Annotated in this window: 97 protein-coding genes, 2 tRNA genes, 2 pseudogenes and 1 riboswitch (2 of these 102 only partly in view); of the genes and pseudogenes, 47 read left to right on the top strand and 54 right to left on the bottom strand. The window is 51.3% G+C overall.

Annotation, left to right across the window (positions count from 1 at the left end; all coding sequences use genetic code 11):
• From cbpA to OGX89_RS20735, 3 genes are all read left to right on the top strand, one after another.
• On the top strand, positions 1-775 hold the 3' portion of the coding sequence (gene cbpA / locus OGX89_RS20745) for a curved DNA-binding protein (RefSeq protein WP_003832035.1). 146 nt of this gene lie to the left of the window's left edge; only the last 775 of its 921 coding nucleotides appear in the window; the start codon falls outside the window, past its left edge; it ends in the stop codon at positions 773-775.
• Positions 775-1,068, top strand: a complete 294-nt coding sequence (cbpM, locus tag OGX89_RS20740) for a chaperone modulator CbpM (protein WP_003832033.1) — start codon at positions 775-777, stop codon at positions 1,066-1,068. The genes cbpA and cbpM overlap by 1 nt, the downstream gene beginning before the upstream one ends.
• A 121-nt stretch (positions 1,069-1,189) precedes the next feature.
• A complete protein-coding gene (locus OGX89_RS20735; protein ID WP_003832031.1) occupies positions 1,190-1,876 on the top strand; it encodes a Crp/Fnr family transcriptional regulator in 687 nt (228 codons plus the stop codon).
• Between the two features lie 47 nt (positions 1,877-1,923).
• Here OGX89_RS20735 and OGX89_RS20730 read toward each other — a convergent pair whose 3' ends face one another.
• From OGX89_RS20730 to OGX89_RS20715, 4 genes and pseudogenes are all read right to left on the bottom strand, one after another.
• Entirely contained in the window at positions 1,924-2,760 is an 837-nt protein-coding gene (locus OGX89_RS20730) for a nucleoside-specific channel-forming Tsx family protein (RefSeq protein WP_003832029.1), read from the bottom strand.
• Positions 2,761-2,855: 95 nt separating this feature from the next.
• Entirely contained in the window at positions 2,856-4,010 is a 1,155-nt protein-coding gene (gene tsgA, locus OGX89_RS20725; RefSeq protein WP_063941861.1) for an MFS transporter TsgA, read from the bottom strand.
• Positions 4,011-4,048: 38 nt separating this feature from the next.
• Positions 4,049-4,756 (bottom strand): purine-nucleoside phosphorylase, encoded by a 708-nt coding sequence (gene deoD / locus OGX89_RS20720; RefSeq protein ID WP_126956830.1) that lies wholly within the window; start codon positions 4,754-4,756, stop codon positions 4,049-4,051.
• Between the two features lie 282 nt (positions 4,757-5,038).
• A pseudogene (locus OGX89_RS20715) lies at positions 5,039-5,100 on the bottom strand (hypothetical protein); the annotation flags it as partial.
• A 148-nt stretch (positions 5,101-5,248) separates the two neighbouring features.
• Here OGX89_RS20715 and OGX89_RS20710 point away from each other — a divergent pair.
• From OGX89_RS20710 to OGX89_RS20675, 8 genes are all read left to right on the top strand, one after another.
• Positions 5,249-5,788, top strand: coding sequence for a GNAT family N-acetyltransferase (locus tag OGX89_RS20710; RefSeq protein ID WP_185879285.1), 540 nt, complete (start codon positions 5,249-5,251; stop codon positions 5,786-5,788).
• A gap of 211 nt (positions 5,789-5,999) precedes the next feature.
• A riboswitch (cobalamin riboswitch) is annotated at positions 6,000-6,222 on the top strand.
• A gap of 221 nt (positions 6,223-6,443) precedes the next feature.
• A complete protein-coding gene (locus tag OGX89_RS20705; protein ID WP_003832024.1) occupies positions 6,444-7,499 on the top strand; it encodes an ABC transporter substrate-binding protein in 1,056 nt (351 codons plus the stop codon).
• A 66-nt stretch (positions 7,500-7,565) separates the two neighbouring features.
• Positions 7,566-8,633 (top strand): FecCD family ABC transporter permease, encoded by a 1,068-nt coding sequence (locus OGX89_RS20700; protein ID WP_126956828.1) that lies wholly within the window; start codon positions 7,566-7,568, stop codon positions 8,631-8,633.
• Complete coding sequence (locus OGX89_RS20695; protein ID WP_003832021.1) at positions 8,630-9,445, top strand: ABC transporter ATP-binding protein; 816 nt, start codon at positions 8,630-8,632, stop codon at positions 9,443-9,445. The genes OGX89_RS20700 and OGX89_RS20695 overlap by 4 nt, the downstream gene beginning before the upstream one ends.
• Before the next feature lie 10 nt (positions 9,446-9,455).
• Positions 9,456-9,896, top strand: a complete 441-nt coding sequence (locus tag OGX89_RS20690) for a pseudoazurin (protein ID WP_126956826.1) — start codon at positions 9,456-9,458, stop codon at positions 9,894-9,896.
• A 27-nt stretch (positions 9,897-9,923) separates the two neighbouring features.
• Entirely contained in the window at positions 9,924-10,475 is a 552-nt protein-coding gene (gene petA, locus OGX89_RS20685; RefSeq protein ID WP_003832018.1) for a ubiquinol-cytochrome c reductase iron-sulfur subunit, read from the top strand.
• A gap of 1 nt (position 10,476) precedes the next feature.
• Entirely contained in the window at positions 10,477-11,637 is a 1,161-nt protein-coding gene (locus OGX89_RS20680; RefSeq protein ID WP_126956824.1) for a cytochrome b, read from the top strand.
• 2 nt (positions 11,638-11,639) lie between these two features.
• The gene (locus OGX89_RS20675; protein ID WP_126956822.1) at positions 11,640-12,443 is read left to right on the top strand and encodes a cytochrome c1; all 804 of its coding nucleotides are present in this window, start codon (positions 11,640-11,642) and stop codon (positions 12,441-12,443) included.
• A 153-nt stretch (positions 12,444-12,596) separates the two neighbouring features.
• Here OGX89_RS20675 and OGX89_RS20670 read toward each other — a convergent pair.
• Positions 12,597-12,684, bottom strand: a tRNA-Ser gene (locus tag OGX89_RS20670).
• 142 nt (positions 12,685-12,826) lie between these two features.
• Positions 12,827-14,455 (bottom strand): ABC transporter substrate-binding protein, encoded by a 1,629-nt coding sequence (locus OGX89_RS20665; protein WP_126956798.1) that lies wholly within the window; start codon positions 14,453-14,455, stop codon positions 12,827-12,829.
• A gap of 270 nt (positions 14,456-14,725) precedes the next feature.
• On the opposite strand from OGX89_RS20665, the gene yccA reads away from it, so the two are divergent.
• Together yccA and tusE are read left to right on the top strand one after the other, a co-directional pair.
• A complete protein-coding gene (gene yccA / locus OGX89_RS20660; protein ID WP_079938022.1) occupies positions 14,726-15,385 on the top strand; it encodes an FtsH protease modulator YccA in 660 nt (219 codons plus the stop codon).
• Between the two features lie 88 nt (positions 15,386-15,473).
• Positions 15,474-15,803: a sulfurtransferase TusE gene (gene tusE, locus OGX89_RS20655; RefSeq protein WP_003832010.1), complete on the top strand. Its 330-nt coding sequence runs from the start codon at positions 15,474-15,476 to the stop codon at positions 15,801-15,803.
• Here the strand turns inward: tusE and yccX are convergent.
• On the bottom strand, positions 15,800-16,081 hold the full coding sequence (gene yccX / locus OGX89_RS20650) for an acylphosphatase (RefSeq protein WP_003832008.1): 282 nt from the start codon (positions 16,079-16,081) through the stop codon (positions 15,800-15,802). The two genes, tusE and yccX, sit on opposite strands and share 4 nt — an antisense overlap.
• Positions 16,082-16,175: 94 nt before the next feature.
• Between yccX and rlmI the strand changes: the two genes are divergently transcribed.
• Both rlmI and hspQ read left to right on the top strand, forming a co-directional pair.
• Positions 16,176-17,366 (top strand): 23S rRNA (cytosine(1962)-C(5))-methyltransferase RlmI, encoded by a 1,191-nt coding sequence (gene rlmI / locus OGX89_RS20645; protein ID WP_008784294.1) that lies wholly within the window; start codon positions 16,176-16,178, stop codon positions 17,364-17,366.
• Positions 17,367-17,423: 57 nt separating this feature from the next.
• Positions 17,424-17,741, top strand: coding sequence for a heat shock protein HspQ (hspQ, locus tag OGX89_RS20640; protein ID WP_003035905.1), 318 nt, complete (start codon positions 17,424-17,426; stop codon positions 17,739-17,741).
• Positions 17,742-17,808: 67 nt separating this feature from the next.
• Here hspQ and OGX89_RS20635 read toward each other — a convergent pair whose 3' ends face one another.
• Entirely contained in the window at positions 17,809-18,222 is a 414-nt protein-coding gene (locus tag OGX89_RS20635) for a CoA-binding protein (protein WP_126956796.1), read from the bottom strand.
• A gap of 172 nt (positions 18,223-18,394) precedes the next feature.
• On the opposite strand from OGX89_RS20635, the gene csgI reads away from it, so the two are divergent.
• Together csgI and mgsA are read left to right on the top strand one after the other, a co-directional pair.
• The gene (csgI, locus tag OGX89_RS20630) at positions 18,395-19,057 is read left to right on the top strand and encodes a curli synthesis inhibitor (RefSeq protein WP_008784291.1); all 663 of its coding nucleotides are present in this window, start codon (positions 18,395-18,397) and stop codon (positions 19,055-19,057) included.
• Positions 19,058-19,150: 93 nt separating this feature from the next.
• The gene (gene mgsA, locus OGX89_RS20625) at positions 19,151-19,609 is read left to right on the top strand and encodes a methylglyoxal synthase (RefSeq protein WP_126956794.1); all 459 of its coding nucleotides are present in this window, start codon (positions 19,151-19,153) and stop codon (positions 19,607-19,609) included.
• A gap of 32 nt (positions 19,610-19,641) precedes the next feature.
• Here mgsA and helD read toward each other — a convergent pair whose 3' ends face one another.
• Positions 19,642-21,696 (bottom strand): DNA helicase IV, encoded by a 2,055-nt coding sequence (helD, locus tag OGX89_RS20620; protein ID WP_126956792.1) that lies wholly within the window; start codon positions 21,694-21,696, stop codon positions 19,642-19,644.
• Positions 21,697-21,821: 125 nt separating this feature from the next.
• Between helD and OGX89_RS20615 the strand changes: the two are divergent.
• Both OGX89_RS20615 and yccS read left to right on the top strand, forming a co-directional pair.
• Positions 21,822-22,268 (top strand): annotated as a pseudogene (locus OGX89_RS20615) (YccF domain-containing protein).
• Positions 22,269-22,286: 18 nt separating this feature from the next.
• Positions 22,287-24,440: a YccS family putative transporter gene (gene yccS / locus OGX89_RS20610; protein WP_126956790.1), complete on the top strand. Its 2,154-nt coding sequence runs from the start codon at positions 22,287-22,289 to the stop codon at positions 24,438-24,440.
• Here yccS and OGX89_RS20605 read toward each other — a convergent pair.
• Positions 24,418-25,032: a TfoX/Sxy family DNA transformation protein gene (locus OGX89_RS20605; RefSeq protein WP_003831996.1), complete on the bottom strand. Its 615-nt coding sequence runs from the start codon at positions 25,030-25,032 to the stop codon at positions 24,418-24,420. The genes yccS and OGX89_RS20605 overlap by 23 nt on opposite strands.
• A gap of 217 nt (positions 25,033-25,249) precedes the next feature.
• Here OGX89_RS20605 and sulA point away from each other — a divergent pair, with 217 nt between their 5' ends.
• Both sulA and ompA read left to right on the top strand, forming a co-directional pair.
• Positions 25,250-25,759: an SOS-induced cell division inhibitor SulA gene (sulA, locus tag OGX89_RS20600; protein WP_008784287.1), complete on the top strand. Its 510-nt coding sequence runs from the start codon at positions 25,250-25,252 to the stop codon at positions 25,757-25,759.
• A gap of 357 nt (positions 25,760-26,116) precedes the next feature.
• Positions 26,117-27,163 (top strand): porin OmpA, encoded by a 1,047-nt coding sequence (gene ompA, locus OGX89_RS20595; RefSeq protein WP_126318575.1) that lies wholly within the window; start codon positions 26,117-26,119, stop codon positions 27,161-27,163.
• Positions 27,164-27,251: 88 nt separating this feature from the next.
• Here ompA and matP read toward each other — a convergent pair whose 3' ends face one another.
• Positions 27,252-27,704 carry a macrodomain Ter protein MatP gene (matP, locus tag OGX89_RS20590; RefSeq protein WP_003831992.1) on the bottom strand — a complete coding sequence of 151 codons (453 nt, stop codon included), beginning with the start codon at positions 27,702-27,704 and terminating at the stop codon, positions 27,252-27,254.
• Between the two features lie 185 nt (positions 27,705-27,889).
• Between matP and OGX89_RS20585 the strand changes: the two genes are divergently transcribed.
• Positions 27,890-29,650 (top strand): AAA family ATPase, encoded by a 1,761-nt coding sequence (locus OGX89_RS20585; RefSeq protein ID WP_126956788.1) that lies wholly within the window; start codon positions 27,890-27,892, stop codon positions 29,648-29,650.
• A gap of 68 nt (positions 29,651-29,718) precedes the next feature.
• Positions 29,719-30,237, top strand: a complete 519-nt coding sequence (gene fabA / locus OGX89_RS20580) for a bifunctional 3-hydroxydecanoyl-ACP dehydratase/trans-2-decenoyl-ACP isomerase (protein WP_003035875.1) — start codon at positions 29,719-29,721, stop codon at positions 30,235-30,237.
• 107 nt (positions 30,238-30,344) lie between these two features.
• Here the strand turns inward: fabA and rmf are convergent, their stop codons facing one another.
• The 6 genes from rmf to rlmKL form a co-directional block, all read right to left on the bottom strand.
• Entirely contained in the window at positions 30,345-30,512 is a 168-nt protein-coding gene (gene rmf, locus OGX89_RS20575) for a ribosome modulation factor (RefSeq protein ID WP_003035871.1), read from the bottom strand.
• 256 nt (positions 30,513-30,768) lie between these two features.
• A complete protein-coding gene (gene pqiC / locus OGX89_RS20570) occupies positions 30,769-31,332 on the bottom strand; it encodes a membrane integrity-associated transporter subunit PqiC (protein WP_003831985.1) in 564 nt (187 codons plus the stop codon).
• A complete protein-coding gene (pqiB, locus tag OGX89_RS20565; RefSeq protein ID WP_003831983.1) occupies positions 31,329-32,969 on the bottom strand; it encodes an intermembrane transport protein PqiB in 1,641 nt (546 codons plus the stop codon). Before pqiB ends, pqiC begins: the two co-directional genes overlap by 4 nt.
• A 4-nt stretch (positions 32,970-32,973) precedes the next feature.
• On the bottom strand, positions 32,974-34,227 hold the full coding sequence (gene pqiA / locus OGX89_RS20560) for a membrane integrity-associated transporter subunit PqiA (RefSeq protein ID WP_003831981.1): 1,254 nt from the start codon (positions 34,225-34,227) through the stop codon (positions 32,974-32,976).
• A 15-nt stretch (positions 34,228-34,242) separates the two neighbouring features.
• Positions 34,243-36,150, bottom strand: coding sequence for an ABC transporter ATP-binding protein (locus OGX89_RS20555; RefSeq protein ID WP_003831978.1), 1,908 nt, complete (start codon positions 36,148-36,150; stop codon positions 34,243-34,245).
• 12 nt (positions 36,151-36,162) lie between these two features.
• Positions 36,163-38,271: a bifunctional 23S rRNA (guanine(2069)-N(7))-methyltransferase RlmK/23S rRNA (guanine(2445)-N(2))-methyltransferase RlmL gene (rlmKL, locus tag OGX89_RS20550; protein ID WP_191235632.1), complete on the bottom strand. Its 2,109-nt coding sequence runs from the start codon at positions 38,269-38,271 to the stop codon at positions 36,163-36,165.
• A 98-nt stretch (positions 38,272-38,369) separates the two neighbouring features.
• Here rlmKL and OGX89_RS20545 point away from each other — a divergent pair, with 98 nt between their 5' ends.
• Positions 38,370-39,476 (top strand): YcbX family protein, encoded by a 1,107-nt coding sequence (locus OGX89_RS20545; protein WP_126318582.1) that lies wholly within the window; start codon positions 38,370-38,372, stop codon positions 39,474-39,476.
• On the opposite strand, the gene zapC is transcribed toward OGX89_RS20545, so the two are convergent.
• Together zapC and pyrD are read right to left on the bottom strand one after the other, a co-directional pair.
• Complete coding sequence (gene zapC, locus OGX89_RS20540; protein WP_003035852.1) at positions 39,473-40,015, bottom strand: cell division protein ZapC; 543 nt, start codon at positions 40,013-40,015, stop codon at positions 39,473-39,475. The genes OGX89_RS20545 and zapC overlap by 4 nt on opposite strands.
• Positions 40,016-40,180: 165 nt before the next feature.
• Positions 40,181-41,191 (bottom strand): quinone-dependent dihydroorotate dehydrogenase, encoded by a 1,011-nt coding sequence (gene pyrD / locus OGX89_RS20535; RefSeq protein WP_003831973.1) that lies wholly within the window; start codon positions 41,189-41,191, stop codon positions 40,181-40,183.
• Positions 41,192-41,434: 243 nt separating this feature from the next.
• Here pyrD and ssuE point away from each other — a divergent pair, with 243 nt between their 5' ends.
• Genes ssuE through ssuB form a run of 5 tightly spaced genes read left to right on the top strand, consistent with a single transcriptional unit; the run spans position 41,435 to position 45,685 of the window.
• Entirely contained in the window at positions 41,435-42,010 is a 576-nt protein-coding gene (gene ssuE / locus OGX89_RS20530) for an NADPH-dependent FMN reductase (RefSeq protein ID WP_126956784.1), read from the top strand.
• Entirely contained in the window at positions 42,003-42,977 is a 975-nt protein-coding gene (locus OGX89_RS20525) for a sulfonate ABC transporter substrate-binding protein (RefSeq protein WP_126956782.1), read from the top strand. Before ssuE ends, OGX89_RS20525 begins: the two co-directional genes overlap by 8 nt.
• Positions 42,974-44,119 carry an FMNH2-dependent alkanesulfonate monooxygenase gene (gene ssuD, locus OGX89_RS20520; protein ID WP_126956780.1) on the top strand — a complete coding sequence of 382 codons (1,146 nt, stop codon included), beginning with the start codon at positions 42,974-42,976 and terminating at the stop codon, positions 44,117-44,119. The genes OGX89_RS20525 and ssuD overlap by 4 nt, the downstream gene beginning before the upstream one ends.
• Positions 44,120-44,129: 10 nt before the next feature.
• Entirely contained in the window at positions 44,130-44,921 is a 792-nt protein-coding gene (gene ssuC, locus OGX89_RS20515; protein ID WP_126956778.1) for an aliphatic sulfonate ABC transporter permease SsuC, read from the top strand.
• On the top strand, positions 44,918-45,685 hold the full coding sequence (gene ssuB / locus OGX89_RS20510) for an aliphatic sulfonates ABC transporter ATP-binding protein (RefSeq protein ID WP_126956776.1): 768 nt from the start codon (positions 44,918-44,920) through the stop codon (positions 45,683-45,685). The genes ssuC and ssuB overlap by 4 nt, the downstream gene beginning before the upstream one ends.
• A 71-nt stretch (positions 45,686-45,756) precedes the next feature.
• Here ssuB and pepN read toward each other — a convergent pair whose 3' ends face one another.
• Positions 45,757-48,369: an aminopeptidase N gene (gene pepN, locus OGX89_RS20505; protein ID WP_126956774.1), complete on the bottom strand. Its 2,613-nt coding sequence runs from the start codon at positions 48,367-48,369 to the stop codon at positions 45,757-45,759.
• A gap of 265 nt (positions 48,370-48,634) precedes the next feature.
• Between pepN and pncB the strand changes: the two genes are divergently transcribed.
• The 4 genes from pncB to aspC all read left to right on the top strand — a co-directional run bounded on the left by pncB (position 48,635) and on the right by aspC (position 54,455).
• On the top strand, positions 48,635-49,837 hold the full coding sequence (pncB, locus tag OGX89_RS20500; RefSeq protein WP_043015774.1) for a nicotinate phosphoribosyltransferase: 1,203 nt from the start codon (positions 48,635-48,637) through the stop codon (positions 49,835-49,837).
• Positions 49,838-50,003: 166 nt separating this feature from the next.
• The gene (gene asnS, locus OGX89_RS20495) at positions 50,004-51,404 is read left to right on the top strand and encodes an asparagine--tRNA ligase (protein WP_020996514.1); all 1,401 of its coding nucleotides are present in this window, start codon (positions 50,004-50,006) and stop codon (positions 51,402-51,404) included.
• A gap of 600 nt (positions 51,405-52,004) precedes the next feature.
• Positions 52,005-53,081, top strand: a complete 1,077-nt coding sequence (gene ompF, locus OGX89_RS20490) for a porin OmpF (RefSeq protein WP_003831952.1) — start codon at positions 52,005-52,007, stop codon at positions 53,079-53,081.
• 183 nt (positions 53,082-53,264) lie between these two features.
• The gene (aspC, locus tag OGX89_RS20485; protein WP_126956772.1) at positions 53,265-54,455 is read left to right on the top strand and encodes an aspartate transaminase; all 1,191 of its coding nucleotides are present in this window, start codon (positions 53,265-53,267) and stop codon (positions 54,453-54,455) included.
• Positions 54,456-54,508: 53 nt separating this feature from the next.
• Here aspC and OGX89_RS20480 read toward each other — a convergent pair whose 3' ends face one another.
• From OGX89_RS20480 to cmoM, 7 genes are all read right to left on the bottom strand, one after another.
• Positions 54,509-55,156 (bottom strand): MBL fold metallo-hydrolase, encoded by a 648-nt coding sequence (locus OGX89_RS20480; RefSeq protein ID WP_063940614.1) that lies wholly within the window; start codon positions 55,154-55,156, stop codon positions 54,509-54,511.
• 28 nt (positions 55,157-55,184) lie between these two features.
• A complete protein-coding gene (gene mepK / locus OGX89_RS20475; RefSeq protein ID WP_003831948.1) occupies positions 55,185-55,733 on the bottom strand; it encodes a peptidoglycan L,D-endopeptidase MepK in 549 nt (182 codons plus the stop codon).
• 177 nt (positions 55,734-55,910) lie between these two features.
• Positions 55,911-57,662, bottom strand: a complete 1,752-nt coding sequence (gene ldtD / locus OGX89_RS20470) for a L,D-transpeptidase (protein ID WP_126956770.1) — start codon at positions 57,660-57,662, stop codon at positions 55,911-55,913.
• Positions 57,663-57,929: 267 nt separating this feature from the next.
• Positions 57,930-62,390: a chromosome partition protein MukB gene (mukB, locus tag OGX89_RS20465; RefSeq protein WP_003831942.1), complete on the bottom strand. Its 4,461-nt coding sequence runs from the start codon at positions 62,388-62,390 to the stop codon at positions 57,930-57,932.
• A complete protein-coding gene (gene mukE / locus OGX89_RS20460; RefSeq protein ID WP_003035809.1) occupies positions 62,390-63,094 on the bottom strand; it encodes a chromosome partition protein MukE in 705 nt (234 codons plus the stop codon). Before mukE ends, mukB begins: the two co-directional genes overlap by 1 nt.
• Positions 63,075-64,397: a chromosome partition protein MukF gene (gene mukF, locus OGX89_RS20455; protein ID WP_003831939.1), complete on the bottom strand. Its 1,323-nt coding sequence runs from the start codon at positions 64,395-64,397 to the stop codon at positions 63,075-63,077. The genes mukE and mukF overlap by 20 nt, the downstream gene beginning before the upstream one ends.
• Entirely contained in the window at positions 64,390-65,193 is an 804-nt protein-coding gene (cmoM, locus tag OGX89_RS20450) for a tRNA uridine 5-oxyacetic acid(34) methyltransferase CmoM (RefSeq protein ID WP_003035803.1), read from the bottom strand. Before cmoM ends, mukF begins: the two co-directional genes overlap by 8 nt.
• A gap of 135 nt (positions 65,194-65,328) precedes the next feature.
• On the opposite strand from cmoM, the gene elyC reads away from it, so the two are divergent.
• A complete protein-coding gene (gene elyC / locus OGX89_RS20445) occupies positions 65,329-66,093 on the top strand; it encodes an envelope biogenesis factor ElyC (RefSeq protein ID WP_126956768.1) in 765 nt (254 codons plus the stop codon).
• Positions 66,094-66,186: 93 nt separating this feature from the next.
• Here the strand turns inward: elyC and OGX89_RS20440 are convergent, their stop codons facing one another.
• The 13 genes from OGX89_RS20440 to OGX89_RS20380 form a co-directional block, all read right to left on the bottom strand.
• On the bottom strand, positions 66,187-67,080 hold the full coding sequence (locus OGX89_RS20440) for a YcbJ family phosphotransferase (protein ID WP_003831934.1): 894 nt from the start codon (positions 67,078-67,080) through the stop codon (positions 66,187-66,189).
• Between the two features lie 165 nt (positions 67,081-67,245).
• Positions 67,246-67,992 carry a 3-deoxy-manno-octulosonate cytidylyltransferase gene (gene kdsB / locus OGX89_RS20435; protein ID WP_003831932.1) on the bottom strand — a complete coding sequence of 249 codons (747 nt, stop codon included), beginning with the start codon at positions 67,990-67,992 and terminating at the stop codon, positions 67,246-67,248.
• Complete coding sequence (gene ycaR / locus OGX89_RS20430) at positions 67,989-68,171, bottom strand: protein YcaR (RefSeq protein ID WP_003035793.1); 183 nt, start codon at positions 68,169-68,171, stop codon at positions 67,989-67,991. Before ycaR ends, kdsB begins: the two co-directional genes overlap by 4 nt.
• Before the next feature lie 51 nt (positions 68,172-68,222).
• Complete coding sequence (locus tag OGX89_RS20425; protein WP_126318669.1) at positions 68,223-69,455, bottom strand: winged helix-turn-helix domain-containing protein; 1,233 nt, start codon at positions 69,453-69,455, stop codon at positions 68,223-68,225.
• A gap of 41 nt (positions 69,456-69,496) precedes the next feature.
• The gene (gene lpxK, locus OGX89_RS20420; RefSeq protein WP_126956766.1) at positions 69,497-70,474 is read right to left on the bottom strand and encodes a tetraacyldisaccharide 4'-kinase; all 978 of its coding nucleotides are present in this window, start codon (positions 70,472-70,474) and stop codon (positions 69,497-69,499) included.
• Positions 70,471-72,219 carry a lipid A ABC transporter ATP-binding protein/permease MsbA gene (msbA, locus tag OGX89_RS20415; protein WP_003831926.1) on the bottom strand — a complete coding sequence of 583 codons (1,749 nt, stop codon included), beginning with the start codon at positions 72,217-72,219 and terminating at the stop codon, positions 70,471-70,473. The genes lpxK and msbA overlap by 4 nt, the downstream gene beginning before the upstream one ends.
• 36 nt (positions 72,220-72,255) lie before the next feature.
• The gene (locus OGX89_RS20410) at positions 72,256-74,520 is read right to left on the bottom strand and encodes a ComEC family protein (protein WP_126956764.1); all 2,265 of its coding nucleotides are present in this window, start codon (positions 74,518-74,520) and stop codon (positions 72,256-72,258) included.
• Positions 74,521-74,726: 206 nt separating this feature from the next.
• Positions 74,727-75,011 carry an integration host factor subunit beta gene (ihfB, locus tag OGX89_RS20405; RefSeq protein WP_003035780.1) on the bottom strand — a complete coding sequence of 95 codons (285 nt, stop codon included), beginning with the start codon at positions 75,009-75,011 and terminating at the stop codon, positions 74,727-74,729.
• A 159-nt stretch (positions 75,012-75,170) separates the two neighbouring features.
• Positions 75,171-76,844, bottom strand: a complete 1,674-nt coding sequence (rpsA, locus tag OGX89_RS20400) for a 30S ribosomal protein S1 (RefSeq protein ID WP_003035776.1) — start codon at positions 76,842-76,844, stop codon at positions 75,171-75,173.
• A 113-nt stretch (positions 76,845-76,957) separates the two neighbouring features.
• On the bottom strand, positions 76,958-77,641 hold the full coding sequence (cmk, locus tag OGX89_RS20395) for a (d)CMP kinase (protein ID WP_003035772.1): 684 nt from the start codon (positions 77,639-77,641) through the stop codon (positions 76,958-76,960).
• A gap of 171 nt (positions 77,642-77,812) precedes the next feature.
• Positions 77,813-79,096: a 3-phosphoshikimate 1-carboxyvinyltransferase gene (aroA, locus tag OGX89_RS20390; protein WP_003831919.1), complete on the bottom strand. Its 1,284-nt coding sequence runs from the start codon at positions 79,094-79,096 to the stop codon at positions 77,813-77,815.
• Positions 79,097-79,165: 69 nt separating this feature from the next.
• Positions 79,166-80,254 carry a 3-phosphoserine/phosphohydroxythreonine transaminase gene (gene serC / locus OGX89_RS20385; protein ID WP_063940621.1) on the bottom strand — a complete coding sequence of 363 codons (1,089 nt, stop codon included), beginning with the start codon at positions 80,252-80,254 and terminating at the stop codon, positions 79,166-79,168.
• A gap of 212 nt (positions 80,255-80,466) precedes the next feature.
• On the bottom strand, positions 80,467-81,159 hold the full coding sequence (locus tag OGX89_RS20380) for a DUF421 domain-containing protein (protein WP_003831913.1): 693 nt from the start codon (positions 81,157-81,159) through the stop codon (positions 80,467-80,469).
• 136 nt (positions 81,160-81,295) lie between these two features.
• On the opposite strand from OGX89_RS20380, the gene ycaO reads away from it, so the two are divergent.
• From ycaO to pflA, 4 genes are all read left to right on the top strand, one after another.
• Positions 81,296-83,056, top strand: a complete 1,761-nt coding sequence (gene ycaO, locus OGX89_RS20375; RefSeq protein WP_126956762.1) for a 30S ribosomal protein S12 methylthiotransferase accessory factor YcaO — start codon at positions 81,296-81,298, stop codon at positions 83,054-83,056.
• A 404-nt stretch (positions 83,057-83,460) separates the two neighbouring features.
• Complete coding sequence (gene focA / locus OGX89_RS20370; RefSeq protein ID WP_003831909.1) at positions 83,461-84,318, top strand: formate transporter FocA; 858 nt, start codon at positions 83,461-83,463, stop codon at positions 84,316-84,318.
• Positions 84,319-84,377: 59 nt separating this feature from the next.
• Positions 84,378-86,660, top strand: coding sequence for a formate C-acetyltransferase (gene pflB, locus OGX89_RS20365; protein ID WP_003035753.1), 2,283 nt, complete (start codon positions 84,378-84,380; stop codon positions 86,658-86,660).
• A 310-nt stretch (positions 86,661-86,970) separates the two neighbouring features.
• Entirely contained in the window at positions 86,971-87,711 is a 741-nt protein-coding gene (gene pflA, locus OGX89_RS20360) for a pyruvate formate lyase 1-activating protein (protein ID WP_003035751.1), read from the top strand.
• Between the two features lie 118 nt (positions 87,712-87,829).
• On the opposite strand, the gene OGX89_RS20355 is transcribed toward pflA, so the two are convergent.
• Both OGX89_RS20355 and OGX89_RS20350 read right to left on the bottom strand, forming a co-directional pair.
• Positions 87,830-89,251: an amino acid permease gene (locus tag OGX89_RS20355; RefSeq protein WP_003035749.1), complete on the bottom strand. Its 1,422-nt coding sequence runs from the start codon at positions 89,249-89,251 to the stop codon at positions 87,830-87,832.
• A gap of 213 nt (positions 89,252-89,464) precedes the next feature.
• Positions 89,465-90,613 (bottom strand): MFS transporter, encoded by a 1,149-nt coding sequence (locus OGX89_RS20350; RefSeq protein ID WP_003831907.1) that lies wholly within the window; start codon positions 90,611-90,613, stop codon positions 89,465-89,467.
• 385 nt (positions 90,614-90,998) lie between these two features.
• Between OGX89_RS20350 and ycaC the strand changes: the two genes are divergently transcribed.
• On the top strand, positions 90,999-91,625 hold the full coding sequence (gene ycaC, locus OGX89_RS20345) for an isochorismate family cysteine hydrolase YcaC (protein WP_003035746.1): 627 nt from the start codon (positions 90,999-91,001) through the stop codon (positions 91,623-91,625).
• 109 nt (positions 91,626-91,734) lie between these two features.
• Here the strand turns inward: ycaC and OGX89_RS20340 are convergent, their stop codons facing one another.
• From OGX89_RS20340 to lrp, 8 genes are all read right to left on the bottom strand, one after another.
• Positions 91,735-92,598, bottom strand: a complete 864-nt coding sequence (locus tag OGX89_RS20340; RefSeq protein ID WP_126956760.1) for a dimethyl sulfoxide reductase anchor subunit family protein — start codon at positions 92,596-92,598, stop codon at positions 91,735-91,737.
• A 1-nt stretch (position 92,599) separates the two neighbouring features.
• Positions 92,600-93,217, bottom strand: a complete 618-nt coding sequence (dmsB, locus tag OGX89_RS20335; protein ID WP_003831905.1) for a dimethylsulfoxide reductase iron-sulfur subunit DmsB — start codon at positions 93,215-93,217, stop codon at positions 92,600-92,602.
• A gap of 10 nt (positions 93,218-93,227) precedes the next feature.
• Positions 93,228-95,672, bottom strand: coding sequence for a dimethylsulfoxide reductase subunit A (gene dmsA, locus OGX89_RS20330; protein WP_003831903.1), 2,445 nt, complete (start codon positions 95,670-95,672; stop codon positions 93,228-93,230).
• Positions 95,673-95,908: 236 nt separating this feature from the next.
• The gene (gene serS, locus OGX89_RS20325; protein WP_003831902.1) at positions 95,909-97,201 is read right to left on the bottom strand and encodes a serine--tRNA ligase; all 1,293 of its coding nucleotides are present in this window, start codon (positions 97,199-97,201) and stop codon (positions 95,909-95,911) included.
• A gap of 92 nt (positions 97,202-97,293) precedes the next feature.
• The gene (gene rarA / locus OGX89_RS20320) at positions 97,294-98,637 is read right to left on the bottom strand and encodes a replication-associated recombination protein RarA (protein ID WP_126956758.1); all 1,344 of its coding nucleotides are present in this window, start codon (positions 98,635-98,637) and stop codon (positions 97,294-97,296) included.
• A 10-nt stretch (positions 98,638-98,647) separates the two neighbouring features.
• Positions 98,648-99,259, bottom strand: coding sequence for an outer membrane lipoprotein periplasmic chaperone LolA (gene lolA / locus OGX89_RS20315; protein ID WP_003831898.1), 612 nt, complete (start codon positions 99,257-99,259; stop codon positions 98,648-98,650).
• 111 nt (positions 99,260-99,370) lie between these two features.
• On the bottom strand, positions 99,371-103,396 hold the full coding sequence (ftsK, locus tag OGX89_RS20310; RefSeq protein ID WP_126956756.1) for a DNA translocase FtsK: 4,026 nt from the start codon (positions 103,394-103,396) through the stop codon (positions 99,371-99,373).
• Positions 103,397-103,530: 134 nt separating this feature from the next.
• Positions 103,531-104,025 (bottom strand): leucine-responsive transcriptional regulator Lrp, encoded by a 495-nt coding sequence (lrp, locus tag OGX89_RS20305; protein ID WP_002439523.1) that lies wholly within the window; start codon positions 104,023-104,025, stop codon positions 103,531-103,533.
• Between the two features lie 547 nt (positions 104,026-104,572).
• Between lrp and trxB the strand changes: the two genes are divergently transcribed.
• From trxB to infA, 5 genes are all read left to right on the top strand, one after another.
• On the top strand, positions 104,573-105,541 hold the full coding sequence (trxB, locus tag OGX89_RS20300; protein WP_003831889.1) for a thioredoxin-disulfide reductase: 969 nt from the start codon (positions 104,573-104,575) through the stop codon (positions 105,539-105,541).
• 114 nt (positions 105,542-105,655) lie between these two features.
• Complete coding sequence (gene cydD, locus OGX89_RS20295; RefSeq protein ID WP_126956754.1) at positions 105,656-107,422, top strand: heme ABC transporter permease/ATP-binding protein CydD; 1,767 nt, start codon at positions 105,656-105,658, stop codon at positions 107,420-107,422.
• Positions 107,423-109,144, top strand: coding sequence for a heme ABC transporter ATP-binding protein/permease CydC (gene cydC / locus OGX89_RS20290; protein WP_057068008.1), 1,722 nt, complete (start codon positions 107,423-107,425; stop codon positions 109,142-109,144).
• A gap of 44 nt (positions 109,145-109,188) precedes the next feature.
• Entirely contained in the window at positions 109,189-109,893 is a 705-nt protein-coding gene (gene aat, locus OGX89_RS20285) for a leucyl/phenylalanyl-tRNA--protein transferase (RefSeq protein WP_003831883.1), read from the top strand.
• Between the two features lie 285 nt (positions 109,894-110,178).
• Positions 110,179-110,397, top strand: coding sequence for a translation initiation factor IF-1 (gene infA, locus OGX89_RS20275; RefSeq protein ID WP_002211347.1), 219 nt, complete (start codon positions 110,179-110,181; stop codon positions 110,395-110,397).
• 80 nt (positions 110,398-110,477) lie between these two features.
• On the opposite strand, the gene OGX89_RS20270 is transcribed toward infA, so the two are convergent.
• Positions 110,478-111,389, bottom strand: a complete 912-nt coding sequence (locus OGX89_RS20270; protein WP_003831675.1) for a LysR family transcriptional regulator — start codon at positions 111,387-111,389, stop codon at positions 110,478-110,480.
• 108 nt (positions 111,390-111,497) lie between these two features.
• Here OGX89_RS20270 and OGX89_RS20265 point away from each other — a divergent pair, with 108 nt between their 5' ends.
• From OGX89_RS20265 to OGX89_RS20255, 3 genes are all read left to right on the top strand, one after another.
• On the top strand, positions 111,498-112,358 hold the full coding sequence (locus tag OGX89_RS20265) for a pirin family protein (RefSeq protein ID WP_003831674.1): 861 nt from the start codon (positions 111,498-111,500) through the stop codon (positions 112,356-112,358).
• 16 nt (positions 112,359-112,374) lie between these two features.
• Complete coding sequence (locus tag OGX89_RS20260; protein ID WP_032939929.1) at positions 112,375-113,052, top strand: isochorismatase family protein; 678 nt, start codon at positions 112,375-112,377, stop codon at positions 113,050-113,052.
• Positions 113,053-113,201: 149 nt separating this feature from the next.
• Positions 113,202-113,289: transfer RNA gene (locus tag OGX89_RS20255), tRNA-Ser, on the top strand.
• Between the two features lie 127 nt (positions 113,290-113,416).
• Here OGX89_RS20255 and OGX89_RS20250 read toward each other — a convergent pair.
• The 3 genes in view from OGX89_RS20250 to OGX89_RS20240 are tightly spaced (at most 55 nt apart) and all read right to left on the bottom strand, a layout consistent with a single transcriptional unit that may run on beyond the window.
• On the bottom strand, positions 113,417-114,523 hold the full coding sequence (locus tag OGX89_RS20250) for a PTS fructose transporter subunit IIC (RefSeq protein WP_063940631.1): 1,107 nt from the start codon (positions 114,521-114,523) through the stop codon (positions 113,417-113,419).
• A gap of 43 nt (positions 114,524-114,566) precedes the next feature.
• Positions 114,567-114,878 carry a PTS fructose transporter subunit IIB gene (locus OGX89_RS20245; RefSeq protein WP_063940632.1) on the bottom strand — a complete coding sequence of 104 codons (312 nt, stop codon included), beginning with the start codon at positions 114,876-114,878 and terminating at the stop codon, positions 114,567-114,569.
• A 55-nt stretch (positions 114,879-114,933) separates the two neighbouring features.
• On the bottom strand, positions 114,934-115,343 hold the 3' portion of the coding sequence (locus tag OGX89_RS20240) for a PTS sugar transporter subunit IIA (RefSeq protein ID WP_063940633.1). It continues 61 nt past the right edge of the window; 410 of the gene's 471 nt are visible here — the last part of the coding sequence; its start codon lies off the right edge, out of view; the stop codon is at positions 114,934-114,936.

Below are 115,343 nucleotides of genomic sequence, written 5' to 3'. Positions count from 1 at the left end.
TGCAGAAGCCTGGGAAGTATTGAGTGATGAGCAGCGACGCGCCGAGTACGACCAGCTGTGGCAGCACCGCAACGACCCACAGTTCAGCCGTCAATTCCAGCAAGGAGAGAATCAAAGCTACAGCGCCGAAGATTTCGACGATATCTTCTCCTCCATTTTTGGTCAGCGTGCGCACCAGTCGCGCCAGCGCCCTGCCAGCCGCGGGCACGACATCGAAATCGAAGTTGCCGTATTCCTCGAAGAAACGCTTACTGAGCATAGCCGCACTATCAGTTACAACCTGCCAGTCTACAATGCGTTTGGCATGGTAGAACGAGAAATTCCTAAAACGCTGAATGTGAAAATTCCGGCTGGCGTCGGTAACGGCCAGCGCATCCGTCTGAAAGGCCAGGGCACCCCCGGCGAAAACGGTGGGCCGAACGGTGATTTGTGGCTGGTGATTCATATTGCGCCGCATCCGCTGTTCGATATCGTTAATCAGGATCTGGAAGTTGTCGTTCCCCTCGCGCCGTGGGAAGCTGCGCTGGGTGCGAAAGTAACCGTTCCGACGCTGAAAGAGAGCATCCTGCTGACCATTCCTGCAGGCAGCCAGGCCGGTCAGCGGCTACGCATTAAAGGCAAGGGTCTGGTAAGTAAAAAACATACCGGCGATTTGTATGCGGTGATCAAAATAGTCATGCCACCGAAACCTGACGACGCCAGTGCCGCCCTGTGGCAACAACTGGCGGATGCACAAAAGACCTTTGATCCGCGCAAAGAGTGGGGGAAAGCATAATGGCTAACGTTACCGTCACTTTTACCATTACCGAATTTTGTCTGTACACCGGTGTGTCAGAAGAAGAGCTGCATGAGATTGTCGGCTTAGGGGTGATAGAACCCCATGAAGACGAGACGTTTGACGATCATGCGCTGACAGTAATGCGTCGCGCGGTGCGCCTTCGTCAGGAGCTGGAACTTGACTGGCCAGGGATTGCCGTTGCGCTGACGTTGCTGGAGGAGAACGCTCAGTTACGCCAGGAAAACCGCCTGCTGCGCCAGCGCCTGTCTCGCTTTATCAGCCATCCTTAGTGTGTCAGGACCAGCATGGTGCTGGTCCTTTTATTATCCGCCCCGCGCTCTTAATGACATTGCCCAGCAGATGGCATACAGTCTCAGATAAGAATTATCTTAAACAATAAGACGTTGAGTCATGCAGCTTAAACCCCTCACGAAAGGTCGTTTTCACAACATCTGGCAGCAGGATGATGCCTTGATTGAGAAGATATTTCAGGAACTGCTCTCTGAAACGCAGATTATCCAGGAAGATGAGTATCTATACCGCCAGGGACAGGTTGTCGATCGACTGATCATGGTGCAATCCGGAAGAATTTCGCTGCGTTACAGCGCGGAGAATGGTCGCCGATTCCAGTTGGGCGCCATGGAATGCGACGAGCAGCTGTTTGGTGAAATGGAGTTTTTTACCGGGTATCGCTGCCAGCTTGATATCGTCGCGGAAGAACCACTGACCGTAGCGGTGTGCAGCTGTGACCGTCTGGAAGAAGCGCTGAATCAGCATCCCAGGCTGGCGATATTTTTTGCCAGTGCAATGGCGATTGATTATCAGGATATGCTGGAAATCTTCCTGCACCGGATGCTCTACCCTATCGTACATAACGTGGCGTATGACCTGTATCGCCAGCATCAGAACAAGCAGCCGATGGATGGTTTCCATAAAAAATACCAGGAAGCTGAGCGATTCGGCACAACCGACCGGGTCTATCGGCGGGCGGTTAAAGCGCTGACGGATGCCGGGCTGGTAACGCGAACGAAGCAAGGACTGGAAATTAAGGATCTGGATGGGCTGCGTAAATTTCTCGGCAATGACATCATTGACTGACACACCAACTCTCGTAAACAGAGCATTGGTGTGTCATTTCGGCGCAATCAGAACTTATAGGTGAGATTGAAATAGTGACCGAGCCCGGTGGTTCGCCCTGCTCCGCCGTGGTTTTCCATCAATGCCATGTTACGGAAATACTTCAGGCCATAACCGACTGCATAATGCTCTGAATGCCAGTAGATACCGTTATACCATTCAATCGCGTTATTGCTGTATAACGGTTGATTAGCAATCTTATTCGCGGCGAACTGGTAGTCAAAGTACCCCTGATAGTTCAGATAACTGCCGTTGGCAAAGGTATAGAATGGCGTCGACCAGTTAGTCGAGAACATGTAACCATCCCACTTTCCTTCGTTATCCGCACCGTAGTTTTCACGAACATAATGCGCATAGATGTTCATTCCCACCAGACCAAACCACGGGACCTTCACATCTGTACCCAGACCAACGTAATGTTCAAATAATTCCCGGTCGCCAATGTTATTTACCGTTGCAATATAGAATTCGTTAAACGGCCCAACGGATAAATCTTTATTAAAAATGGCGTCCAGGGAAAAACGTGGAGATATCTTGGCAAAGAAGTTATCACCACCGTGACGATCGTCCTGCTCGCGATCCAAAATATCAAAGAAATCCACATAACCGTACAGATCGATAATGCCAGAGCGTGCACCAAACTCCAGTTCCAGATAGGTGTCATTGCGAATACCATATGGCACTTTCGCGTCCACACTTTGCATTAAGTTCATCTGCATCCAGTTAAAATCATTTTTACGGATGTTGCCATCAGTATAGTCAGCCGCGAATGCTTGCATACAGCTCATTGCCACTACTGCACCCAGGATTGTTTTTTTAATCATTAATTTATTCTTTTTCAGCATTTTCAATTCCTTTGAGTAAGGTTGAGTATCGCCTCACCATATAAATGGTGTGGCGACTGGCTATTTAATTAAAGAGGTAAGTATTATTAGTGCTTTTAATTACGTTTGAGTTTTAATGTCGCCATTAACATAACAAAGATAATTAAATACAACACCGGTATTGCGTACATAATTTTCTGTAATCCCATTGTTTTTTCCATGAGCGCGCTGATCGCCGGACTAAACATGGCCCCGGCACTGCCGCTAATTAAAATATAAGAAACGTTCTGACTGCTCGCACGCTTCACGAAAGAAACACCATAGGCAATAAATGAGTTATACAGCGCAGCACAGACAAAGCCGTAACTGTAGGCCAGATAATCAAGCCCGGAGATATTATCCTTCGTGACGATAATTGTGGTAATAATGCTAGCCAGCAAAATAATACTTAGCAGGAAATAATGTATCTTCACCCGAGAAACAATGACGGTTGATACTAATGCCCCGACCAGCGCAGCGCCCCAGTATTGCGTAATAATATTTCCTGCTTCTTCAAAGGGAATGCCAAATTTGTTCTTCACAAATAATGGTGCCCAGGTCAGGAAGGTGTACAGCGCCAGCATACCTAAGAACAGGCCAATGCCTCCGCTGATAATCCCTGGATTCCACTCCGATTTTACCTTGTCTGTCCGATCTGCCGTGGGCGACGTCTCGCAGGCAGTAAAGCGGGTGAGCGCCACAACGCCCAGCGTGAGTAAGGCCACCATACCCACGCTCAGATAGCTGTAACTCCACGACATATTGTGCGTCAGGGCGAAGGTGGTGATCAGCGGGAAAACTACACCCGCGACGTTAAAAGTGGCGTCCTGCACCACCAGCATCGTACTTTGAATACGATCCTGCCAGACCGATACCACAATCGTTCCTGCCACGCACAGACCGATCCCACCGCAAAAACCCACCAGGGTCATGGCGACCATCACCGGCCATAAGCCAGGGCTTAAGTGCATTACCAGAGCGCAAAGGAACACTATCGAATAGATAATGAGCGTCATACGCTTCACACCGATTTTCTCAATCAGGAAAAAGGCGGCGATGGTGCCGGCTAATGCTCCACCATTGAGCAACGAAAATATCGAAGCAACGGTATTCACATCGGCACCGTAGCGTACTGCAATCGGTTCGATTAGCATACCGAACTGACTGGCAAACCCTGCCATAATAAAATTTGCCAGAAAACTAATCAGCGTAAGTGCTATTTTATTCTTCATATAATGCCATCTCTGATTGGTTCAATTAAAAGCCGGAACTAAGCGGTAACAGCAGTATTTAGCGCCAGCTCAATCATGTTGTTAAAGGTCAATTGTCGTTCTTCTGCCGTTGTTTCTTCACCTGTCAGGCAATGATCGGAGACAGTTAAAATAGCCAGCGCTTCAATATTAAACTGATGCGCTAAAGCGTATAAGCCTGCTACTTCCATATCTACACCCAGTACACCGAATTTTTCCAGTGCCGGTATTAAATTTTCGTCAGGATCGTAATAAAGATCGCCGCTGAAAACATTGCCGACTTTAATATCGATACCCGCCTTCTGTGCCAGCGTCCACGCCTGCTGTAATAATGGGAAATAGGCAGATGTTGCCATCGCATAGCCCGCGCTACGTTTTAAATTTGTGACTGAATCCGTTCCGGCGGCGACGGCCAGGATAATATCGCGCATTTTGATATGATGTTGTGTTGCGCCTAAACTGCCGACGCGAATAATTCTTTGCACACCAAAATCATGTACCAGTTCATGGGCATAAAGCGTCATTGAAGGAATGCCCATTCCATGTCCCATCACCGAAACAGGTTGCCCAAAATATAAACCGGTATAACCCAGCATATTACGTACATTGGTGACTTCGCGGTAATCCATTAAATAATTTTCGGCAATAAATTTAGCACGGAGCGGATCGCCCGGCATAATAACGGTTGGCGCGAAATCCCCTGGCTTGGCATTAATATGTGCAGTCATAACAATTCCTGAATTATGGGTATTGAAGATATGCAGGGATTGTAACCAGACGTTTGTGAGGTGATTGAGGACAAAAGTCCTGCTCAGAGGATCGGCCTCTCATTTTTGAGAGTTAGTGGTGCAGGTAAGTGGTAAAACGGAACACAGCGTGTTGGTCTTCTGGCTTGCGGTGAATAACGTCAGCACCTCAGCGCAAAGAAGCAGTACGTTGCTCATGGCAAACGTGCACTGCCAGATAAAGGCGAGGACCGCGACGGGAACCAGGCACAAGAAAGCGCCTCACCATCCGATTGTGGTCCCCCCCAGATCCCCCCCACCAGCGGCGTTGCTACTACCGTCGCCAGCAGCAGGGGCTTACGATTCCCATTTATAATTCGTATGCAGAATAGCACCATAGATAATTGCATTTCTGTCTCTTGCCGCTCAATATTGTTTTTAAAGGAGGCTTATTGTTATTATCGTTTTCCATTCTAAGATTGAGTTATGCATGCCATGATCCCATTTAGATTTAGTGAGATGACTCACGCCGATATTCCTGCTGTTCAGTCGTTCCTTATTGAGCATCTTAATTTATTCTTCAATGCCGGCAGATCCATGCCTTCTGCCGAAGAAGATCTCTTTGATCTCGAACAACAGTATCTGTTACAGGAAAGAAATTTATTGCTTTGCGCATGGAATGAAAACCAAGAATTAATCGCCACACTGGCGGTATGTCAATATAATGATCGTATTACTGAACTGCGTGGGCGCTACAACTTGCGTGAAACGGCAGAAATTTGTCGTTGCTACGTGGATGAACGCTATCGTAGACAGGGGATTGGTAGCCAATTGTTTGCTTTAGCAGATGTATTCTGCCAGCAACATCAATATAAAATTTTGTATCTTCATACCCATCATTTTTTACCAGGAGGTTATCACTTCTGGTTGCGTAAAAATTTTAAGGTGATTATGGATATGCAGGATGAATGGCAATTGGTACATATGGAGAGTTCGCCAAAAAAGGACTCAAACGCTAATCCGCAGCATTTTTGATGGTAATCAATATGTTTTATGCGCAGAGATTGAATCATGCTCGTAATTTGATCAACATCAATCAATTCTCATTTAGCTTTCTGTTGTTATTTTCATTTATAGCAACACACAGAGCAATGCATCTACATCCTATTGTTTTTACTGGTTATTTTCAGAGCGACATTATCTTTATACCTCTTACATTCCGTGGTTGACCTTGTTAACAATTGCCGTTAGAGTCACTTTCGACAGCATTTCATTACATTTTGTGTATGAATAGGAATATGGTGAGAATTATTTAATTCAATTCCATAACTGCCCCCGCAACTGTAGGCGGATGCAGAATATCCTTGTGTGGCTAATAAGCCACAGGTCACTGTAAAGTTTATCTTTATGGGAAGGCTGATATTCTGATTACCGTGAGTCAGGAGACCTGCTGTCAATGATGTATACCATTGAGTGGACGGGATGGTCCATGGGATGAATTATTTGACACCAGCAGTAGTGTATTTATGAATAAGATTTTGGCTAAGTCAGTATTACTTGCATTTTTCGCATATCTTTATTCTTAAATTTCACGATTCAATGTCATCTATCTTCATGTCTCCTCCCGATATATGGAATGAAATGAGCCATGACCAGACCTTAAGATTCTGGCATCAACGGGACGATGACAATGCACGCTAATTCTACCTTTTACTCCTCTAAAAAAACGCTTCTGGCAATTTTTGGTACCACTGCTCTGCTGCTCGCTTCCGGTTTTTCTGACGCGGCAAAAACTGAATATCCTCTGACGATTAAAAACTGTGGCCGCGATATTACCTTTAATCAGGCACCAACGCGCGTGGCAACGGTGGGTCAGAACAGTACCGAGATCCTCTATTCATTAGGCCTTGCCGATCGCGTCGTCGGTACTTCATTGTGGTTTGGCCCGGTACTGGACGCCTATAAAACAGAAAATGAAAAAGTTGCCGTTATTGCGCAAAATATTCCGAGCTTTGAAGGGATTTTGGCTAAAAAACCAGATCTGATCGCCAGCCAGTTTGAGTGGCAAATCGGCCCAGCTGGCACAGTTGCCTCTTATGAACAGTTTAGTGAACTGAAAGTTCCTGTTTACACCGCGCCAGCTGACTGTGCGAAAGATAACGAAGATGGTGGTGATGGTGTCCGTAAAGGGATGTTTGATATCACCATGGTGTATCAGGAAGTCGCCGATCTGGCAAAAATCTTCGATGTTCAGGATAAAGGCGAAGCGCTGATTGCCAGCCTTAAAGCACGTGAAGCCGCAGCGAAAAATAAAATTACCGGTATTGATAAGAATGTTTCTGCCGTGTTCTGGTTTTCAAGCGCCGATTTACAGCTCGATCCTTACGTTGCCGGGAAGTTTGGCCCAGCAGCATGGATAGCCCAAACACTGGGTGTGAAGAATGTGATTGATTCTGCCGAAGAATGGCCAACAGTGGGCTGGGAAACTATCGCTAAAGCTAATCCTTCTGTCATTGTGCTCGGCGAGATGAGCCGTCGCCGCTTCCCGGCAGATGACTGGAAGGTCAAGATGGAATACCTCAAGTCCGATCCTGTCACCAGGCTGGTTCCTGCCGTTAAGGAAAACCATCTGCCGGTCATTGACGTACAGACAATGAATGCTGGGATCAGAACTATTGATGGGCTGGAAAAACTGGCTGATGCCCTTGTTGAATATGGCTTAGCGCATCCGCAGGCTGCTCATTAATCTACGTTTTGCGCTATATCCTCGCACGGTATAGCGCATCTCTGTTACTCAGGAACGCAGATAATCATGAGTGATCCACGCAGGATGCGTCGTGCCGTTGGTCTGCTTGCGGTGAGAGTCGGTGGGCATGCCGTCTGGGTCAGTGCGCTGATGTGCTGCGTGCTGCTGGCGGGGATTTCCATCGGCGAAACGCTGATCCCCTGGCGGCATGTGCTCAGTACGCTGGCAAATCATCTTTTTGATACCCACTATCCTGTCGATGCGCTGGATGCTGGGATCGTCTGGAACTATCGCCTGACCCGAGCGCTGGTCTCTGCCAGTTGCGGTGCCTGCCTGGCTGTTTCCGGCGTAGTGTTACAGTCGTTGCTACGCAATGCACTCGCCGAACCTTATCTACTGGGGATTTCTGCCGGAGCATCCACCGGAGCGGTGCTGATTGCTCTCACCGGGCTTGGGGCCGGCATTATCAGCATGTCATTGGGAGCTTTCATTGGCGCGCTAACGGCATTTATGTTCGTTGCACTATTGGCAATGGCTGCTGGCGGTAGACAAGGCGGCGGTGTGACAACCCAAATCATTCTTGCCGGCATCGCCAGCTCGCAGCTTTTCAATGCAATTACGCCGCTAATCATCACCCGCTCAGCAAATGCCGAGCAAGCGCGCGGAATTATGTTCTGGTTGTTAGGTAATTTGAGCGGTGTACGCTGGCCCGATGTTGTCTTAGCCATTCCTACCGCTCTGGTCGGTATTGCGCTGTGCTTTTGTTATGCCCGCCATCTCGACGCCTTCTCCTTTGGCGCTGAGTCTGCAGCATCGTTGGGCATTCCAGTAAAACGTACCCGTGCAGTACTGATTGCCGCCGTCACCGGCATGACGGCAATTATGGTCTCCATCGTTGGTGCGATCGGCTTTGTCGGTCTGGTTATCCCGCATGCCGCTCGTCTGCTGGTCGGCAACCAGCATCATCGACTGCTGCCAGTCAGTGCGCTTACCGGCGCGATTTTCCTCATTATCGCAGATGTTATTTCCCGCACGTTACTCCCCGGTCAGGTTCTACCAATAGGCGTGATCACCGCTCTGGTTGGCGCCCCTGCGTTTTCAATCATTCTGATTAGAGGAAACCAGAACAAATGACGGTGAATCTCGTATCCCCCCTTGTGAACTCTGCACAAGCCGTTATTGAAGCCTGTAATCTGCGATGGAAGGTAAAAGGCAAGACGATTGTTGATGATATTTCACTCAGCGTAACGCCTGGTGAGTTTGTCGGCATCATAGGTCCCAACGGCTCGGGCAAAACGTCACTGATTTCACTGCTGGCCGGTTTATTGAAGCCGACTTCCGGGCATATCACTCTGCAGCAAAAGGCGCTCCAGCATTATTCGCGGCGTCATCTTGCGCAACAGGTGGCGCTGGTCGAACAACAGGCTGAAACCAGCGAGCGTCTTACCGCTTTACAAGCCGTTTCTCTGGGGCGAACCCCTTGGCTTAGCATGCTCTCCCCCTGGTCCGCCAAAGATGACGATATTGTGCAAACTATGCTGGAAAAGGTCGATCTCAGTGAATTACAGCATCGCTGCTGGCATACCTTTTCAGGGGGAGAAAAACAGCGCCTGCATATCGCCCGGGCGCTGGCGCAACAACCACAGTTGTTGCTGATGGATGAACCCACCAACCACCTCGACATTCAACATCAGATTGGCCTGTTGAGTCTGGTTAAACGTGAAAAGCTCACGGTGATTGCCGCTCTGCACGATCTTAATCATGCCGCGATGTTCTGCGATCGCGTCATCGTCATGACGTCCGGACATATGGCGATGCAGGGGAAACCTTGCGCCGTTTTTACCCGCGAAAACCTCCACTCCTGGTTTGGAATCGATGCCATCATTGAAAAGGATGCGGGTGGTGAAAATTGTTTTATTCGTTATCAACGGCCTGATGAATTTTAAGGAAGAATCAATGAAATACCTCAAACAGAGTCTGCAAATTTTGTGTTTACTCGCCTTCACCTCTTCTGCCTTCGCACAAACTCATGAAGTGTTGATGAAAAATCGTGGGGCTGGGGGACCAATGGTCTATGAGCCAGATTATCTGGAGATCCAGCCAGGGGATACGGTGAAGTTTATCCGTAAACATAAGAGCCACAACGCGGCTTCAATCGCTGAATTGTCACCGGCTGGCTATCCTGGATATATGGGAAAAATAGATGAAGAGATCGAAGTTACTTATGACAATGCCGGGTTTTACGGCATCAAATGTACACCGCATTACGCTCAGGGCATGGTGATGCTGATTAAGGTTGGAGATGCCTCGTTACCAGAAAGCTACCGCGCGTTCAAAGCGCCGGGTATTGCTGACAAGCGCTTTCAGGAAATTTACGCGCGTATCGATAAACGTTAATCCGCGATACTCAGGGAGGTATACGAGGTGGCAGATAATAAACTTCCAGATGGCGAAATCCAGGAACAGCGTAGGGAATGCCTGTGTAAACTGACTAAATTTGTCGGTGCCGCAGGCGTCGCGGCTGCCGTCTGGCCGCTGGTTTCGGCCTTGGGCCCGGATGAAAAAACGCTTGGGGAAAATGAACCGATTGATGTCTCTCTTGCAGGTGTTGCTGCTGGACAAACAGTCAGACGTGTATGGCAAGGAAGGTTGATTCTTATACACCATCGCACCCCGGATGAAATTATTACTGCCAGAAGTGCCGACCTGGATACGCTTATCGACCCACAGCCAGACAGCGCCAGGGTCTCTGCAGCCCATCCTCAATGGCTGGTGGTTCAAGGTTATTGCCCACATGCCGGGTGTGTACCCAACGCCCGACCGGGGGGGATGGGTTGGATCTGTCCGTGCCACGGTTCAGAGTTTGATACCTCCGGGCGCGTGACGCGCGGGCCCGCAACTGCCAACCTGGCAATCCCAGACTACGTTATTCATTCCGATGGGCAGGTCGTGCGTATCGGCACGAAGGAAGCCTGAAATGAGGAATGAACTTGTCTGTTCGCTTCGCGGGCGTATCCCCTTCCCTCGCTCTGTTGCTGGACTCTGGGTATTTGCAATCGGCGCTATCCTGCTAATTATGCTCGGGGTGCAGATCTTTACGGGTATCGTGCTGGCGATGTTTTACGTGCCGACGGCTGAGCTGGCATTTGACTCCATTATTCATATTATGCGCGCGGTTCGCCATGGAGAGCTGTTACGCAACATGCATGCTATTGGCGCGTCGCTCTTTTTCTTTGCCTGCTATCTGCATATTTTTCGTGGTATGTACTACAACGTTTACCGCAAGCCCTGGACGACAATGTGGATGGTTAGCGTCACGCTGTATATCCTGCTGATGATGACCGCGTTTCTTGGTTATAGCCTTATCTGGGGGCAAAAAAGCTACTGGGCGGCAACGGTCATTACCCGCTTTGCCCAGGCTATTCCGTGGGTAGGGGATACGCTTTACGCATATTTAGTCGGCAGCCATACGCCGGGTACGCCGATGCTTGGTCGCTTTTTTGTTATCCACTTTATTCTTCCCTTTGTGATTGTTGTCGCCACGGTTATCCATATACGTACCGTACAGTCGGCGTTTGCCCAGGCGATGAAAAAGAAGTTTAGTGAGAAAGAGTCCAGGAGTCTGTTGTTCGATTACAAAATTACCGATCTCGATGCTATCAAAATCATCCTTTTTTTAATGGTTTTCGCCTGGTTTTTATTCTTCGCGCCGCACTATCTGAGCAGCGCCGACAACTTTATTGCTGCGGACCCAACGATTACACCCGCGATTGTTGCGCCAGAATGGTATTTCCTTCCCTTCTTCTCCATCTTGCGCTGCTTCCCGAATGAATTCGTAGGACTAGCCGCGATGTGCGGTTCGATCCTGATTTTCTATTTTCTACCCTGGCTTGATACTTCCCGGGCTCGTTTTCGCCATTACAGCAAACTGGTTAAGTGCGGATTCTGGCTATGGGTCATAAATGCCTGCTTTTTAGGCTGGTTAGGGTCGAAAGCACTGGTTGGTCCGGATCTTCTTGATGGCTTTCGTAATGAAGAGGGCTGGATCCGTGCCGCATCCCAGCTTTCGACACTGATTTGGTTTGCCTGGTTTTTAATCGTCTTACCTTGTCGTCGTTTTTTGGAAAAACAGGATTGAGGATGAAACAACTATTGAAATTCAGCGTCCTGTCCTTTTCTCTGTTGGGGCTGGGTTCCTCATATGCGCAGGAAGCCACGCCTGAACGCCAGGAATGGAGCTTCAGTGGTATTACCGGTCAATATGATAAGGAGCAGCTTAGACGTGGCCTGCAGGTTTATGAAGAGAAGTGTCGCGCTTGTCACGGCATGAAACATCTTACCTTTCGGACGTTGACCAGGTCCGGTGGTCCGGAACTCACGGTTGAAGAAGCGAGAAGTATCGCCAGCGGCTATCAGTTTCCTGCGATTCAGGATGACGGCCAGATAAGTGAGCGCGACGGTACGCTAAATGACAGCTTTATATCACCATATCTAAACGAGCAGGAAGCACGCTACCTTAACAATGGCGCTGAACCCGTTGACCTGAGCTATATCGTCCGTGCCCGTTCATATGATCGCGGATTCCCACAATTTTTGTTAGATGCTTTTTTGCCCTACACGGACCAGGGGGCAGATTACGTTTACGCGCTGCTAACCGGCTATCTGCCTGCCGATCCCGAACTGAAGGCTAATCGCTATTTTCCTGGCGGTGTGATTAACATGCCAAAACCGCTGACGAGTGGGGAGATCCAATGGAGCCCGGCGTCGAAAAAAGCTGAAACTGAGGAGCAATACGCCAGGGATGTTACCGCCTTTCTGGCATGGGCTGCCGACCCGGCGCTCTCTGAACGAAAGCAACAGGGAAATTACGTTATGGGCTATCTGGCTATTATGCTGGGCTTGCTATGGATAGCACGACGAATGAAGAGACGTTCGCTCATGTAGGTCTTGCGAGGCCGGGGATTACTCAGTTCACCAGCATTCAACCGGTCAGGTGCACAGTTGCCCTTGCGCGAGTAAGACGAGTAAAGGAAGGCAAAATATAAACCGAGCAAAATGAAAAAACCCCAAGCTATTTTATAGCTTGGGGTTTATGTTTGGCGGAAGCGTAGAGATTCGAACTCTAGAACCCTTTCGGGTCGCCGGTTTTCAAGACCGGTGCCTTCAACCGCTCGGCCACGCTTCCAATGAGGCGCACTATAAACATCCCGAACGGACCTGTAAAGCACCAATGTGTTCGTTTGCCTGAAAAACAGCCAAAATGTTGTTAATCGACTGAAATAACAACAGATTGACCATTTATTCAGCACGAATGCCGGCTATAGCGCTTAATGTTTTTTGATGTACATATCTTTGGTGTAGTAATTTCCCCGGTTATCCGGCGCAAATCCCCCCACCCACGGCTTCACGAGATGCGTGCGGACGTAGTGGTAAACCGGAATCGCGGGCACATCCTCACCTAAAAGGTCTTCAGCCTGCTGATAGTATTTGCCTCGTTCTTCCAGCGAAGTTGCTTTCGCCGCATTACGCATCGCTTCATCAAAGGCGGGATTGCTGTACTTGGTGGTATTCTCGCTATCACCGGTACGGAAAATATTGAGGAAACTTGAGGCATCATCATAGTCGGCTATCCACGCATAGCGCACGACGTCAAAATTACCGGTGTGCATGGTGTCCAGCATGGTTTTCCATTCCTGGTTTTGCAGCTTCGCCTCGACGCCAAGGTTTTTCTTCCACATCGACGATGCGGCAATCGCAATACGCTGGTGCGTTTCGAAGGTGTTGTAGAGCAGATTCAAGCTAAGCGGATGCTCAGGACCAAAACCGGCTTCAGCCAGCAGTTTTTTGGCTTCAGCAATACGTTTTTCAAGCGGCCATGACGCATACTCCGGCGCATGCAGTTTCACCCCACCTATTTCCGGCTGGCTGATAACCCACGCTGCTCGCTGCCCCTGTCCCATTACCTTTTGCGCAATGATGTCTTTATCCAACGCCATATTCAGCGCCCGCCGCACGCGCGGATCATTAAACGGCGCGCGGGTTGTATTGAACTGATAGTAATACGTTGAAAGCTGGGGCGAGACATGCAGTTCATCCCCCATCGTTTTTTTCAGTTGCGCGAACTGATTGACCGGTACGCTATACACAATGTCGATTTCACCGGCCTTATAGCGATTTACGTCAGCCGACTCTGAGCTGATAGGCAAATAAGTAACTTTATTAATAACCGTATGCCGATCGTCCCAGTAATGTGGATTTCGCTCGGCAACGATGCGCTCATTGACCACCCATTGCGATAGTTTGTACGCCCCGCTGCTGACAAAATGCTCTGGCCGGGTCCACTTATCGCCAAAACGACCTATCAACACTTTATCCAGCGGGACCAGAGATGGATGCGCCAGCATCGCCAGAAACGCCGCCGTCGGTTGCGTCAGGGTAATTTCCAGCGTGGTATCATCCAGGGCTTTGACTCCCAGCGTGGCGGGATCTTTTTTCCCCTGGGCAATATCAACCGCGTTCGCAACGTGCATGTTGCCCAGATACGAAGCATAAGGTGAAGCCGTTTGCGGCGAAACCAGACGCTGCCAGCTCCAGACGACATCCTGTGCGGTAATAGCAGATCCATCTGACCAGGTTATGCCCGGGCGTAAATGGAAGGTCCAGACAGTGTTGCCTTTATTCTCCCAGGACGCGGCTAGACGGGGTTCGATAGACCCATCCTGCTTGACAGCCACCAGACCGTCGAACATATCGCTGATTAAATTAAACTCAACGTTGCTTTCAACTTTATGCGGATCCAGCGATGCCGGCTCACTGCCGTTGTTTCTGACCAGTTCCTGTTTTTCTGCCAGTAGTGTTCCTGCGGGAACATTTGCCGCCCTCGCCGCGCCGTTTATAGACATCAAACAGACAGTCAACAGCGTAAACGTCAATATCTTCGATTTATGTTGAATCATTCCCTTTACCTTATTGCTCTGTTTTATGTAGACACCGCTGTCACTGTCAGAGAGATTCAGGAATAACGCAATATTTTTCAGTTACCTGGTAGATAGCGATCTGACATTTTTGCACATACAGTGCTAACATCTAATTCGGGAACTTTTGTTGAAATAATATGCTTAAGTCTGGCGGGTTAAAATGCGTAAAGATGGGTAAAACCGCTGTGTCATTCCCCTTGATTTCATTATCCTCCATCATTAATTACATCTGTCATAAGAGAGTGACTCATGGATCGTATTATTAGTTCTTCGCGCGAGCGTACATCGCTACTCAGCACGCATAAGGTGCTGCGCAATACCTATTTCCTGCTCAGCCTGACGCTGGCGTTTTCAGCGATCACTGCAACCGCCAGTACCGTACTGATGTTACCTTCTCCGGGACTTATCCTGACGCTGGTGGGTATGTATGGTCTGATGTTCCTGACCTACAAAACGGCAGATAAGCCGGTTGGTATTTTGTCAGCGTTCGCTTTCACTGGCTTCCTGGGCTACATCCTGGGACCAATTCTGAATACCTACCTGTCTGCGGGCATGGGTGATGTTATCGCCATGGCGCTGGGCGGAACGGCGCTGGTCTTCTTCAGCTGCTCGGCCTATGTGCTGACCACGCGTAAAGATATGTCCTTCCTCGGCGGTATGCTGATGGCGGGTGTGGTCGTGGTGTTGATTGGTATGGTTGCAAATATCTTCCTGCAACTGCCAGCATTACATCTGGCAATCAGCGCGGTGTTCATTCTGATTTCTTCAGGCGCAATCCTGTTTGAAACCAGCAATATCATCCGCGGCGGTGAAACCAACTATATTCGTGCCACCGTTAGCCTGTATGTTTCGCTGTACAACATCTTCGTCAGCCTGCTGAGTATTCTGGGCTTCGCCAGCCGCGATTAAGATGTCCACTCGCATTATCCAGCCCCGCTTATGCGGGGCTTTCTTTTTTGGTAAACTGCCGCCAGTTTGACTAACGAAGTGACGAATTATGTTGATCTTTGAAGGTAAAGAAATCAGTACCGATAGCGAAGGCTATCTGAAAGATACCACGCTGTGGAGCGAGGCGCTGGCGGAGAGAATCGCCGAAAACGAAGGCATTACGCTCTCCGCGGAACACTGGGAAGTGGTGCGTTTTGTCCGCGAGTTTTATCTGGAGTTTAATACCTCCCCCGCTATCCGCATGCTGGTAAAAGCGATGGCCAGCAAGTTTGGCGAAGAGAAAGGCAACAGCCGTTATCTCTACCGCCTGTTCCCGAAAGGTCCGGCCAAGCAGGCGACTAAAATTGCCGGCCTGCCGAAACCGGTGAAATGTATTTAATAGCGGATACTAAATCCTTTTAGCTCGTCGCCAGGACGATGTGGTTCACTGAGAACCCGATCAACCCTGGCGCTGCTCGGCCCCCCAGCTTTCAACCACTTCATCAGTTGTTCTACCCGGTTGCTTTCACCGCAGGCGACAACCTCTACGCTGCCGTCATCCATATTCTTCGCGTAGCCGGTCAACCCCAGCCGTTGTGCTTCATGCTGGGTGGTGTAGCGAAATCCTACCCCCTGAACCCGGCCATAGACCCAGGCGATTATGCAGACTTTCGACATTGCTGTTCTCCTTATCATCACAGCGTGCGTTGCAAATATGCAAAAAACTCAGGACAATGGCGCCCATTTCTTTGAATTGACAGAATAGTAAATTATGAGTGTACGTTTAGTGTTAGCCAAAGGGCGCGAAAAATCATTACTTCGCCGCCATCCGTGGGTATTTTCCGGTGCTGTCGCCCGTATGGAAGGTAAAGCCAACCTCGGTGAAACCATCGATATTGTTGACCATCAGGGTAAATGGTTAGCACGCGGCGCGTACTCACCCGCGTCGCAGATCCGTGCACGCGTCTGGACATTCGACAAGTCTGAGTCCATCGATATTGATTTCTTCACCCGTCGTCTGCAGCAGGCGCAGACATGGCGTGACTGGCTGGCGAAAAAAGACGGCCTGGACAGTTACCGTCTGATCGCCGGAGAATCCGATGGCCTGCCGGGCATCACCATTGACCGCTTCGGCAACTTCCTGGTGTTGCAGTTGCTCAGTGCGGGGGCTGAATACCAACGCGCCGCGCTGATTAGCGCTCTGCAAATTGTTTTCCCGGACTGCGCCATTTATGACCGTAGCGATGTGGCCGTACGTAAAAAAGAAGGTATGGAGCTGACTCAAGGGCCAGTAACGGGTGAGCTTCCGCCAGCCCTGCTGCCAATTGAAGAGCACGGAATGAAGCTGCTGGTTGATATTCAGCATGGTCACAAAACCGGCTATTACCTCGATCAACGCGACAGCCGCCTGGCCACGCGTCGTTATGTGGAAAATCAGCGTGTGCTGAACTGTTTCTCTTATACCGGCGGCTTTGCGGTCTCAGCATTAATGGGCGGATGCCGTCAGGTCGTCAGCGTTGACACCTCTCAGGAAGCGCTCGATATTGCCCGCCAGAACGTGGAACTGAACAAGCTGGATCTGAGCAAAGCTGAGTTCGTGCGTGATGATGTGTTCAAACTTCTGCGTGCTTATCGCGATCGTGGTGAGAAATTCGACGTAATCGTTATGGATCCGCCGAAATTTGTCGAAAACAAAAGCCAGTTGATGGGCGCCTGCCGCGGCTATAAGGACATCAATATGCTGGCTATTCAGTTGCTCAATCCGGGCGGTGTGCTGCTGACTTTCTCCTGCTCTGGGCTAATGACTACCGATTTATTTCAGAAAATCATCGCTGATGCCGCAATAGATGCTGGTCGTGATGTACAATTTATAGAGCAGTTCCGTCAGGCCGCCGATCACCCGGTGATCGCTACCTACCCGGAAGGGCTGTATCTGAAAGGGTTTGCCTGTCGCATCATGTAACTTGAAAAGTGGAATATTACCCTTACATAAAGGGTATCTATTTCCCGGGAGGTGACTATGATTGCCAGCAAATTCGGTATCGGCCAGCAGGTCCGCCATTCCCTGTTAGGTTACCTCGGAGTGGTCGTGGATATCGACCCGGAATATTCGCTTGATCAACCGTCAGCCGATGAGTTGGCGGTTAACGACGAACTTCGCGCCGCTCCCTGGTATCACGTGGTGATGGAAGACGATAATGGTCTGCCAGTGCATACATATCTGGCCGAAGCACAACTGAGTAGTGAGCTACAGGAAGAACATCCGGAGCAACCGTCGATGGATGAACTGGCGCGAACAATTCGAAAACAGCTCCAGGCCCCGCGCCTGCGCAATTGATGCTAAAACAGACCCGATGGCGATTCGCTAATCGGGCCTGTGCGTTTTGTTCGGCTACAGATCAGTCTTACTTCGCCAGTCCCAACCGCGGGATCTCAATCGCCGGGCAGCGATCCATCACCACCGTCATCCCTGCATCGCGAGCCAGCACGGCTGCCTGCTCGTTAATCACGCCGAGCTGCATCCATAGGGTCTTCGCGCCGATGGCAATTGCCTCCTGAGCAACACCCCACGCCGCTTCAGAATTACGGAAGACATCTACCATATCCACTTTCTCTGGTACATCTGCCAGCGTCGCATAGCCCTGCTGCCCCAGCAGCGTTTTTCCAGCAACCTTCGGTGAAACAGGAATAACTTGATAGCCCTGATCGAGTAAATATTTCATCACCCGATAGCTTGGACGATCGGGTTTATCGCTTGCCCCCACCAGTGCAATCGTGCGGGTTGTTGTCAAAATGCCAGCAATATCGGTCTCTTTCATCGTTTTCCTCCAGGCTGTTTAGCAAAGTGTACGACAAACCTGACTTTGCAACCATTCATCCCATACTGGCGCATGAGAGCTAAACTCAAAAATATGTCTATATGTTAGTAAACATGATTATCGAAAAATTTAGATACATCTTATACAGATATTTTCTGGACAGGAGAAACCTATGAAAGCCGGCATTGTGACAGCCTTGATTGCCCTATGTTTGCCGGCAACCGTTTTTGCTACTTCTTTACGTCTGTCCAATGATATTGACCTTCTGGTACTGGACGGAAAAAAAGTCTCCAGCTCATTACTGCGTGGTGCCGACAGTATTGAGCTGGAAAATGGTCGGCACCAGCTCGTGTTTCGCGTAGAAAAAACCATTCGCCTGTCCAGCCACGAAGAACGTCTGTATATTTCGCCTCCGTTGGTCATCAGCTTTGATACCCAACTCGTCAGTCAGGTTAATTTCCACCTCCCACGTCTGAGCAACGAGCGGGATGCAACGCATTTTGATGATGCCCCGCGCGTAGAACTGCTGGATGGGGATTCCATGCCTATACCGGTTAAGCTGGATATTCTGTCAATCACGTCCACCGCAAAAATCGTAGATTATGAAATGGAAACAGAGCGCTATAACAAAGCGGCTAAGCATGCATCTTTACCGCAATTTGCCACAATGATGGCCGATGACAGTTCGCTGCTTTCCGGGGTGTCTGAACTGGATCGCGTGCCGCCTCAGTCGCAAACACTGACCGAGCAGCGCTTAAAATATTGGTTTCAACAGGCTGACGCACAAACGCGAAGTAACTTCTTACAATGGGCGGAGAAACAACCCCCATCGTGACATTTATGTTCGTATACGCATTTTTTTTGTCTTTCTCTTGCAGCGTCAAGTGCTTCCAGTACTCTGTAACAAGGTTAACTTGGGAGCTGTACTATGGAATTAACGACTCGCACATTGCCAGCGCAGAAACATATTGCGTTGGTCGCACACGATCACTGCAAAAAGATGTTGATGAGCTGGGTTGGACGCCACCAGCCATTACTGGAAAAACACGTTCTGTATGCTACAGGAACAACAGGAAACTTAATTCAACGCGCGACAGGAATGGACGTCAACGCCATGCTGAGCGGCCCAATGGGGGGTGACCAGCAGGTAGGTGCGCTGATTTCAGAAGGGAAAATTGATGTGCTGATTTTCTTCTGGGATCCGCTCAACGCCGTTCCCCACGATCCTGATGTCAAAGCCCTGCTACGCCTGGCCACGGTCTGGAACATTCCAGTCGCCACTAACGTGTCAACCGCTGATTTTATTATCCAGTCGCCAAACTTCAACGACGCAACGGATATCTTGATCCCGGATTACGCCCGTTATCTGGCAGAACGTCTCAAATAAGCGCTAAGCAGGCGGTAATTACCGCCTGCTTTTCAGGGTTTCCGGGTCACCGGAACGTCTAATTGCTTAAGCTCATCAACAAAGCATGATGGCGCGTCTTTGCTAAACAGTAGCCATACCCGATGCCGCGCACGCGTTAGCGCCACATACAGCAACCGTCTCTCTTCTGCATCAGGAAAATCTTCAACAGCCGGGAGTAACGCCTCTTCCATAATCGACTCGCGAGCCGGAGCCGGGAAACCGTCATTCCCTTCATGAAGCCCCATCACAATGACATAATCCGCCTGCTGCCCTTTGCTGGCATGAATAGTCATAAAATCCAACTGCAGCTTGGGCCAGCGGGTGGCCGCTTTGTCCAGGCTAGCAGGTTTGAGATGATGGTATCGCGCCAGCACCAGAATTCTCTCTTCGGCCTTCACAAAACCCGACAGCTTATCCAGCAACAGATCTAACTGGCTTTCGTCGAGCAACGTGACGGCTTTTTTATCACCGGTCATCAGACTGTTCAGCGGTTTCGTGAGCTGATGTGGGTTTTGCTGGATAAACTGGTTTGCGACTTCGCCAATACGGCTATTAAAACGGTAAGTCGTATCCAGATTACAGCTATCGCCCTCACCAAAATTTTGCTGAAATGCGGTTGTCAGAGAAAGCTGTGCTCCACTGAACCGGTAAATGGCCTGCCAGTCATCTCCCACGGCAAACAGCGTAGTCTGCGAGTTTTGCTTACGCAAGGCGGCTAACAGGGCGGCGCGCTGAGGGGAAATATCCTGAAATTCATCGACCAGAATATGTTTCCACGGACTGATAAACCGCCCCTTCTCCAGAATGACAATAGCCTGATGGATCAACCCGGAGAAATCGACGGCATTCTCATCCTTCAGGGCACTCTTCCAGGCCTTGAGCAGCGGCGCCATTAGCTTTATGCGTTTACTGAACAGATCACGGATCTCCTCCGGAGCATTAGCAATCATCTCCGCCTGCGCTCCGCCATGCATTCGCATCAAACTAACCCAGCGATCCAACCGGGAAGCCAGACGACGCTGTAATTTTTCGTCATCCCAGAAGTTACCTTCGGGTACAGACCACTGCATTTCTTCTTCTAACCATTGTCGCCAGCCTTTAGCCTGAGCCTTTTTCTCACTGCACTGCTGACGCCAGGTTGTTATAAAGAGTTTGTTGCGCGCGATAGCATCATTTTCCAGCTTGCTCACCGTTGGAACTTTTTTGCTACCTTGCGAAATAATGTGCAACGCCAGTGCATGGAACGTCCGCGCGGTGACCTCATCCGTATGCAGACGCTCACGGATGCGGTCATCCATCTCCTGGGCTGCTTTGCGTCCAAACGCCAGCAACAGGATCTGTTCTGGTGCGGCTTCTCCTCGTGCAAGCAACCAACCCGCCCGGGCAACCAACACAGATGTTTTACCGCTTCCAGCACCTGCAAGTACCAACAATGATTGCTCACCGTTCACCACCGCGCGCGCCTGAGCAGGGTTCAACGGCGAAGATTCAACATGCAGGAAAAACTCGTCATACTCTTCCAGCATTGCATCGGTGTACGCCTGATTGTGCTGTAAGCGGCAGGCTTCAATGTCTTTCAGCCATGCCTGGCATTGACGTAACGCCTCCCGGCAATTTTCAAATTCCTCCAGCCGATTAACCGGGAGCGGTAACGCGGCAAAGGCACGGCGAATCTGCTGCTGCAGCCCTGACGTTTGTTCGCGCGTCAGCCACTTACTTTCACTAGTACGCGCCGCTATCGCATCCAACTGCTGCTGTAAAACCCCCGCAGCAACGTCACTCATTTCCTGGCTCCACTGTTGCCAGAGCGCATTCAAATGATGATGGAAGCGCTGGGTTTCCGCCCACTCTGTACCGTGAAGACGAACCACCTTCTCATCCGGGAGTACAAACTCCAGCTCGCCCCATACCAGGCCGCGTTTGCAATGAATAGCCAGTAACTGATTGAAGGGAATAAGATACTCGTGACGATCGCCGGAAACTTTAATCCCGGCATTGAGAATAACGGCCCGATCGTAAGGGTGTTGTGCCAGACGTTTTCCAAGAGAAGTTGCTTTCAGTTCCATAAGACTCAAGCGGATCCACACGAAGAGGTTTGCTTATCAGTGTAACCGCCAGAGAAAACGTGCTCCAGCCCAAAAAAACGTTACAATTGCCGAATTCACAGAAAACCAGAGTTAACCGAGGGTTTATGCGTACTGTTCTGAATATTTTAAATTTTGTGCTGGGTGGGTTCGCCACCACCCTGGCCTGGTTATTGGCTACGCTGGTCAGTATTGTGCTTATTTTTACATTACCCTTGACCCGTTCGTGCTGGGAAATAACCCGACTTTCGCTGTTTCCCTATGGTAACGAAGCGATTCATGTCGATGAACTGAATCCGGCCGGTAAAAGCGTCCTGTTAAATACCGGCGGCACCGTGCTCAATATTTTCTGGCTGATTTTCTTCGGCTGGTGGTTGTGACTGATGCACATTATCTCTGGTATTGCCCAGTGCATAACGATTATTGGTATTCCGGTTGGCATTGCAAACTTTAAAATCGCTGCCATTGCGCTCTGGCCGGTGGGTCGCCGTGTGGTTTCAGTAGAAGTTGCCCGTGCAGCGCGTGAAGCCAATGCGCGTCGTCGTTTTGAATAATCAGGACCGATGGCCTTTATGTTAAGTCCTCTGCTCAAACGCTATACCTGGAACAGCACATGGCTGTACTACGTGCGGATTTTTATCGCGCTATGCGGCACAACAGCGCTGCCCTGGTGGCTGGGCGATGTCAAGCTGACCATCCCGCTCACGCTGGGCATGGTCGCTGCCGCACTTACCGATCTGGACGATCGTCTCGCAGGCCGACTACGCAATTTAATCATCACACTGGTGTGCTTTTTTATTGCCTCAGCCTCCGTTGAACTGCTCTTCCCATGGCCATGGCTGTTTGCTATTGGGTTAACGCTTTCCACCAGCGGCTTTATTCTGCTGGGGGGATTAGGCCAGCGCTATGCAACTATTGCTTTTGGTGCATTGCTGATCGCCATTTATACGATGCTGGGCACCTCGCTTTACGATCAGTGGTATCAACAACCAATCCTGCTGCTCGCTGGCGCTATCTGGTATAACCTGCTGACGCTCACCGGACATCTTCTGTTCCCCATCCGCCCTTTACAGGACAATCTGGCACGCAGCTACGAACAGTTAGCGCACTACCTGGAACTGAAATCGCGTCTTTTTGACCCCGACATAGAAGATGAAAGCCAGGCACCGTTGTATGATTTAGCTCTCGCGAATGGCCAACTGATGGCAACGCTGAATCAGACTAAAGTGTCGCTGCTGACCCGCCTGCGCGGTGACCGTGGACAACGGGGAACACGTCGCACGCTACATTACTATTTTGTGGCACAGGATATTCATGAACGCGCAAGCTCCTCACATATTCAGTATCAAACGCTACGCGATCATTTCCGTCACAGCGATGTGATGTTCCGTTTCCAGCGGTTGATGTCGATGCAAGGGCAAGCCTGTTCACAATTATCTCGCTGTATTTTATTGCGCACGCCTTACCAGCACGATCCGCACTTTGAGCGAGCCTTCACCCATATAGATGCTGCACTTGAGCGCATGCGCGCCAGTGGTGAACCTGCCGACCTGCTCAATACGCTGGGTTTTTTACTGTCAAACCTACGGGCAATCGACGCGCAGCTTGCTACCATCGAATCCGAACAGGCTCAGGTACTCTCGCGCAATGAGTCTGAGAACCAGCTTGCCGATGATAGTCCCCATGGATTCAGTGATATCTGGTTGCGCCTGAGCCGTAATTTTACGCCCGAGTCCGCTCTGTTTCGCCATGCTATCCGTATGTCGCTGGTGCTCTGCGTCGGCTATGCCATTATCCAGATAACCGGTATGAATCACGGGTACTGGATCCTGTTGACCAGTCTGTTTGTCTGTCAGCCAAACTACAATGCCACCCGACATCGCCTGGCGCTCAGGATTATCGGCACGTTGGTTGGGATTGCCATCGGTTTACCGATCCTGTGGTTTGTGCCCTCTCTCGAGGGGCAACTGATACTCCTGGTGATCACTGGCGTACTGTTTTTTGCCTTTCGCAACGTCCAGTATGCGCATGCCACCATGTTTATCACGCTGCTGGTGTTACTGTGCTTTAACCTGCTCGGCGAAGGTTTTGAGGTTGCGCTGCCGCGTGTCATCGATACGCTAATTGGCTGTGCTATCGCCTGGGCTGCTGTCAGTTTCATCTGGCCAGACTGGCGTTTTCGTAACCTACCACGGGTAATTGAACGGGCGACTGACGCTAACTGCCGCTACCTTGATGCAATTCTCGAACAATATCATCAGGGTCGTGATAATCGTCTGGCCTACCGTATCGCTCGCCGTGATGCGCATAATCGTGATGCTGAACTCGCCTCCGTGGTATCAAACATGTCGAGCGAGCCGGATGTCACGGCCCAAACCCGCGAAACGGCGTTCCGTTTACTGTGTCTCAACCATACGTTTACCAGCTATATTTCTGCGCTAGGCGCACATCGCGAACAGTTGACCAATCCAGACGTTTTGGCATTGCTGGATGACGCTGTTTGCTATGTTGATGATGCCCTTCACCATCAACCCGCTGACGAGCAGCGTGTATACCTGGCGTTAGAAGGGCTGAAGCAGCGAATTCAGCATCTGGAACCACGCCCGGACAGTAAAGAGCCGCTGGTCGTTCAGCAAGTTGGGCTATTGATCGCTCTACTCCCGGAGATCCGGCGATTACAGCAGCAAATTGACGTGCTGCCGTCTAATACCCCGGTTCCGGCGTAAGAGAACTTACCCACTCAACCAGCTCCTGGCGACGCGTCGCCGGGAGCGCGGCTTCATGTATCCCCCCTACCGCGCCTTCAAGGGCATAGAGTACTTTTACCGTCAGAGCCGGGTTATTTTGCCGAAGTTTCAGCCAGCACATTTGTGCTCCCAACGATCGCATGGTCCCCTCATCTTTAATTCCAGCTTCATTCAGCAGGGTCTCCAGATGAAACGTCATATTCGGCAATTCCCGCAGACGATGCTGGGCAAAGCGACTTTGTTTCTCCTTAACCGCAGCATCCAACGAATATCGCGATAACGACACCAGCTGCTGCTGGTTTTGCCACAGGGCATCGTTCACCTGGTAATAATTAAGTACAAGAGGACGTCCGCGCTTAATAAATGTCAGCCAGACAGGAGAATTTTGTACACAATACTGGGCGCTCTGCTCACAGGCGCGAAGATACAGCTCACCATTAGCGACCATGGCAAAGACCGTATCGCCAACTGTCAGACTGTAGCCACCAAACAGTGAGCGATAGTGAATTGTCCCCAGAGAAGCCAGATATTCCTGCGATTTATAGATCCTTGCATAAGAAAGCTCTTTCATAAAAATCCTTTTTAAATCATAACGTAAGCAAATGATTTTCAGTAGCGGATCCGTTAATGACGAAAATAGGCAACTTATGCGTATGGGGCAAGATGAATTTTATTTTTCCCGTGACGACGACTAAAAATTGCGAACCTGTTTCCGAAAATAAGGTTGATCTTTGTTGATGGCAGGGTTACTGTATATCCATACAGTAACTCACAGGGCTGGATTGATTATGTACACTTCAGGCTATGCAAATCGTTCATCGTCGTTCTCTTCCACATCAAGCAACATTGCGCGCGTTTCATCAGAGAACGCAACCGCTGGGCTTATCAGTGAAGTTGTCTATCGCGAGGACCAGCCCATGATGACACAACTGCTGCTGCTTCCCCTGCTGCAACAGTTAGGGCAACAATCACGCTGGCAGCTGTGGCTGACGCCTCAGCAAAAATTAAGTCGGGAGTGGGTGCAGTCAGCTGGACTTCCATTGACGAAAGTCATGCAAATTAGTCAGCTCTCCCCCTGCAATACGCTGGAATCAATGATTCGTGCGCTACGCACGGGTAATTACAGTGTTGTCATTGGCTGGCTGGCGGAAGAATTAACGGAAGATGAACATGCCGAATTGGTCAAAGCGGCTGATGAAGGTAATGCGATGGGTTTTATCATGCGTCCGGTTCGCGCCCAGACACTTGCGGGGAGACAGCATTCCGGGCTAAAAATTCACTCGAATTTGTATCATTGAGTAAAATTAGGATTTATCCTGGAATTTTTTTTCATCTCTCAATTTGTCTTTGAGCTGTAATGTGTTTTTCGTCTGAACGCTTGTCAGAAGCGGTTTTCAGGATATCCTCAGTACATTTATTCAGCTATAAATGTTAAATATTGTGTATACAAGCCTTTTTTTTTCATATGCCTGACGGACTTCACACTTGTAAGTTTTCAACTACGTTGTAGACTTTACATCGCCAGGGGTGCTCGGCGTAAGCCGCAGATATCGGTAGAGTAACTATTGAACTGGTCCCCGGGTGAAGGATTTAACCGTGTTATCTCTCTTCGGAGATATTCATGGCGAATTTTGGATGATAACGAGGCGCAAAAAATGAAAAAGACAGCTATCGCAATTGCAGTGGCACTGGCTGGTTTCGCTACCGTGGCGCAGGCCGCTCCGAAAGATAACACCTGGTATACTGGTGCTAAACTGGGCTGGTCTCAGTTCCATGATATTGGCAACAACCGTATCGACAACAACGGTCCGACCCACGAAAGCCAACTGGGTGCCGGTGCGTTCGGTGGTTACCAGGTTAACCCGTACGTTGGTTTTGAAATGGGTTACGACTGGTTAGGCCGTATGCCATACAAAGGCAGCGAGCAGAATGGCGCTTTCAAAGCTCAGGGCGTTCAGCTGACCGCTAAACTGGGTTACCCAATCACTGACGATCTGGACGTTTATACCCGTCTGGGTGGTATGGTTTGGCGTGCAGACGCTAAAAACAACACTGGCTTCAAAGACCACGACACTGGTGTATCCCCAGTATTCGCTGGTGGCGTAGAGTATGCAATTACTCCTGAAATCGCTACCCGTCTGGAATACCAGTGGACCAACAACATCGGTGACGCGAACACCGTTGGCGGTCGTCCAGATAACGGTCTGTTGAGCGTTGGTGTTTCTTACCGTTTCGGCCAGCAGGAAGAAGCAGCTCCAGTAGTTGTTGCTCCGGCTCCGGCTCCAGAAGTACAGACCAAGCACTTCACTCTGAAGTCTGACGTTCTGTTCAACTTCAACAAAGCAACTCTGAAACCAGAAGGCCAGCAGGCTCTGGACCAGATGTACAGCCAGCTGAGCAACCTGGATCCGAAAGACGGTTCCGTAGTGGTTCTGGGCTTCACTGACCGCATCGGTTCTGACGCTTACAACCAGGCGCTGTCCGAGAAACGTGCTCAGTCCGTTGTTGATTACCTGATCTCTAAAGGTATTCCTTCTGACAAAATCTCTGCACGTGGCATGGGTGAATCCAACCCAGTTACTGGCAACACCTGTGACAACGTGAAAGCTCGCGCTGCACTGATCGACTGCCTGGCTCCGGATCGTCGTGTTGAGATCGAAGTTAAAGGCATCAAAGACGTTGTAACTCAGCCTCAGGCTTAAGTTATCGTCTTATAAAAAACCCCGCCATGCGGGGTTTTTTTTCATCTTTTTTCATCCAAAGTAAGCCACGTGTTAAACCAGCCGACCGCTACTCTTTTCCCAGCAACGCCTGTAAATCCTGTTTCAATGTCGACATTTTGTTCGCGTACTTCTCTTTATGCTCTGCGTCTTCAATTAGCTGCACAATAGTTTCAGAAAGCGTTTTTCCGCGCCGCTGCGCAAGACCAGCCAGACGCTGCCAGACCATGAACTCCAGATCGATGGATTTCTTCCGGGTATGCTGATGCTCAGCATTAAAGTGCCGCTTGCGCCTGGCACGTATGGTTTGTTTCATACGATTAAGCAGCGCAGAATTCATGTGTTCTTCAATCCAGGCATTAACCCGAACCGGTTCATTTTCGAGGGTTAGCAATAAATCAACGGCTTCTTTGGCAGCGCTGGCCTCGACGTAACGGGTGATTAATTCCCCCTCACGATGCTTCTTCACCAGATACTTCCATTTCCAGCCGCTTTCAAGGTTTTCAAGTTGTTGATATTTCATTGCGATCTCAATGTTACCGTGTAACTCTTATCAGAATATCAGCTTTTTCGGCATCTGAAGAAAAGAATATCCAGCCTGTGAACTGCCGCGCGTCATCACAACCGTTTCACGGCGCTTTCCAGGTGTTTAGTGGTGAGGGTTACGGTATAATCTCGTTTTTTACAACAGACTAAAAAACATCAACTTTGACCATTACGAAACTTGCATGGCGTGATCTGGTTCCTGATACCGACAGTTATCAGGAAGTATTTGCACAGCCGCACGTCACTGACGACACCGACACCTTACTTAGTGATACTCAGCCACGTTTACAATTCGCGCTAGAGCAGCTTCTTCAGCACTGGACAACATCCTCGTTCATGTTGGTAAAAGCACCGGAAGAGCTTGAGTATCTCAACCTTATTGCAAAGGCTGCACGTCCCTTGCACACGGATGCAGGAAGCCTGACTGGCGGTCATTACGACATCTCCGGTCACACTATTCGTTATCGTACAGCTGAGAAAGCGGAAGACAATTTTGCGACGTTGACGCAGGTGGTCAGCGCTGACTGGGCCGAAGCCGAACAACTGTTTGGCTGTCTGCGTCAGTTCAATGGAGAAATTACGCTGCAGCCAGGTCTGGTACATCAGGCCAATGGAGGTGTGCTGGTTATCTCATTGCGCACGCTGTTGGCCCAACCTCTGTTGTGGATGCGCCTGAAAGCCATTGTCAGCCACGAACGTTTTGATTGGGTAGCTTTTGATGAGTCTCGCCCGCTGCCTGTCTCCGTTCCCCCTATGCCGCTTAAACTGAAAGTTATTTTGGTGGGTGAGCGTGAATCGCTGGCGGATTTCCAGGACATGGAACCAGAGCTGGCTGAGCAGGCCATTTACAGCGAGTTTGAAGATAATCTGCAGATAGTGGATGCCGAAACCATGACGCAATGGTGTCAGTGGGTCACGCATACCGCCATACGCAATAATTTGCCCTACCCCGCTCCAGATGCCTGGCAGGTTCTGATCCGTGAAGCCGTTCGCTATACCGGTGAACAGGAAACATTGCCGCTTAACCCGCTGTGGATCACCCGACAGTTCAAAGAGGTGGCTCCGTTATGCGAGGGCGAAACCTGCAACGCTGAGCAGTTCAGCCTGATGCTGGCTCAGCGCGAATGGCGTGAGGGATTCCTGGCTGAACGCATGCAGGATGAAATTCTGCAAGAGCAGATCCTTATCGAGACAGAAGGCGAGCGTATTGGCCAGATCAACGCCTTGTCGGTAATTGAGTTTCCAGGCCACCCACGCGCATTTGGCGAGCCTTCTCGTATCAGTTGCGTCGTGCATATTGGCGACGGCGAGTTTACGGATATTGAGCGCAAAGCCGAGCTCGGCGGAAATATTCATGCCAAGGGTATGATGATTATGCAGGCGTTCCTGATGTCGGAACTCCAGCTTGAGCAACAAATCCCCTTCTCTGCCTCACTGACCTTTGAGCAATCTTACAGCGAAGTGGACGGTGACAGCGCGTCTATGGCAGAACTGTGCGCATTGATTAGCGCCCTCGCCGACGTTCCTGTTAATCAAAGTATCGCCATTACAGGTTCTGTCGATCAGTTTGGTCGGGCACAACCTGTCGGTGGTCTGAATGAGAAAATTGAAGGTTTCTTCGCCATCTGCCAGCAGCGCGAACTGACAGGCACACAGGGCGTTATCATTCCTTCGGCTAACGTCAGACACCTCAGCCTGCAGCCTGCGCTGCTACAGGCCATAGAAGAAGAAAAATTCACTATCTGGGCGGTGGACGACGTGACTGATGCGCTGCCACTGTTGTTAAATCTGGTGTGGGATGGCGAAGGCCAGACAACGCTGATGCAAACCATTCAGGAGCGTATTGCCACGGCAACGCAACAGGAAGGTCGTCACCGTTTCCCATGGCCGCTACGTTGGCTGAACTGGATTATTCCGAACTGATCGGACTTGTTCAGCGTACACGTGTTAGCTATCCTGCGTGTTTCAATAAAATAAGGCTTACAGAGAACATGGTAGATAAACGCGAATCCTATACGAAAGAAGACCTTCTTGCCTCTGGTCGCGGTGAGCTGTTTGGCGCTAAAGGGCCACAACTGCCAGCACCAAGCATGCTGATGATGGACCGTGTCATCAAGATGACCGAAACCGGTGGCAACTTTGACAAAGGTTATGTTGAAGCTGAACTGGATATCAACCCGGACCTGTGGTTCTTCGGTTGTCACTTTATCGGCGATCCGGTGATGCCGGGCTGTCTGGGTCTCGACGCCATGTGGCAACTGGTTGGATTCTATCTCGGCTGGCTGGGCGGCGAAGGTAAAGGCCGTGCGCTGGGCGTAGGCGAAGTTAAATTCACCGGCCAGGTTCTGCCGACCGCGAAGAAAGTCACTTACCGCATTCACTTCAAACGCATCGTTAACCGTCGCCTGATCATGGGCCTGGCAGATGGTGAAGTGCTGGTTGATGGTCGTCTGATCTATACCGCAAACGATCTGAAAGTGGGTCTGTTCCAGGACACTTCCGCGTTCTAATCCAGAACTGCGAAGCAGCCAGACATTAACGTTTCCCCGTTTTTTCAGGTGTGCAAAAAGGCGAAACCTCCGCTCTGCGGAGGTTTCTTTTATCTAAAGAGACAGAATCAGGCCATTAAAACCCTATCCCCCATGGCTTCTCGCCAGCCTCCCAGCCAGTATGACCTCTGATTCAGCGTCTGATAGGGACACATTTCTTTTGAGCGTCCGGCAATGCCGGCCTGATATCCACGTTGATGTGCCCGTTCCAGGCGATCTCGTTTTTGTCTCTTCATGCCTCGTTTCCCTCATTTTTGGGTCTGGTGGAAAAGAAAACAGTGATTACTAAGTGTGCAATCACACTAAACGAATACCCCTAAACATCAGGCTCGTCAATGCGCAAAATTCACGCCAGTGTCATATTTGTGAGCTACTCGCTAAATCATTTGTACAAAAATAGTCAGTCAGAACAGCTATCTCCACGGCTAAAAAAATAAAAAAAACCGCCCCGGGCAATGAACCAGGGGCGGTATAATTTACAATTATTTAAGCTTAAGGGATGCGTTTCAGCTCTTGAGCAATGGCCATTGCTTCCTGACTCCAGGCATTGGCAAGAACCTTCACCATCTCATCGTAGCCGTCTTTAGTCTGTACAGCTTCGATGTGGAATGGACGTTTGATCAGTTGTCCCTGATGATTCAGCAACCATTCACCGCTCACGATAACCTTACCATCGTACCGACCGTGGAAGCCGGTTACGGTAACGTTCAGCGTGTCCTGAGTGCTTCCCAGCGGCTGTGAAGCGACAACCCAGCCAGGCAACTGCATACTGAGGTTCGCAACCAGCGTATTGCGCAATTGCTGATCTAATGGGCTGGCCCAGAGATTATTATTGGCTATCACATATTGCACATCGCTGGTCTGGTAAACCACCCCATTACCGGCCAGATAATCAGGTACCGCAATCTGTTCAACCCACAGCAGACGGTTTCCCTGATTGGCAGAGCTCTGCACACCGCCTTGTGCGATAGGGAGCTGGTAATAGCTTTTATTTTCTCCGCTGGAGCTGCATGACGTCAGCCAGACCGCCATCATCACCACTAGCCACTTTTTCATTGTTTCGCCCTCTTCGGCTCTGGATCTTTTTTGTCCTTCGCTTCAAATACCAGCGCATTACTCTTATCGTTCAACGTTTTCAGTACCGGTTGCAGTTCACGCAGTACCTGATCAAGACGCTGCATATCCGCCACCATCTTGTTGTAGGCCGCGGAACCAGGCTGGAAACCCTGCATACTACGATTTAGTTCACGCAGCGTGTTCTGCATATCCGCCGGCAGATCCTGCATCGACTGACTGGACGTGATCTTGTTCATGTTATCCAGCGTAGTTTGCAGATGTTTCATTGTGCGCTGGCTTTCCGACAGCGTATTAGTTGCCTGCTCAATCATCGGGTTCAGCGGCAGATTGTTAATCTTATCCAACGCTTCCATCAGACGCTGTTGGATCTGCGCCAGACCACCGCTCACGGTCGGAATAATTTGATAACCATTAAATTCGCGCACACCAGTAATCGGCGGCTCTTTCGGGTAGAAGTCGAGATCGACATACAGCGCGCCGGTTACCAGGTTCCCGGTTTTGAGCGATCCTCGTAATCCGCGTTTAAGCAGTTGCTCCAAATGAGCGCCAACATCGGTATCCTCTCCCAGTTGCGCCTTCAGACGTTCTGGTTCAATACGCACCAGCACCGGAATGCGGTAATCATTGTTAAATACCTGACGCATATTCGGTGAGAAGAAAGGTACTTTACTCACCGTACCCAAGCGGATGCCACGGAATTCCAGCGGTGCACCAGGCTGTAGGCCACGAATCGAATCTTTAAAGAACATCAGGTAATCAATATGATCGGTATACAGTGAATCCTGAATACTTTTTTGATCGTCATAAAGATTAAACGCTGATTGTTGTGCGACCGGCTCGCCCTGCTCTAAACCTTCTGGCACATCAAAACTTACACCACCGCCAAACAGCGTGGAGAGCGAACCCATTTCTACGCGCATACCTGCTGAGGTAAGATCTACGGCGATCCCGCTGTCTTTCCAGAAACGTACATTGCTGGTCACCAGACGATCGTTAGGCGCATTGATGAAAAGCTGATAGCTGATCGTACGCTTTTGCGCATCAAATGTGCTGGTTTCAACCGAGCCCACACGATAGCCGCGGAAAAGCACCGGATCGCCTGGACTCAACTGACCGGCTTTTTTGCTGTCCAGAATCACACGGATCCCTTTTGCATCTGGCGGGGCCAGCGGCGGTGAATCCAGCAGTTGGTAATTTTCCAGCTTACTGCCTTTATTGCCAGGCTGCAGTTCAATATAAGCCCCGGACAATAGCGTGCCGAGTCCACTGATACCTTCACGTCCAACCTGCGGCTTCACCACCCAAAAGACAGAATCTTTATGCAGCAGCTTTTCCATTCCGGAGTTAAGACGCGCTTTAATCTCCACATGGGTCAAATCATCAGTCAGGGTTGCGCTCTCGACGATACCGACATCCACGCTGCGGCTTTTAATCGTCGTTTTGCCCCCTTCAATACCTTCGGCATTGGTGGTAATAAGCGTGACCTGTGGCCCCTGATGACTGTAGTGATAAAACAGTACCCACGCGCCAATGAGTGCAGTGACGATAGGGAATATCCACACGGGCGACCAGTTTTTTACCTTTTGCACTTTGGCTTCCCCACTTTTAGATTCCATGCTGTCAGGACTCCTCATGGCCTGGTTCTGGTTCACGGTCCCACGACAGACGCGGATCAAATGTCATCGCAGAAAACATTGTCATAATGACGACTAAAGCAAACATCAAAGCACCCATTGCAGGATAAATGTTCATTAACCCTCCCATGCGCACCAGCGCAGAGAGTACCGCAATCACAAAGACGTCGATCATTGACCAGCGACCGACAAATTCCACAACTTCATAAATCAGGTGCATACGTTCGCTGTCGCGTTTGCCGTGCCCTTTGGCATCCCAGCATAGCCAGGCAATGGCGATCATTTTCAACGTCGGCACCATAATACTGGCGATAAAAATAACCGCAGCCACCGGATAAGAGCCTTCGCTCCAGATTAAAACCACCCCCTCAAGTATCGTTGATGGCAGCTTTGACCCGAGCAGATCGGTAATCATAATCGGCAAAATATTGGCAGGAAGATAAAGCATGATTGACGTAAACAGTAATGCCAACGTCCATTGCAGACTGTTTTTACGCCGCACATAGCCTTTCGTCTGGCAGCGCGGGCACACCCGTTCATTAGCGGGAAGTATCGCAGTGCAGCAAGAGCAGGAACGCAGTCCCTGTCGAATGCCGGGCACACCAGGTTTTAACTCCTGCTTAATCACTGGCATTGGCGCAATATCATCCCACAGCCAGCGACGGTCAACGCACTGGAATGCGCGCAGTTGCAAAACGCAAAAGAAGCACCACGGAATAAAGCTGCTGCCCACGCCGATATCGCCGTAAGCCATGAGCTTAACGAAGCTGACCAGCACGCCGGCGAGGAAGATTTCCGCCATCCCCCAGCTTTTTAACTGGAACAGGACGCGTGCAAGACCCGCCTTAAGTCTTGCAGGCATCTGTACCCGATTCACCAGCAGCAGGATAGTCAGCAGGCAAAACGCGGGGACCAACTGCACGAATAATAAAAAGAAGGTGCCGAGACTGGCGTAGTCTTCAGAAAAGAGAACGCTGGGGATCTCCAGCAACGTGACTTCGCTGCTCACCCCTGCAACGTTCATATTCACAAAGGGGAAGAGGTTTGACAGAAGCAGCATGAATAATGCTGCTAAAACATAGGCGGTAGGACGCTGCCGCGGCGCGTCCCACTCCACCGTTAACGTAGTGCCACATCGTGGACATGCCGCTTTCTGACCATGCTCAAGGCGAGGTAACGCCACCAGCATGTCACACTGCGAGCACAAAATATGCTTCGCGGCATGGTGATGTTCGCACATATGTGCTCCTTTAAATTATGCGCCGTTCTTCAAAGACTCAAGATACTCCCAGCGCTCAAAGGCTTGCTCAAGTTCTTGTTCCGCTTCGTTCAGACTAGCTAATACCTGTTGTGTTTGCTCATGTGGCTGACTGAAAAAAGCGGCGTCAGCAACCTGCGCTTGTAGCCTTTCCAGTTTAGCTTCCAGTTCTTCAAGCTGCGCGGGGAGTTGCTCGAGTTCGCGCTGCAGTTTATAGCTTAGTTTGCTCGTGCCACGTTTGACAATTTCTGCTTTAGGAGCAACGGCTTCCTCTGTTTTTTTCGTGACCGGTTGTTTAAACGCCACATACTGAGATTGCTGGCTGCGCGCATCATGATAACCACCGACATAACGACCAATTTTACCGCCGCCTTCGAAGATCCAGCATTCAGTTACAGTATTATCCACAAACTGACGGTCGTGGCTTACCAGCAGTACAGTCCCCTGATAGCTATCAATTAGTTCTTCAAGCAGTTCCAGCGTTTCGACGTCAAGATCGTTCGTTGGTTCATCGAGAATCAAAAGATTGCTGGGTTTCAGAAAAAGACGCGCCAACAGCAGGCGATTTCGTTCCCCACCAGAAAGCGCACGCACTGGCGTCATCGCGCGTTTCGGATGGAACAGGAAATCCTGCAGATAACCCAGCACATGGCGAGGTTTACCGTTAACCATCACCTCTTGCTTACCTTCAGCCAGGTTGTCCATCACGGTTTTATCTGGATCCAGTTCGGCGCGGTGCTGATCGAAATAGGCCACTTCCAGCTTGGTGCCGACGTGAATGCGCCCACTGTCAGCCTGAAGCTGGCCTAACATCAACTTCAGCAGCGTTGTTTTGCCGCAGCCGTTCGGTCCGATTAGCGCAATTTTGTCGCTACGTTGTACCTGTGCGGAGAAATCTTTTACCAGCTGCTTTCCATCAACCTGGTAATCCACGTTCTCCATTTCGAAAACAATCTTGCCTGAACGGCTCGCCTCTTCGACCTGCATCTTCGCCGTGCCCATCACTTCGCGGCGTTCGCCACGCTCGCGACGCATGGCTTTCAGTGCGCGCACGCGGCCTTCGTTGCGGGTACGGCGCGCTTTGATCCCCTGACGGATCCAGACCTCTTCCTGCGCCAGCTTGCGGTCAAACTCTGCATTTTGTAACTCTTCTACGCGCAGCGCTTCTTCTTTCTCCAGCAGATACTGATCGTAATTCCCCGGATAAGTCACCAGCTTGCCACGATCGAGGTCGACGATACGTGTCGCCATATTGCGTATAAATGAACGGTCATGGGAAATGAAGATGATTGTCCCATTGAAGGATTTCAGGAACCCTTCCAGCCAGTCGATGGTTTCAATATCCAGGTGGTTCGTTGGTTCATCCAGCAGCAGTACACGCGGATTACTCACTAACGCGCGGCCCAGCGCCGCTTTACGCAGCCAACCGCCTGAAAGCGAAGAAAGTGCGGCGTTTGGATCCAGCCCCAACTGCTCCAGCACTTCATTAATACGGCTTTCGAGCTGCCACAGATTGTGATGATCGAGCATTTCCTGAACCCGCGCCATCTCATTCAGATTTCTGTCGCTCGGATCAGTCATCACCAGACGCGAAATATCGTGATAACGCTTGAGATACTCGGCCTGCTCTTCGATACCCTCGGCAACGAAATCATACACGCTGCCCTCAACATTACGCGGCGGATCCTGTTGCAGACGCGCCACAACCAGATCCTGCTCATAAATGATACGCCCGTCGTCAAGCCCCTGCTCACGGTTCAGGATCTTCATCAGCGTCGATTTACCTGCGCCGTTACGACCAACCAGACAGACGCGTTCGTTATCTTCGATATGCAATTCTGCATTATCAAGAAGCGGCGCATCGCTGAACGACAGCCATGCACCATGCATACTGATCAATGACATTTATTTATCCTTTCAGGCTGCGGTAATCAGCCAGCAATTGTGGATCTGACGGTTACGGGCAAAATCCTGGGAAAGCGTTTTTTGGGTAATTTCTTGTGCTTTCAATCCCAGTTCAGCCAAACCGTCGAGATCCATACGGAACCCACGTTTGTTGTTGGAGAACATGATCGTGCCGTCTTTACGCAGCAGACGTTTCAGATCCTTCATCAGCGCCAGATGATCGCGCTGCACATCAAACGAATCTTCCATACGTTTTGAGTTAGAGAACGTCGGCGGATCGATGAAAATCAGATCAAACTGTTCATTCGCATCACGCAGCCAGCCCAGGCAATCGGCCTGAATTAAACGGTGAGCGCGACCGCTCAGGCCGTTCAGACGCAAGTTGCGTTCCGCCCATTCCAGATAGGTACGCGACATATCGACCGTCGTAGTACTACGCGCACCGCCCAATCCTGCATGTACGCTGGCGCTGCCGGTGTAGGAAAACAGGTTGAGGAAGTCCTTACCTTTACTCATCTGCCCCAGCATGCGGCGCGCAATACGGTGGTCGAGGAATAAACCCGTATCAAGGTAGTCAGTCAGGTTCACCCACAGGCGCGCGTTGTACTCGCTTACCTCAATGAATTCACCCTTCTCATTCATCTTCTGATACTGATTCTTGCCTTTCTGTCGCTCACGGGTTTTCAGCACCAGTTTGTTTGGCGCGATTTCCAGTACTGACAGCGTGGCGGCAATGATGTCGAACAGGCGTTGACGTGCTTTTTGCGCATCAACCGTCTTCGGCGGGGCGTATTCCTGAACCACGACCCAATCACCGTAACGATCTACTGCAACGTTGTATTCCGGCAGGTCAGCGTCATACAGGCGATAGCATTCAATGCCTTCCTGACGCGCCCATTTTTCCAGCTTCTTAATATTCTTGCGCAGGCGGTTGGCATAATCTTCCGCTACCGTAGCAGGCTTGCTGTCCGCAGTGGTCTCTGCGACGTGATAATTCTTCTGCACACAATCCAGCGGCCCGTTTTTCGCTTTGAACTGCTTGTCGGCACGTAATTGCAAACTGCTGAGCAGATCCGGAGAAGCGCTGAACAGCGACAAATTCCAGCCGCCAAACTGGTTTTTCATCGTACGGCCCAGCAGGCTGTGCAGGGCAATCAGCGCCGGTTCGCTATCCAGACGTTCGCCGTAAGGCGGGTTACTGATAACTGTCCCATAGGGTCCTTTCGGCAGCGGATTGCTCAATTTGGCGACATCTTTCACGTCAAACGTCATCAGATCGGCGATACCGGCGCGGCGAGCATTACTACGCGCTTTTTCAATCACGCGCGCATCGCTATCGGATCCATAAAAATGCGAGGTATAGTCAGCCAGTCCCTTACGCGCACGCACCTGCGCTTCGGCTTTAACTTCTTGCCAGACGGCTTCGTCGTGTTGCGCCCAACCGCTGAAGCCCCAGTATCCACGGTGCAGACCCGGCGCGCGATCGGTCGCCCACATTGCCGCTTCAATCAGCAGCGTGCCGGAACCACACATCGGATCGAGTAACGGGGTTCCCGGCTGCCAGCCAGAACGTATAACAATTGCCGCGGCCAGCGTCTCTTTAATCGGTGCCTGACCCGCGCGATCGCGATAGCCACGCTGATGCAAACCGTCACCGCTCAGATCGAGCGCAATGCTGGCAGTATCTTTGTTCAACCAGACGTTGATGCGCAGATCCGGAGATTCACGATCCACATTCGGACGCGGCATATTTTTGCGGGTAAAGGCATCGACAATCGCATCCTTGACCTTCAGCGCGCCGTACTGGCTGTTACGAATGGTCTCGTTCAGTCCGCTAAAATGGACGGCAAACGTAGCACCAGGGTTAAATATCTCTGTCCAGTCGATTGCCTGAACGCCGAGGTACAGATCAAGATCGCTGTAGACCTTGCACTCTCCCATCGGCAGGATAATGCGCGAGGCCAGGCGGCTCCACATCAGGCTCTGGTAAACAAGCCGCGTGTCGCCCTTAAAATGGACCCCACCCTGAACGACCTGACACTCCAGCGCGCCGAGGTTTTCCAGTTCAGTTTTTAACAGCTCTTCCAGCCCGCGGGCCGTACTGGCAAACAGAGAATTCATAATGTCACTTTTACTCCGAGAAAATTGCTGCGCATTATAGCTAATATGGGCTGTATGTCATAAAGTTGAAGGCTTATTTTCATTCGAGGGGCTGTACAGTGGTCACGTTAACCCGACTTTTTATTCATCCGGTTAAATCAATGCGCGGCATTGGGCTTACGCATGCCCTGGCAGATATTAGCGGTCTCGCCTTTGATCGCATATTTATGATCACTGAACCTGACGGAACATTCATAACCGCCCGCCAGTTCCCACAAATGGTCCGTTTTACGCCTTCCCCATTCCACGATGGGCTGCATCTTACGGCGCCAGACGGCAGCAGTGCGCTCGTACGATTTGCCGATTTCGCTCCTCAGGATGCACCAACAGAAGTATGGGGAAACCATTTTACCGCGCGTGTTGCGCCAGCGGCTATCAACCAGTGGCTTAGCGGCTTTTTCTCCCGTGAAGTGCAGTTACGCTGGGTCGGCCCGCAGCTGACGCGCCGTGTAAAACGCCATGTTGATGTTCCTTTATCCTTCGCTGATGGTTATCCCTATCTGCTGGCCAACGAAGCATCCCTGCGCGATCTGCAACAGCGCTGTCCGGCAAGCGTCAAAATGGAACAGTTTCGCCCCAATATAGTGGTTTCGGGAGCTGGTGCCTGGGAAGAAGATACCTGGAAAGTGATTCGTATTGGCGACGTCATTTTTGATGTAGCAAAACCCTGTAGCCGCTGTATTTTCACGACAGTTAGCCCGGAAAAAGGCCAGAAACATCCATCCGGTGAACCGCTTGCCACATTGCAAACCTTCCGTACTGCGGTAGATAACGGCGATGTCGATTTCGGTCAGAATCTTATCGCGCGTAACAGTGGCGTTATTCGCGTCGGCGATGAGGTAGAAATTTTGGCAACCGGCCCCGCCAGAGCGTACGGCGCGGCTGAATCAGACGAAACTACACCCGAACAACAACCTGATGCCACGGTGCTTATTGACTGGCAGGGACAGACCTTTCGCGGAAATAATCAGCAGGTATTGCTTGAGCAGTTGGAGAACCAGGGTATCCGGGTTCCCTATTCATGCCGGGCAGGCATTTGCGGATGCTGTCGAATTCGACTGGTAGAAGGCGAAGTTAGCCCGTTGAAGAAATCAGCGATGGGGGACGACGGAACGATTCTGTGCTGTAGCTGTGTTCCCAAAACGGCAATCAGGCTGGAGAGCTAAACCGCCTGCTCAAGGCTGAAACTGTCAACAACGGCCTGCGGTTTCAGTCTGTCATTCATTATTTTAATCGCATCGCCAAGCTGCATCGTACGCCCGGCGATAACCACGCCAGGTTGCGCAAGCAGGCAAAGCGCGGCGTTTTCACCCGGCTCAACCACTAACAGGTTTACCTGTTCATCGGTATCGCTTAAATCAACACAGGCTGCGTCACCCACGACCGGCGACCAGTTAATACCGTGTGCGACAAAGTGCCAGCTTTTTGGCATTTGCGGTTTGAGATAACGAATCGCCACCAGCGCATTAAGCACCAGTTCCGCTTTTTGTTCTTTGGCTAAATCCAGGTAGCGACATTTTTCTTCAAAGGAAAAATAAAGCGCGGCGTCATCAACACAAAAACCAGACGGAGAAAATGCATCAGGAGTGAGCATTTTACGAGCAAAACGCGAACGGAATAACATGCCATTGGCTAAATCGAGCATCATACGATCGTGCTCTTCATCATAATACCAGCGCCAGTTATCGTCGGGTTTAATTCGCATCAGTTTCTCTCCTTTCCTTAATCATCACCGTTACGACAGTATCCTTTTGCCGCTTCGTTTATTGCCCTAATAATAAAAGCTCAGAATGTTTAAATAAGCAACAGTAAAGGAATATAAAACAACCAGGGCTAGAAATAAAGCCCTGGTTTGTGATTAAGGTAGCATTCAGATATTGCTGACGATTTCTTTTATCAACGGCGGACCTTTAAAAATAAAGCCCGAATAAATCTGTACGAGGGTTGCACCAGCAGCTATTTTCTCACGTGCAGCAATCACCGAGTCGATACCACCAACGCCAATAATCGGCAGCTGACCTTTTAATTCCTGAGACAACTGGCGAATAATTTCTGTACTTTTTAATTGTAACGGTCGACCGCTCAGACCACCCATTTGATCGCAATTTTTCATTCCCTGAACAAGAGAACGATCGAGGGTGGTGTTAGTCGCAATTACGCCATCAATATTATGACGAACTAAACTATCGGCGACCTGGATCAGTTCTTCCACAGAAAGATCCGGCGCGATCTTTACCGCCACCGGAACATATTTATGGTGGATCGCTTGCAGATCGTTTTGCTTATTTTTAATTGCCGTCAGGAGATCGTCCAGCGCTTCGCCGTATTGCAGCGTACGTAATCCCGGCGTATTCGGTGAAGAGATATTAATCGCGATATAACCAGCATAAGCATAGACTTTTTCCATACAAATCAGATAGTCATCTTTGCCGTTCTCTACTGGGGTATCTTTGTTCTTACCAATATTAATACCCAGAATACCGTCAAAATGCGATTTTTTAACGTTCTCAACCAGGTTATCAACCCCGTGGTTATTAAACCCCATGCGGTTGATCAGACCTTCTGCATCGACCAGACGGAACAGACGCGGTTTATCGTTACCCGGCTGAGGGCGTGGCGTCACGGTACCAATCTCAATGGAACCAAATCCCATCGCGCCGAGCGCATCAATGCACTCCCCATCTTTATCCAGTCCGGCAGCAAGTCCGAGCGGATTTTTAAACGTCAACCCCATACAGGTAACCGGTTTTGCCGGTACTTTCTGGCGCACAAGCGCTTCAAGCGGTGTGCCGGTAATGCGACGTAATTGCTGGAATGTCAATTCATGAGCGCGCTCTGGATCGAGCTGAAAAAGGGCTTTACGAACGAAGGGGTAGTACATGAACTCTCCTGGATTCCCGGTGTGCAAACCGGGGGCGTATTATGTGCTATCGCGAGCAAAAAGGGAATTGACCTGCGGCAATAAATAGCAATCGTTTTCCTTGCCTCTGCCTTTTTATTCAATTTCCAACTTTTCTATGCCGTATAAATCATTTCGATAAACAAAATCTCTCTGCCAGACTGCTCAAATTGTTATCGATGTTAACCAAAAGCAAACAATTAGTTATAAGGGGAGAATGAAATTATGCGCGTCATCACTCTGGCGGGGAGCCCTCGCTTTCCCTCTCGATCCAGTGCGTTACTGGAATATGCCCGAGAAAAACTTCACGGTCAGGATGTCGAAGTCTTTCACTGGAACCTACACAATTTTTCCCCGGAAGACCTGATCTATGCTCGTTTCGACAGTCCAGCGCTGAACACATTTATCGAACAATTGCAGGATGCAGACGGGCTGATTGTCGCAACACCAGTCTATAAAGCCGCTTACTCTGGCGCCCTGAAAACCCTGCTCGATCTACTCCCCGAGCGGGCGCTGGAAGGGAAAGTGGTTTTGCCGCTGGCGACCGGCGGCAGCGTGGCGCATTTACTTGCCGTCGATTACGCGCTGAAACCGGTACTGAGCGCATTAAAGGCCCAGGAGATCCTGCACGGTGTGTTTGCTGATGATTCACAGGTAATTGATTATCAACATAAACCTCAGTTTACGCCCAACCTTCAGCAGCGTCTGGACGGTGCGCTCGATACCTTCTGGCTGGCGTTGCATCGTCGCGATGTCCAACTTCCTCAACTGAACACCCTGCGAGGTGCCGCTCATGCTTGATTTTCTCAGGCGTCACACGTCATGGCTGGCACTGACCGGGTTGTTGTCGCTGTCAACTCTGGGGCATGCCGCAGAATCGGCCCCCGATGCTCTGCGTATTGGTTACCAGAAAGGAAGCGTCAGTATGGTGCTGGCCAAAAGCCATCAGCTACTCGAGAAACGCTATCCGCAGACTAAAATCTCGTGGGTCGAATTCCCGGCTGGACCGCAAATGCTGGAAGCACTCAATATCGGCAGTATCGATCTCGGCAGTACCGGTGACATTCCGCCAATTTTCGCCCAGGCAGCCGGGGCCGATCTGGTTTACGTGGGCGTCGAGCCGCCCAAACCGAAAGCCGAAGTGATTCTGGTGCCAAAAAATAGCCCGATCCAGAGCGTCGCGCAGCTTAAAGGACATAAAGTCGCCTTCCAGAAAGGCTCCAGCGCCCACAATTTACTGCTCCGGGCGCTGCAACAGGCCGGACTGAAATTTACCGATATTCAACCGACGTATCTGACTCCCGCCGATGCGCGAGCGGCCTTTCAGCAAGGGAATGTTGATGCGTGGGCTATCTGGGATCCCTATTATTCCGCCGCGTTACTGCAAGGTGATGTACGCGTACTGAAGGACGGCTCAGACCTCAAGCAAACCGGTTCGTTTTATCTCGCCGCCCGTCCTTATGCCGAGAAAAATAGCGCTTTTGTACTTGGCGTACTGGATACCTTTAGCCAGGCCGATGCGTTAACGCTCAACCAGCGCCAGCAAAGCATTACCCTGCTGGCCAAAACCATGGGGCTGCCCGAACCGGTGATTGCGTCTTATCTGGATCACCGTCCGCCAACCACCATTGTGCCAGTCAACGCCTCCGTTGCTGCCCTGCAACAACAAACCGCCGATCTGTTTTATGACAACCGTTTGGTGCCGAAAAAAATCGATATTCGCCAGCGTATCTGGCAACCCACTCAGCAGGCAGGAGAAAAATTATGAGTCTGAATATGTTCTGGTTTTTACCCACCCACGGTGACGGTCATTATCTTGGAACGGAAGAAGGTTCGCGCCCGGTCGATCACAGTTATCTGCAACTAATCGCGCAAACGGCCGATCGTCTTGGATTTACCGGCGTCCTGATCCCAACCGGTCGCTCTTGCGAAGATGCCTGGCTGGTCGCCGCTTCGATGATCCCGGTCACCCAGAGATTAAAGTTTCTGGTCGCGCTGCGCCCAAGCGTCACCTTGCCAACGGTTGCCGCACGTCAGGCTGCGACGCTCGACAGACTCTCAAATGGCCGGGCGTTATTTAACCTGGTGACCGGCAGCGATCCACAGGAGCTGGCAGGTGACGGCGTGTTCCTCGATCACACAGAACGATATGAAGCCTCTGCTGAATTTACTCAGGTCTGGCGGCGCTTGCTGCAAGGTGAAACGGTGGATTTCAACGGCAAACATATTCATGTCCGCGGCGCGAAGCTGCTTTTCCCTCCCGTACAACAACCCCGGCCACCGCTTTATTTCGGCGGCTCGTCTGATGTCGCACAAGACCTTGCTGCCGAGCAGGTTGATCTCTATCTGACCTGGGGCGAGCCGCCGGAACAGGTGAAAGCGAAGATTGAACAGGTGCGGGCCAAAGCAGCGGCGCTCGGGCGCAAGATCCGCTTTGGTATTCGTCTGCATGTGATCGTACGGGAGACAACCCACGAGGCGTGGCAGGCAGCGGATCGTCTGATAGCCCACCTGGATGACGACACCATTGCCAAAGCCCAGGACGCCTTCTCAAGAACGGATTCGGTTGGTCAGCAGCGAATGGCTGCACTGCACAATGGTAAACGCGACAAATTGGAAATTAGTCCGAACCTGTGGGCAGGCGTTGGACTGGTACGCGGTGGCGCGGGTACCGCGCTGGTCGGAGATGGTCCGACTGTCGCGGCGCGTATCAACGAGTATGCCGCGCTGGGAATCGACAGCTTTGTGTTGTCCGGATACCCACATTTGGAAGAGGCATACAAGGTTGGCGAGCTGCTGTTTCCGCATCTGGATGTTGCTATACCGGAAATTCCGCAGCCGCAACACCTGCAACAACAAGGCGAAGCGGTGGCAAACGAATTTATCCCGCGCAAAGTCGCGCAAAGCTAAGGAGCTGCAAATGGCAACGCCGAAAAACAGGTGGTTATTACCCCTCGCGCCCTGGTTTTTACCGGTAGGTCTGGTGGCGCTCTGGCAGCTCGCATCATCAATGGGCTGGCTGTCCACCCGCATCCTGCCCTCACCGGAGGGCGTTGTCGAAGCCTTCTGGACGCTTTCCGCCAGTGGCGAGCTTTGGCAGCATCTGGCCATCAGTTCCTGGCGCGCGTTGATCGGATTCTCCATCGGTGGATCGATTGGCCTGACACTGGGACTTATCAGCGGTCTTTCGCGTTGGGGAGAACGCCTGCTTGATACCTCGGTGCAGATGCTGCGTAACGTACCGCATCTGGCGCTGATCCCGCTGGTGATTTTGTGGTTCGGCATTGATGAATCCGCCAAGATCTTTCTCGTGGCGTTGGGCACGCTGTTCCCAATTTACATCAACACCTGGCATGGGATTCGTAGTATCGATCGTGCACTGGTAGAAATGGCGCGCAGCTATGGATTATCCGGCTTTTCACTGTTTGTTCATGTGATCCTCCCCGGCGCCCTGCCCTCGATTATGGTCGGCGTGCGTTTTGCTCTCGGGCTGATGTGGCTGACGCTGATTGTGGCGGAAACCATTTCTGCCAATGCCGGTATTGGTTACCTGGCGATGAACGCCCGCGAATTTCTGCAAACCGATGTGGTCGTGGTGGCCATTATTCTCTACGCCCTGCTCGGCAAACTTGCCGACGTCAGCGCCCAACTGCTGGAGCGAGTCTGGCTACGCTGGCATCCGGCTTATCATGTAAAGGAGGCTACCGTATGAATACCGCTCGCCTGAACCAGGGTACACCGCTGTTGCTGAGCGCCGTGACAAAACAATACGCCGTCAATACAGTGCTCAATCAATTAGATTTGCATATTCCGGCCGGACAGTTTGTTGCCGTGGTTGGCCGCAGCGGCGGTGGTAAAAGTACGTTGCTGCGTCTGCTGGCAGGGCTGGAATCGCCGACCTCAGGCGCATTACTTGCCGGAACCACCCCACTGGCGGAAATTCAGGATGATACGCGTATGATGTTCCAGGATGCGCGTCTGCTGCCATGGAAGACGGTTATCGATAATGTGGGCCTGGGTCTGAAAGGTCAGTGGCGCGATGCGGCCCGAGATGCGCTGGCCGCCGTTGGGCTGGAGAGTCGTGCTCACGAATGGCCGGCTGCGCTATCCGGTGGACAAAAACAGCGTGTAGCCCTGGCACGGGCATTAATTCATCGCCCCGGTTTGCTGCTGCTGGATGAACCCCTCGGCGCTCTGGATGCCCTAACCCGCCTTGAAATGCAGGATCTGATCGTCTCTTTATGGCAAGAGCACGGCTTTACCGTACTGCTGGTCACTCATGACGTCAGTGAAGCGGTGGCAATGGCCGATCGCGTGTTGCTGATTGAGGACGGAAAAATCGGACTGGATCTTACGGTGGATATTCAGCGCCCCCGCCATTTGGGATCGGTACGGTTAGCCGATCTGGAAGCGGAAGTGTTGAACCGGGTTATGCAGCGTGGCGACAATGAAGTTCAGTTACGCAAGCAGGGTTAAAAATGCCGGATGGCGCTACCGCTTATCCGGCCTACGCGTGAATGGTAGGCCGGACCCATCCGGCAATATTATCAGGCTAACGCTTTAGAGATCTTCTCGAACAGATCGCCTGAGAGATTCTCCAGACCTTTCAGCTGTTCCAGCGCCGCACGCATTTTCGCCTGACGTTTTGCATCATAACGTTTTAAGCGAATCAGCGGCTCAATCAGACGTGACGCCACCTGCGGGTTACGACTATTAAGCTCAGTCAACATGTCGACCAGGAACTGATATCCACTACCATCTTCCGCATGGAATGCCGCCGGGTTGCTACCTGCAAAGGCACCGATCAGCGAACGGATTCGGTTCGGGTTACTCATACTGAAAGAGCGATGCTTCAGCAGGCCGCGTACGGTTTCCAGCACGTTTTTCGCCGGGCTGGTGGATTGCAGGATAAACCATTTGTCCATCACCAGACCGTCATGATGCCACTTATCATCATACTCTTGCATTAGCGCGTCGCGACATGGCAGCTGCGCCGCTACTGCCGCGGATAGCGCCGCCAGCGCATCGGTCATATTGTTCGCTTCACGATACTGCTTGCTTACCAGCGTGTCAGCCAGATGGGTTTCGCCAAAGGCCAGGAAACGCAGGCAGGCGTTACGCAGCGTACGCTTGCCAATATCGGCATGCTCAACGCGGTACTCATCAAGATGATTAGCGTTATAGATGGCGAGGAATTCATCTGCCAGTTCGGCCGCCAGCGTGCGGGTTAATGCTTCGCGTACTTCGGTTATCGCCACCGGATCGATGATGTCGAACAGTTCAGCTATTTCATTTACTGAAGGCAGCGTCAGGATCTCTGCCGCCAGCGCCGGATCGATTTTCTCATCCAGTAAAATTGCGCGGAATGCATCAGCCACGTGTACCGGCAGCGACAGCGGTTGTCCCTGCTGATGACGGGCAACGTTAAGCTTAATATAGGTCGCCAGCAGGCTTTGCGCCGCGTCCCAACGAGAGAAATCGTTACGCGCATGACGCATCAGGAAGGTCAGCTGCTGATCGCTCCATTTGTATTCCAGTTTTACCGGCGCGGAGAATTCGCACAGCAGCGCCGGAACCGGCTGGAAGTAGACGTTATCAAAGACAAACGTCTGCTCTGCCTGGGTGACGTTGAGTACAGAATTCACCGGGTGCCCGCCTTTTTGTAGCGGGATCACTTTCCCTTCGTTGTCATACAACTCGAGGGCGAAAGGAATATGCAGCGGCTGTTTTTCGGCCTGATCCGGCGTGGCCGGCGTGCGCTGGCTGATCGTCAGCGTGTACTGCTCAGTTGACGGATTGTAGTCATCACGCACGGTCAGAATCGGCGTACCGGACTGACTGTACCAGCGGCGGAAATGGGAGAGATCAACGTTAGAAGCATCTTCCATCGCCTGCACGAAATCATCACAGGTGGCAGCACTGCCGTCGTGACGCTCAAAGTACAGTTGCATCCCTTTCTGGAAGTTAGCCTCACCCAGCAAGGTGTGGATCATACGAATCACTTCAGCGCCCTTTTCGTACACGGTCAGGGTATAGAAGTTGTTCATTTCGATGACCATATCCGGACGGATAGGATGCGCCATTGGGCTGGCATCCTCGGCAAACTGCAGGCCACGCATGGTACGCACATTGCTGATCCGGTTTACCGCACGTGAGCCGAGATCGGAACTGAACTCCTGATCGCGGAACACGGTTAACCCTTCTTTCAGGCTCAACTGGAACCAGTCGCGACAGGTCACGCGGTTGCCGGTCCAGTTGTGGAAATACTCATGACCGATGACGCGCTCAATATCGAGGTAGTCTTTGTCGGTGGCGGTATCGGTACGTGCCAGCACATATTTGGAGTTAAAGATGTTCAGACCTTTATTCTCCATCGCGCCCATGTTGAAGAAATCCACGGCGACAATCATATAGATATCGAGGTCATACTCGAGGCCAAAGCGCTCTTCATCCCATTTCATGGAGTTTTTCAGCGAGGTCATCGCCCACGGCGCGCGGTCAAGGTTGCCGCGATCGACGTACAGTTCCAGCGCTACTTCACGCCCGGAACGGGTAGTAAAGGTGTCGCGAAGAACGTCGAAATCACCGGCTACCAGCGCAAACAGATAGCACGGTTTCGGGAACGGATCCTGCCACTGTACCCAGTGACGACCATTTTCCAGTTCCCCCTGCGCCACGCGGTTACCGTTGGAGAGCAGGAACGGATATTGGGTTTTATCGGCGATAATTTTGGTGGTAAAACGCGCCAGGACATCAGGCCTGTCGAGATACCAGGTAATATGACGGAAACCTTCCGCTTCACACTGGGTGCACAGCGCGTCGCCGGACTTGTACAGTCCTTCCAGCGCGGTATTGGCCGCCGGGCTAATTTCATTCACGATACGCAGCGTAAAACGTTCCGGCAGTTGACTGATGACCAGAGCGCCCTCTTCTTCTTTATACTCTGTCCACGGTTCGTCGTTCACGTGGATCGACACCAGAGTCAGATCTTCGCCATTCAGGCGCAGAGGCGCATCAGGCGCGCCATGACAGACAGCCTGGCTCACTGCGGTGACCACGGTTTTTTCAGCATCCAGGTCAAAGGTCAAGTCAATATCAGTAATCTGGTAATCCGGCGCACGATAGTCGTGACGGTATTTGGCTTGTGGCTGTTGTGTCATAAAAAACCTTTAGCATCTTTGATAGAGTCTCGGCTTCAGTCTATTCCTGTTGCGTAAATCGCGCTACGCAGAATGTTCATCTTTTCAGGCACAAACACCCTTTTTGCTACATTTTTATAACACGCGGCACGAAATGCCCTCGACCAGAAAGACAGCTTATGGTGTGATCGGGGTTCAATAAATCGCTAAACAGGGTATACTCCAGCGGTTTTCTTAGTTGTTTATTGTACTAAACGCTCCCGTGAGAGGATGCTACTGCGCACCTATGACACAATTCGCTTCTCCTGTTCTGCACTCGCTGCTGGATACAGACGCTTATAAGTTGCATATGCAGCAAGCCGTTTTTCACCACTACTATGATGTACAAGTAGCGGCTGAATTTCGTTGCCGTGGCGATGACCTGCTCGGTATTTATGCCGATTCTATTCGTGAGCAGGTGAATGCTATGCAACACCTGCGACTGCAGGAGGACGAGTACCAGTGGCTCTCCGGCCTGCCTTTCTTTAAAGCTGATTACCTCACCTGGTTACGTGATTTCCGCTATAACCCGGAACAGGTTTGCGTCACTAATGATAACGGTAAGCTAAACATCCGCTTAACCGGTCCGTGGCGTGAAGTGATCATGTGGGAAGTCCCGCTGTTGGCGGTGATTAGTGAGCTGGTACACCGTTACCGTTCACCTGAATCAGGCGTCCCGCAGGCACTCGATGAGCTGGAAAGCAAACTAGTAGAATTCTCTGCTTTAACGAAAGATGTCGATATGTCTCGCTTCCATCTGATGGATTTCGGTACGCGCCGTCGTTTTTCGCGTGAAGTGCAGCAAGCTATCGTTAAACGCCTGCAGCAAGAGTCCTGGTTTGTCGGCACCAGTAACTACGATCTGGCCCGCCGCCTGTCATTAACCCCAATGGGTACGCAGGCGCATGAGTGGTTCCAGGCTCATCAGCAAATCAGCCCTGAGCTTGCCACCAGCCAGCGCGTTGCGCTGGCCGCATGGTTAAATGAATATCCTGACCAACTCGGCATTGCATTGACCGACTGCATCACCATGGACGCGTTTTTACGCGACTTTGGCGTTGAGTTCGCTACCCGCTATCAGGGTTTACGCCATGACTCTGGCGACCCGGTGGAATGGGGTGAAAAAGCCATCGCCCATTATGAAAAACTGGGTATTGATCCGCTGAGCAAAACGCTGGTGTTTTCAGATAATCTCGATCTGAAAAAAGCGATTGAGCTATACCGCCACTTCTCTTCTCGCGTGCAGTTGAGTTTTGGCATTGGGACACGACTAACCTGCGATATTCCCCAGGTTAAGCCGCTCAATATCGTTATCAAACTGGTGGAGTGTAACGGCAAACCAGTAGCGAAGTTATCTGACAGCCCGGGTAAAACCATCTGCCACGATAAAGCATTTGTTCGTGCACTGCGCAAAGCCTTCGATCTCCCGCATATCAAAAAAGCCAGTTAAGCCTTCCAGGGAGCCATTTTGGCTCCCTTTTTCGCGTTTATTTCCGAAATCTTTCACTCCAGCTACGAATTCTGCTTGTCTGATTGCAGATGCCAGGTAACATAGGTATCCCCCCATTACGGGTGGACATGTGTTTATATATCCGACTATTAACAGAGAGAATATTATGAGCGTTGTGCCTGTAGCCGACGTACTCCAGGGCCGCGTAGCCGTTGACAGCGAAGTCACCGTGCGCGGATGGGTGCGTACCCGCCGAGATTCAAAAGCTGGCATCTCCTTCCTCGCCGTTTATGACGGTTCCTGCTTTGATCCTGTACAGGCCGTCATCAATAATTCTCTGCCCAATTACAATCAGGACGTACTGCGCCTGACGACGGGTTGTTCAGTTATCGTAACGGGTAAAGTCGTTGCGTCTCCTGGACAAGGACAGAGCTTTGAAATTCAGGCCACTGAGGTTGAAGTAACGGGCTGGGTTGAAGATCCTGACACTTACCCAATGGCAGCTAAGCGTCACAGCATTGAGTATCTGCGTGAAGTGGCGCACATGCGTCCGCGTACCAATATGATTGGTGCGGTAGCGCGTGTACGTCATACGCTGGCGCAGGCTCTGCATCGTTTCTTCCACGAGCAGGGTTTCTTTTGGGTATCGACTCCGTTGATCACCGCTTCCGATACGGAAGGTGCCGGTGAAATGTTCCGTGTTTCTACGCTGGATCTGGAAAACCTGCCGCGTAACGATCAGGGTAAAGTCGATTTCGACAAAGACTTCTTTGGTAAAGAGGCCTTCCTGACCGTTTCCGGTCAGCTGAACGGTGAAACCTACGCCTGCGCCCTGTCTAAAATTTATACTTTTGGCCCGACGTTCCGTGCAGAAAACTCTAACACCAGTCGTCACCTGGCAGAGTTCTGGATGCTGGAACCAGAAGTGGCTTTTGCTGACCTGAACGATGTTGCAGGCCTGGCTGAAGCGATGCTGAAGTACGCGTTTAAAGCCGTACTCGCAGAGCGTGCGGATGATATGAAATTCTTCGCTGAACGTGTCGACAAGGACGCGATTTCACGCCTGGAACGTTTCATTGACGCTGACTTCGCGCAGGTGGATTACACCGACGCGGTAAGCATTCTGGAAAAATGCGGTAAACAGTTCGAAAACCCAGTTTACTGGGGTGTGGATCTGTCTTCTGAGCATGAACGTTACCTTGCTGAAGAGCACTTTAAAGCGCCGGTGGTAGTGAAAAACTACCCGAAAGATATCAAAGCGTTTTATATGCGCCTTAACGAAGACGGTAAAACCGTTGCTGCAATGGACGTACTGGCCCCGGGAATCGGTGAAATCATCGGTGGTTCTCAGCGTGAAGAGCGCCTGGACGTGCTGGATGCCCGTATGCTGGAAATGGGTCTCAACAAAGAGGATTACTGGTGGTATCGCGACCTGCGTCGCTACGGTACCGTTCCGCATTCCGGCTTCGGATTGGGCTTCGAGCGTCTGATCGCTTACGTCACCGGCGTACAGAACGTCCGTGATGTTATTCCGTTCCCGCGTACTCCACGTAACGCCACCTTCTAAACGTGCGTTATTGTTTTGAAGGCCAGCATTGCTGGCCTTTTTTATACCCTTTTCGTGTTATCTGGATACCCATCTCACGTTAAACACAACCTTTCAATCTCCTCCACCTGTTACGTAATATTTCATCGCAATACATTTGCACAAAAAATAATCAGCAATTTTATTGTGGATTAGCATTTTCTGATTAAATAGTACATTTTTCAGCCTCTCGCACGGCACTCCAGACGTCCAAAAATCGTTACCTGTAAAATCCGAACTTTCCGGCAGAACGGAGAAAAAATGACCTTAGCAAAATTAAACATAAGAAAATCATATAAATAGAAATAAAAACGAGAATTTTAAGCGCAGGGGCATCCGAAGTTTGACGCTGTTCACAAAGTTGCACAAAAATAACATCTTGTTACACATTTTTTCTTTTTGAAACCAAATCTTTATATTTGTAGCACTTTGACGGTAGCGAAACGGTAGTTTGAATGGAAAGATGCCTGTCAGACACATAAAGACACCAAACTCTCATCAATAGTTCCGTAAATTTTGATTGACGGAATTTATTGGCGGCAGTGGCAGGTGTCATATAAAAACCGATGAGGGTAATAAATAATGATGAAGCGCAATATTCTGGCAGTGGTTATCCCTGCTCTGCTGGTAGCCGGGGCAGCTAACGCTGCAGAAGTTTATAACAAAGATGGCAACAAAGTAGACGTATACGGTAAAGCCGTTGGTCTGCATTATTTTTCCAAGCACAACGGTGATAACGCCTACGCTGCTAACGGCGATCAGACATATGCCCGTCTTGGTTTCAAAGGGGAAACTCAGATTAACGACCAACTGACCGGTTACGGCCAGTGGGAATACCAGTTCAGCGGCAATAACGCAGAAGGCGGTGACGATGCCCAGAAAGGCAACAAAACCCGTCTGGCGTTTGCTGGTTTGAAATTTGGTGACGCAGGCTCCTTCGATTACGGTCGTAACTACGGCGTTGTATACGATGCTCTGGGTTACACCGATATGCTGCCAGAATTCGGTGGTGATACCGCTGCTTCTGACCAGTTCTTCTCCCAGCGTAACGGCGGTCTCGCAACCTACCGTAACTCTAACTTCTTCGGTCTGGTTGAAGGCCTGAACTTCGCTGTACAGTACCTGGGTAAAAACGAACGCTCTAGCAGCCCAACCCGTTCTAACGGCGACGGCGTTGGCGGTTCCGTAAGCTACGAAATGGATGGTTTCGGTATCGTGGGTGCTTACGGTGCAGCTGACCGTACCAACGCGCAAGAGCAGCTGGCCTATGGCCGCGGCGCGAAAGCTGAGCAGTGGGCGACCGGTGTTAAGTACGATGCGAACAACATTTACCTGGCAGCGAACTACAGCGAAACCCGTAACGCAACCCGTATCTCTAACGGTTATGCTAACAAAACTGAAGACGTGCTGTTGGTTGCTCAGTACCAGTTCGACTTCGGCCTGCGTCCGTCCCTCGCCTATACCAAATCTAAAGGTAAGGACATCGAAGGAATCGGCGACGTAGATCTGGTGAACTACTTCGAAGTGGGTGCGACTTACTACTTCAACAAAAACATGTCCACCTATGTTGATTACATCATCAACCAGATCGATTCTGACAACAAACTGGGCGTAGGCTCTGACGACACCGTTGCAGTGGGTATCGTTTACCAGTTCTAATAGCAGACCTCTTTGTTAAATGCCTAAAAAACAGGACTTCGGTCCTGTTTTTTTATATCTGCTAGCGGATTCTTGCGTCTTAAAAAAACACCTCAGCTTTTCGTCAGTAACGGTTGGCATTTTGTAAATCTACCGTTAACCTGATAGCGGACTTCCCTTCTGTAATCACTATGGAACCTCGTCATGTTTGAGAACATTACTGCCGCTCCTGCCGACCCCATTTTGGGTCTGGCTGATTTGTTTCGTGCCGATGACCGCCCTGGAAAAATAAACCTGGGGATCGGTGTATATAAAGATGAGACAGGCAAAACGCCGGTACTGACCAGCGTTAAAAAAGCCGAGCAATATATACTGGAAAATGAAACCACCAAAAATTACCTTGGCATTGACGGTATTCCAGAGTTTGGTCGCTGCACTCAGGAATTACTGTTTGGTACAGAAAGTTCGCTGATCAACGATAAGCGTGCACGTACCGCACAAACCCCTGGCGGCACTGGTGCACTGCGTGTGGCAGCTGATTTCCTGGCAAAAAATACGTCGGCTAAACGCGTATGGGTGAGCAATCCAAGCTGGCCGAACCATAAGAGCGTCTTTAACTCTGCAGGCCTGGAAGTTTGTGAATACAACTATTACGATGCAGCAAACCACTCGTTAGATTTTGATGCGCTGCTGGCAAGCCTCAGCGAAGCGCAGGCTGGCGACGTGGTGCTATTCCACGGCTGCTGCCATAACCCTACCGGTATCGATCCTACGCTGGAACAGTGGCAAACGCTGGCTCAGATGTCTGTCGAAAAAGGTTGGTTACCGCTGTTTGACTTCGCATACCAGGGCTTTGCCCGTGGCCTGGAAGAAGATGCAGAAGGTCTGCGCGCATTTGCGGCTCTGCACAAAGAGCTGATCGTTGCCAGCTCCTACTCCAAGAACTTTGGACTGTACAATGAGCGTGTAGGCGCCTGTACGCTGGTTGCTGCGGATGCTGAAACCGTTGACCGTGCGTTCAGCCAGATGAAATCAGCCATTCGCGCTAACTATTCCAACCCACCAGCACACGGTGCATCCGTAGTGGCCACGATTCTGAGCAACGACGCGCTGCGTGCCATCTGGGAACAGGAACTGACTGATATGCGCCAGCGCATTCAGCGCATGCGTTTACTGTTTGTGAATACGTTGCAAGAGAAAGGTGCAAACCGCGATTTCAGCTTTATCATCAAACAGAACGGCATGTTCTCGTTTAGCGGCCTGACCAAAGAGCAGGTTCTGCGTCTGCGTGAAGAGTTTGGTGTCTACGCTGTCGCTTCCGGACGCGTAAACGTGGCAGGAATGACGCCAGACAACATGGCGCCACTGTGCGAAGCGATTGTCGCAGTACTGTAATCTATCGCGCACAAAAAAGGCCGCAATAGCGGCCTTTTTATTTATTAAACGAATTACCAGACAGGCATTTCATCTTGCAGGAACGGGTTATGTAAGCGTTCATTACCCAGCGTAGAGAGTGGGCCGTGACCCGGAATAAACGTTACGTCATCGCCTAACGGCAATAGTTTACGTTTAATCGAATCGATTAGTTGGCTGTGATCACCGCGCGGGAAATCGCTGCGCCCTACGCCACCTTTGAAAATCACGTCACCAGAAATCAGTAACTTTGATTGCTCATCAAAGAAGACCACATGTCCCGGTGTATGACCCGGACAATGCAGAACCTGTAACGTCACGTTGCCAACGCTTATCCGGTCACCTTCATTCAACCAGCGATCGGGCGTCAGCGGCTCACAATCTCCCAGGCCAAACATGCGGCTCTGAGCAGGGAGTCCCTGTAACCAGAACTCATCTTCTTTATCCGGACCAATAACCGGTACACCATAATGTTGTGCCAGTTCAGCCGCCGCTCCAACATGGTCAAGATGACCGTGAGTAAGCAGGATCTGCATTAGCGTCAGACCGCTGGCATCCACTTCCTGTTTGATTTTCTCGGCATCGCCGCCGGGATCGACCAGCGCGGCCAGACGAGTCTGCTCACACCAGATTAGCGAGCAGTTCTGGGCGAATGCAGTGACCGGAATAATACGATAGTTCATACAGCTCCTGTTTCATTAAGCTTATGGATCACCAGTGCCGTGCAGGGCCGGTGTCAATATGCACAAAGTTACTGCTGGGGTAGTATCCTACACCACCTGCGCGCATAGATAACGCAGCTTTGCGAATATTACTTAATGCGATGCCTTCAATATGGAAATCCATGGCCTGACCTTTAGTGTGGTAGCTTTTCTTGGCCACACCACGGCTACGTGCACGGAGTTCATTATTGGTATCGATAGAGCGATAGCCTGAAATCAGCTGTACGGGTTTACGCGTGCCCAGCAGACCCTGCAGACGGAAGAGTTGATCAAACAGTCCCGGGTCAATGGATTTCACTTTATTGGCCCGAAAATCACGGAAAAAGTGGTTAAGTTTTGCTAATTCGTCCTGAATATAGCCCCTGCCATCAAAAAACTCTGCTTTTATTGACTCACCGGTATGCAGGTTATTCAGAGTCAATATACGCGGACGTGGGGTAGAGAGTGTTGCAAACGCAGGCGTAGGCAAGATGGCAGCGCCGAGGGCAATACCACCAAGCGCCAGCAGTTTGCGGCGATTAGCGTCAAATTTGTCCATGGTATTAAGGTCTACAAGGTCAATGTTATCGTATGTATGCTCTAGCGCACGCGGGAAACCTTATCTGGCTAAGTAGTCCACGTCAAGGCTCCCAACCCCAGGAAATACGGGGCTCACAGCCATTTTGCCCCGTTTCCAGCATAACTTACGACAATCATTTTCCTCGAACTGCTTCATTTATCTGATTAATTGCTCGGCTTTTGACACAATTTGTGCGCTGGATCGCGCTGTCAGATCGTAATTGTAAATATCTGTACGATACTGCGTGCGCCCATCAGGGCCGACAAATGCGGTCAGATAGTAGAGGTTGACCGGAATATTCTGGCGAATATTCACATACCGCGTATCCCCTTGCTTCAGGGCATCCGAGATGCGTGAATCATTCCAACCCGCATCCTGTAGCAGCATATTCGCCAGCTCAGATGCCTTGTTCACACGCACGCATCCGGAGCTTAACGCCCGCGTATCTTTCTGGAACAGATTGTGGTTCGGCGTATCGTGCAGATAAATAGCGTCCGAACTCGGCATATTGAATTTATAGCGTCCTAGCGAGTTACGTGCGCCCGGAGCCTGCTGAAAGCGGAACGGCAGATTGGACGCAGTGATGGTCGCCCAGTCAACCTGCCACGGATCTATCGTCTCTTTACTGTTCCAGCCGCGCATTACGGTATAGCCGTGACGTTCAAGATATCCCGGATCATTCCATAACTTAGGCAGAATATCTTTACGTGCCAGCGTCGGCGGAACGTTCCACGGTGGGTTAACGACCACGTTATTCAGCGCACTGCTCATCATCGGCGTTTTACGATCGGGACGCCCGACAATAACTCGCGAGGCCAGCACCTGATTGCCATTCTGATAATAAACCAGCGAATAGGCAGGAATGTTCACCATGATACCGGTAGACAGCTCACTCGGCAGCAGGCGCAAGCGCTGAATATTTAACGCTAGCACGCCCGCACGCTGAGCAGGCGCCACGTTCAGCCAGTCACGTGTGGCTGGGCCAATCGCGCCATCTGCGCCAAGTCCCTGCCACGTCTGAAAACGCTTTACCGCATCAACCAATTCACGATCGTAGGTACCACGCCCTTCTTTGCCAGACGTACTGACGGCAGGCTCCAGCATCCCGGTTCGACGCAAAATTTCACGCAGCGCGGGGATGTCATTACTCCACTCCCCCGGACGCAGCGTTGCTGTACTGGTGAGTTGCGGCCAGGGACGTGAATCGCCCACCAGCTTGAGCAGTGATTCATGCATGGCTGCATACTGCGGATGTTGAGGCGAAAGGCTGGCCACAAATGAAGTCAGTTGACCGTTATCCAGTGCGACCTGCCACTGGTTGATGACGGAAATCGGCGGTGTCGTTAGCGCATAGGGCTTATCGCTGTAAAGCCAGCGATTACCTTTGACAGGGATGTTAGCGATAAAGTGCAAATACCCCATCATCGCATCAGAGAGCACGATGTCTCTCGCCTGACCGGTTACTGCCGGGTCAGTCAGAAGTGCAACCCAGGTAGTGAACTGCGGCTGAAAGCCGGCAATTGCGATCTCGGCTAACTGTTGCTGAAATGCCTTTACCGCATCACGATTTTCCCACATCGGCTTCATTTCGCGTGCGGCATACAGCAGTTCCAACTGGCTCATGTAAACCGGCGTATAACCTGCTGGCAGTTGAGAGTGTATTTCGGCGCGGGCTTTATCGACAGACACGCCTTCTGGCAGCGGTTGAATACCCGCCATGATAGCCGTCGCAGAAGATTGAACCTGCGGCTGCGATAACGCTGTTGGCTGTTCACTGACGGTCGCAGAGCTATCGCCAGGGATCATTTCAGGCTCATCGGCCTGCGCATTGAACAGTGGAGCGAATGTTACGGCCAGGCACAAACTGATTGCCGACAGCCGACGACCACACATTTTATTAAGCAACATCCCTTGCCCCCTGTTTTCTTTATCATACTCTGAATAGCCAGGCCGTCTGTATTCCCCTTTATTTTGACGTGGGTCGGACCTGTAAAACGCCAATACAAACTGAAGTATGACGAGCAAGCCAGTGACGCGTTTGGCTCACCTTTAGTATATAAACATCAAAAACTTTTTGCCTAACCTAATGTAAAGAAGTCTAAAGAAATTACACTAGGCATGAAGTCTTTTCGGAAAAAGATAAGGCGGCCATGTAGCCGCCTTTTTACTTATTACTTAGCTTGCCTGCGAGGAGGCATCTTCAGTCCCCGGCAGCGGTTCCGGTAACTGTGGCGCAAATCCGCGCAGCCCCACCACGTGAACGTGTTCAGTGTTCTGGAAGACTTTACGCACCAGTTTGTAGGTGGTGCCTTTCTCTGGGCTGATGTTTTCCGGCGCAGCGATAATCAGCTGCATCTGCAAACGCTCACACAGCTCAAACAAGGTCGCAATAGAACGCGCATCGAGTCGTGCAGCTTCATCAAGGAACAGCAGGCGGCAAGGAGAGATATCTTTCCCGCGCAATCTGCGGCCTTCATCTTCCCAGCTTTGCACCACCATCACCAGAATAGACATCCCGGTCCCGATCGCTTCCCCCGTTGACAACGCACCAGACTCAGCACGCAGCCAGCCGTCAGAGCCACGGTTAACCTCAACTTCCATTTCCAGATAGTTACGATAATCCAGCAGCTCTTCACCAATGGTTTGCGGCGTGCGTTGCCCCATGTCTATCTGCGGATTCAAACGCTGATACAGCTTCGCCAGCGCTTCTGAGAAGGTCAGGCGATTGCTGTTAAACAGATCCTGATGCTGTTCATGCTGCTCTGAAAGTACGTCCAGCAAGGTAGCATGTGTTTCACGCACATTGACGTTCAGGCGAACGCTGTTGACCTGGCCAAACGACACGCTTTGCAGCCCCTGGTTCAGCATGCGAATACGGTTCTGTTCACGCTGAATAGTCTTACGAATAATGTTCGCCACGCTGCGTGAGCTGATCGCCAGCTTCTGTTCGCGTGAGGTTAACTCTTCCGTCAGACGGCTCAGCTCGATCTCCATCTGTTCAATGGCTTCAACCGGATCGTCGGTACGAATAATATCCTGGCGAATACGTTCGCGCAGATGCTGGTAAACCGCGACGAAGAACTGAATTTTACGCTCTGGACGTTTTGGATCTTCAGACAGACGCAACACATCGCGCAGGTGCTCGTTATCTGCAACCGCCAGACGTAGCGCACCGAGCGCCTTATCCGACATCGAACGCAGTTCGTCACCGGAAAGATAGGCCAACTCGCGACGGTGCAGACGACGTTCCACACCGTTATCTTTCACCATCCGCATGACTGCACACCAGCCGGCTTTGGCGGTGACTACTTGCTCGCGCATTTCATGATAATCACGTTCCAGCTTGCGCAGTCTGCGGGTCAGGTTTTCCATCTCCGCTTCGCAGAAGGTCAGCGCTTTCTCAAGTTGGTTGCGGCGTGCACGGTTGTTGCTGAGCTGCGCATGCAGTTCGTCACGGCGGATACGCGCGCGCTCTTCGGCACCGCTGTCCGCACGAACGCCGATATCCTGCAGTTCACGTTGTAAATCGTTAAGCAGCTCTTTTTTGGTGTCATAAGAGCTTTTTAGCGATGCCATCACCTGGTTGTACTGGCTTAACTGTGCGGCGTGGCTGCGCAGCGCTTCACGTGCGCGGGTACGTTCGGCTTCCGCCTGTTCCAGGCGTTCACGCAATTTTTCGTTCAGATCGCTATTGCCGCTCAGCATTTCGGCTGAGTCGGAATAACTAAAGTGCGCCCGACGCTGTACGACTTCGGTCAGCGCAAAAGCCTGCTGACGCGCATCGCGCTGCATCTGCTGGGAATACGCATAGTCTTCCTTCAGCTGTTCAAACTGCTCAGGGTCATTTTGCAGAACCGAAACGATAGGTTCCAGTTTCGCCAACTGATTGCCATGTTGCTGTACAAAACGCGCGGCTTCCTGAGCTTCATCCAGACGCTCGCGAATTTCGTCTACGCGATCGGCCAGCGTATCATCTGCCAGCAGATTCAAGCGCGGCAGCAGGCGGTTCAGCGCAGAGACGCCCTCTTTCGCCTGTTCAAACTGCATACGGCTTTGCTGGTTATCATTTTCATGATTGGTCAGCGCACGTTCCAGTTCAACGCGACGGCTATTCAACTGGCGAATTTCCGCTTCTGGATCGGCTTCAAACGCCACCGACAGATGGCTGCCGATAAAGCGACTGAACGCCTGATGCAGACGTTGGGTTTTCTGGACGTCAAAGGAGAGCGTGGCGAAACGTTCAGACAGTCCTTCACGCTCGGCATGCAGGGTTTCGATACGGCTTTCACGTGCTGCACGCCCAAAAATAGGCACCGTCGGGAAGCGAGAATAACGCCACTGACGCTCGGCAGTTTTCACCACCACCGCATTTTCCAGTTCATCAACGCTGAAGACGCTGTCATCAAACGACTGCGGATCCCCTTCGATGAAATAGAGATCTTCCGGGCAATCCGTCAGCCCTTCAAGCTGTTCGGTAATCAGCGACAGATCCGGTACCACGATGGCATGGCGCGAAGGACCGTACAACGCAGAGAAGTACGGTGCATCTTCAAGGCTAACGTCATCATAAATTTCTGACAGCAGCACGCCGCCAAAGCGTTCCGCCAGCGCGTTCAGACGCTGATCTTCCGCCCCGCCCGGCTGACTTAAACGTTCAATCTCTTCATCAACCGCATTTTTACGTGCACCGACTTCATCACGCTCAACAATGGCCTCACGCTCGCGCTCCAGCAATTGTTGCAGATACTCGGTCACATCCTGGCTGGAGGTAAACTCTTCCCCACACTGCTCGCTAAGCTGGTTCAGGCTATTTTGCGCAGCCAGCCAGACGGGTGCCCGTTTCATCAAATGCTGAATACGGGATTGTAGCTGTTCCTGCTCCTGACGCAGCGTCATACGCTGTTCGCTGGCAGACGAGACGCTGTCCGACAAGGCGGCGATGCGCGCTTCCAGCTCCTGGTGCAGTGCTTCCAGCTCCTCGATATCGAACTGTTTACCCTGTCGCTTGCAGAATTCGGCCAGCAGACGCTCGGCGTCCTGCTGTTCGCGCAGACGCTGCTCCAGTTCGCTCAGTCGCATACGCAACGGCTGAACCTGTTCTGCCAGGTGGCGCTGTTCCACGCCTTCGCGCAGCAGTTCACGCGCCACGCTCCAGGCTTCACCGCGTGCCAGCGGGCCGTTGATAGCCGCCACCAGCTGATAAGCCTGTTCGAACTGGCTATGCGCGGTTTGCGCCACGCTCATTTTTTGTTCCAGCGTCAGCAGCTTTTCAGTGGCTTCCTGCTCTTTGGCCTGGAAAGTCTCCAGCCATTCGGCGGCGCTGTCGGCTGTCAGGTCCGGTAAGTGGCAGAGCTCTTTCGCCCGGTTTAGGGCCTGGATCGCCTGGGTATACTGGATGGCTCGCGTCTGCTGGACGTCCAGCGCTTGCTGGTAATCGGCAAGCTGGCTTTTCAGCTCATCCACTTCCAGCTCAGCGGCTTCCGCACGGGCTTCGTTCTCATCCTGGCGGTCAACGGCTTCCGCGACCACCTCGTTTTGTTCTTCCAGACGGACCTGCAGTTCTTCGAGATCCGCCTCATAGCGTTCAATTTTTTCCTGTTGACGCAGCGCGGTTTGCACCAGATTCAGGTGATCGCTCGCGGCCTGGTAATCAGCTTCCAGATCGCCTTCCGCACCGTTGTGCTCACCCAATTCACGTGCCATATCCACGTGTTTGTACTGCTCTGCCGCCAGCTGCTTGCGCGAGGTATACAGTTCACGACGATATTCCAGTGCTTTATCCAGATGGATACGGCGTTCGTTGGCGTGGCGCATATAATCCGCGGCCACATAGTTGGTCGCTTCGCTGATTAAATGCTTAAACAGGTCGCGGTCAGACTGGGTTACGCGAATCGCTTCCAGCGTCATACGGTTTTCACGCAGCGCGGCTTCCATATCCTGGAACGCTTTACGTACGCCGCTGTTTTCCGGCAGCAGGTAGTCACGAAGTGAACGGGTAATGGCGCTGGAGATCCCGCCGTACAGCGAGGCTTCAATCAGACGGTAGAATTTACTACGATCGGACGCGGAGCGCAGACGACGGGCAATGATGCCCAGATCGAACATCAACGAGTGATAATCGGTTATTGAGTTGAACTGCTTAAACTGCACGCCTTCCATCTCATCAAGCTTCTCTTTCAGCTCAGGTAGAGACAGTACGCGCGCCTGGCGTTCGTTCAGCGTTTCCGTCACCAGTTGGGTTGGCTGTACCGACATCGGCAGCCCCTGAATGGCAAACGGTTTGATATCCACTTTGCGATCGCGACCAGCAACCTGTTGCAGACGCACACCCACGACCACGCGCTGATGACGCGAGTTGAGGACGTCGAGCATTGAATAACAAACCCCTGCTTTCAGCTTACCGTGCAGGCCTTTATCACGTGAACCGCTGGTTGCACCGGCTTCGGTGGTGTTACGAAAATGCAGCAGGGTTAAGTCCGGAATGAGCGCCGTAACAAATGCCGCCATGGTGGTGGATTTACCCGCACCGTTACCACCGGACAGCGTGGTGACCAGCTCATCGAGATCAAACGTACGGGCAAAAAAACCATTCCAGTTAATCAGCGTAAGTGAGCGAAATTTACCGCGTTCAATCATTATTCTTCTTCTCCACTGTCCGGCTGATTCTCTTCGGGCTCATCGTTGAGCTGCAGACGGTTCTCGACCGCCATCGCTTCACCATCACGAATTAAGCGACGCTGTGCTTCACGCGGATCGTCGCCGCTACGCACATCCGCGCCAAAGCGGAAGACAGATTCCGTAATACGGAATTTGCTGCTGTCGTGGCCCAGAAACCACACCATGCCTAAGCGGCGCAAGCGGTTGAGCGAAGAACGCACTTTTTCCTGTAGCTTCTGGCGGTCAACGTCAGAACCGGTTGAACGGTTGTTCACCAGCTTCAGTAACTTCGCTTCGTCTGCCAGCGTTAGCAGCTCGTCGTACAGCTCTTGCTGGGTAAAAATCCCTTCGTTCGCCAGGCGTTCCGGGCTGAGATAGAGATAGCAAAGAATTTTACCCACCATCATGTCCAGTTCAGACAGGACCGAACGCGGAATGAGCGTCGTTGAACGCGGACGAAGGTAGAAGAACCCTTCCGGCGCACGGATCAATTCCACGTTATAGCGGCTGTAAAACTCTTCAAAATATTCCTGAAAATCCATCAGGAAGGCATGATTATCCAGTTCATCCAGACCGATATGGCGGCCCGAACGTAAGGCGCTATCCAGCGCAGGAAATAACGGATTCGCCAGCGCCTGCGCCAGCTTTACCGGCATCACTTGTTCAATATTTGTCAATGACATGCGCCTGTACCTTGGCTCCGTAATCATTAATCGGCTGCCATTTGGCTGGCAGTCCGGTGAAGTCTGCTTGCGCTACGCCAAGGCGTACCGCCTGATCGATAACAATACGCGCGACGTCGAAATGACGCGCACGTGGGTATTGCGCCAGATACTCGCGCACTACCAAACCGAGATCCAGTGGTGTTTGTCTGGATTTGTAGATAGCCAGCTGTTCTTCGATGATCGCCGCCAGCTGCTCACGGATCTCGTTAAATTCTTCATATTCCAGATCTTCCGGAAGTTCACCGGTGACCTCTTCGTCACGCAGCACCATCTCCTCGTCACGCATATCCAGCAGACGATCGGCGTTGGCATAGGTCAGCGCCCATGGGTCGTCAAAGTAGGTCTGCACGGACTGACGCAGACGCTGGGCGAAGACGCGGTTTTTATCCATATCGATCGCGGTACGGATAAATTTATGAACGTGACGATCGTAGCCGATCCACAAGTCAATGGACTGCTGTCCCCAGCTAATAATGCGGTCGAGCTTGCTTTGTAAATCAAACACCAGCCGATCGACAAAATGCAAATCGTCATGCGTCATCGTGGCGTCCTGGATGCGTAACAGGTTAGCCTGCAGCTTATCCCCTGCCGCTTCCAGCGTATCTTGCAGCTCACGCAGCGTACCAGATGTTTCTGACAGCAGCATTTCACAGCTGGAAATCGCCGCCCGCCAGTCTTTGTTTAGCAACTGTGCGATGTCGTCTTTTACCTGCTGCTGCTGTTCATCCATTATGCGCTGGGTCAGATCTATACTGTCGAAAATCTCCGCCACCGAGTATTTCAATGGCGCATAGACGTTGCGATGCCAGTGGAACTCATCACCACCTTCCGCTGCCGCATCCGCCGCGCGCTTCAGTTCGCCTGCCACAATTGACAGCTGCATAGAAAGACGCAGCGTAGAGAATTCGCGCTGACGAATATAGTAATCTGTGATGCCAATCCCGAGCGGCGTTAAACGGTAAATGGCGTTGCCTTCAGCCTGCTCGCTGGTAAAGCGGTTCAGCAGACGTTGACGCACCATATCGTTGATCGCGTTGTTGGCGCGGACGCCGATGGTTTCGCTGGTTTGCTCAAACGCATCACTAACATGGCGGAACGCATCCACCAGTTCACCTTCACTCATCTCACCGTCAAGTCGCTCACCGTTCAATGTGGCGACCGCCAGCAGGAACGAAAGTCTGTCTACCGGCAGAGAGATGGAGAAGTCATTTTTTCTGGCCCAGGCAACCAGTTCGGGGACTGTCTGGGAAAATTCACTCATAGGTTATCCTTGCATCTGCGGCTCGGGCCGGACGTTTAATCGCGGTGACATGAATATAGCGCCCAAGGCTGATATACGGTTCCTGGCGGCAATAACGTGTTTCTATTTCTGTTAAAGCATCAAAACAGTCATGCTGTTTTTGTTTATCACGCAGATAATCATGAAACACCCTCACGCCCGTTTTTCCGGTTATCTCCCAGCCAATCTCCTCCAGCCAGCCATAGACCTGCTGAGGGTCACGCGGAAAATCAGGAGACAACGTGCGCCGTTTCTTTTTATACATTCCCTGCTGTACATAGCCGAAATTACCGACCAACACATTACGCATCAACAGACCGTTTGCATTGTAGAACATCAGCGATAAAGCACCGCCCGGGCGTAACATCGACCACAATGTTTTTAAGACGGCTTGCGGATCGGCCACCCATTCCAGCACAGCATGAAACAATATCAGATCAACCTGAGAATCCAAATGCTGTGGGATGTCCTGAGCGGCACAATGTATAAAATGCATGTTGTCGCTCACACCTTGCTCTTCTGCCGCCCGTTGCGCTCGCGCCACCATCTCAGCAGAAAGATCGCACAAGGTGACGTGATGGCCCCGCTGCGCCATCAGAATGGCTGTCTGTCCTTCTCCGCCACCCGCATCAAGCACACGCAAAGTTTGGCCCGCATAGTCGGCAAGAAGTTTGTCCAGATCCTGCCAGAGGATCGTCTGACGAAGCTGACCTTTGGTGGTGCCGTAAATGTTACGGGAAAACTTCTCTGCAATGTCATCAAAATTGCGATCCCGCATCGGGCTCTCCACATGCTGGCTTTAGGGTGACTAAGTAAAACCGCTATTTTGTCACACCCACGCCGAGAATGAACCTTCCTGGTGTAATATCCCTGCTGATCCCCTGCTGTATGGTTAAAAAAGGAACCAAAAAGGATGCTTTTTACGCTGAAGAAAGTGATTGGCGGTATGATGCTGCCACTTCCGCTAATGCTCATTATCATGGGTATAGGCCTGGCGCTGCTCTGGTTTAGCCGCTTTCAAAAAACAGGGAAAATGTGCATTAGCCTGAGTTGGCTGGCACTGTTACTTCTAAGCTTGCAGCCCGTCGCCGACAGTCTGCTGAAACCGATTGAGGATAGCTATCCAACCTGGCAGGATACACAAAAAGTGGAATACATTGTGGTGCTGGGCGGAGGGTATACCTGGAATCCTCAGTGGGCGCCAAGTTCAAACCTGATCAGCAACAGTCTTCCGCGTCTGAATGAAGGTATTCGCCTTTGGCGTGCTAACCCGGGATCGAAGCTTATCTTTACCGGTGCTGCAGCAAAGAGCAATAACGTCAGTACTGCAGAAGCGGGCGCCCGCGTAGCGCAGTCACTAGGTGTGCCGCCCGGTGATATCATCACGCTGGATAAACCCAAAGACACCGAAGAAGAAGCCGCAGCGGTGAAGCAGGCCATCGGCAGCGCGCCGTTCCTGCTGGTGACCTCCGCATCGCACTTACCACGAGCAATGATTTTCTTCCAACAGGCCGGACTACATCCGTTGCCCGCACCAGCCAACCAGTTAGCGATTGACTCACCGCTTAATCCGTGGGAGCGCGCGATCCCCTCTCCCATCTGGTTGATGCATAGCGATCGTGTTGGTTACGAAACGTTGGGGCGAATCTGGCAGTGGCTAAAGGGAGCGAAACATTGACAGTAATGTTGCCTGATGGCGACACTAACGCGTCTTATCAGGCCTACGTGTTCAGTGCAGAATTGTAGGCCGGATAAGGCGTTCACATGTTCATCAGGCGAGCCACGGCAGCAGTGATTTCGTGGCCAGGTCAAAGTTAGATCGATTAAAACGTCCGGTGTTGACCAGTTGCGCCACCTCATCCCATAACACATACAGCCAGCGCCGCCAGATGAAGGACTCAGCCACTGGCGCGCGTTGCAGGTATTGCCAAAGCAGGCTTTCCGCCAGCGCGTTATCCATTAAACGGAACAATTCATACTCTCTGGGTGCCCACAGCATCAAACCCGGTCCGACCATCGCCAGAAGCTGATCGCTACGGGCGTCTTTGAGCATGCTACGTAAACTAAAATTACCGTGGATTAGCACGCAGTTATCATTGAATCCTTCAAATAAAGCGGGCAAACACTCACGGGTGCGAAACAGGATCCGCTTATCCTGCATCGTCAGCCCGGTATTGTTGAACTGATTTAACGTGGTCCACAACACTTCAACACGTTGGCGATACCAGGATGGCCAGATATTCTCTTGCGTGTTATCCACCATTCCCACACAGCCACGGCTATCCTGTCGATGCCATGACAGCAGACCTTCTACGATCTGATCTTTTAAATGTTCCCAGCGTTCGGGCGTTCGGGCTGGCGCTTCCACCGGCACACCACGTAAACGCTCAAGCAGTAACACATCAGGACCGGGATGCTCTTCGTGGGTTAAAACCCCGTAAATGACGGGCATACGCACCGTACCGCTGCGCGCCAACATGGAGGTTTTCCAGGCCAGCTGCTGCGCCATACCTGGCGTGGTGAAACTTCTCGCCATCAGCGGCATCGGATTTCCCTGGCTGTCGTACAGTGACCACAGGGCCGTATCCACTTTTTCATTCACGCATTCTATGCGACTGAGTTTTTCGCCCAGCAGGTGGCTGAGTTCGGCACGCAACTGTTCCATTTCAGATTGCCCTCATAAATGCTACTGCTTTCATAATGAGCGTCGTGCAGACAGATGTCACCCGGATGAGATCAATTGATGAAAAGAAAAGTGGAGGGAAAGCGCAACGATACGACACTCCTCCCAAAAATACGCCTCAATATGGGAGGAGTGCCGTGAGAAAAACTAATGCATTTCGGCGCGAACGCGCTCAAGATCTTCGGCAGTGTCTACGCCGGTACCCGGGACTTCTTTTGCGACGGCAACGTGAATTTTTTCGCCGTACCACAGCACTCGCAGCTGCTCCAGCATTTCGATATGCTCAAGCGGGCTTGGCTGCCAGTTAACATAGCGGCGAATAAAACCAGCGCGATAGCCGTAAATGCCCAGATGGCGCAGGAAGGTGTCTCCCACCGTTTCCAGACTTTTGGCGAAACGATCGCGATCCCATGGGATGGTCGCGCGTGAAAAATAGAGAGCATATCCTTCTGCGTCCAACACGACTTTTACCGCATTCGGATTAAATGCCTCTTCGGCACTGTGAATCGGAGCCGCAAGAGTCGCCATACCGACCTGACGTTGCGCCAGATTCTCAGCCACCTGGCGAATAATGACCGCCGGAATCATCGGCTCATCACCCTGTACGTTCACAATAACGGTATCATCGCTAAAACCACATTTCTCGACGACTTCCGCCAGGCGCTCCGTACCAGACTGGTGATCGGCGCGAGTCATGCACACTTCGCCACCCACCGCTTCTACCGCGCGAGCGACATCCTCGTGATCGGTGGCAACTATGATACGTTCAGCGCCAGATTCACGCGCACGCTCCAGTACATGCACGATCATCGGCTTGCCGTTGATATCCAACAGCGGCTTACCCGGCAGACGTGTGGACGCATAACGCGCAGGAATAATGACCACAAAACTCATGATTTACTCTCATCAGCAGTCAGAACACGGGCTTCGGTTTCCAGTAACACGGGAATGCCATCACGCAGTGGGAAAGCAAGGTTATCCAGTTTACAAATCAGTTCCTGTTTTTCCTGGTTAAACCAGAGTTTGCCATTGCATACCGGGCAGGCAATGATTTCAAGCAGACGATGATCCATAGTTCCTCCAGATGGACCGGATTGTGAATCCGTAAATATTAACATAATCGCTTAAAGGGCTGGGTCTATTTCCCAACCATGGCGTGCATCAGCAAATAAACCTTCAGGATAACGTCCCAGCGTCACGCGTGTTGCCTGTTGCCAGCGGGCAAAATCGTCAATCGCCTGAAACAATCCTTTTTGCAACGTTACTCCAGGCTTAACCCCATCCTGTAACCACAGCGAAATAACGTCCAGCACACCCGTTTTACGGTGCATTTTGGCATCCATCCTCCCAACCAACTGTCCACGATGCAGCAACGGCAAGACAAAATAACCATACTGACGTTTCGGTGCTGGCGTATAACACTCCAGCCGGTAGCTAAAATCGAATAGCTGCTCTGCCCGTTTACGATCCCAGACCACCGGATCAAAAGGTGATAATACTGCACTGTGGGTCGCCGTTAATTTGCCTGCCAGCGCCTGTTCAAGCAGCGGCTGAAGGTGGCTATGCAGCCACAAGGCTCCTAGCCCCTCAACGTCGACAGGAATAATCTGCCGCTGTTCCGCCCGTTCGTTGCACCAGTTTTTTAGCGCCGGGCGCTTCAGGCGGTAGTAGTCTGCCAGCCATTGTTCGCGGAAAATCCCCAGACTGCGGGCACTGTTATCCAGCATGACACTTTCAGCATCTTCCTGCGAAAGTGGGTCGCGTTCATCGTCCCAGTGCGGCATGACGCGATGGGTTAAATCATACACTCGCTGGAAATTACGCCGTTCAACGACCATCACTTTCCCGGCAGTGAACAACCCTTCAAGATGACGCTTCTGCGGTTTCCATTCCCACCAGCCGCTGGTCCCTTTGCGTGGATGCTCAAAATCAGCTGAGCGTACCGGCCCATTATGCTGGATGTGCTGGAGCAGTTGCTCAATCTCATGCGCATGTTCTTTCATCCACGCCACTTTATATTTCCAGCCCATATTCTCCGGGGCCAGCATGCGGTGACGTATCAGCATAAAATCGCTGCGCGGCAAAAAACAGGCCTCGTGCGCCCAGTATTCCATCAGTTCGCCCTGCTGTAACGAGTCGTCCAGCCATTGGGGGGAATAATCGCCTAAACGACTAAACAGCACCAGGTAAGGACTGCGCGCCACAATATTGATGGTGTCGATTTGCAGTAACGACATGCGCGAAATGGTCGCGAGAATATCTGCCGGGGTTGCCCGGCGGCGTGTTTTTTTCAGCAGACCTTGAGCAGCAAGGTGAAGATGACGGGCATCCATCAGAGAAAGGCGCGGCAACGACATTTATGGCCTCATAAATGATTCGCTGCCGCAGCGTGAATCAGTTAGCGAGTCAGCGAGATTAAGCTATTCAGCAATACATCAGGCCGATCGCCTGACAAATGTGCATCAACAGGTAAATACCACCAGTTTTCATCGGCAAATGCCCGGCACTTAACCGCATCTTTTTCCGTCATTACCAGCGTTTGCCCGGCGTCTACAAACGCACTGACGTCACTGTAGGTCAGAGACTGATGGTCTGTCAGCGCTATAGTTTTTTGCACGCTGGCACCACATGCTTTCAGCGTGGCAAAAAAACGCGGTGGATGACCAATGCCCGCCATGGCGACAATATTGGACAATTGCGCCACATCACGGCGTTCACCGGTACGTAAATTAACGGCCAGCCCCGGTTCAAGTCGCATAGGGATTTCCCCTGGCTGCGCAACGCCACCGTTAACAATAGTCGCATCCACCGATTTAAGGCGACCTGCACGTTCCCGCATTGGACCAGCGGGAAGCCACCAACCGTTGCCAAACCGACGTTCGCCGTCAATGACCACGATTTCAACATCTCGCGCCAGACGATAGTGCTGTAGTCCATCGTCCGTCACAATAATCTGCACATCGTGTTGGGCCAAAATGGCTTTTACCGCATCCGATCTTACCGGGGATACCGCTACCGGCACGCCGGTACGTTGGGCGATCAGCACAGGTTCATCGCCCGCTTCTGCGGTAGTAGTATCAGCGGTTAGCAACAGCGGGTAAGCAGTCGCTTTCCCGCCATAACCACGCGACACCACACCCACGCGGATCCCGCGTTGTCGCAGTTGTTCAACCAACCAAATCACCACCGGCGTTTTACCGTTTCCGCCCGCGGTAAGATTTCCGACCACCACAACCGGGACTGGCGCGCGCCATGCGCGTTTAAGCCCCAACTTGTAGCATAAGCGGATCGCGCCACTCACCAGGCCATACAGCCAGGAGAGTGGAAGTAACAATCGCCACAGCGGCGATTCACCAGACCAGATACGTGCGATCATTGACCAAATTGCATTTTGTGTAATTGCGCATACACCCCGCGCTGCTCAATCAGCTCGCTATGGGTCCCGCGTTCGACAATCAGACCATCCTCCACCACGATGATTTCGTCGGCTTGTTCAATGGTTGAAAGACGGTGAGCAATGACCAGAGAAGTACGGTTTTTCTGTAGCTCATCCAGCGCAGATTGAATCGCGCGTTCAGATTCAGTATCAAGAGCCGATGTTGCTTCATCAAGGATCAGTATTGGGCTGTCACGCAACAAGGCACGGGCAATAGCGATACGCTGACGTTGTCCGCCGGAAAGCAGGACGCCGTTTTCACCAATCACCGTATCCAGGCCATTGTCCATCTTGTTGATGAAATCCATAGCGTAGGCCATCTGTGCCGCTTTTTCGATCTGCTCACGGCTGTACATATCGGTACGCGCGTAGGCGATATTGTTGGCAACCGTATCGTTAAACAAGTGCACATTCTGCGAAACCAACGCAACCTGATCGCGCAGTGATGCCAGGGTATATTCGCGCAGATCGTGTCCGTCCATCAGAATCTGCCCTTCATCAACATCGTAGAAGCGCGTAATCAGGCTGGCGAGAGTGGATTTCCCTGAGCCCGAACGGCCAACCAGAGCAACGGTTTTACCCGCTGGAATATTCAGGTTGATGTTACGCAGAGCCGGTACTTCACGTCCCGGATAAGTGAAAGTCACGTTGCGGAACTCGAGATCGCCGGTAGCACGATCGATCACACGTTTACCTTCATCTTTCTCCTGTTCGCTATCCAGAATCGTAAATAAGGTCTGGCATGCCGCCATACCGCGCTGGAACTGCGCGTTGACGTTGGTCAGAGATTTCAACGGACGCATTAATGCGATCATTGAGGAGAAGACAACCGTAATTGTACCTGCTGTCAGGTTTTCCATTACGCTTGGGAAGCTGGCCGCATATAACACGAAGGCCAGTGCCAAAGACGCAATCAGCTGGATGATAGGGTCGGAGATAGAAGAAGCAGAAACCATCTTCATGCCCTGCAAACGCATCTTGTTGCTGACATTATCAAAGCGCTTGGTTTCAACTTCCTGACCACCAAAAATCAGAACTTCTTTATGGCCTTTCAGCATCTGCTCCGCACTGGTCGTAACCTGCCCCATGGTGTTTTGCATGTTTTTACTGATGCTACGAAAGCGCTTGGAAACCACACGGATTGCCACTGACACAATTGGCGCCAGTACAATCAGGATCAGTGACAGCTGCCAGCTGTAATAGAACATCATGATAAACAGGCCAATGATTGAGGCCCCTTCACGTACCACGGTGATCAGCGCGCCGGAAGACGATGATGCAACCTGTTCTGAATCATAGGTAATACGTGATAACAATGTCCCTGTAGACTGTTTATCAAAAAAGGAGACGGGCATGCCCATCATATGACCAAACAGGCGGCGGCGCATGGTCATGACCACTTTGCCTGACACCCATGAGATACAGTAGCTGGAGACATAGCTGGTTAAGCCACGAACTATCATCAGCCCAATGACCACCAGCGGCATCCACAGCAGCACCGAGCGATCCGTTTTACCAAAACCATCATCCAGTAATGGTTTAAGGAGCGATAACATGAAGGTATCGCTGGCCGCGTTAAGGACTAACGCTATACCCGCCACGATCAGACCCGATTTAAAAGGCGCTATGGTTGGCCATAGTCGGCGAAACGTCTGCCACGTAGAGAGATCTTTATCGTTATGCATTCAAAAAACCAGCATTTGTTAGAATAGCCGCATATTCTACCCGTTATCCTCCGACACGCCAAACCACTGATGATACCAACGAGGTAAAATCTGATCCCGCATGCTGCGTATGCGCCAGTTTTTTTGATAAAAATCCAGCGTAATCTGTCCCTGATGGGGGGTATCCAGCCATTGATAATTTTGTTGCCGATAACGTTGCTTCACTTTCCAGGACGGCAGACGCCAGGCGTTGTAACGGGATGCAGAGGCGAGTGCGACCTGCCCGTCAACCCGCTGAATGAGTGCCAGTGATGATGAAGTATTGCTGCCATGATGTGGAACCTGCATCACCGTCGACTGAAGGTGCTGCCAATAGTGACTTAGCATTTTTTGTTCAGCAGGAGATTCGATATCGCCGGTCAGCAGAATACTCTGATATCCGTCATCGACCTTAACCACACAGGAGTGGTTATTCCCCTGGTCTGTATTTCCACGCACAGGCCAGTGCGCACTGAAGGTTAACCCTTGCCATTGCCAATGCTCTCCGCGAAAACACGGGAGATGACCTTTCCAGCTCAGCGGACTTCTTACCCATAGCGACGGCCAGGCTTGTTGTAAGGAGTGCAACCCGCCGCGGTGATCCATGTGCTCATGGCTTAAAATAATTCCTTCTGGCTCCAGATTATGCCAAAGCAACCAGGGAATAATCAGATGTTGTGCGCTATCGCCTTCAGGCCATGCCAGACCGGTATCGTAAAGCAGCGCTTTCCCATTTCGCGCGATCACCATCGCCAGCCCCTGCCCGACATCCAGCATATGCACTTGCCACACATCAGTACGCGGTGCACGCCAAAGCGGCCCACTCAGCAAAAGGAGCACAGAGAAACAGACCACCGGTAGCGTACGCAAGATATTTAGTCGCCATGCGATAATCATCATTCCGGGTAAAAATGCGAGCCATTGCCAGCGTGCATCAATATTGATCCACCCTTCAGGCAGACTTCTGAGCACCCAAAATAGCAGCGCCAGAGAACGATCCGCCAGATACCACAGGCTTGATTCAACCATCACCATCCCGGCTAAATGCATGATCATGCCTGCTAATATCAAGGGTACGGAAACAAACGTGACCAAAGGGACGGCAAACAAATTAGCCAGAAACGAGGTCAGACTAAAACCGTGAAACATTGCGATTTGCACGGGAAGAAGCAGAAGCGTAATACCCAATTGCAGATGAGCCAGCGCCAGAAATTGACGTCCAGTACGCGACAGCGGCCAGTCCGGGAGCGGTACCCATTGGTACCAGAACAGCAGTGCTGCAACGGCGGACGCAGACAACCATAGGCTTTGCGAAAGAACAGCAACAGGATCCACCACCACGATGGCTGCCAGACAGCAAATCCAGACCGACCATCCACTCCACTGCCTGCCGCTAAGTCTCAGCGCTCCCCAGACTAGCAGCGCAACAACCGTTCGTAATGCCGGGGGTTGCAGCCCCGTCAGCCAGGCATAAAATGTGGCGCAGACAATTCCACCCACTAATGGCATCTGCCAGCAAATCCACCTTGTTGGCATAAAAAATTGTCCAGCACGTATCAATCCTGCGGTCAGTAATGCAGCAAACGCAATATGCAGCCCGGAGATAGCCATCAAATGAGCCGTGCCGGTATCACGCATAATTGTTTTCACCTCTTGTGACACAGACAAGCGCTCCCCCATTCCCAGACCCAGTATGACCTGCTGCCAGGGATAGTCGGTGAGTGCCGTTTTCAGCGAGGCGAGATACCGCGAACGCAAACTGCATTGTGGTGTGATTACCGAAGCCTGCAAGAATCGTCCCGTCAGCGGTTGATGCTGCGCCAATGCGTAACGCTGGCTATCAAATCCGCCTTCGTTTAATTGACCGTGTACAGCGCGGACTTTCAACGTCATCGCCCATGTCTGACCCGCACAAACATCACCGGGTAAATACTGCCCGTACAAGACGATTCCTTGCGCAGGAAAGATTCGTTTCCCCTGAAGGTGAGTGATCTGGCCGTAGTGCGTTGTCATATTGTCAGTTCCGGTTATCCGCACAATGGCTTGCTGGGTTTTCGCAGGCAGCGTATTACCTGCCCACATAGCCTCTTTCGCGGCCAGGATTCCCCAAAGAAAAAACAGCAGGGTTAGTCCGGCGGAACGCATATATTTGTAGGGGAGAAAACAGAGCAGACATGCCAGACAAAATACAATGCCGATACACAACATGCCTGGCAGCATGGGTAATAGCATGAGTGGGAGGATACCGAGTAATGCGCAGGTACTCACCGTTGTTATTTTCATCAATCACCTCCCTGTTACAGGGAGTGTGCAGTACTCTTCGACGGTTGTCTGGCATCAATTTATCGTTATACGACCTGAGTTCCGCAGACATTTAGTGATGGTTGTAACGTACAAATTAACTGGGATGAGGATTCCAGGATAGGTGGACAGAAATGAAAAAAGCACCCATTTGGGTGCTTTTCTCGGCGTTAAGTCTCGCTAAAAACTTAACCGTAAATATTGGCGCGATCGCGCAATTCTTTACCTGGTTTAAAGTGCGGAACGTATTTCCCTTCCAGATCCACTTTATCGCCGGTCTTCGGATTACGTCCGGTACGTGGTGCGCGGTAATGCAAAGAGAAGCTGCCGAAACCGCGGATTTCAATACGCTCGCCCTGCGCAAGAGTCGAGGCCATATGTTCCAGCATCTCTTTAACTGCATCTTCAACCGCTTTCGCGGGAATATGAGGTTGCTGGGTTGCAAGTCTTTCAATCAATTCTGACTTGGTCATGATTCCTCCGGTTCCTTAAAGGCATAATTAGCTGCTGCATTGATTAAGGGCGGCCGTAGCCGCCCTTTGTCATTGATTACAGGACGAATCCTGTAATCTGTCAAGCTACTCGTCACCCTTTGTGCCGTTAACAGCACAAAGGATTTAGAGCACTCGATATTACTCGCCTTTAGCTGCTTTGAAAGCTTCAGCCATTGCGTTGTTAGAGAAGTTAGCATCTTCCTGTTTGTTAACAGTTGCGATTGCATCTTTCTCATCAGCTTCGTCTTTAGCACGAACAGACAGGCTGATTGCACGGTTCTTACGATCAACGCCGGTGAATTTAGCTTCAACGTCGTCGCCTACGCTCAGAACCAGAGTTGCATCTTCAACGCGGTCACGTGAAGCTTCAGAAGCGCGCAGGTAACCTTCAACGCCGTCAGCCAGTTCTACGGTTGCGCCTTTAGCGTCAACTGCAGTGACTTTACCGTTTACGATTGCGCCTTTCTTGTTCAGTGCAACCCAGTTGTTGAACGGATCTTCTGCGAGCTGTTTAACGCCCAGAGAGATACGCTCACGCTCTGCGTCAACCTGCAGAACAACTGCTGCGATTTCGTCGCCTTTTTTGTATTCACGAACTGCTTCTTCGCCTGCAACGTTCCAGGAGATGTCAGACAGGTGAACCAGGCCGTCGATGCCGCCGTCCAGGCCGATGAAGATACCGAAGTCAGTGATAGACTTGATTTTACCTTCAACACGGTCACCCTTGTTGTGGGTTTCCGCGAACTGCTGCCATGGGTTGTTTTTGCACTGCTTCAGACCCAGGGAGATACGACGACGTTCTTCATCGATATCCAGAACCATAACTTCCACTACATCGCCAACGTTAACAACTTTGGACGGGTGGATGTTTTTGTTGGTCCAATCCATTTCGGAAACGTGAACCAGGCCTTCAACGCCTTCTTCGATTTCAACGAAGCAGCCGTAGTCGGTCAGGTTGGTCACGCGACCAGTCAGTTTGGTACCTTCCGGATAACGCTTAGCGATAGCTACCCATGGATCTTCGCCCAGCTGTTTCAGGCCCAGAGATACACGAGTACGCTCGCGGTCAAACTTCAGCACTTTAACAGTGATTTCGTCGCCAACGTTTACGATTTCGCTCGGATGCTTAACGCGTTTCCATGCCATGTCGGTGATGTGCAGCAGGCCGTCAACGCCACCCAGATCAACGAATGCACCGTAGTCAGTGAGGTTCTTAACGATACCTTTAACTTCCATGCCTTCCTGCAGGTTTTCCAGCAGCTGATCGCGTTCTGCGCTGTTTTCGGATTCGATAACGGCACGACGGGAAACAACAACGTTGTTACGCTTCTGATCCAGCTTGATTACTTTGAATTCAAGCTCTTTGCCTTCCAGGTGCAGCGTGTCGCGGACCGGACGAACGTCTACCAGGGAACCCGGCAGGAACGCGCGAATACCATTCAGCTCAACAGTGAAGCCACCCTTGACTTTGCCATTGATAACACCAGTAACGGTTGCAGCTTCTTCGTAAGCTTTTTCCAGCGTGATCCAAGCTTCGTGACGTTTAGCTTTTTCACGGGACAGCAGGGTTTCACCGAAGCCGTCTTCTACTGCATCCAGAGCAACGTCAACTTCGTCACCAACCTGGATTTCCAGCTCGCCCTGGGCGTTTTTGAACTGCTCTGCCGGAATGGCGGACTCAGATTTCAGACCAGCGTCAACCAGTACTACGTCTTTGTCGATAGCAACAACAACACCACGAACGATGGAACCCGGACGGGTTTCGATTTCTTTTAAGGATTCTTCAAACAGTTGAGCAAAAGATTCAGTCATGTTTAATCTTCAGGTTTCATATTTAACGTCCACCTGGCTCCATGCCGGATGGGGTTGTTTAACATACCCGCTGTCAATCCATTGCAACGGGGGTACTGCAAATTCGGTCGCACTTAAGCGAGAGCCAGTTTTTGGCGCGCGTATTGTAACGCTTTTTCAATCACTTGCTCAATGCTTAATCGGGTTGAATCCAAAACTAAAGCATCAGCAGCGGGAACCAGCGGCGCTACAGCACGATTACGATCGCGATAATCGCGTTCTTCGATCTCGGCCAAAAGGCGTTCAAAGTTAACACTAAAGCCCTTCTCCTGCAACTGTAGCATACGTCTATGCGCACGTTCTTGCGAGGAGGCGTCCAGAAAAATTTTCACCGGCGCATCCGGGAATACCACGGTGCCCATATCACGTCCATCAGCAATCAGGCCTGGGGTTTCGCGAAACGCGCGTTGACGACGTAAAAGCGCTTCACGCACGCGGGGAAACGCCGCAACCTGAGAGGCGGCATTAGCTACTTCCTGAGTGCGGATTTCACCGCTGACATCTTCACCTTCAAGAATGACTTCCAGGTTGCCGTCTGTTGAGATAAAACGCACATCCAGGTGTGAGGCAAGCGGTACCAGAGCATCTTCAGATGTGACATCAACATGGTGATGTAACGCTGCGAGCGCCAGTACGCGGTAGATCGCGCCTGAATCTAACAGATGCCACTGCAATGCTTCCGCCATTGCCTTGCACAAGGTGCCTTTACCTGCACCGCTTGGGCCATCAATGGTAATAACCGGGGCAATTGCCGTCATCTTTTTCTCCTTAAAAGGGCGTACATTAACGTGAACGCCGCGCATTATACGCGCCAACGCCAACGATCGTTATCTTTGTGTGAAAAATGCAGAATCATTGAAGCTGAGTGTAGAATAAATAGGCAATCGGAGATGTCAGAATGTGCCGCACCCGAAAGTGCGGCAATAAAATCAGGCAGATGTACTAATACGAGCCAACTGTTCGAAATAATCCGGGAAGGTTTTGGCGGTACATTTTGGGTCAAGAATGGTCACCGGTGTGTCAGACAGCGCCACCAGCGAGAAACACATCGCCATGCGGTGATCGTTGTAGGTCGCGATGTCCGCAAATTGCAATGTTGCAGGCGGGGTGATGCGGATAAAGTCATGCCCCTCTTCCACTTCCGCGCCCACTTTGCGTAACTCCGTCGCCATCGCGAACAGACGATCGGTCTCTTTGACGCGCCAGTTGTAGATATTACGTAATGTCGTGGTGCCTTTAGCGAACAGCGCCGCCGTTGCAATGGTCATCGCCGCATCAGGAATATGGTTCATATCCATATCCACTGCGTTCAACTCGCCGTGAGTACAGGCAATAAAATCGTCTCCCCATGTAATGGTTGCACCCATTTTCTCCAGTACATCGGCAAAACGAATATCACCCTGCATGCTGTTGCGGCCAATCCCGGTAACTTTTACCGTACCGCCTTTAATAGCACCCGCCGCAAGGAAATAGGAAGCGGAAGAAGCATCACCTTCAACCAGGTATGCACCCGGTGACTGATACTGCTGCTGCCCCTTCACGACAAAGCGCTGGTAGTTTTGATTTTCAATTTCAACACCAAACGTTTTCATCAGGTTCAGTGTGATATCAATGTAAGGTTTGGATACCAGGTCACCTTTAATTGCGATCGTCGTATCCTGCGGCGCCAGCGGCGCAGTCATCAGCAACGCAGTGAGGAACTGGCTGGAAACGCTACCGTCTACCTCAACCTGGCCTCCGGTAAAGCCACCGCGCAGACGTAAAGGTGGATAGTTTTCCTGCTCCAGATAGTCAATTTTAGCTCCGCCCTGGCGCAGCGCATCAACCAGATGGCCAATCGGGCGCTCTTTCATGCGCGGTTCGCCCGTCAGCACGATGTCATTGCTGCCCAGACATAACGCTGCGGCCAGCGGGCGCATTGCGGTTCCGGCGTTACCAAGGAACAGCTCAACTGCACCTTCTGCGTGCAACACACCGCCATTGCCAACTATCTCGCAGCGGGTACGATCGGCAGAAAGGGTATAGCTAATCCCTAACGCATTCAGAGCATTGAGCATATGGCGAACATCATCGCTGTCCAGCAGATTGGTCAGGACAGTGGTGCCATTGGCTAATGCAGCCAGCAGCAAAGCGCGGTTAGAAACACTTTTGGATCCAGGCAGATTGATGGTGCCATCCACCCGCGCAATGGGTTGTAACGTCAGGGATTCCATGAAACTCGACTCTCAAAAACAGACATAAAAACCCCACAGACGAGCTGTGGGGATGAAAAGTACAGCAGATTAGCCGCGGCGGCGTTCGAAATCGACCATGAAATCGGTCAGTGCTTTAACACCTTCAAGCGGCATGGCATTGTAGATGGACGCACGCATACCGCCGACTACACGATGCCCTTTCAGCGCGTGCAGGCCCGCAGCAAAAGACTCTTCCAGGAACAGTTTATCCAATGCGTTGTCAGCCAGCTGGAACGGTACGTTCATGCGTGAACGGTTGGATTTCGCCACATCGTTACGGTAGAAATCGCTGTTATCGATTACGCCGTAGAGCAATTCCGCTTTTTGCTGGTTAATTTTATCCATCGCATTAACACCGCCCTGCTTTTTCAGCCATTTAAAGACCAGGCCAGACAGATACCAGGCAAAGGTTGGCGGCGTATTGAACATGGAATCGTTGTCATTCAGCACGGTATAGTCGAGGATTGACGGGCATGAGACATGAGCTTTACCCAGCAAATCTTCACGGACGATGACAATCGTCAGGCCGGCCGGGCCGATATTTTTCTGTGCCCCAGCATAAATTACGCCATAACGGCTAACGTCAAGCGGTGCGGAAAGAATGGTAGAGGACAGATCCGCCGTGACCACAACGTTGCTGGCAAAATTCGGCGTTTCATCGATCGCAATGCCATCGATGGTTTCGTTCGGGCAATAGTGCAGGTATGCCGCGTTATCAGAAAGTTGCCATTCACTCATCGGCTTAACAGCACGCAGGCCGTCCACGGTGACTTTGGCATCAATAACGTTTGGCGTGCAGTATTTTTTCGCTTCTTTAATTGCGCTGGCGGCCCAATAACCGGCATCGACGTAATCCGCGGTGGTTTTATCGCCCAGAATATTTAACGGTATACCCGCGAATTGCCCACGACCACCACCATGGCAGAACAACACTTTATAGTTGGAGGGGATGCTGAGAAGATCGCGAAAATCCTGCTCCGCTTCCTCTGCGACCTGGATGAACTCTTTGCCACGGTGGCTAATTTCCATCACTGACGTGCCAAGACCGTTCCAGTCACAAAGATCCTGTTGAGCCAGTTTAAGTACTTCTGCCGGTAACATTGCCGGACCTGAACTAAAATTGAAGACCTGAGCCATTTCCCCTCACCACGTTGTGTTGTTGTCCAATCAACATCCTGTCATTGACGATAATCCGGTGACAGACATTGGTATAAGTTATTCCTGTGGATATCGGTTTTATCATTCAGTGACACGCGCCGCAATGGGTAAAACTGGCAAGGGTAAAAATGTGTCATCGGTCACACAACAGAATCTATCGGATTGACGGGTAAAAACCGAGATTTTTGCTGTCAGGTAACCCGTTTTGCCCGACTGGCCTTCGACCATTCTGGATTTGCACAGCGCGGACATAATTGATGATCTCCGGCGCTCATTTGCACCACTTCGCTACAACGTATGCAGGCATAGTCCCCTGCTTCAGGTATTACTTTAAACCGTTGCGTACAACGTTTAGGCAGAATACTGAGCCCCGGCTTTACGTCTTCATCAGCAAAGAAGTAGACGCTGATTTGCCCATTCGTCTCCAGAATAGCCAGTTTCACTTGTCCCAATTGCTCCACGCCGTTCAAACGCAGTTCCATAAAGAATTCAAATTCCGTCATATTGGCGCTATTGAGCTTTGACCATGCCAGCTCGCCGTCTTCAATGATCACGACGGGTTTGCCCTCCAGCAGGTCCTCCATTTTTTCACTATGTGCCATTAGCCACATTACCAGCCGATACAGCACAGCAAGAGTAATAAAGACCACCAGCACCGGCAGCATCGGAACATCGTCATAAAACGCCACGTCTCCCGCAGCGGAACCCAGCGTAAGGATGATAAGGACTTCAAAAAGCGACATCTGGCGTACGCCACGACGTCCGGTGATTTTTAAAAACAGAAAAACCAATATAAAGGTGTAAAGGCTGCGTAGCGCAACTTCCCCCAGAAAATCCATGGGCACCTTATCAAGCGCCATACGGTGTAAATCGAAAGCTTTCATTAATATGCTCTAAACGTGATTGGCTGTAAGAAAGCATAGCCAATGCTTTTATTTACGCATGGGCTCCGGCGACGATAGCGCCGTTCATTGAAAACCCGTATCATTGCGCGCTTTCCGTACGACAAAAGTGATTTTCATGACGCAAACATTTATCCCCGGCAAAGATGCCGCTCTGGAAGACTCCATCGCTCGCTTCCAGCAAAAATTGCTCGACCTCGGTTTTCAAATTGAAGAAGCTTCGTGGTTGAATCCCGTCCCTAACGTCTGGTCTGTACATATTCGCGACAAAGAATGCGCGCTGTGCTTCACCAACGGTAAAGGCGCGACAAAAAAAGCGGCGCTGGCTTCTGCGCTGGGCGAATACTTTGAGCGTCTGTCGACTAACTACTTCTTTGCGGATTTCTGGCTGGGCGAAACTATCGCCAATGGCCCGTTCGTACATTACCCGAACGAAAAATGGTTCCCGCTGACTGAAGAAGACGATGTTCCAGAAGGTTTACTGGATGCGCGTCTGCGTGCGTTTTACGATCCAGATAACGAACTGACCGGCAGCATGCTTATCGATCTGCAGTCTGGTAATGAAGAACGTGGCGTCTGCGGCCTGCCGTTTACCCGCCAATCTGATAACCAGACCGTCTACATTCCGATGAATATTATCGGCAATCTGTATGTTTCTAACGGCATGTCTGCAGGTAACACGCCTAACGAAGCTCGCGTTCAGGGTCTGTCTGAAGTCTTTGAGCGCCATGTGAAGAACCGTATTATCGCCGAAAGCATCAGCCTGCCGGAAATCCCGGCCGAGGTGATGGCGCGCTATCCGGCAGTGGTGGAGTCCATCGCCACACTGGAAGCGGAAGGTTTCCCAATTTTTGCCTACGATGGCTCGCTGGGCGGCAAGTATCCAGTGATTTGCGTTGTCCTGTTCAACCCGGCCAACGGTACCTGCTTTGCCTCCTTCGGCGCACACCCGGATTTCGGCGTTGCGCTGGAGCGTACCGTGACTGAACTGCTGCAGGGCCGTGGTCTGAAGGATCTTGATGTCTTCACCCCACCGACCTTCGACGATGAGGAAGTGGCAGAACATACCAACCTTGAAACTCACTTCATCGATTCCAGCGGTCTGATCTCCTGGGATCTGTTCAAGCAGGATGCCGACTATCCGTTCGTTGACTGGAATTTCTCCGGCACCACGGAAGAAGAGTTCGCCACCCTGATGGCCATCTTCAATGCTGAAGATAAAGAAGTGTATATCGCTGACTATGAGCACCTGGGCGTTTACGCGTGCCGCATTATTGTTCCGGGAATGTCTGACATCTATCCGGCAGAAGATCTGTGGTTAGCCAACAACGCTATGGGCACCCATCTGCGTGACACCATTCTCTCGCTGCCAGGCAGTGAGTGGGATAAAGAAGACTACCTCAATCTGATTGAACAGTTGGATGAAGAAGGTTTTGACGACTTCACCCGCGTGCGCGAGCTGCTCGGTCTGGCGACCGGTGCGGATAACGGTTGGTACACCCTGCGTATTGGCGAGCTTAAAGTGATGCTGGCGCTGGCCGGTGGCGATCTGGAGCAAGCCCTGGTGTGGACCGAATGGACGATGGAATTTAACGCCTCCGTCTTTAGCGCGGAACGTGCAAACTACTATCGCTGCCTGCAAACATTGTTGCTGCTGTCTCAGGAAGAAGACCGTCAGCCGCTGCAGTATCTGAACGCATTCGTCCGCATGTACGGCGCTGAGGCGGTTGAAGCGGCAAGTGCGGCACTGAGTGGTGAAGCGCCGTTTTATGGACTTCAGCCAGTAGACAGCGATCTGCACACATTCCCGGCACATCAGTCTCTGCTGAAAGCCTATGAGAAATTGCAACGCGCGAAAGCGGCACACTGGTCAAAATAGTGACAAACAACTTGCCTCGAGTAGGCTAAATGTATTGTCTGAGCTATATTACGGGGCGCTTAAAGCGCCCCGTTTTTTATTTTGGTCAAACCAAAAAATAAATGTAAAGGCAAGGTTAAATATTAGTAGTTGATATTAAAAAAATTAGCTTATTAATGTGGTTTTTTATCTCAATTACTCCATTTTAATTAACCGTCCCATAGGAGGCTGAAAGAAAAAATTCAACTCACTTTATAATTTTTAAAATTTATTTTTATATGGATAATCAACATGTTACACCGTAATCGCATAAAAACCATGCGTCTTACGGGCCTATAAGCCAGGCGAGATATGATCTATATCAAATTCTCATCTATAATGCTTTGTTAGTATCTCGTCGCCGACTTAATAAAGAGAGAGTTAGTGTGAAAGCTGACAACCCTTTTGATCTTATTCTACCTGCTGCAATGGCCAAAGTTGCCGAAGAAGCAGGCGTCTATAAAGCAACGAAACATCCGCTTAAGACGTTCTATCTGGCAATTACTGCCGGTGTATTCATTTCAATTGCCTTTGTTTTCTATATCACCGCCACAACCGGCACTGGTACTATGCCTTTCGGCATGGCGAAATTAGTAGGTGGTATCTGCTTTTCCCTGGGGCTGATCCTTTGTGTTGTCTGCGGTGCAGACCTCTTCACTTCAACCGTACTGATCGTCGTTGCTAAAGCCAGTGGTCGTATTACCTGGGGTCAGTTAGCGAAAAACTGGCTTAACGTTTATGTCGGCAACCTGATTGGCGCCCTGATCTTTGTGTTACTCATGTGGCTTTCTGGCGAGTATATGACCGCCAACGGCGCATGGGGGCTCAACGTTCTGCAAACAGCCGACCACAAAGTGCACCATACTTTTGTTGAGGCAGTGAGCCTTGGTATCCTGGCTAACCTGATGGTGTGTCTGGCCGTATGGATGAGCTACTCGGGCCGCAGCCTGATGGACAAAGCGTTTATCATGGTATTACCGGTCGCAATGTTTGTTGCCAGCGGTTTTGAGCACAGTATCGCAAACATGTTTATGATCCCTATGGGTATTGTAATACGCGATTTCGCCACCCCGGAATTCTGGACCGCAGTTGGGTCTTCTCCGGAGAATTTTTCTCACCTGACCGTGATGAATTTCATCACCGATAACCTGATTCCGGTTACGATCGGTAACATTATCGGCGGCGGTTTGTTGGTCGGGTTGACATACTGGGTCATTTATCTGCGTGGTAACGATCATCATTAATCTGTTGATGCCCATTACACGCAGTAAATAAAAAATCCACTTAAGAAGGTAGGTGTTACATGTCCGAGCTTAATGAAAAGTTAGCCACAGCCTGGGAAGGTTTTACCAAAGGTGATTGGCAGAATGAAGTAAACGTACGTGACTTCATTCAGAAAAACTACACTCCGTATGAGGGTGACGAGTCCTTCCTGGCTGGCGCAACTGATGCGACCACTGCACTGTGGGACAGCGTGATGGAAGGCGTTAAACAGGAAAACCGCACTCACGCGCCTGTTGACTTTGACACCTCCGTTGCTTCTACCATCACTTCTCACGACGCTGGCTACATCAACAAAGCGCTCGAGAAGATTGTTGGTCTGCAGACTGAAGCTCCGCTGAAACGTGCGATCATTCCGTTTGGCGGCATCAAAATGGTTGAAGGTTCCTGCAAAGCGTACAATCGCGAACTGGACCCGATGCTGAAAAAAATCTTCACCGAATACCGCAAAACCCACAACCAGGGCGTATTCGATGTTTACACCAAAGACATTCTGAACTGCCGTAAATCCGGTGTTCTGACTGGTCTGCCAGATGCGTATGGCCGTGGCCGTATCATCGGTGACTACCGTCGCGTTGCGCTGTACGGTATCGACTACCTGATGAAAGACAAATACGCTCAGTTCGTCTCTCTGCAGTCCGATCTGGAAAACGGCGTAAACCTGGAAGCAACTATCCGTCTGCGTGAAGAAATCGCTGAACAGCACCGCGCTCTGGGTCAGATCAAAGAAATGGCTGCTAAATATGGCTGCGATATCTCTGGTCCGGCTACCAACGCTCAGGAAGCTATCCAGTGGACTTACTTCGGCTACCTGGCCGCAGTTAAATCTCAGAACGGTGCAGCAATGTCCTTCGGTCGCGTATCCACCTTCCTGGATGCTTACATCGAACGTGACCTGAAAGCAGGCAAAATCACCGAGCAAGACGCACAGGAAATGATCGACCACCTGGTCATGAAACTGCGTATGGTTCGCTTCCTGCGTACTCCTGAATATGATGAACTGTTCTCCGGTGACCCGATTTGGGCAACTGAATCAATCGGTGGTATGGGCGTTGATGGCCGTACTCTGGTTACCAAAAACAGCTTCCGCTTCCTGAACACCCTGTACACCATGGGTCCTTCTCCGGAGCCGAACATCACTGTTCTGTGGTCTGAAAAACTGCCTCTGAACTTCAAGAAATTCGCCGCTAAAGTGTCCATCGACACCTCTTCTCTGCAGTACGAGAACGATGACCTGATGCGTCCGGACTTCAACAACGACGACTACGCTATCGCTTGCTGCGTAAGCCCGATGGTTGTTGGTAAACAAATGCAGTTCTTCGGTGCGCGTGCAAACCTGGCGAAAACCATGCTGTACGCAATCAACGGTGGCGTTGATGAAAAACTGAAAATGCAGGTTGGTCCTAAATCTGAACCGATCAAAGGCGACGTTCTGAACTTCGACGAAGTTATGGACCGCATGGATCACTTCATGGATTGGCTGGCTAAACAGTACGTCACCGCGCTGAACGTTATCCACTACATGCACGACAAGTACAGCTACGAAGCCTCTCTGATGGCGCTGCACGACCGTGACGTTATCCGCACCATGGCGTGTGGTATCGCTGGTCTGTCCGTTGCTGCTGACTCCCTGTCTGCAATCAAATATGCGAAAGTTAAACCGATTCGTGACGAAGACGGTCTGGCTATCGACTTCGAAATCGAAGGCGAATACCCGCAGTTTGGTAACAACGACTCTCGCGTTGATGACATGGCGGTTGACCTGGTAGAACGTTTCATGAAGAAAATTCAGAAACTGACTACTTATCGTAACGCTATCCCGACTCAGTCTGTTCTGACCATCACCTCTAACGTGGTTTATGGTAAGAAAACTGGTAATACCCCAGATGGTCGTCGTGCTGGCGCGCCGTTCGGACCGGGTGCTAACCCAATGCACGGTCGTGACCAGAAAGGTGCTGTTGCCTCTCTGACCTCCGTTGCTAAACTGCCGTTTGCTTACGCTAAAGATGGTATTTCTTACACCTTCTCTATCGTTCCGAACGCTCTGGGTAAAGACGACGAAGTTCGTAAGACCAACCTGGCTGGTCTGATGGATGGTTACTTCCATCACGAAGCGTCCATCGAAGGTGGTCAGCACCTGAACGTGAACGTCATGAACCGCGAAATGCTGCTGGATGCGATGGAACATCCGGAAAAATATCCGCAGCTGACCATCCGTGTTTCTGGCTACGCAGTACGTTTTAACTCCCTGACTAAAGAACAGCAGCAGGACGTTATTACTCGTACCTTCACTCAGACCATGTAATTGGTTTTGACTGAAATCGTACTTTAAAAAGCGTACAATAAAGGCTCCACGTAAGTGGGGCCTTTTTAATAGCCTGCTTTGTCAGCTATCTATACTTATATACTCGATGGATTTCGAGGTGCATTGAGGCGGCAACGGAGTGAATCCCCTGGAGCGTACAGAAGTAGGTGACTGGGGTGAGCGAAGGAAGCTAACAAAGATGCAGCTTGAAAGACGAAAAGTATGGATAGCAGCCAAAACAGACTCGACACAGTTAATAACTGTGCACTAACACTGGCCCCGGATGGGCCACACCTGGAGAAACACCGCAATGTCAGTTATTGGTCGCATTCACTCCTTTGAATCCTGTGGCACTGTTGATGGCCCGGGCATCCGCTTTATTACCTTCTTTCAGGGCTGCCTGATGCGCTGCCTGTATTGCCATAACCGTGACACGTGGGATACACACGGCGGTAAAGAAGTCACCGTCGACGAATTAATGAAAGAGGTGGTGACCTATCGCCACTTTATGAACGCATCCGGCGGCGGCGTGACGGCGTCTGGCGGCGAAGCTATCCTGCAAGCTGAATTCGTACGTGACTGGTTCCGCGCTTGTAAAAAAGAAGGTATTCATACCTGTCTGGATACCAACGGTTTTGTTCGCCGCTACGATCCGGTGATCGATGAGTTGCTGGAAGTCACCGACCTGGTCATGCTCGATCTCAAACAGATGAACGATGAAATCCATCAGAATCTGGTCGGCGTATCTAACCATCGCACGCTGGAGTTCGCGCGTTACCTGTCAAACAAAGACATCAAAGTGTGGATCCGCTATGTTGTCGTACCTGGCTGGTCTGATGACGATGACTCCGCACACCGCCTCGGCGAATTTACCCGCGATATGGGTAACGTTGAAAAAATCGAGCTGCTGCCTTACCACGAGCTGGGCAAACACAAATGGGTGGCAATGGGCGAAGAGTACAAACTGGATGGCGTCAAACCACCGAAGAAAGAGACCATGGAGCGCGTGAAGGGCATTCTCGAGCAATATGGACATAAAGTGATGTATTGAGTTTTAGCCACCACGAAACGGCTGCCCTGAACGGCAGCCGTTTTGCTATATAAGCGACAATATTTGAGTCGAAGGCGCGGTTAACAGGAGAAAGCGACGCTATCTCCTGCCCTCGTCTTTAGCGCCCTCTTCTCGCCAGTAGCGGGAAAATCAATCCCAGTCCAACCAGCACAAATGGCGTCACGATATTCAGCGTGAGCTGGAATGTCCACTCAGGGGTAAAGGCTTCCATTTTCGGGAAGATCCCGGTCAGACAGGCAAATGCGGTAAAGGCAAAGCACCAGATCCCCACGGTCATCGCAAGCGAGCGGTTGCGAATAAAGACATATTCCGATTTATATTTTTGCGCCAGGCGAATAACGGCAATGAACGCCACAAATACCCATAAATAACGCAATGGCATCACGACAGAGTTAAGATTCAATAGCCATTTATACAGGTTGTTCATGTCGCCAATTCCCAGTGTTGGCAACATAATCAGAATCGCTACCAGCACCAGCGTCAGAATATAACCATTGACCGGCGTACCGGAAGCGTTGGTTTTACACAGGCTCTCGGGAATATATTTACGATCAGCATCACCCAGAAGAACTTTAAGCGGTGCATCAATAGAAAATACCAATGCCGCAATCTGTCCCAGCGTATTGGCAATCGCGTAAATAACCATCAGCGAATTACCCATACCATAATACTCACCCAATTTCTGGAAGGCGTAATATTGACCATTCGTCATCAGGTCATCTGGAATATGCCGGGAGTCAAACATCATTCCCATAGCCAGCGACCCGAGAATCGCGCATACCGCTACCATAACAGCCAGAACGAGCATCCCTTTTGGAAATTCTTTGCCCGGATTACGTGTCTGATTAACGTATGGCGAAATTTTCTCCGCACCGCCCACAGCAAAGACCAGCATGGAGATCGTAGTAATGTAGGTAAAATCGATGTGCGGGATAAACGATTCCCAGGTGATATTGGTTGTCGCTATTTGCACATCCGTAATTGCAGGCGCGGTTACCGCCATCACGACATACAAAATGGACATCACAAACATCGCGATGCCAGCAACTGACCCAACAATTTTCAGTGACTTCATGCCACGGGACGCAACCCACATGAAAAAGACAAACAGCGCCAGCGTTAGTCCCTGCAACGCCACGACGGTGTACTCTTTAATCAACGAACCATCGCCCTTCAGCGCCCATCCCAGCGCAATCAGAATAGCCTGCGGTTTTTGCGCCAGATAAGGTATATGCACAACCCAATAGGTCCAGGCAGCAAGATAGGCCAACCCTGGCCCCATGGTATGTTTAATCCAGGTACTGACGCCGCCTTTACCCTCTTTAAAGGTTGAGCCAAGCTGCCCGACGATCAACGCATAAGGAATAAAATAGAGCGCGAAAATAAATATCCAGGAGGAGACAACAACCAATCCCTGATTAGCATAGTTGTTGACGACGTTACCAAAACCCCAGACGGTAATAAATGACATCAATGCAATGTTGTACCATCGCAATTGTTTTTCCTGCACACCAGCCATACGCAATCCTTTGTGGAAGCTTTTTGATTATCAATATATGAGGCGTGGGATTATGCGCGGTAAAATGAGCGAGCGGAAACGGCAGGATGTAAAACTATAACCTTCTGCACACTTTATTTTCAGGACAGACGTGTGCAATTAAATAATGCAGGTTCCCATAAAGCATACATAAACAGTATGTATGGGAACCTGTTCATATTCTGTTAAATCAGGTCAAATGTGCGCAATAGAATTAGGCGTATGGCCCGTCTTACGCAACAGCATCAGTAAATAAATAAACGATACGCTGGCGATCATGATAAACAGCAAGCTATCTGAATAATTCTGCATCAGCATCGCAGTAAATGAAGGTCCCAGCAGGCTGCCCACGGTATAGCTCAATAACAATGCCTGATTCATGGCGACCAGCTGATGATGTTCCACCTTTTCACAGGCCCAGGCCATCGCGACCGGGTAGAGGGTAAAGCCTGCCGCACCCAACATAAACAACGCGGGCGCCATCGCCGCCTGGTTCAGCATGGCGATACTCCCGACGATCACCACGAAGACCTGGACGCGTAAAACCAGCAGACGTCCCAGCTTGTCCGCCAGACGGCCAATCGGCCATTGACCCAGAATACCGGCACTTACCAGGACCGCCATCCAGAAACCAATGCTGGCGTTGCTCACCCCCTGATGGTTGAGATACAGCGGCATCAGGCCATACAAAGACCCCAGCACGATCCCGGAAATAATGCAGCCATTAACGCCCAAGCGCGCCTGACGCAACCTCAGCATGGAGACAATAGGCGTAGACTGCTGTTCATCGCCCTGCTGATTAGCAATGCGCGTAAAGAGCAGTGGCAAAACACCCGCCAGGATAGTACCCGTCACCCACGGCAGGACGTTCATCAATTCTGTTGATACTTTACTAACCAGCAGTTGGCCTAAAAACGTTCCCACATAATAGATCATCATATAGGCGGCAAGTAACCGTCCGCGATTACGGGACGTCCCGCTGCACATCAGCGCGCTTTCCACGACCACCCAGATCATGGCGCAGCCAACACCGGCGATAAAACGCCATGTCATCCAGCTCCAGAATCCCACCATAATCCCCAGCCCGACACAGCCCGCGGCGAAAATAAGCGAGGCGATGTAATAGCTGCGATTAAAACCAAGGTGTTTTATTAAATAACCTGTCAGCAACGTCCCTACCAGATTACCGGTAAAGTAAGACGAGCTCACCACGCCTACCTGCCAGGTGGGCAGATTTTCATGGGCGAGCCAAAGCGGGACGAGCGTGTTTAACACGGCGATCGCCAGGGTCAACAGAAGTAGCCCGCACAGCAATAGCATGACGGGACGGGTATACGTGGACATGAATAAAAACCGTGAGGAAGTTCAAATTTCATGCGCATCATGCCACTGCTAAAAACATTGTCAATCGGCGGAATCAGAGGGCTGAGGCGCTTTCTGGTCGATCGATTTGCATTACTGATTCTTAATGTGAATAGATAAAAAACACAAAAACACATCTGCTTGTTTTTATTGATCTAAAACAAAAATCTCGCGTTACGTTCAGTCGAAAAATTTCATGGACTCCCCTTACTTTTATTTCTTACTAAACTCTATGCGGGATGCTGAGCTGCATTGTCTTCAAAATAGAACAGTGAGTTCCTATTTATCTATCTAATCCAAATATCGTTCTTTTCGTAGACTTAAACTCATCAAATTTCCCTCACTGATACTGAACAGGAGAAATACCATGACTAAACCTTACGTAAGACTTGATAAAGACAATGCGGCAGTACTGCTGGTCGACCATCAGGCTGGCCTGCTCTCTCTGGTTCGGGATATCGATCCCGATAAATTTAAAAACAACGTGCTTGCGCTCGGTGACTTAGCAAAATACTTCAACCTCCCAACCATTCTGACAACCAGTTTTGAGACAGGACCAAACGGACCGCTGGTACCGGAACTGAAAGCTCAATTTCCCGATGCGCCCTACATTGCTCGCCCAGGAAACATTAACGCATGGGATAACGAAGATTTCGTGAAAGCAGTAAAAGCGACCGGCAAAAAGCAGCTGATTATCGCTGGTGTCGTGACGGAAGTTTGCGTCGCTTTCCCAGCGCTCTCGGCTATTGAAGAAGGTTTTGACGTCTTTGTTGTCACCGATGCTTCAGGCACGTTTAATGAAATTACCCGCCATTCAGCATGGGATCGGATGTCTCAAGCAGGCGCTCAATTGATGACATGGTTCGGAGTAGCATGCGAACTGCACCGCGACTGGCGCAACGATATCGAAGGTCTTGCGACGTTGTTCTCTAATCACATTCCGGATTATCGCAATCTGATGACCAGCTATGACACGTTAACTAAGCAGAAGTAAAGACCGGGGCAAAACCCTGGCCTGACATGTAGCCGGATAGCGCGCAGCTTTAAGGCCTACGGATATTGTAGGCTTGATAAGCACGAGCCGCCATCCGGCATATTATGGATTAACTCGCCACCGCCATACCGACGGTCATATGCAGCCCGTAGAACACGCCACGACCAATCAGCTCGCCGACTAACAGCAGAATAAACGCGACGGAAAGCAACGGAACGGCAGGCTGGTAACCTTTCACTTGCGGTACTATCCAGCAGCATAGCGCTAACGCCAGTGCCACAATCCGCCACGCCATCAGCGAACCGTAATCCGGAACCAGCGCAGAGGCCTGTTGAATCGAACTGTGGATTGTCGCCAGTTCAGTCCCCTGCATTACCGACATGATGGCGCTCACGACCAGAGCAAGCACTGATATAGCCGGCAGCAGACGCATCGCCCAACCATCCACGCCAGCAATTCTCAGTAACAGATATCCCAGCAGCGGACCGCCCATAAACATCGTCAGGAAGAAGCCCAGCGGTGTCCAGACGCTGTACCAGGTCGGTACGGTATCGATGGTGTTATACACGCGCACCATCATCCAGACAAAAACCACACCCAGCACCATGGTGACAACTAACCACAGATTGCGTAATGCGGGCGACATTTTCTTCAACATAGCCAGCAGCCAGCCGATACCGCCAACGGCAAAGAAGAGTGAGCCGCTGGCAATTTCGTTACTCAACGCAGATGACCCAACGCGATCGAGTGAGTTAAAGGCGCGCATCGGTGAGCCCAAATGGAGCATGGAAGCAATAAATCCAATGCCCATTAATACCCACAGCCCAAACATGCAGGTAATTACGCGTTGCTGCGATTCTGGGCGTAAGCCCCCTTTCATCAACGCCAGCGCCAGAACGATAAAACCGCCAACCACACACTGCCCGAAGACCGTGAAGATCATCAGCGGCCATTCATGCCATCCACTTCCCATCTTACACCTCCTTCGGATTAGCCAGATAACCTGTGGTATCGCCGGTCGGGCGGCTATTGGCGTTAGGTTTGATAACAATGCTCGGTTTGGTAAAGTGCGCGCCCGGCAATGGCGCAACCGCAGCCAAAGTACCGTGTTTTTTGCGCAGTTCATCAATTGGGCCAAAATCCAGCGCACGCAGTGGACAGGACTCGACGCAAATAGGTTTCTTACCTTCAGCGACGCGCTCATGGCAACCATCGCATTTGGTCATATGTCCTTTGTCAGCATTATACTGTGGTGCGCCGTAAGGACAGGCCATGTGGCAATAGCGACAGCCGATGCACACATCTTCATCGACAACGACAAAGCCATCTTCACGTTTGTGCATCGCACCGCTCGGACACACTTTGGTACAGGCCGGGTCTTCACAGTGGTTACACGCAATGGAGAGGTAATAGGCAAAGACGTTCTGATGCCAGACGCCGTTGTCTTCCTGCCAGTCACCGCCCGCGTACTCATAAATGCGGCGAAAGCTGACTTCAGGGGTTAAATTTTTGAAATCTTTGCACGCCAGTTCGCAGGTTTTGCAACCGGTGCAACGGCTGGAATCAATAAAAAATCCATACTGGGTTGTCATCGGTTACTCCTTACACCTTTTCAACCTGAACAAGGTTCGTGTGTGATGGGTTCCCCTTCGCGAGAGGAGACGGACGCTGGGTCGTCAGGACGTTAATACAACCGCCCTGGTCCACGCGTTTTGCGTCCGGGTCATACCACGCCCCTTCGCCCAATGCCACCACGCCAGGCATCATACGCGGCGTTACTTTCGCCTCGATGTGCACTTCACCACGATCGTTAAAGATGCGCACCTTGTCGCCGTTGTTAATGCCGCGTCGCTGTGCATCCATCGGGTTGATCCACATTTCCTGACGGCAGGATGCTTTCAGAACATCCACGTTGCCATAGGTCGAGTGGACGCGAGACTTATAGTGGAAGCCGGTCAACTGCAGAGGGAATTTCTCCACCAGCGGATCGTTTAAGCTCTCAAAGCCTGGGGTATAAATCGGCAGTGGATCAATCACATCACCTTCCGGCAGTTCCCAGGTTGACGCGATCTCGGCAAGCTGCTGCGAATAAATTTCGATCTTACCTGACGGCGTGGTCAGCGGATTGGCGTTAGGATCCTCACGGAACGCCTTGTAGGCCACGTGATGTCCCTGTGGGTCGCGCTGTTTAAAGATCCCCTGCTTGCGGAATTCTTCAAACGTTGGCAGTTCAGGAATGGCTTTTCGCGACTGCTCGTACAGATGACGCATCCACTCTTCCTGAGTACGACCTTCTGTAAACTGCTGCTCAACACCAAGGCGTTTCGCCAGCTCACTGGTCATCTGGTAGATAGTCTTGCATTCGAAGCGTGGTTTGATCGCCTGATCGGTGAAAATCACATACGACATATTTCCGCAGGAGGCATCCAGTGCGAAGTCCATCTGCTCCGAAGCGGTGCAGTCCGGCAGCAAAATATCCGCGTATTTCGCCGAGGAGGTCATATGACAGTCGATAACAACGATCATCTCGCACTTCTTATCATCCTGTAGGATTTCATGTGTGCGGTTGATATCAGAGTGCTGGTTAATCAGACAGTTACCGGCATAGTTCCAGATCATCTTAATCGGAACATCGAGTTTATCTTTACCACGAACACCGTCACGCAGCGCCGTCATCTCCGGACCTCGCTCAATGGCGTCCGTCCACATAAACATAGAGATGCTGGTTTCGACTGGGTTTTCCAGCGTAGGCATACGTTCAAACGGCAAACTGTATGAGCCCTCACGCGCCCCGCTGTTGCCGCCGTTAATCCCAACGTTACCGGTAAGGATTGCCAGCATAGAAATGGCACGGGTCGCTATTTCACCGTTAGCATGACGCTGCGGTCCCCACCCCTGACTGATATATGCCGGTTTAGCGCTACCGATTTCACGGGCCAGTTTGACGATTCGATCAGCAGGAATACCGGTAATTTGCGCTGCCCATTCCGGGGTCTTGGCGATACCGTCTTTGCCCTGCCCAAGAATATACGCCTTATAGTGACCGTTTTTCGGTGCGTCGGCCGGTAAGGTTTTCTCGTCGTAACCCACGCAGTATTTATCAAGGAACGGTTGATCAACCATGTTTTCGGTGATCAGCACATACGCCAGACCATTCACCAATGCCGCATCGGTACCTGGGCGGATCGGGATCCACTCATCTTCACGACCCGCGCCGGTATCCGTGTAGCGAGGATCGATAATGATCATGCGGGCATTGGATTTCTGTCGCGCCTGTTCAAGGTAATAGGTTACCCCACCCCCGCTCATACGGGTTTCACCTGGGTTATTCCCGAACAGAACCACCAGCTTGCTGTTTTCAATGTCGGACGGGCTGTTACCGTCTGCCCAGCCGCCGTAGGTGTAGTTCAACCCGGCAGCGATTTGCGCTGAAGAGTAGTCACCGTAGTGGTTCAGGTAGCCGCCACAGCAGTTCATCAGACGTGCTACCAGCGTTTTGCCTGGCGGCCAGGAGCGTGTCAGGGTGCCGCCCAGCGTACCTGTGCCGTAGTTCAGGTAGATAGACTCGTTGCCGTAGTCTTTGATAAGACGCTGCATATTGCTGGCAATGATGTCGTAGGCTTCATCCCAGCTGATGCGCTCAAATTTCCCTTCACCACGTTTACCGACGCGTTTCATCGGGTATTTCAGACGGTCGGGATTATAAACGCGACGACGCATGGAGCGACCACGCAGACAGGCGCGTACCTGGTGCAAGCCGTCATAGTTGTCATCACCGGTGTTGTCGGTTTCAACATACTTTATTTCACCGTCTACCACGTGCATACGCAGAGGACAGCGGCTACCACAGTTCACCGTACACGCGCTCCATATGACTTTCTCATTGGCCTGTGTCGGATTAAGGGCTTCTGCAGCATTTGCAATACGGGTAAATGGCAGGGTAAACGCGCTACTGGCCGCCGCCAGTCCGCCTATCGCCGTCGTTTTCACCAAACCTCGGCGACTAACCTCAGCTGCCAGCATGGCATCGGGGATCTTAGTTTTCATAGTGGCTCACTCTGCTGCTCACAATAAACAAAAGAGAAATACTCGTTATGTAGATTTTTATATAGCGTATATGTCGATATACAGACTGGTAGATACCGAATTTGCGAAAAGACAGAGATAAATACTGACTTTCATTCGAAGGCAGTATTACTCCTATGGAGGTAGGCGTTATTGTCCGACGTCAAACGGGCATAAAAAAAGCGCCCTAAGGCGCTTTTTTAGCAAAGAAAGGTAGCTTAGCCGATAAATTCCAGGCCATTCATGTACGGGCGTAACACTTCCGGAACCTGAATACGGCCATCAGCCTGCTGATAGTTTTCCATCACCGCAACCAGCGTACGTCCAACCGCCAGACCGGAACCGTTCAGCGTATGTACTAAACGGGTCTTTTTGTCGGATTTGCTGCGGCAACGCGCCTGCATACGGCGAGCCTGGAAATCCCACACGTTGGAGCAAGAGGAGATTTCGCGATAGGTGTTCTGCGCCGGGATCCACACTTCCAGATCGTACGTTTTGCATGCGCCGAAGCCCATGTCGCCTGTGCACAGGATGATCTTACGGTACGGCAGGCCCAGCAGCTGAAGAACCTTCTCGGCATGGCCGGTCATTTCTTCCAGCGCGTCCATAGAGTCTTCCGGGCGAACGATCTGCACCATTTCAACTTTATCGAACTGGTGCATACGGATCAGACCACGGGTATCACGACCGTAAGAACCTGCTTCAGAACGGAAGCACGGCGTATGCGCGGTCATTTTGATCGGCAGCGCATCTTCGTCAATGATTTCGTCGCGAACCAGGTTGGTCAGCGGAACTTCTGCCGTTGGGATCAGCGCATAGTTGCTGCTGTCAGCTTCTTCATCCAGCGGACGGGTGTGGAACAGATCGCCAGCAAATTTCGGCAGTTGCCCTGTTCCGTACAGCGTGTCATGGTTAACCAGATACGGAACGTAGTTTTCGCTGTAACCATGCTGCTCGGTATGCAGATCCAGCATGAACTGAGACAGCGCACGGTGCATGCGCGCGATCTGCCCTTTCATCACGACGAAACGAGAGCCGGTCAGCTTAACCGCAGCGGCAAAATCAAGACCCGTGTGCATTTCACCCAAGGTAACGTGATCGCGCACTTCGAAATCAAACTCACGCGGAGTACCCCAACGGCTGACTTCAACGTTGTCATTTTCATCTTTACCCACCGGAACGTCGTCCGCTGGCAGGTTAGGAATGGTCAGCGCAATGTCGCGGATCTCGGCCTGTAAGGTATCAAGTTCAGCTTTCGCGGCATCCAGCTCTTCGCCCAGTTTGTTCACTTCCAGACGTAAAGACTCGATATCTTCCCCGCGCGCTTTTGCCTGGCCGATGGATTTCGATCGAGAGTTACGCTCTGCCTGCAGGTTTTCAGTTTGTACCTGCAGAACTTTACGACGCTCTTCAAGAGCGCGCAGCTTATCTACATCCAGCTTAAAGCCCCGGCTTGCCAGTTTTTCTGCGACTGCGTCTGGCTCATTACGCAGCAGATTGGGATCGAGCATGCTTATCCTGTGCTTATCGAATTAAAATAGGAGAAAGTGACCACAGCCTGCGGTCACAGGGATACAGAGACAACATTACCGCAACGATAACACTAACGGTAGCGTTTTATAGGGCTATTTTGATCCTGTCCGGCGAGCCAGGCGAGCTTTTCGCCAATCTTGCCTTCAAGACCTCTGTTTGTGGGGTGATAATAGCGCGTTTGTGCCATTTCCTGCGGGAAGTACTCTTCTCCGGCGGCATAGGCATTTGGTTCATCATGGGCGTAACGATACTCCTGACCATAGCCCATTTCTTTCATCAGCTTAGTTGGCGCATTGCGCAGATGGACCGGCACGTCGTAATCCGGACGTTCGCGGGCATCAACCAGCGCGGCTTTGAAGGCGGTGTAAACCGCATTACTTTTCGGCGCGCAGGCCAGATACACAATCGCCTGAGCAATCGCTCGTTCACCTTCCGCGGGTCCCACTCGGGTAAAGCAGTCCCATGCGGAAATTGCCACCTGCATGGCGCGAGGATCGGCATTGCCCACATCTTCAGAGGCAATTGCCAGACAGCGACGAGCAACATACAGCGGATCACCACCTGCACTAATGATGCGCGCATACCAATAAAGTGCCGCATCCGGGGCGCTGCCGCGAACCGATTTGTGTAATGCGGAGATGAGATCGTAAAAGCGATCGCCTTTATTATCGAAACGCGCGCTGCGTTCACCGGCAATTTCAGTGAGCAACTTGGCCTTCAATACGCGCTTGCCAGAATCATCAACTTCGGCCATATCGGCCATCATTTCCAGCGTATTCAGCGCTCGCCGCGCGTCGCCATTCACCAGTTCAGCAATCGCCCGACGCGTCTCTGGCGGCAGTACGATATCCTGGCCGCCGTAACCACGGGTTTTGTCTGACATCGCCTGGTCCAGCACCTGTTCAATATCGTCGGTGGTTAACGACTTCAGTAAATAAACACGCGCACGCGACAGCAGTGCCGAGTTCAGTTCAAACGAGGGGTTTTCTGTGGTGGCGCCAATAAACGTGATGGTACCGTCTTCAATATGCGGTAAAAACGCATCCTGCTGGCTTTTATTAAAACGGTGAACTTCGTCCACGAACAGGATAGTACGTCGACCTGCGTTACGATTCTGACGCGCACGCTCAATCGCTTCACGAATTTCTTTTACGCCAGACGTAACCGCCGAAATTCGTTCAACATCGGCGTTGGCGTAACGGGCAATAACTTCGGCTAGCGTGGTTTTCCCCGTCCCCGGCGGCCCCCATAAAATCATGGAGTGCAGGTGCCCGGCCTCGATGGCGCGCGGCAAGGGTTTACCCGCAGCCAGCAGATGCTGCTGGCCGATGTACTGCGCTAAATTTTCTGGCCGCATACGTGCGGCCAGTGGCTGAAAGGTATTATCAGAAAAGTCGAGCGACAGATTGCTCACTCACACGCCTCTACTTACGTTGATCGTCAACCGTTACACCTTGCGGCGGGGTAAAGGTAAATTTCGAAGGTTCAATCGCACCATTTTGCTGGGATTTCAGCTGATAGCTGCTGCGCTGATCGTCTTGCTCAACGGCACTAAACTGGTGGATCGTCCCGTCCCGCCCAACATTGATAGTAAACTGCTTCAGGTTACCGCTGCTGGTTTTTGGCGTCAGCACGAAATCGTCGCCGTTTTGCTTAATGTTGTACTGTTGCCAGTCGCTGGCCTGGTTACGCGCAATCAGCATAAACGGAGTGTTACCCGTGGCGTCTTTCAACCAGGTCGCAGTCGCCTGCTCAACAAACGGGTTAAAGAACCACAGCGTTTTACCATCGGAAACCAGGATGCTCTCGTCAGGCTGCGTCATATGCCAGTTAAACAGATTAGGGCGTTTAACCCATAAGTCGCCCTGACCTTCCTGCACCGCCGCGCCGCTACCGTCCGTGACCTTCTGAGTAAAGCTGGCATGGAAGCTACTGACTTTATCCAGACGGCTTTTCAGGTCGCTGGCAGCGTCAGCCCAGACGCTGCTCACCACAAAGCTAGACAGTAATGCACAGGTGATTGCGATTCTTTTCATCGTTATTCCTCAAAATACGTCACTCCCAACGGGGAGATCCCTCTGCTATCCATTTCAGGCCAAAAATCAGCATGAGGAAAGTAGAAAATACTGAATTACTTAACTTTGCAATCATTCGAAGGGCGGCGGAGCCAGCACTTCACGATTACCATTATGCCCTTGTTCGCTGACTATTCCCTGCGCTTCCATCTGTTCGATGATGCGCGCCGCTCGGTTGTAACCGATACGGAACTGACGCTGGACGCCGGAGATTGAGGCTTTGCGTTTCTGAGTAACAAAGTTCACCGCCTGATCGAACAGCGGATCCAGTTCTTCGCCACCATCAAAGCCGCCACCGCCGCCTTCGCTTTCGCTGTCAGAGGTAATGCCATCAACGTATTGTGGACGGCCGCGCGCTTTCCAGTCCTGAACTACCGCGTGAACTTCTTCATCGCGTACAAAGGCGCCGTGTACACGTACAGGGATCGTCGAGTTTGGTGCAGAATAAAGCATGTCACCCATACCCAACAGCGATTCCGCGCCGCCCTGGTCAAGGATGGTACGCGAGTCAATTTTACTGGACACTGTAAAGGCGATACGCGTCGGGATGTTCGCTTTAATCAGACCGGTGATAACGTCAACTGATGGTCGCTGGGTTGCCAGCACCAGATGGATCCCCGCCGCACGCGCTTTTTGCGCCAGACGAGCGATCAGTTCTTCCACCTTTTTGCCAACGGTCATCATCAGGTCAGCGAATTCATCCACCAACACCACGATATACGGCAGTTTTTCCAGCACCGGATGCTGAACATCCATGCTGTCGCCCGGCTTCCAGTATGGGTCTGGAATCGGACGTCCCATACGGGCGGCTTCAGCAATCTTATCGTTATAACCGGCAAGGTTACGCACGCCAAGCGCCGACATCAGTTTGTAGCGACGTTCCATTTCATTGACGCTCCAACGCAAGGCATTGGCGGCATCTTTCATGTCGGTCACAACTTCAGTCAGCAGATGTGGAATACCTTCATAAACAGAAAGTTCCAGCATTTTCGGGTCAATCATGATAAAGCGAACGTCTTCCGGCTGCGCTTTGTACAGCATGCTGAGGATCATGGCGTTCACCCCAACAGACTTACCGGAACCGGTTGTCCCTGCCACCAGCAGGTGCGGCATTTTAGCCAGATCGGCCACAACCGGTTCGCCAGCAATATCTTTGCCCAGCACCACAGTCAGCGGAGATGAGTTATCACGGAATTTAGCGTTATCCAGTACTTCACGCAGATAAACGGTTTGACGTTTTTTGTTCGGTAACTCCAGTCCAACATACGGTTTGCCTGGAATAACCTCGACCACACGTACCGCCGCGGTCGACAATGAACGCGCCAGATCTCGTGACAGGTTAGAAATACGCGCCGCTTTAACCCCTGGAGCCAGATTAAGCTCAAAGCGGGTAATCACCGGGCCAGGAGAGTAGTTCACCACATCGGCTTTAATGCGGAAATCCGCCAGACGCGCTTCCACCAGACGTGCCATTTGTTCTAGTGCGAACGTATCTATCGGCTCAACTTCGCTCGGCGGCGGCGTGAGCAGATCTAACGATGGCAGCGGCGTGCTTGGACGGTGCGCCGGACGACTATCCCCATTACGCATCAGCAGCGGATGGATCAGACTATCCTGCGGCGGCGGTGTAACAGGCTGCGCTGGTTGCTGATAATGCTGCTGTGGTGCAACTGGCTGTGCCGGTTGCTGATAATGCTGCTGTGGTGCAACTGGCTGTGCCGGTTGCTGATAGTGCTGCTGTGGTGCAACTGGCTGTGCCGGTTGCTGATAGTGCTGCTGCGGTGCAACTGGCTGCGCCGGCTGCTGATAATGCTGCTGCGGCGCAACTGGTTCCTGGTACTGCGGCGCGGGCTCCGGCATTACGCCAGGCGTAAACAGCGGCTCATGCGGACCCTCATCCACTAGTGTTTTCATTGGCGAAAATTCAAAGTCATCGAGGGAGAACGGATTCGCTCCGGCAGGCTGTTCACCGGAATAACGCTGCTGCTGAGAAGACGCAAACTGGCGAGCAAGCTCCGCTTCTGCGGCTGAATCTTCGTCATCAGTCTGGTGGGTATCGTCCTGATACTCTTCGCCATAACGATGCTGCTGAGACTGAGCGAACTGACGTGCCAGCTCGTCCTGCTGCATTGCATCCATTTCATCGTCACTGTACGCATCTGTATCAAGCTGCTCTTCGCGCGCTTTCTCTTCAGCCATACGCTGTGACGGCAGTTTTATGCCATATGAAGCCAGCTCACGACGAGTAGGCACGCGCACACGATTCGGACGCGGCAACTGCGGGCCAATGCCCTCTTTCACCTGCGGACGCGGCGTACCGCTGCCTGCAAGGCTAAAGACAGGTGCTGCGGCAGCGGCACTCGCCCCTAACGCGGCGCTTTTTACGCCAGCGGCCAGCGGTGCAACGGCAGCAACAGATTCAACGGGCGGTATGGATGCAGTCGTCGGCATAGACGGCGTAGACGGCTTAACACGCTCAGGCTCCTGAGCAGGTTCTGGGATCGGTTGATACCATGCGGCCAGTTGCTCACGCTCACGCGCACGTTTCTCTTCGACTTCTTCAAAGTAATAGAGCGGCGGACGAGTCGGTTTAACTTCTTCAACCACCGGCTCAGGTTCCACCACTGTTGGTTGTTCAACCACAGGCTGCTGGAACGGGTTGCTCTGTTGAAAAGTTTGATCCTGCTGATAAACAGGTTGCTGCACAGGCTCCGGCTGATAACCAGGCTGCTGGAATGCGGCGTTCTGTTGAGAGGTCGGATCCTGTTGATAGACAGGTTGCAGCACGGGCTCCGGCTGATAAACAGGTTCCGGCTGCGGCGCGACAGGCTGCGTATAAACAGGTTCAACGGGCTGCTGTGCGTAATATTGCGGCTGCGGACTCTGCTCCACAACCGGTTGTTGCCATGGCTCATACGGCTGCTGCACCGGAGGTTGCGCGTACTGGGCTGGCTGCGGATAACCTTCAGGCGCTGGTGCAATCGCGGCATCACCGGTTTGCGGGCCAGGCACGGGTTGCCAGGCCACAGTTGGGACCGGTTGCTCCATAACAGTGTTGGTCACGGGAGACGTTTGCAGCAACGGATCAACCGGTGCGCTCCAGGCCTGAGCGGCCGTTGTAGCTGCAGCTGCTGCAGCTACAGGCTCGGTCACCGAGTGGCCGTTAAGGAGCGGATCAAGTTCGTCATATTCAGGCAGCGTCGCGCGATTACCGGAAAACAGCACATCATTAGGATCGGCAACCACGCCACGGGCGCTGTATTCAATTTCGTCTTCATCATCCATGCGTTTGCCGGAGAACAGCGCCGCATCGGTATGACGACCAAGCGGGTTGGTAAATTTCTCAGCCAGACGTTTACGGCGCGCTAACGCACCGCGCAGGATACGAGCCCGGCGCGATTCATGGGGTTTGCCATCAGCGGCGTCGACAGACTCTTCTTCGTCTTCATATTCTTCGTCATCGACCCAGGTATCGTCGCGGCGGGTACGGTTGCTGGCAAACGTCAGGATATTGAGTAACCAGCCGCCCAGTTTTTCCGCAATGCTCACCCATGACCAACCGGTGAACAGCGTTAATCCCGCAGCCCAAATGCACAACAACGTCAGCGTGCCGCCGCTGCTGTGCAGCAATGGTTGTAGCGTGGTGCTGAGCAGACTGCCGATCACGCCGCCAGAGGCGAAATACCAGATATCATCGGCGTTAATTGCGGCCAGCCCGCAGGAAGTGAGAATCAGCGCCAGAACGCCAATAATGCGCAGCGAGACGGCAAAATAATCGACGTATTCGTCGCTGGCCTGATGTCGCCAGGCAAACCAGCAGCCACCGACAATGATGACGGGGATAGTGTAGGCCATGACGCCAAAAATAAAGAACAGCGTGTCCGCCAGCCATGCTCCAGGTATTCCGCCCAGATTATGGATAGGCTCATGCCACGCGGTTTGCGACCAACTGGGATCCGAAGGGTTAAAGCTGAGTAAGGCAGCCATCAACCAGACGGCAAAAAGGGCAATAAGGATCAGTAGCGCTTCCAGAAGTCGGCGCCCGCTGCTTAACTTCGTCAATGTGACGTCTTTGTCTTCAGTGTATTCCTGGCTCAAAAACGGCTCTCCAGGTTTCGGGCTTTTCCTGCCCGATGCTAAAACGGACAACAGCACCGGGTTGCCCCGGCACTGTTGCTGTATGGATTAACAGGAGTGTAATCAAACTGCGTCGATTTTGCACCTGTTCCGTGTTAGCGCGTCTTAATTACCAGACGATTGCTCTGTTTGACTTCTTCCATTACTACATAAGTACGTGTGTCATTCACGCCAGGCAGACGCAGCAGGGTTTCCCCCAACAGCTTACGGTATGCCGACATATCCGGTACGCGTGTTTTCAGCAAATAGTCGAAATCACCGGAAACCAAATGACACTCTTGAATTTCTTCAAGTTTTTGTACTGCAGAGTTAAATTGTTCAAACACATCCGGGGCGCCACGATTCAGAGTAATCTCAACAAAAACCAGAAGTGATGCATCCAGATAATGCGGGTTTAACAGCGCTGTATAGCCCTGAATAAAACCCTGTCTTTCCAACCGACGCACACGCTCAAGGCAGGGCGTTGGTGAAAGTCCCACACGTTTAGAAAGCTCGACGTTAGAAATACGCCCATCCTTTTGCAGCTCATTAAGAATGTTACGATCGATACGGTCGAGATCTTTGCCAGGGCGCTTCTTACTATCTACCATTATTATTGTCTCTCTGTATTCCTTCCCTACTCCTGCCTGACTCTACCAACATCACTGTTCAGAGTCGCTACCCATCAAAATAAACCGCAACCCAGAGGGATTTTCGGTTCGCAATGTCTGGGTTTATGGTGAGAAGACCGTTGCCTGTCGGCGGCTATCGACATCACGAATGGCATCTGTCCACACCATGCGTAGATTTCGCTAACACGGTAAACATGGTATCTACATGCATGATTATGCAGCACATACATGACACAGTTTTTTTCTTCCTTGAATGTTTTCGCAAAACAGCAGGGGATTGTCAAAGCAAAACATCGATTTTTAGTACAACATGCCAGTTATTCATTCGCAGTGATGGAAAATCGTCATTTTATCACCTTATAACTGACCGATTTTAAGTAGAAATCGTTATAGTATTACGACTAATTCTGCCGTTCATCGGTTCCCGCTATTACACATATTGTTAACAAAATCGCCATACTCTTTTTTTACGCCTGTAAATTCCCTACAATCCTGCTCATTGCCTGCTAACAACTATGGGGATCTCATGGGCGCAACCAAACACAGTAAACTTCTTATTCTGGGCTCTGGCCCTGCGGGGTATACCGCTGCGGTCTACGCTGCACGCGCGAACCTGCAACCGGTACTGATTACCGGTATGGAAAAAGGTGGTCAGTTGACCACAACAACAGAAGTGGAGAACTGGCCTGGCGATCCGCACGATCTCACAGGCCCATTGCTGATGGAACGCATGCACGAACATGCGACCAAATTTGAAACTGAAATTATTTTTGATCATATCAGCAAAGTTGATCTGCAAAACCGCCCTTTCCGTCTGACCGGCGACAGCGGTGAATACACCTGTGACGCACTGATCATCGCCACCGGTGCGTCAGCACGCTACCTGGGTCTGCCTTCAGAAGAAGCCTTCAAAGGCCGTGGCGTTTCCGCCTGCGCGACCTGCGACGGTTTCTTCTACCGTAACCAAAAAGTTGCGGTGATCGGCGGCGGCAACACCGCTGTTGAAGAAGCGCTGTACCTGGCGAATATCGCATCTGAAGTGCATTTGATTCACCGTCGCGACAGCTTCCGCGCCGAGAAAATCCTGATCAAGCGTTTGATGGATAAAGTCGAAAACGGCAACATCGTGCTGCATACCCACCGCACACTGGAAGAAGTGACCGGCGATCAAATGGGCGTAACCGGACTGCGCCTGCGCGATACGCAAAACACTGACAACGTCGAGTCACTTGACGTTGCAGGGTTGTTTGTCGCTATCGGCCACAGCCCGAATACCGCCATTTTTGACGGTCAGCTTGAACTGGAAAATGGCTACATCAAAGTTCAGTCCGGTATTCATGGTAACGCCACCCAAACCAGCATTCCGGGTGTATTCGCCGCCGGTGACGTGATGGACCATATTTATCGCCAGGCGATCACTTCAGCAGGCACCGGTTGCATGGCTGCGCTTGACGCAGAGCGTTATCTCGACGGTCTGGCAGACGCTTGCAAATAAGTTTTACAAATCAGTAACAAAAGTAAAAAAGGCGACTATAAGTCGCCTTTATTTTTGCCTCGTTGTAACATTGTCCTGCCCAAAAATTCCAATAACTCACCTGCTAAGCGTGCAATGAATAAAACCCGTCAAAAAGAGCTGACCCGCTGGTTAAAACAGCAAAGTGTAATTTCCCAACGATGGCTGAACATTTCACGCCTGTTGGGGTTCGTGAGCGGCCTGTTAATTGTCGCTCAGGCCTGGCTCATGGCCCGAATTCTCGACCATATGATCATGGACAATATCCCCAGAGAGGCGCTTCTGCTCCCTTTCATTGTGCTGGTATTGATTTTCATCCTGCGAGCATGGGTCGTCTGGTTACGCGAACGCGTCGGGTTTCATGCTGGCCAACATATCCGCTTTGAGATTCGCCGCCAGGTGCTTGACCGTCTGCAACAAGCAGGTCCCGCCTGGATACAAGGCAAACCAGCCGGGAGCTGGGCTACGCTAATCCTGGAACAGATTGATGACATGCATGATTACTATGCACGTTATCTGCCGCAAATGGCGCTGGCCGTATGCGTCCCCTTATTGATCGTGGCAGCGGTATTCCCGTCAAACTGGGTAGCCGCCCTTATTCTGCTTGGAACTGCCCCGCTGATCCCGTTGTTTATGGCGATGGTTGGTATGGGTGCAGCCGACGCTAACCGCCGCAATTTTCAGGCTCTTGCTCGCCTCAGTGGCCATTTTCTCGATCGCCTGCGGGGTATGGAGACGCTAAGAATCTTTGGTCGCGGTGAAGCTGAAACAGAAAGCATCCGCGCAGCGTCACAAGATTTCCGCCAGCGCACCATGGAAGTCCTGCGCCTGGCGTTTCTGTCATCCGGTGTCCTTGAGTTCTTTACCTCCCTGTCCATCGCACTGGTCGCGGTTTACTTCGGTTTTTCCTACCTCGGTGAACTCGATTTTGGTCACTATGGGACAGGCGTCACATTGGCTGCTGGCTTCCTCGCGCTCATTCTGGCGCCGGAATTTTTCCAGCCCCTGCGCGATCTGGGCACGTTTTATCACGCCAAAGCGCAAGCAGTTGGTGCCGCGGATAGTCTGAAAACCTTCATGGAAACCCCGCTTGCACATCCTGAGCGTGGCGATATTGAGCTGACAACAAAAGACGCAGTTTCAATTGAAGCAGAAGATCTGGTCATCACCTCGCCGGAAGGTAAAGTGCTTGCAGGTCCGCTCAACTTTACCCTGCCAGCGGGCCAACGCGCGGTGCTGGTTGGCCGCAGCGGTTCCGGCAAAAGTTCGTTGCTCAATGTCCTGTCCGGTTTTCTCTCTTATCAGGGTTCGCTGCGGATTAACGGCTTTGAGCTGCGCGACCTGTCGCCTGATTGCTGGCGCAAACAGCTGTCCTGGGTTGGACAAAATCCGCAGCTCCCTGCCGCCACGTTACGCGATAACGTGCTTCTCGCTCGCCCCGATGCCAGCGAAGAACAGCTGCAGGCCGCACTCGACAGCGCCTGGGTAAGTGAGTTTTTACCACTTCTGCCACAGGGTGTGGATACACCAGTAGGCGATCAGGCTGCTCGACTTTCTGTCGGACAAGCGCAGCGCGTTGCCGTGGCTCGCGCCTTACTCAATCCATGTCAGTTGTTGCTGCTTGACGAGCCCGCCGCCAGCCTTGATGCACACAGCGAACAACGCGTGATGCAGGCGTTGAAAGTAGCGTCACGCCGCCAGACCACTCTGATGGTGACACACCAACTTGAAGATCTTGCCGACTGGGACGTTATCTGGGTAATGCAGGACGGACAGATCGTTGAACAAGGCACTTATGCCGAACTTAGCGCAGCCAACGGGGCGTTTGCGACATTACTGGCTCATCGTCAGGAGGACATCTAAATGCGCGCTTTGCTACCTTATCTGACGCTGTATAAACGTCACAAATGGATGTTAACCCTGGGGATCGTTCTGGCGATCGTCACACTGCTGGCAAGTATTGGTTTGCTGACGCTTTCCGGCTGGTTCCTGTCGGCTTCTGCTGTGGTGGGTGTCACCGGAATTTACAGTTTTAACTATATGCTCCCTGCTGCCGGGGTACGCGGTGCGGCAATCACCCGAACCGCGGGCCGCTATTTCGAGCGGCTGGTCAGCCACGATGCGACGTTCCGCGTGCTGCAACATTTGCGTATTTATACCTTCAGCAAACTGCTGCCGCTCTCCCCTGCTGGCCTGTCCCGTTATGGACAAGGTGAATTGCTTAACCGCGTAGTGGCAGATGTCGACACGCTCGATCATCTCTATTTGCGCGTGCTCTCCCCGCTTGTGGGCGCTTTTGTCGTCATCATGGTGGTCACGCTGGGGCTAAGCGTTCTCGATTTCACGCTGGCTATCACTCTCGGCGGTATTATGCTGCTGACCTTATTTATCCTGCCCCCACTCTTTTATCAGGCAGGTAAAAGCACCGGGCAAAGCTTGACGCATTTACGTGGGCAGTATCGCCAGCAGTTAACATCCTGGCTGCAGGGCCAGGCTGAACTGACCATCTTTGGCGCCAGTGAACGTTACCGCGCCCAAATGGAAGCCACCGAGTTGCAGTGGCATGAAGCCCAACGACGTCAGTCTGAATTAACGGCGCTATCACAGGCGGTCATGCTGTTAGTCGGCGCACTGGCAGTGGTTGTGATGTTATGGATGGCCTCCGGCGGCGTGGGTGGCAATACCCAGCCTGGCGCGCTGATCGCGCTGTTTGTCTTCTGTGCGCTGGCCGCGTTTGAAGCATTAGCACCCGTCACCGGCGCGTTTCAGCATCTCGGACAGGTTATTGCCTCTGCGCTACGCATCACCGAACTGACCGAACAGCAGCCAGAAGTCACCTTCCCGGATGCCGGTTCTCCAGTTTCTGAGCAGGTCACTCTCACGCTACGCGATGTTTCATTCAGCTATCCGGGGCAAGCACAAAAAGCGCTCGACACCCTTTCGCTGCAGGCTCAGCCCGGTGAACACATTGCGATTCTCGGTCGCACCGGCTGCGGTAAGTCAACGTTGCTACAATTGCTGACCCGCGCATGGGATCCGCAGCACGGCGAAATTCTGATTAATGAGCAGCCGATTTCAGCCCTCAGTGAAGCCACGCTGCGCCAGAGCATCAGCGTCGTGCCACAGCGCGTGCACCTGTTCAGCGCGACGCTGCGTGATAACCTGCTGCTGGCAGCACCGCACGCCAGTGATGACACATTATCCGCAATGCTGTGCCGCGTCGGTCTGGACAAACTGCTAGAGGGTGATGGACTCAATGCATGGTTAGGCGAAGGCGGTCGTCAGCTTTCTGGCGGCGAACTCCGTCGTCTGGCTATCGCCCGCGCCTTATTGCACGATGCCCCACTGATGCTGCTGGATGAACCGACCGAAGGGCTTGATGCCACAACAGAAAGCCAAATGCTTGAATTAATTGGCGATGTCATGCGCGATAAAACCGTACTGATGGTGACACATCGTCTGCGCGGCTTGTCACGTTTTGATCAAATAATAGTGATGGACAACGGACACATTATTGAGCAAGGTAATCACGCAGATTTGTTAGCCCGGCAGGGGCGTTATTACCAGTTTAAGCAACGTCTGTAAGCTATTATTGAACGATCAAACTCGCGTAGTGGAGTTTCGCTGTCATGCGCCTGGTGCAATTGTCCCGCCATTCTATAGCCTTCCCTTCACCGGAAGGCGCTTTACGCGAGCCTAACGGTTTGTTGGCGCTTGGCGGCGATCTCAGTCCAGCCCGACTGTTAATGGCCTACCAGCGCGGAATTTTCCCGTGGTTTTCACCTGGCGACCCCATTCTTTGGTGGTCGCCCGATCCACGCGCCATTCTTTGGCCCGAGAAATTTCATCTCAGCCGCAGCATGAAACGTTTTCATAAAAACTCGCCTTATCGCGTGACGCTCAATTACGCGTTCGGTCAGGTGATTGAAGGCTGCGCGAACAACCGGGAAGAAGGCACCTGGATAACGCATGATGTAGTCGACGCCTACCATCGCCTGCACGAGCTGGGCCATGCGCACTCCATTGAAGTATGGCGACAAAATGAGTTAGTGGGCGGTATGTATGGCGTGGCGCAAGGTACGCTATTTTGTGGCGAATCAATGTTCAGCCGTCAGGAAAATGCGTCCAAAACCGCACTGCTTGTTTTTTGCACTGAATTTATCCGTCAGGGCGGAAAATTAATCGACTGCCAGGTATTAAATAGCCATACAGCTTCGCTGGGCGCCGTCGAAACCCCACGTCGGGAGTACCTTGAACACCTGAGCAGACTGCGCCAGCAGCGGCTACCGAGCCATTTCTGGGTTCCCAGGACGTTATTTTCGCCTCAGGGGTGAATGTTTTCGGCACATTTTTTGTCGGGGTGTTATAATTGTCGCGCAGAGTTGGTTTAGCCCATTACCCCGCCGCCGTTAAGGAACAGTTCGCGTCAGGCAACGCCTATCGTTTATCTCCTCGTTCCCTTACACGTTGCGCTTTAAGTGCGGCTTTGCCGTGTGTGGTTAGAGTAATGCGCCAAACCCGATTTGCTGTGTTTTAAACGCACAAATCTTTACTTATTAAAAGAACTTCGGCATTATCTTGCCGGTTCAAATTACGGTAGTGATACCCCAGAGGATTAGATGGCCAAAGAAGACAATATTGAAATGCAGGGTACCGTTCTCGATACGTTACCTAATACCATGTTCCGCGTAGAGTTAGAAAACGGTCACGTGGTTACTGCACACATCTCCGGTAAAATGCGTAAAAACTATATCCGCATCCTGACGGGCGACAAAGTGACTGTTGAGCTGACCCCGTACGACCTGAGCAAAGGCCGCATTGTCTTCCGTAGTCGCTGATTGTTTTTAACGCCCCGAATGGCGTCCAGATAATAAAAGGTCGGTTTAACCGGCCTTTTTTGTGGGCCAAGGTCAGGTATTTAATCCTCAATCATCCGCGCATATTCTTCCGTTAAGAAATCCACTAATGTGCGTACTGACGGCAATAATCCCCTGCGTGATGGAAAGACTGCGTGAATTATTTCTCGCTTCGGTTCCCAGCCGTCGAGCAATGCCACCAGTTCACCCGCAGCTACTTGATCTTTTACCATCAGCTGTGGAAGTTGAACTACCCCCACACCGGCAACTGCGGCTTCACGTAACGCCAGCATATCGGTGGTGATCATACGCGGCGTGAAATGCACCTCCGCACGTGCGCCCTGCGGCCCGAATAACTCCCAACGATGCACATGTTTACCCGTCGCCAGACTCAGGCCCGGCCAACGCGTCAGCTCCGCCGGAGAATGTAGCGTTCCCATTTGCTCGATTAACTGCGGGCTGGCATACAAACGATGCCCCCTGTCCGCCAGCACACGCATCACCAGGTCGCTATCCTCAAATGGTCGGGGCCTGACGCGAATCGCCACGTCCAAGCCCTCTCCAACAACGTCCACGCGGCGGTTAGTAGCCTCCAGTTGCACTGATACGTCAGGATAACGCGCCATAAAACGGGCAAGCATCGGCCCGATATGCACATGCAGCAGCGTGACCGGACACGTCAACTTCACCACGCCACGCGGTTCAACCTGTAACGCGGCAATCGCATCCTGCGCTGCCTGCGCTTCCACCAGCATCGCCTTACAGTGTTCGTAAAAGGTTTGCCCAACTTCCGTCACGTTAAACTGGCGGGTGGTTCGCTGAATCAGTCGAACTCCCAGTGTCTCTTCCAGTTGCGCTATCCGTCGGCTTAGTTTTGATTTCGGTTCATCAAGCGCCCGACCCGCCGCCGCGAATCCCCCTTCCTCTACAACATGCACAAACCATGCAAAATCATTGAGATCTGGCTTCGTCATCCAATTGTCCTATTTATGAGACAGTGAGAACTATTTTAGCTACTACTCAGCTCGCTGTCATGAATATAAGCTTATTCACATCAAGATAACGCCACAGAGGAGACACATATGAAACAAGTAACAGGCGTCTACACCGCACCTCGCCCGCACTGGGTTGGCGATGGATTTCCGGTTCGCTCGATGTTTTCTTACCAGTCTCATGCTGAACAGCTAAGTCCGTTCCTGCTGCTGGATTACGCCGGTCCACATACGTTTACGCCGGGTAACGAAAAACGCGGCGTAGGCGAACACCCTCACCGTGGTTTTGAGACGGTGACCATCGTTTACAGCGGCGAAGTTGAACACCGTGATTCAACCGGTCGTGGCGGCATTATCGGCCCCGGCGACGTGCAGTGGATGACCGCAGGAGCAGGAATATTACACGAAGAGTTCCATTCACCTGAATTTACCCGTCAGGGTGGCGAACTGGAAATGGTACAGCTGTGGGTCAATCTGCCAGCAAAAGACAAAATGGCCGTTCCGGGTTACCAGGGCATCAGCAGCGATGTGATCCCCACTGTCGCCCTGCCTGATGAAGCAGGGAGCGTTCGTGTGATTGCGGGCAGCTATCAGGATACAAAAGGCCCGGCACATACCTTCTCGCCGCTGAACGTCTGGGATATGCGTTTGCAACGTAATCATCAGCTCACGTTGTCCCAGCCGGAAGGATGGAGCACTGCCCTGGTGGTATTGAAAGGGAATATCACCGTAAACGGCACTACGTCTGCCAGCGAAGCGCAACTGGTGGTGCTGAGCCAGCAGGGGAAAACGCTGCATATTGAAGCCTCCAGCGACGCCAGCGTGCTGCTGCTTTCTGGAGAACCGTTGAACGAGCCGATTGTAGGTTACGGTCCGTTTGTAATGAACACGAAACAAGAAATCGCTGAAGCCGTACGCGATTTTAACTCCGGCCGCTTTGGCCAAATCTGAATCGAAGGAGAAGAATATGTCCAGTCCTGCAAACTTTAATGGTTCACGTCCAGTCATCGATGTGAATGATTCCGTGATGCTGCTTATCGATCATCAGAGCGGGCTGTTCCAGACCGTCGGCGACATGCCAATGCCAGAACTGCGTGCGCGTGCCGCCGCGCTGGCTAAAATGGCGACTCTGGCGAAGATGCCGGTGATTACCACGGCATCCGTACCGCAGGGACCTAACGGCCCGCTGATCCCTGAGATCCACGCCAATGCGCCGCATGCCCAATACGTGGCGCGTAAAGGCGAAATCAACGCCTGGGATAACGAAGATTTCGTGAAAGCGGTCAAAGCAACTGGTCGTAAAACGCTGATTATCGCCGGTACGATTACCAGCGTGTGCATGGCTTTCCCGGCTATCAGCGCGGTTGCGGAAGGCTATAAGGTTTTCGCTGTGATCGACGCTTCCGGTACTTACAGCAAAATGGCGCAGGAAATCACCCTGGCTCGAGTTGTTCAGGCTGGCGTTGTGCCGATGGATACCGCCGCCGTCGCTTCTGAAATTCAGGGCACATGGAACCGTGAAGACGCCGCCGAATGGGCTGAAGTGTATACCAAAGTCTTCCCGGCTTATCAGTTGCTGATCGAAAGCTACAGCAAAGCTCAGGAAGTCGTGACCAACGGCGAAAAACTGGACTCTCAGCGCTAATCCAATCCTCTGCGCCTGCCTGGGCGGAGAAATATGTATAATGCGTAACCAAACGAGAGTTAACACGTAAATTCTGCTTGACCGTTTTAGCGCAACTCCCTATAGTAGCGCCCCGTTGCCCCCCAAGCGGTCAGGCAGCAATACAATATGGTGAGGTGTCCGAGTGGCTGAAGGAGCACGCCTGGAAAGTGTGTATACGGCAACGTATCCGGGGTTCGAATCCCCGCCTCACCGCCATATTTTAAGAAGAGCTCGTACGAAAGTACGGGCTTTTTTTTCGCATGTTGCACGCCAGTGGGGGATGTAAATCCCCCACTGTATGATGAACGCTTTCCGATATGCACGGAGTACTTTTATTACGTACTTAGCTTATTTTAATATCATCCCAATCGATATCTTCCTCTTCTTGATCATTATTTATAATTACATCCCGAGGAACATCTTTTTTGATAACGGCATAGACAGTAGCCGTGACAAATATATTAACTATCAATGCCATAATACCGGCCATTGGATGTGACATTGTAGGAATCATCAAAACACCACCAAAAGGTACTGTTGCATCTGCGCCATAAACCATGGTGATTGCACCACCACAAGCACCGCCGATTGCTGCAGCAGCAATACCACGAACGATATCATTCATAACTATGGGTATAGATCCTTCAACAATATTCACCACCCCCATAGGAACAGCCGATTTTAACATTTCGATTTCTTCGTTATTATAAATATTTTTGCGAAGAAGTTTGGCAATAAAGAATGCAAGCCCAAAACCGATAGGTGTTGCCGTGTTAACTAACTGCAGGGCCGTAATTGGTTCATTTATACCCTGCGCCTGGAGTGTTAAGACAAATGCAAAACACGTTTTATTTATCGGACCGCCAAAGTCAACGATACACAACGCTCCTATAACAGCACCTAATAGTAAATTAGATGAAGTTCCCATACTTCTCAGGAACGATGTCAGAGCGTCTGTAAAAATACCAATAGGCGTACCGATGATATAAACCATAATCAGAGCACTGAGAACGGATGCAAAAAATGGCACAATCAATGTGGGCATTAACCCTCTAGCCCAGTCAGGCACCTTCATATTTTTAATAATAGCAAGAGCAATATACCCGGAAATGTAGCCGCCGATCATGCCACCAATGAAGCCCGCACCAATAGCATTAGCCGCCAGACCAACGACAAAACCAGGGGCAATACCGGGCTTACCTGCGATAGAACCGGAAATCCCGATAGCTATAACGACGGGTAATAGTCCAAGCGCCTTGGCCCCCATAGTAGCGAAGGCCTGCCACAGATCAAATTGACCCGGTACTAAAGTGTCCTGAACCGTCCCCCCAAGACCCATACCAATTGCAATAATAAATCCAGCACCACAAACAATGGGAATCAAGAATGAGATGGCAGTAAGCAGATGACCCTTAGGGTTTGCTGCTTTCCATACTTCTTTAATATTCATAAATTACGCCCTTTAATTTATATAGGATACGCATAGGTAAAAGTTATGAATTTACTAATTCACTGAGTTTTTCAATAAGTTTATTGGGAGATTTAACTGCCATTTCAGTTGGCACTCTGACTACTTTCTTTCCAGCGAACCTTTCTTCACCAGAAACCTTAACATCGGCGGCTAACAGGACAATGTCGGCTTGTGCGATCTCATCAGCGGTTAAGGCATTCTCGATACCTATAGTGCCTTGTGTTTCAATTTTGACATTATGCCCTGCTTTTTTCGCAGCTATTTCAACTTTCTTTTGCGCAATATATGTATGTGCAATACCTACAGTACAGGCTGTAACGCCAACAATATTCATAACTATTCTCCAGGATTTAATTATTTGCTATGCTATGGCAGAGGTGTTGATTAAATTAAGCGTTGATGCCTTCATCTTCAGGGATCAAAAGTTCGATGATTTTCTGAGGATCATTTTCTTTCAGCAATTTTTCTATTATTTCTTCATCTGCTAATGAGCCAGAGACTTGTGATAGTAAACGGATATGAGTTGCATTTTGATCCACTAGACAAACAGCAAATAAAATAATACAACGAACATCACTACCATCCATTGTTTCCCAGGGTATTTGATGCTGGGTTCGTCCAATAGCCAATGCAGTACGGGCTACGCCTGAGGATTTCCCATGTGGGATCGCAACATGATTCTCGAACCCAGTGGAGCCTTGTTCCTCGCGTAGCCAGACATCTTTTAGAAAATCATTTTTACTGATGACAACTCCATCAAGTACTAATAAGTCGGTTAATTCTTCAATGGCTTCTTCTT

Origin of the sequence: Citrobacter sp. Cpo103 (genome assembly GCF_030332605.1) — a bacterium.
Classification (GTDB): domain Bacteria; phylum Pseudomonadota; class Gammaproteobacteria; order Enterobacterales; family Enterobacteriaceae; genus Citrobacter; species Citrobacter portucalensis.
The sequence above is the reverse complement of the archived record's forward strand: the minus strand, read 5'-3'. Positions and strand labels throughout refer to the sequence as shown.

What these genes read in the sequence shown, in the direction of transcription:
- cbpM (WP_003832033.1), top strand. Translation starts at nt 775, where the DNA reads ATGGCTAACGTTACCGTCACTTTTACCATTACCGAATTTTGTCTGTAC.
- OGX89_RS20735 (WP_003832031.1), top strand. Translation starts at nt 1,190, where the DNA reads ATGCAGCTTAAACCCCTCACGAAAGGTCGTTTTCACAACATCTGGCAG.
- OGX89_RS20730 (WP_003832029.1), bottom strand. Translation starts at nt 2,760, where the DNA reads ATGCTGAAAAAGAATAAATTAATGATTAAAAAAACAATCCTGGGTGCA.
- tsgA (WP_063941861.1), bottom strand. Translation starts at nt 4,010, where the DNA reads ATGAAGAATAAAATAGCACTTACGCTGATTAGTTTTCTGGCAAATTTT.
- deoD (WP_126956830.1), bottom strand. Translation starts at nt 4,756, where the DNA reads ATGACTGCACATATTAATGCCAAGCCAGGGGATTTCGCGCCAACCGTT.
- OGX89_RS20710 (WP_185879285.1), top strand. Translation starts at nt 5,249, where the DNA reads ATGATCCCATTTAGATTTAGTGAGATGACTCACGCCGATATTCCTGCT.
- OGX89_RS20705 (WP_003832024.1), top strand. Translation starts at nt 6,444, where the DNA reads ATGCACGCTAATTCTACCTTTTACTCCTCTAAAAAAACGCTTCTGGCA.
- OGX89_RS20700 (WP_126956828.1), top strand. Translation starts at nt 7,566, where the DNA reads ATGAGTGATCCACGCAGGATGCGTCGTGCCGTTGGTCTGCTTGCGGTG.
- OGX89_RS20695 (WP_003832021.1), top strand. Translation starts at nt 8,630, where the DNA reads ATGACGGTGAATCTCGTATCCCCCCTTGTGAACTCTGCACAAGCCGTT.
- OGX89_RS20690 (WP_126956826.1), top strand. Translation starts at nt 9,456, where the DNA reads ATGAAATACCTCAAACAGAGTCTGCAAATTTTGTGTTTACTCGCCTTC.
- OGX89_RS20680 (WP_126956824.1), top strand. Translation starts at nt 10,477, where the DNA reads ATGAGGAATGAACTTGTCTGTTCGCTTCGCGGGCGTATCCCCTTCCCT.
- OGX89_RS20675 (WP_126956822.1), top strand. Translation starts at nt 11,640, where the DNA reads ATGAAACAACTATTGAAATTCAGCGTCCTGTCCTTTTCTCTGTTGGGG.
- OGX89_RS20665 (WP_126956798.1), bottom strand. Translation starts at nt 14,455, where the DNA reads ATGATTCAACATAAATCGAAGATATTGACGTTTACGCTGTTGACTGTC.
- yccA (WP_079938022.1), top strand. Translation starts at nt 14,726, where the DNA reads ATGGATCGTATTATTAGTTCTTCGCGCGAGCGTACATCGCTACTCAGC.
- tusE (WP_003832010.1), top strand. Translation starts at nt 15,474, where the DNA reads ATGTTGATCTTTGAAGGTAAAGAAATCAGTACCGATAGCGAAGGCTAT.
- yccX (WP_003832008.1), bottom strand. Translation starts at nt 16,081, where the DNA reads ATGTCGAAAGTCTGCATAATCGCCTGGGTCTATGGCCGGGTTCAGGGG.
- rlmI (WP_008784294.1), top strand. Translation starts at nt 16,176, where the DNA reads ATGAGTGTACGTTTAGTGTTAGCCAAAGGGCGCGAAAAATCATTACTT.
- hspQ (WP_003035905.1), top strand. Translation starts at nt 17,424, where the DNA reads ATGATTGCCAGCAAATTCGGTATCGGCCAGCAGGTCCGCCATTCCCTG.
- OGX89_RS20635 (WP_126956796.1), bottom strand. Translation starts at nt 18,222, where the DNA reads ATGAAAGAGACCGATATTGCTGGCATTTTGACAACAACCCGCACGATT.
- csgI (WP_008784291.1), top strand. Translation starts at nt 18,395, where the DNA reads ATGAAAGCCGGCATTGTGACAGCCTTGATTGCCCTATGTTTGCCGGCA.
- mgsA (WP_126956794.1), top strand. Translation starts at nt 19,151, where the DNA reads ATGGAATTAACGACTCGCACATTGCCAGCGCAGAAACATATTGCGTTG.
- helD (WP_126956792.1), bottom strand. Translation starts at nt 21,696, where the DNA reads ATGGAACTGAAAGCAACTTCTCTTGGAAAACGTCTGGCACAACACCCT.
- yccS (WP_126956790.1), top strand. Translation starts at nt 22,287, where the DNA reads ATGTTAAGTCCTCTGCTCAAACGCTATACCTGGAACAGCACATGGCTG.
- OGX89_RS20605 (WP_003831996.1), bottom strand. Translation starts at nt 25,032, where the DNA reads ATGAAAGAGCTTTCTTATGCAAGGATCTATAAATCGCAGGAATATCTG.
- sulA (WP_008784287.1), top strand. Translation starts at nt 25,250, where the DNA reads ATGTACACTTCAGGCTATGCAAATCGTTCATCGTCGTTCTCTTCCACA.
- ompA (WP_126318575.1), top strand. Translation starts at nt 26,117, where the DNA reads ATGAAAAAGACAGCTATCGCAATTGCAGTGGCACTGGCTGGTTTCGCT.
- matP (WP_003831992.1), bottom strand. Translation starts at nt 27,704, where the DNA reads ATGAAATATCAACAACTTGAAAACCTTGAAAGCGGCTGGAAATGGAAG.
- fabA (WP_003035875.1), top strand. Translation starts at nt 29,719, where the DNA reads ATGGTAGATAAACGCGAATCCTATACGAAAGAAGACCTTCTTGCCTCT.
- rmf (WP_003035871.1), bottom strand. Translation starts at nt 30,512, where the DNA reads ATGAAGAGACAAAAACGAGATCGCCTGGAACGGGCACATCAACGTGGA.
- pqiC (WP_003831985.1), bottom strand. Translation starts at nt 31,332, where the DNA reads ATGAAAAAGTGGCTAGTGGTGATGATGGCGGTCTGGCTGACGTCATGC.
- pqiB (WP_003831983.1), bottom strand. Translation starts at nt 32,969, where the DNA reads ATGGAATCTAAAAGTGGGGAAGCCAAAGTGCAAAAGGTAAAAAACTGG.
- pqiA (WP_003831981.1), bottom strand. Translation starts at nt 34,227, where the DNA reads ATGTGCGAACATCACCATGCCGCGAAGCATATTTTGTGCTCGCAGTGT.
- OGX89_RS20555 (WP_003831978.1), bottom strand. Translation starts at nt 36,150, where the DNA reads ATGTCATTGATCAGTATGCATGGTGCATGGCTGTCGTTCAGCGATGCG.
- rlmKL (WP_191235632.1), bottom strand. Translation starts at nt 38,271, where the DNA reads ATGAATTCTCTGTTTGCCAGTACGGCCCGCGGGCTGGAAGAGCTGTTA.
- zapC (WP_003035852.1), bottom strand. Translation starts at nt 40,015, where the DNA reads ATGCGAATTAAACCCGACGATAACTGGCGCTGGTATTATGATGAAGAG.
- pyrD (WP_003831973.1), bottom strand. Translation starts at nt 41,191, where the DNA reads ATGTACTACCCCTTCGTTCGTAAAGCCCTTTTTCAGCTCGATCCAGAG.
- ssuE (WP_126956784.1), top strand. Translation starts at nt 41,435, where the DNA reads ATGCGCGTCATCACTCTGGCGGGGAGCCCTCGCTTTCCCTCTCGATCC.
- OGX89_RS20525 (WP_126956782.1), top strand. Translation starts at nt 42,003, where the DNA reads ATGCTTGATTTTCTCAGGCGTCACACGTCATGGCTGGCACTGACCGGG.
- ssuD (WP_126956780.1), top strand. Translation starts at nt 42,974, where the DNA reads ATGAGTCTGAATATGTTCTGGTTTTTACCCACCCACGGTGACGGTCAT.
- ssuC (WP_126956778.1), top strand. Translation starts at nt 44,130, where the DNA reads ATGGCAACGCCGAAAAACAGGTGGTTATTACCCCTCGCGCCCTGGTTT.
- ssuB (WP_126956776.1), top strand. Translation starts at nt 44,918, where the DNA reads ATGAATACCGCTCGCCTGAACCAGGGTACACCGCTGTTGCTGAGCGCC.
- pepN (WP_126956774.1), bottom strand. Translation starts at nt 48,369, where the DNA reads ATGACACAACAGCCACAAGCCAAATACCGTCACGACTATCGTGCGCCG.
- pncB (WP_043015774.1), top strand. Translation starts at nt 48,635, where the DNA reads ATGACACAATTCGCTTCTCCTGTTCTGCACTCGCTGCTGGATACAGAC.
- asnS (WP_020996514.1), top strand. Translation starts at nt 50,004, where the DNA reads ATGAGCGTTGTGCCTGTAGCCGACGTACTCCAGGGCCGCGTAGCCGTT.
- ompF (WP_003831952.1), top strand. Translation starts at nt 52,005, where the DNA reads ATGATGAAGCGCAATATTCTGGCAGTGGTTATCCCTGCTCTGCTGGTA.
- aspC (WP_126956772.1), top strand. Translation starts at nt 53,265, where the DNA reads ATGTTTGAGAACATTACTGCCGCTCCTGCCGACCCCATTTTGGGTCTG.
- OGX89_RS20480 (WP_063940614.1), bottom strand. Translation starts at nt 55,156, where the DNA reads ATGAACTATCGTATTATTCCGGTCACTGCATTCGCCCAGAACTGCTCG.
- mepK (WP_003831948.1), bottom strand. Translation starts at nt 55,733, where the DNA reads ATGGACAAATTTGACGCTAATCGCCGCAAACTGCTGGCGCTTGGTGGT.
- ldtD (WP_126956770.1), bottom strand. Translation starts at nt 57,662, where the DNA reads ATGTTGCTTAATAAAATGTGTGGTCGTCGGCTGTCGGCAATCAGTTTG.
- mukB (WP_003831942.1), bottom strand. Translation starts at nt 62,390, where the DNA reads ATGATTGAACGCGGTAAATTTCGCTCACTTACGCTGATTAACTGGAAT.
- mukE (WP_003035809.1), bottom strand. Translation starts at nt 63,094, where the DNA reads ATGTCATTGACAAATATTGAACAAGTGATGCCGGTAAAGCTGGCGCAG.
- mukF (WP_003831939.1), bottom strand. Translation starts at nt 64,397, where the DNA reads ATGAGTGAATTTTCCCAGACAGTCCCCGAACTGGTTGCCTGGGCCAGA.
- cmoM (WP_003035803.1), bottom strand. Translation starts at nt 65,193, where the DNA reads ATGCGGGATCGCAATTTTGATGACATTGCAGAGAAGTTTTCCCGTAAC.
- elyC (WP_126956768.1), top strand. Translation starts at nt 65,329, where the DNA reads ATGCTTTTTACGCTGAAGAAAGTGATTGGCGGTATGATGCTGCCACTT.
- OGX89_RS20440 (WP_003831934.1), bottom strand. Translation starts at nt 67,080, where the DNA reads ATGGAACAGTTGCGTGCCGAACTCAGCCACCTGCTGGGCGAAAAACTC.
- kdsB (WP_003831932.1), bottom strand. Translation starts at nt 67,992, where the DNA reads ATGAGTTTTGTGGTCATTATTCCTGCGCGTTATGCGTCCACACGTCTG.
- ycaR (WP_003035793.1), bottom strand. Translation starts at nt 68,171, where the DNA reads ATGGATCATCGTCTGCTTGAAATCATTGCCTGCCCGGTATGCAATGGC.
- OGX89_RS20425 (WP_126318669.1), bottom strand. Translation starts at nt 69,455, where the DNA reads ATGTCGTTGCCGCGCCTTTCTCTGATGGATGCCCGTCATCTTCACCTT.
- lpxK (WP_126956766.1), bottom strand. Translation starts at nt 70,474, where the DNA reads ATGATCGCACGTATCTGGTCTGGTGAATCGCCGCTGTGGCGATTGTTA.
- msbA (WP_003831926.1), bottom strand. Translation starts at nt 72,219, where the DNA reads ATGCATAACGATAAAGATCTCTCTACGTGGCAGACGTTTCGCCGACTA.
- OGX89_RS20410 (WP_126956764.1), bottom strand. Translation starts at nt 74,520, where the DNA reads ATGAAAATAACAACGGTGAGTACCTGCGCATTACTCGGTATCCTCCCA.
- ihfB (WP_003035780.1), bottom strand. Translation starts at nt 75,011, where the DNA reads ATGACCAAGTCAGAATTGATTGAAAGACTTGCAACCCAGCAACCTCAT.
- rpsA (WP_003035776.1), bottom strand. Translation starts at nt 76,844, where the DNA reads ATGACTGAATCTTTTGCTCAACTGTTTGAAGAATCCTTAAAAGAAATC.
- cmk (WP_003035772.1), bottom strand. Translation starts at nt 77,641, where the DNA reads ATGACGGCAATTGCCCCGGTTATTACCATTGATGGCCCAAGCGGTGCA.
- aroA (WP_003831919.1), bottom strand. Translation starts at nt 79,096, where the DNA reads ATGGAATCCCTGACGTTACAACCCATTGCGCGGGTGGATGGCACCATC.
- serC (WP_063940621.1), bottom strand. Translation starts at nt 80,254, where the DNA reads ATGGCTCAGGTCTTCAATTTTAGTTCAGGTCCGGCAATGTTACCGGCA.
- OGX89_RS20380 (WP_003831913.1), bottom strand. Translation starts at nt 81,159, where the DNA reads ATGAAAGCTTTCGATTTACACCGTATGGCGCTTGATAAGGTGCCCATG.
- ycaO (WP_126956762.1), top strand. Translation starts at nt 81,296, where the DNA reads ATGACGCAAACATTTATCCCCGGCAAAGATGCCGCTCTGGAAGACTCC.
- pflB (WP_003035753.1), top strand. Translation starts at nt 84,378, where the DNA reads ATGTCCGAGCTTAATGAAAAGTTAGCCACAGCCTGGGAAGGTTTTACC.
- pflA (WP_003035751.1), top strand. Translation starts at nt 86,971, where the DNA reads ATGTCAGTTATTGGTCGCATTCACTCCTTTGAATCCTGTGGCACTGTT.
- OGX89_RS20355 (WP_003035749.1), bottom strand. Translation starts at nt 89,251, where the DNA reads ATGGCTGGTGTGCAGGAAAAACAATTGCGATGGTACAACATTGCATTG.
- OGX89_RS20350 (WP_003831907.1), bottom strand. Translation starts at nt 90,613, where the DNA reads ATGTCCACGTATACCCGTCCCGTCATGCTATTGCTGTGCGGGCTACTT.
- ycaC (WP_003035746.1), top strand. Translation starts at nt 90,999, where the DNA reads ATGACTAAACCTTACGTAAGACTTGATAAAGACAATGCGGCAGTACTG.
- OGX89_RS20340 (WP_126956760.1), bottom strand. Translation starts at nt 92,598, where the DNA reads ATGGGAAGTGGATGGCATGAATGGCCGCTGATGATCTTCACGGTCTTC.
- dmsB (WP_003831905.1), bottom strand. Translation starts at nt 93,217, where the DNA reads ATGACAACCCAGTATGGATTTTTTATTGATTCCAGCCGTTGCACCGGT.
- dmsA (WP_003831903.1), bottom strand. Translation starts at nt 95,672, where the DNA reads ATGAAAACTAAGATCCCCGATGCCATGCTGGCAGCTGAGGTTAGTCGC.
- serS (WP_003831902.1), bottom strand. Translation starts at nt 97,201, where the DNA reads ATGCTCGATCCCAATCTGCTGCGTAATGAGCCAGACGCAGTCGCAGAA.
- lolA (WP_003831898.1), bottom strand. Translation starts at nt 99,259, where the DNA reads ATGAAAAGAATCGCAATCACCTGTGCATTACTGTCTAGCTTTGTGGTG.
- lrp (WP_002439523.1), bottom strand. Translation starts at nt 104,025, where the DNA reads ATGGTAGATAGTAAGAAGCGCCCTGGCAAAGATCTCGACCGTATCGAT.
- trxB (WP_003831889.1), top strand. Translation starts at nt 104,573, where the DNA reads ATGGGCGCAACCAAACACAGTAAACTTCTTATTCTGGGCTCTGGCCCT.
- cydD (WP_126956754.1), top strand. Translation starts at nt 105,656, where the DNA reads ATGAATAAAACCCGTCAAAAAGAGCTGACCCGCTGGTTAAAACAGCAA.
- cydC (WP_057068008.1), top strand. Translation starts at nt 107,423, where the DNA reads ATGCGCGCTTTGCTACCTTATCTGACGCTGTATAAACGTCACAAATGG.
- aat (WP_003831883.1), top strand. Translation starts at nt 109,189, where the DNA reads ATGCGCCTGGTGCAATTGTCCCGCCATTCTATAGCCTTCCCTTCACCG.
- infA (WP_002211347.1), top strand. Translation starts at nt 110,179, where the DNA reads ATGGCCAAAGAAGACAATATTGAAATGCAGGGTACCGTTCTCGATACG.
- OGX89_RS20270 (WP_003831675.1), bottom strand. Translation starts at nt 111,389, where the DNA reads ATGACGAAGCCAGATCTCAATGATTTTGCATGGTTTGTGCATGTTGTA.
- OGX89_RS20265 (WP_003831674.1), top strand. Translation starts at nt 111,498, where the DNA reads ATGAAACAAGTAACAGGCGTCTACACCGCACCTCGCCCGCACTGGGTT.
- OGX89_RS20260 (WP_032939929.1), top strand. Translation starts at nt 112,375, where the DNA reads ATGTCCAGTCCTGCAAACTTTAATGGTTCACGTCCAGTCATCGATGTG.
- OGX89_RS20250 (WP_063940631.1), bottom strand. Translation starts at nt 114,523, where the DNA reads ATGAATATTAAAGAAGTATGGAAAGCAGCAAACCCTAAGGGTCATCTG.
- OGX89_RS20245 (WP_063940632.1), bottom strand. Translation starts at nt 114,878, where the DNA reads ATGAATATTGTTGGCGTTACAGCCTGTACTGTAGGTATTGCACATACA.